This window comes from Micromonospora sp. NPDC002575 (assembly GCF_042889525.1).
GTDB classification, from domain to species: Bacteria; Actinomycetota; Actinomycetes; order Mycobacteriales; family Micromonosporaceae; genus Micromonospora; species Micromonospora carbonacea.
On record NZ_JBIARA010000005.1, the window covers coordinates 1 to 96,034 of the forward strand.

At 74.2% G+C, this 96,034-nt stretch carries 88 protein-coding genes and 1 CRISPR repeat array; of the genes, 39 read left to right on the forward strand and 49 right to left on the reverse strand.

Annotation, left to right across the window (positions count from 1 at the left end):
* The first annotated feature begins 193 nt into the window (after positions 1-193).
* On the forward strand, positions 194-1,708 hold the full coding sequence (locus ACFYWL_RS09755; protein WP_386969817.1) for a glycosyltransferase family 87 protein: 1,515 nt from the start codon (positions 194-196) through the stop codon (positions 1,706-1,708).
* 76 nt (positions 1,709-1,784) lie between these two features.
* On the opposite strand, the gene ACFYWL_RS09760 is transcribed toward ACFYWL_RS09755, so the two are convergent.
* Together ACFYWL_RS09760 and ACFYWL_RS09765 are read right to left on the reverse strand one after the other, a co-directional pair.
* On the reverse strand, positions 1,785-3,905 hold the full coding sequence (locus ACFYWL_RS09760) for a hypothetical protein (protein ID WP_386969820.1): 2,121 nt from the start codon (positions 3,903-3,905) through the stop codon (positions 1,785-1,787).
* A complete protein-coding gene (locus ACFYWL_RS09765; RefSeq protein ID WP_386969823.1) occupies positions 3,902-4,693 on the reverse strand; it encodes a deoxyribonuclease IV in 792 nt (263 codons plus the stop codon). Before ACFYWL_RS09765 ends, ACFYWL_RS09760 begins: the two co-directional genes overlap by 4 nt.
* Before the next feature lie 554 nt (positions 4,694-5,247).
* Here ACFYWL_RS09765 and rpsF point away from each other — a divergent pair.
* The 4 genes from rpsF (at position 5,248) to rplI (ending at position 6,890) form a co-directional block, all read left to right on the forward strand.
* Positions 5,248-5,538, forward strand: coding sequence for a 30S ribosomal protein S6 (gene rpsF, locus ACFYWL_RS09770; protein ID WP_043960965.1), 291 nt, complete (start codon positions 5,248-5,250; stop codon positions 5,536-5,538).
* Between the two features lie 79 nt (positions 5,539-5,617).
* Positions 5,618-6,148: a single-stranded DNA-binding protein gene (locus tag ACFYWL_RS09775; RefSeq protein WP_176734099.1), complete on the forward strand. Its 531-nt coding sequence runs from the start codon at positions 5,618-5,620 to the stop codon at positions 6,146-6,148.
* A gap of 41 nt (positions 6,149-6,189) precedes the next feature.
* Complete coding sequence (gene rpsR, locus ACFYWL_RS09780) at positions 6,190-6,429, forward strand: 30S ribosomal protein S18 (RefSeq protein ID WP_007073789.1); 240 nt, start codon at positions 6,190-6,192, stop codon at positions 6,427-6,429.
* A 14-nt stretch (positions 6,430-6,443) separates the two neighbouring features.
* Positions 6,444-6,890: a 50S ribosomal protein L9 gene (gene rplI / locus ACFYWL_RS09785; protein WP_007073788.1), complete on the forward strand. Its 447-nt coding sequence runs from the start codon at positions 6,444-6,446 to the stop codon at positions 6,888-6,890.
* Positions 6,891-6,963: 73 nt separating this feature from the next.
* On the opposite strand, the gene ACFYWL_RS09790 is transcribed toward rplI, so the two are convergent.
* Positions 6,964-8,712, reverse strand: coding sequence for a hypothetical protein (locus tag ACFYWL_RS09790; protein ID WP_386969828.1), 1,749 nt, complete (start codon positions 8,710-8,712; stop codon positions 6,964-6,966).
* Between the two features lie 399 nt (positions 8,713-9,111).
* Between ACFYWL_RS09790 and dnaB the strand changes: the two genes are divergently transcribed.
* On the forward strand, positions 9,112-11,331 hold the full coding sequence (gene dnaB / locus ACFYWL_RS09795) for a replicative DNA helicase (protein WP_386969831.1): 2,220 nt from the start codon (positions 9,112-9,114) through the stop codon (positions 11,329-11,331).
* Positions 11,332-11,371: 40 nt separating this feature from the next.
* Here the strand turns inward: dnaB and ACFYWL_RS09800 are convergent, their stop codons facing one another.
* The 5 genes from ACFYWL_RS09800 to ACFYWL_RS09820 form a co-directional block, all read right to left on the reverse strand.
* Positions 11,372-12,091 (reverse strand): maleylpyruvate isomerase N-terminal domain-containing protein, encoded by a 720-nt coding sequence (locus ACFYWL_RS09800; RefSeq protein ID WP_386969834.1) that lies wholly within the window; start codon positions 12,089-12,091, stop codon positions 11,372-11,374.
* Between the two features lie 96 nt (positions 12,092-12,187).
* Positions 12,188-12,586 (reverse strand): zf-TFIIB domain-containing protein, encoded by a 399-nt coding sequence (locus ACFYWL_RS09805; protein WP_386969836.1) that lies wholly within the window; start codon positions 12,584-12,586, stop codon positions 12,188-12,190.
* 22 nt (positions 12,587-12,608) lie between these two features.
* The gene (locus tag ACFYWL_RS09810; protein ID WP_386969838.1) at positions 12,609-13,244 is read right to left on the reverse strand and encodes a phosphoribosyltransferase; all 636 of its coding nucleotides are present in this window, start codon (positions 13,242-13,244) and stop codon (positions 12,609-12,611) included.
* A gap of 119 nt (positions 13,245-13,363) precedes the next feature.
* On the reverse strand, positions 13,364-14,674 hold the full coding sequence (locus ACFYWL_RS09815) for a glycosyltransferase 87 family protein (protein WP_386969840.1): 1,311 nt from the start codon (positions 14,672-14,674) through the stop codon (positions 13,364-13,366).
* On the reverse strand, positions 14,671-17,193 hold the full coding sequence (locus ACFYWL_RS09820) for a putative bifunctional diguanylate cyclase/phosphodiesterase (RefSeq protein ID WP_386969842.1): 2,523 nt from the start codon (positions 17,191-17,193) through the stop codon (positions 14,671-14,673). Before ACFYWL_RS09820 ends, ACFYWL_RS09815 begins: the two co-directional genes overlap by 4 nt.
* A 591-nt stretch (positions 17,194-17,784) precedes the next feature.
* On the opposite strand from ACFYWL_RS09820, the gene moaC reads away from it, so the two are divergent.
* The 4 genes from moaC (at position 17,785) to ACFYWL_RS09840 (ending at position 20,520) form a co-directional block, all read left to right on the forward strand.
* Positions 17,785-18,276, forward strand: a complete 492-nt coding sequence (gene moaC / locus ACFYWL_RS09825; RefSeq protein ID WP_043960949.1) for a cyclic pyranopterin monophosphate synthase MoaC — start codon at positions 17,785-17,787, stop codon at positions 18,274-18,276.
* A complete protein-coding gene (locus ACFYWL_RS09830; RefSeq protein WP_386969845.1) occupies positions 18,273-18,743 on the forward strand; it encodes a molybdenum cofactor biosynthesis protein B in 471 nt (156 codons plus the stop codon). The genes moaC and ACFYWL_RS09830 overlap by 4 nt, the downstream gene beginning before the upstream one ends.
* A gap of 69 nt (positions 18,744-18,812) precedes the next feature.
* A complete protein-coding gene (locus ACFYWL_RS09835; RefSeq protein WP_386969848.1) occupies positions 18,813-20,075 on the forward strand; it encodes a molybdopterin molybdotransferase MoeA in 1,263 nt (420 codons plus the stop codon).
* Positions 20,076-20,088: 13 nt separating this feature from the next.
* Positions 20,089-20,520 (forward strand): molybdenum cofactor biosynthesis protein MoaE, encoded by a 432-nt coding sequence (locus ACFYWL_RS09840; RefSeq protein WP_386969850.1) that lies wholly within the window; start codon positions 20,089-20,091, stop codon positions 20,518-20,520.
* On the opposite strand, the gene ACFYWL_RS09845 is transcribed toward ACFYWL_RS09840, so the two are convergent.
* Both ACFYWL_RS09845 and ACFYWL_RS09850 read right to left on the reverse strand, forming a co-directional pair.
* Positions 20,507-21,955, reverse strand: coding sequence for a glycosyltransferase 87 family protein (locus ACFYWL_RS09845; RefSeq protein ID WP_386969852.1), 1,449 nt, complete (start codon positions 21,953-21,955; stop codon positions 20,507-20,509). The two genes, ACFYWL_RS09840 and ACFYWL_RS09845, sit on opposite strands and share 14 nt — an antisense overlap.
* 215 nt (positions 21,956-22,170) lie before the next feature.
* On the reverse strand, positions 22,171-22,716 hold the full coding sequence (locus ACFYWL_RS09850) for a DoxX family protein (protein ID WP_386969855.1): 546 nt from the start codon (positions 22,714-22,716) through the stop codon (positions 22,171-22,173).
* Positions 22,717-22,873: 157 nt separating this feature from the next.
* On the opposite strand from ACFYWL_RS09850, the gene ACFYWL_RS09855 reads away from it, so the two are divergent.
* On the forward strand, positions 22,874-23,419 hold the full coding sequence (locus ACFYWL_RS09855) for a GNAT family N-acetyltransferase (RefSeq protein WP_386969858.1): 546 nt from the start codon (positions 22,874-22,876) through the stop codon (positions 23,417-23,419).
* A gap of 13 nt (positions 23,420-23,432) precedes the next feature.
* Here ACFYWL_RS09855 and ACFYWL_RS09860 read toward each other — a convergent pair whose 3' ends face one another.
* The 3 genes from ACFYWL_RS09860 to ACFYWL_RS09870 form a co-directional block, all read right to left on the reverse strand.
* On the reverse strand, positions 23,433-24,668 hold the full coding sequence (locus ACFYWL_RS09860) for an AAA family ATPase (RefSeq protein ID WP_386969860.1): 1,236 nt from the start codon (positions 24,666-24,668) through the stop codon (positions 23,433-23,435).
* A 162-nt stretch (positions 24,669-24,830) separates the two neighbouring features.
* Positions 24,831-25,268 carry a hypothetical protein gene (locus tag ACFYWL_RS09865; RefSeq protein WP_386970527.1) on the reverse strand — a complete coding sequence of 146 codons (438 nt, stop codon included), beginning with the start codon at positions 25,266-25,268 and terminating at the stop codon, positions 24,831-24,833.
* A 457-nt stretch (positions 25,269-25,725) separates the two neighbouring features.
* Positions 25,726-26,268 (reverse strand): hypothetical protein, encoded by a 543-nt coding sequence (locus ACFYWL_RS09870; RefSeq protein WP_386970530.1) that lies wholly within the window; start codon positions 26,266-26,268, stop codon positions 25,726-25,728.
* 663 nt (positions 26,269-26,931) lie between these two features.
* Between ACFYWL_RS09870 and ACFYWL_RS09875 the strand changes: the two genes are divergently transcribed.
* Entirely contained in the window at positions 26,932-27,906 is a 975-nt protein-coding gene (locus tag ACFYWL_RS09875; protein WP_386969863.1) for an EamA family transporter, read from the forward strand.
* 10 nt (positions 27,907-27,916) lie between these two features.
* Entirely contained in the window at positions 27,917-28,582 is a 666-nt protein-coding gene (locus ACFYWL_RS09880) for a prepilin peptidase (RefSeq protein WP_386969865.1), read from the forward strand.
* Between the two features lie 100 nt (positions 28,583-28,682).
* On the opposite strand, the gene ACFYWL_RS09885 is transcribed toward ACFYWL_RS09880, so the two are convergent.
* The 5 genes from ACFYWL_RS09885 to ACFYWL_RS09905 form a co-directional block, all read right to left on the reverse strand.
* The gene (locus tag ACFYWL_RS09885) at positions 28,683-31,871 is read right to left on the reverse strand and encodes a UvrD-helicase domain-containing protein (protein WP_386969867.1); all 3,189 of its coding nucleotides are present in this window, start codon (positions 31,869-31,871) and stop codon (positions 28,683-28,685) included.
* A gap of 103 nt (positions 31,872-31,974) precedes the next feature.
* Positions 31,975-33,219 (reverse strand): metallophosphoesterase, encoded by a 1,245-nt coding sequence (locus ACFYWL_RS09890; RefSeq protein WP_386969870.1) that lies wholly within the window; start codon positions 33,217-33,219, stop codon positions 31,975-31,977.
* Between the two features lie 9 nt (positions 33,220-33,228).
* Positions 33,229-33,492, reverse strand: coding sequence for a MoaD/ThiS family protein (locus tag ACFYWL_RS09895; RefSeq protein WP_386969872.1), 264 nt, complete (start codon positions 33,490-33,492; stop codon positions 33,229-33,231).
* A gap of 3 nt (positions 33,493-33,495) precedes the next feature.
* Positions 33,496-34,623 (reverse strand): GTP 3',8-cyclase MoaA, encoded by a 1,128-nt coding sequence (gene moaA / locus ACFYWL_RS09900; RefSeq protein ID WP_386969874.1) that lies wholly within the window; start codon positions 34,621-34,623, stop codon positions 33,496-33,498.
* Positions 34,620-35,537, reverse strand: coding sequence for a fructosamine kinase family protein (locus ACFYWL_RS09905; protein ID WP_386969877.1), 918 nt, complete (start codon positions 35,535-35,537; stop codon positions 34,620-34,622). Before ACFYWL_RS09905 ends, moaA begins: the two co-directional genes overlap by 4 nt.
* 163 nt (positions 35,538-35,700) lie before the next feature.
* Here ACFYWL_RS09905 and ACFYWL_RS09910 point away from each other — a divergent pair, with 163 nt between their 5' ends.
* Positions 35,701-36,741 carry a DUF4192 domain-containing protein gene (locus ACFYWL_RS09910; protein WP_386969879.1) on the forward strand — a complete coding sequence of 347 codons (1,041 nt, stop codon included), beginning with the start codon at positions 35,701-35,703 and terminating at the stop codon, positions 36,739-36,741.
* Between the two features lie 563 nt (positions 36,742-37,304).
* A CRISPR array of direct repeats spans positions 37,305-38,125; the repeat unit is 28 nt; unit sequence CTGCTCCCCGCACACGCGGGGGTGATCC.
* A 297-nt stretch (positions 38,126-38,422) separates the two neighbouring features.
* Positions 38,423-39,922: a cellulose binding domain-containing protein gene (locus tag ACFYWL_RS09915; RefSeq protein WP_386969881.1), complete on the forward strand. Its 1,500-nt coding sequence runs from the start codon at positions 38,423-38,425 to the stop codon at positions 39,920-39,922.
* Positions 39,923-40,079: 157 nt separating this feature from the next.
* On the opposite strand, the gene ACFYWL_RS09920 is transcribed toward ACFYWL_RS09915, so the two are convergent.
* Positions 40,080-41,411 carry a helix-turn-helix domain-containing protein gene (locus tag ACFYWL_RS09920; RefSeq protein ID WP_386969884.1) on the reverse strand — a complete coding sequence of 444 codons (1,332 nt, stop codon included), beginning with the start codon at positions 41,409-41,411 and terminating at the stop codon, positions 40,080-40,082.
* Positions 41,412-41,631: 220 nt separating this feature from the next.
* Between ACFYWL_RS09920 and ACFYWL_RS09925 the strand changes: the two genes are divergently transcribed.
* Complete coding sequence (locus ACFYWL_RS09925) at positions 41,632-42,198, forward strand: NUDIX hydrolase (RefSeq protein WP_386969887.1); 567 nt, start codon at positions 41,632-41,634, stop codon at positions 42,196-42,198.
* Positions 42,199-42,214: 16 nt separating this feature from the next.
* On the opposite strand, the gene fdhD is transcribed toward ACFYWL_RS09925, so the two are convergent.
* Positions 42,215-43,096: a formate dehydrogenase accessory sulfurtransferase FdhD gene (gene fdhD / locus ACFYWL_RS09930; RefSeq protein ID WP_386969890.1), complete on the reverse strand. Its 882-nt coding sequence runs from the start codon at positions 43,094-43,096 to the stop codon at positions 42,215-42,217.
* Positions 43,097-43,102: 6 nt separating this feature from the next.
* Here fdhD and ACFYWL_RS09935 point away from each other — a divergent pair, with 6 nt between their 5' ends.
* The 3 genes from ACFYWL_RS09935 (at position 43,103) to ACFYWL_RS09945 (ending at position 45,255) form a co-directional block, all read left to right on the forward strand.
* Positions 43,103-43,762, forward strand: coding sequence for a molybdenum cofactor guanylyltransferase (locus ACFYWL_RS09935; protein ID WP_386970533.1), 660 nt, complete (start codon positions 43,103-43,105; stop codon positions 43,760-43,762).
* 2 nt (positions 43,763-43,764) lie between these two features.
* Positions 43,765-44,013 carry a DUF6457 domain-containing protein gene (locus ACFYWL_RS09940; RefSeq protein WP_386970535.1) on the forward strand — a complete coding sequence of 83 codons (249 nt, stop codon included), beginning with the start codon at positions 43,765-43,767 and terminating at the stop codon, positions 44,011-44,013.
* A gap of 93 nt (positions 44,014-44,106) precedes the next feature.
* Positions 44,107-45,255, forward strand: coding sequence for a hypothetical protein (locus ACFYWL_RS09945; RefSeq protein ID WP_386969892.1), 1,149 nt, complete (start codon positions 44,107-44,109; stop codon positions 45,253-45,255).
* Between the two features lie 140 nt (positions 45,256-45,395).
* Here ACFYWL_RS09945 and ACFYWL_RS09950 read toward each other — a convergent pair whose 3' ends face one another.
* The 3 genes from ACFYWL_RS09950 to ACFYWL_RS09960 form a co-directional block, all read right to left on the reverse strand.
* Positions 45,396-46,529: a helix-turn-helix domain-containing protein gene (locus tag ACFYWL_RS09950; protein WP_386969895.1), complete on the reverse strand. Its 1,134-nt coding sequence runs from the start codon at positions 46,527-46,529 to the stop codon at positions 45,396-45,398.
* A gap of 25 nt (positions 46,530-46,554) precedes the next feature.
* Positions 46,555-46,743, reverse strand: coding sequence for a hypothetical protein (locus ACFYWL_RS09955; protein ID WP_386969898.1), 189 nt, complete (start codon positions 46,741-46,743; stop codon positions 46,555-46,557).
* A gap of 738 nt (positions 46,744-47,481) precedes the next feature.
* Positions 47,482-47,934: an Lrp/AsnC family transcriptional regulator gene (locus ACFYWL_RS09960; RefSeq protein ID WP_386969900.1), complete on the reverse strand. Its 453-nt coding sequence runs from the start codon at positions 47,932-47,934 to the stop codon at positions 47,482-47,484.
* Positions 47,935-47,993: 59 nt separating this feature from the next.
* On the opposite strand from ACFYWL_RS09960, the gene ddaH reads away from it, so the two are divergent.
* Positions 47,994-48,827, forward strand: a complete 834-nt coding sequence (gene ddaH, locus ACFYWL_RS09965; RefSeq protein ID WP_386969903.1) for a dimethylargininase — start codon at positions 47,994-47,996, stop codon at positions 48,825-48,827.
* A gap of 76 nt (positions 48,828-48,903) precedes the next feature.
* On the opposite strand, the gene ACFYWL_RS09970 is transcribed toward ddaH, so the two are convergent.
* A complete protein-coding gene (locus tag ACFYWL_RS09970; protein WP_386969905.1) occupies positions 48,904-50,109 on the reverse strand; it encodes an ABC transporter substrate-binding protein in 1,206 nt (401 codons plus the stop codon).
* Between the two features lie 78 nt (positions 50,110-50,187).
* Positions 50,188-50,985, reverse strand: coding sequence for an alpha/beta hydrolase family protein (locus ACFYWL_RS09975; RefSeq protein WP_386969907.1), 798 nt, complete (start codon positions 50,983-50,985; stop codon positions 50,188-50,190).
* Positions 50,986-51,089: 104 nt separating this feature from the next.
* Between ACFYWL_RS09975 and ACFYWL_RS09980 the strand changes: the two genes are divergently transcribed.
* The gene (locus ACFYWL_RS09980) at positions 51,090-51,692 is read left to right on the forward strand and encodes a bacterial proteasome activator family protein (protein WP_386969910.1); all 603 of its coding nucleotides are present in this window, start codon (positions 51,090-51,092) and stop codon (positions 51,690-51,692) included.
* 39 nt (positions 51,693-51,731) lie between these two features.
* On the opposite strand, the gene ACFYWL_RS09985 is transcribed toward ACFYWL_RS09980, so the two are convergent.
* From ACFYWL_RS09985 to ACFYWL_RS09995, 3 genes are all read right to left on the reverse strand, one after another.
* Positions 51,732-52,544 carry an HAD family hydrolase gene (locus tag ACFYWL_RS09985; RefSeq protein ID WP_386969913.1) on the reverse strand — a complete coding sequence of 271 codons (813 nt, stop codon included), beginning with the start codon at positions 52,542-52,544 and terminating at the stop codon, positions 51,732-51,734.
* On the reverse strand, positions 52,544-53,365 hold the full coding sequence (locus ACFYWL_RS09990) for an HAD family hydrolase (RefSeq protein WP_386969915.1): 822 nt from the start codon (positions 53,363-53,365) through the stop codon (positions 52,544-52,546). Before ACFYWL_RS09990 ends, ACFYWL_RS09985 begins: the two co-directional genes overlap by 1 nt.
* A 239-nt stretch (positions 53,366-53,604) precedes the next feature.
* Positions 53,605-54,288 carry a hypothetical protein gene (locus ACFYWL_RS09995; protein ID WP_386969918.1) on the reverse strand — a complete coding sequence of 228 codons (684 nt, stop codon included), beginning with the start codon at positions 54,286-54,288 and terminating at the stop codon, positions 53,605-53,607.
* A gap of 159 nt (positions 54,289-54,447) precedes the next feature.
* Here ACFYWL_RS09995 and ACFYWL_RS10000 point away from each other — a divergent pair, with 159 nt between their 5' ends.
* From ACFYWL_RS10000 to ACFYWL_RS10010, 3 genes are all read left to right on the forward strand, one after another.
* On the forward strand, positions 54,448-54,879 hold the full coding sequence (locus ACFYWL_RS10000) for an OsmC family protein (protein ID WP_043960915.1): 432 nt from the start codon (positions 54,448-54,450) through the stop codon (positions 54,877-54,879).
* Between the two features lie 127 nt (positions 54,880-55,006).
* Positions 55,007-55,348 (forward strand): metallopeptidase family protein, encoded by a 342-nt coding sequence (locus ACFYWL_RS10005; RefSeq protein WP_386970538.1) that lies wholly within the window; start codon positions 55,007-55,009, stop codon positions 55,346-55,348.
* Positions 55,349-55,478: 130 nt separating this feature from the next.
* Positions 55,479-56,201: an AIM24 family protein gene (locus tag ACFYWL_RS10010; protein ID WP_386969921.1), complete on the forward strand. Its 723-nt coding sequence runs from the start codon at positions 55,479-55,481 to the stop codon at positions 56,199-56,201.
* Between the two features lie 107 nt (positions 56,202-56,308).
* On the opposite strand, the gene pheA is transcribed toward ACFYWL_RS10010, so the two are convergent.
* From pheA to ACFYWL_RS10035, 5 genes are all read right to left on the reverse strand, one after another.
* The gene (gene pheA / locus ACFYWL_RS10015; protein WP_386969924.1) at positions 56,309-57,265 is read right to left on the reverse strand and encodes a prephenate dehydratase; all 957 of its coding nucleotides are present in this window, start codon (positions 57,263-57,265) and stop codon (positions 56,309-56,311) included.
* Positions 57,266-57,274: 9 nt separating this feature from the next.
* The gene (locus tag ACFYWL_RS10020) at positions 57,275-57,787 is read right to left on the reverse strand and encodes a hypothetical protein (RefSeq protein ID WP_386970539.1); all 513 of its coding nucleotides are present in this window, start codon (positions 57,785-57,787) and stop codon (positions 57,275-57,277) included.
* 226 nt (positions 57,788-58,013) lie between these two features.
* The gene (locus ACFYWL_RS10025; RefSeq protein WP_386969927.1) at positions 58,014-58,397 is read right to left on the reverse strand and encodes an ACT domain-containing protein; all 384 of its coding nucleotides are present in this window, start codon (positions 58,395-58,397) and stop codon (positions 58,014-58,016) included.
* Positions 58,398-58,512: 115 nt separating this feature from the next.
* A complete protein-coding gene (locus ACFYWL_RS10030) occupies positions 58,513-58,971 on the reverse strand; it encodes a hypothetical protein (protein WP_386969929.1) in 459 nt (152 codons plus the stop codon).
* 178 nt (positions 58,972-59,149) lie between these two features.
* Entirely contained in the window at positions 59,150-59,890 is a 741-nt protein-coding gene (locus ACFYWL_RS10035; protein WP_386969931.1) for a hypothetical protein, read from the reverse strand.
* Between the two features lie 164 nt (positions 59,891-60,054).
* Between ACFYWL_RS10035 and ACFYWL_RS10040 the strand changes: the two genes are divergently transcribed.
* Positions 60,055-61,251, forward strand: a complete 1,197-nt coding sequence (locus ACFYWL_RS10040) for an arginine deiminase (protein ID WP_386969934.1) — start codon at positions 60,055-60,057, stop codon at positions 61,249-61,251.
* 58 nt (positions 61,252-61,309) lie between these two features.
* On the opposite strand, the gene ACFYWL_RS10045 is transcribed toward ACFYWL_RS10040, so the two are convergent.
* The 13 genes from ACFYWL_RS10045 to ACFYWL_RS10105 form a co-directional block, all read right to left on the reverse strand.
* On the reverse strand, positions 61,310-62,200 hold the full coding sequence (locus ACFYWL_RS10045; RefSeq protein WP_386969937.1) for a DUF5926 family protein: 891 nt from the start codon (positions 62,198-62,200) through the stop codon (positions 61,310-61,312).
* 93 nt (positions 62,201-62,293) lie between these two features.
* Complete coding sequence (locus ACFYWL_RS10050; protein WP_386970542.1) at positions 62,294-62,710, reverse strand: ATP-binding protein; 417 nt, start codon at positions 62,708-62,710, stop codon at positions 62,294-62,296.
* Between the two features lie 114 nt (positions 62,711-62,824).
* The gene (locus ACFYWL_RS10055) at positions 62,825-64,279 is read right to left on the reverse strand and encodes an ATP-binding protein (protein WP_386969940.1); all 1,455 of its coding nucleotides are present in this window, start codon (positions 64,277-64,279) and stop codon (positions 62,825-62,827) included.
* A 116-nt stretch (positions 64,280-64,395) separates the two neighbouring features.
* Positions 64,396-65,187, reverse strand: a complete 792-nt coding sequence (locus tag ACFYWL_RS10060; RefSeq protein ID WP_386969943.1) for a glycerophosphodiester phosphodiesterase — start codon at positions 65,185-65,187, stop codon at positions 64,396-64,398.
* An 18-nt stretch (positions 65,188-65,205) separates the two neighbouring features.
* Entirely contained in the window at positions 65,206-65,541 is a 336-nt protein-coding gene (locus ACFYWL_RS10065; protein ID WP_386969946.1) for a rhodanese-like domain-containing protein, read from the reverse strand.
* A 133-nt stretch (positions 65,542-65,674) separates the two neighbouring features.
* Complete coding sequence (locus tag ACFYWL_RS10070; protein WP_386970544.1) at positions 65,675-66,613, reverse strand: LCP family protein; 939 nt, start codon at positions 66,611-66,613, stop codon at positions 65,675-65,677.
* Positions 66,614-66,803: 190 nt separating this feature from the next.
* A complete protein-coding gene (locus ACFYWL_RS10075; protein WP_386969949.1) occupies positions 66,804-68,030 on the reverse strand; it encodes an LCP family protein in 1,227 nt (408 codons plus the stop codon).
* A 244-nt stretch (positions 68,031-68,274) separates the two neighbouring features.
* The gene (locus tag ACFYWL_RS10080; protein WP_386969952.1) at positions 68,275-69,504 is read right to left on the reverse strand and encodes an LCP family protein; all 1,230 of its coding nucleotides are present in this window, start codon (positions 69,502-69,504) and stop codon (positions 68,275-68,277) included.
* A 77-nt stretch (positions 69,505-69,581) separates the two neighbouring features.
* Positions 69,582-70,559, reverse strand: coding sequence for an NAD-dependent epimerase/dehydratase family protein (locus ACFYWL_RS10085; protein WP_386969955.1), 978 nt, complete (start codon positions 70,557-70,559; stop codon positions 69,582-69,584).
* A 104-nt stretch (positions 70,560-70,663) separates the two neighbouring features.
* Positions 70,664-72,337: a cation acetate symporter gene (locus ACFYWL_RS10090; protein ID WP_386969957.1), complete on the reverse strand. Its 1,674-nt coding sequence runs from the start codon at positions 72,335-72,337 to the stop codon at positions 70,664-70,666.
* Positions 72,315-72,713 carry a DUF485 domain-containing protein gene (locus ACFYWL_RS10095; RefSeq protein ID WP_386969960.1) on the reverse strand — a complete coding sequence of 133 codons (399 nt, stop codon included), beginning with the start codon at positions 72,711-72,713 and terminating at the stop codon, positions 72,315-72,317. The genes ACFYWL_RS10090 and ACFYWL_RS10095 overlap by 23 nt, the downstream gene beginning before the upstream one ends.
* A gap of 161 nt (positions 72,714-72,874) precedes the next feature.
* Positions 72,875-73,405: a flavin reductase family protein gene (locus tag ACFYWL_RS10100; RefSeq protein ID WP_386969963.1), complete on the reverse strand. Its 531-nt coding sequence runs from the start codon at positions 73,403-73,405 to the stop codon at positions 72,875-72,877.
* A 325-nt stretch (positions 73,406-73,730) separates the two neighbouring features.
* A complete protein-coding gene (locus ACFYWL_RS10105; RefSeq protein ID WP_386969965.1) occupies positions 73,731-74,225 on the reverse strand; it encodes an SRPBCC family protein in 495 nt (164 codons plus the stop codon).
* Positions 74,226-74,335: 110 nt separating this feature from the next.
* On the opposite strand from ACFYWL_RS10105, the gene ACFYWL_RS10110 reads away from it, so the two are divergent.
* The gene (locus ACFYWL_RS10110) at positions 74,336-74,590 is read left to right on the forward strand and encodes a hypothetical protein (RefSeq protein ID WP_386969968.1); all 255 of its coding nucleotides are present in this window, start codon (positions 74,336-74,338) and stop codon (positions 74,588-74,590) included.
* Positions 74,591-74,597: 7 nt separating this feature from the next.
* Here ACFYWL_RS10110 and ACFYWL_RS10115 read toward each other — a convergent pair whose 3' ends face one another.
* The 3 genes from ACFYWL_RS10115 to ACFYWL_RS10125 form a co-directional block, all read right to left on the reverse strand.
* Positions 74,598-76,385 (reverse strand): ABC transporter permease, encoded by a 1,788-nt coding sequence (locus tag ACFYWL_RS10115; protein WP_386969971.1) that lies wholly within the window; start codon positions 76,383-76,385, stop codon positions 74,598-74,600.
* A complete protein-coding gene (locus ACFYWL_RS10120) occupies positions 76,370-77,134 on the reverse strand; it encodes an ABC transporter ATP-binding protein (RefSeq protein WP_074478090.1) in 765 nt (254 codons plus the stop codon). Before ACFYWL_RS10120 ends, ACFYWL_RS10115 begins: the two co-directional genes overlap by 16 nt.
* Positions 77,135-77,251: 117 nt before the next feature.
* Positions 77,252-77,791 (reverse strand): flavin reductase family protein, encoded by a 540-nt coding sequence (locus ACFYWL_RS10125; RefSeq protein ID WP_386970547.1) that lies wholly within the window; start codon positions 77,789-77,791, stop codon positions 77,252-77,254.
* Positions 77,792-78,374: 583 nt separating this feature from the next.
* Between ACFYWL_RS10125 and ACFYWL_RS10130 the strand changes: the two genes are divergently transcribed.
* The 13 genes from ACFYWL_RS10130 to ACFYWL_RS10190 all read left to right on the forward strand — a co-directional run.
* Entirely contained in the window at positions 78,375-80,180 is a 1,806-nt protein-coding gene (locus ACFYWL_RS10130) for a non-ribosomal peptide synthetase (protein ID WP_386969974.1), read from the forward strand.
* Positions 80,181-80,261: 81 nt separating this feature from the next.
* Positions 80,262-83,264, forward strand: a complete 3,003-nt coding sequence (locus tag ACFYWL_RS10135; RefSeq protein WP_386969977.1) for a condensation domain-containing protein — start codon at positions 80,262-80,264, stop codon at positions 83,262-83,264.
* A complete protein-coding gene (locus tag ACFYWL_RS10140) occupies positions 83,261-83,596 on the forward strand; it encodes an acyl carrier protein (RefSeq protein ID WP_386969979.1) in 336 nt (111 codons plus the stop codon). Before ACFYWL_RS10135 ends, ACFYWL_RS10140 begins: the two co-directional genes overlap by 4 nt.
* Entirely contained in the window at positions 83,593-87,015 is a 3,423-nt protein-coding gene (locus tag ACFYWL_RS10145; protein ID WP_386969982.1) for a thioester reductase domain-containing protein, read from the forward strand. The genes ACFYWL_RS10140 and ACFYWL_RS10145 overlap by 4 nt, the downstream gene beginning before the upstream one ends.
* Complete coding sequence (locus ACFYWL_RS10150; protein ID WP_386969985.1) at positions 87,012-87,860, forward strand: 3-hydroxyacyl-CoA dehydrogenase family protein; 849 nt, start codon at positions 87,012-87,014, stop codon at positions 87,858-87,860. The genes ACFYWL_RS10145 and ACFYWL_RS10150 overlap by 4 nt, the downstream gene beginning before the upstream one ends.
* Positions 87,857-88,138, forward strand: a complete 282-nt coding sequence (locus ACFYWL_RS10155; RefSeq protein WP_386969988.1) for an acyl carrier protein — start codon at positions 87,857-87,859, stop codon at positions 88,136-88,138. Before ACFYWL_RS10150 ends, ACFYWL_RS10155 begins: the two co-directional genes overlap by 4 nt.
* Complete coding sequence (locus tag ACFYWL_RS10160; RefSeq protein WP_386969990.1) at positions 88,131-89,240, forward strand: acyl-CoA dehydrogenase family protein; 1,110 nt, start codon at positions 88,131-88,133, stop codon at positions 89,238-89,240. The genes ACFYWL_RS10155 and ACFYWL_RS10160 overlap by 8 nt, the downstream gene beginning before the upstream one ends.
* Complete coding sequence (locus tag ACFYWL_RS10165) at positions 89,237-90,199, forward strand: 3-oxoacyl-[acyl-carrier-protein] synthase III C-terminal domain-containing protein (RefSeq protein ID WP_386969993.1); 963 nt, start codon at positions 89,237-89,239, stop codon at positions 90,197-90,199. The genes ACFYWL_RS10160 and ACFYWL_RS10165 overlap by 4 nt, the downstream gene beginning before the upstream one ends.
* A gap of 14 nt (positions 90,200-90,213) precedes the next feature.
* On the forward strand, positions 90,214-91,329 hold the full coding sequence (locus ACFYWL_RS10170; protein ID WP_386969995.1) for an HAD-IIIC family phosphatase: 1,116 nt from the start codon (positions 90,214-90,216) through the stop codon (positions 91,327-91,329).
* Positions 91,326-92,876 (forward strand): AMP-binding protein, encoded by a 1,551-nt coding sequence (locus ACFYWL_RS10175; protein WP_386969998.1) that lies wholly within the window; start codon positions 91,326-91,328, stop codon positions 92,874-92,876. The genes ACFYWL_RS10170 and ACFYWL_RS10175 overlap by 4 nt, the downstream gene beginning before the upstream one ends.
* The gene (locus ACFYWL_RS10180) at positions 92,873-94,276 is read left to right on the forward strand and encodes an MFS transporter (protein ID WP_386970001.1); all 1,404 of its coding nucleotides are present in this window, start codon (positions 92,873-92,875) and stop codon (positions 94,274-94,276) included. The genes ACFYWL_RS10175 and ACFYWL_RS10180 overlap by 4 nt, the downstream gene beginning before the upstream one ends.
* 4 nt (positions 94,277-94,280) lie before the next feature.
* The gene (locus tag ACFYWL_RS10185) at positions 94,281-95,333 is read left to right on the forward strand and encodes a MupA/Atu3671 family FMN-dependent luciferase-like monooxygenase (RefSeq protein WP_386970003.1); all 1,053 of its coding nucleotides are present in this window, start codon (positions 94,281-94,283) and stop codon (positions 95,331-95,333) included.
* Between the two features lie 5 nt (positions 95,334-95,338).
* On the forward strand, positions 95,339-96,034 hold a 696-nt coding region (locus ACFYWL_RS10190; protein WP_386970006.1), incomplete at its 3' end, for a helix-turn-helix domain-containing protein.

The window sequence follows — 96,034 nt, forward strand, 5'->3', positions numbered from 1 at the left end:
GCCACCGCGGACGCCCCGGGGGGCGGCCGGCGCCCCACCACCCCCCCCCCCCCCCGGTTGTCACCCCCCCCAACGGCCCCCCCCCCCGGGGGGGCCCCCCCCCCCCGCCCGCCCCCCGACGGCGTTTCGTCCATCGGAATGTTTTGCATGGGGGCGGGACGTGAGGGCCATCGGTACGGGATGATTCCTGTCCATGAGCACCCAGTCGACGGCAGACATGGACGACGCCGGGCCCGGCGACCACCCGTCCCGGTCGGACGGGTTCGTCCGTGGCGCATCCGAGCTGATCGGCGGCCCGCTGGGCGACCACGCGGTGGCGCTGGACCGGCCCGCCGACCGGGAGAGCCGGTTCTGGACGGCCGCCCGAATCGTGCTGGCCCTGGCCTGCCTGACCCTCGCCCTGCACTGGGTGCAGAAGTCCCCCTGCCAGGACGGCGCGTGGCAGAACAACATCCAGTACACGCGGATGTGCTACACCGACGTGCTGGCGCTCTACTACGCCGAGGGGCTCAACGAGGGCAAGGTGCCCTACCGGGACCACCCCGTCGAATACCCGGTGCTGACCGGCTACTTCATGGGCGCCCTCGGGCTGCCGGTGCACGCCCTCGGCGTCGACAGGCCGGAGATCAACCAGGGGCAGTGGGCGTACAACGCCAACGCCCTGGTGCTCAGCGCCCTCGCCGTGGCGACCGTCGCGGTCATCCTCGCCCTGCGCCGCCGACGACCCTGGGACGCCGCCCTCTTCGCCCTGGCCCCCGCCCTGTTCCTCACCGCCACCGTCAACTGGGACCTGCTCGCCATCGGGCTGGCCGCGTTCGGCTTCCTGGCCTGGGCCCGCAGCCGGCCGGCGTTGGCCGGGGTGCTGCTCGGCCTGGCCGGCGCGGCCAAGATGTGGCCGCTGTTCGTCCTCGGGCCGATCCTCGTGCTCGCGCTGCGCGCCAACCGGCTCCGCGCCGGCCTCACCGCCGTCGGCACGGCCCTCGTGGCCCTCGTCGCCGTCAACCTGCCGGCGGCGGTGTCCTACCGCGACAACTGGGACCGCTTCTTCGAGCTGAACACCACCCGGCCCATCGACTGGGGCACGCTGTGGTACATCGGGCGGTACCTCGACGGCAAGGTCAACACCGGCGGCCCCGGCTCGATGGGGCCGTTCGAGTGGCTCAACGCCAACATCCCCACCCTGAACTGGCTCTCGTACGCCCTGTTCGGGCTGGCCTGCCTCGGCGTCGCGGTGCTGGCCCTGCGCGCGCCGAAGCGGCCCCGGCTGGCCCAGCTCGCCTTCCTCGTCGTCGCCGCGTTCCTCATCTTCAGCAAGGTCTGGTCGCAGCAGTTCGTCCTCTGGCTGCTGCCGCTGGTCGTCCTCGCCCGCCCCAGGTGGGGCGCGTTCATCGCCTGGCAGGTCGCCGAGATCGGCTACTTCGCCGCCTTCTATGGGGAGCTCCTCGGCTCGGCGACCAGCCGACCCGTCTTCCCCGAGGGCGTCTTCGTGCTGGCGGCGACGCTGCGGCTGGGCACCGTCGTGCTGCTCTGCGTGCTGGTCGTGAAGGAGATCCTGCACCCCGAGCGCGACGCGGTACGCGACACCTACCCCGACGACCCCGACGGCGGGGTGCTCGACGGCGCGCCGGACGCGCCCTGGGTGGACCGCTGGCGACGGCGACCCGCGCCCAGCGAGCCCGCCGCCGTGCCGGCCCCGACGGCGGCCTGACCCTGCCTTCGGCGCGGCCCGGGCTCCTGGGCCCGGGCCGGCCGTCTCGGGCCCGGCGGGGCAGCCGGGCCCGCCGTCAGAGGCGGAAGACCACCGCGTTGTCGACCTGCTCGCGGGTGATGCCGAGCGCGTCGATCGGGGCGTCGATCGTGGTGGCCCACGGCGTGCCCCCGATCCGGTCGCGCAGCACCACCACGTTGCGCACGCCCAGCGCCCGCAGGTAGGTCACGCTCGCCTGGTCCGGGAAGGTCTCGGTCGCCTTCCGGATCTCGGCCTGCCGCGTCGGGGTGAAGCCGCTGCCGCCGTTGACCACGTCCTGGAACCGGCTGGTCGACCACAGCATCACCAACTGGTCCGGGCCCTGGTCGCTGGGCAGCACGAGCATCGGGCCGTCCACCGACCGCAGCGCGGCGGACTGGACCGGCACCACCGGGTGCGGGGTGACGTTGAGGCCCTCGGCGATCACCAGCAGCAGCGGCAGCACGGTGGCCAGCCGCAGCCACGGGCCGGGCCACGGCGGGACCCGCTCGGCGGCCCACTCGCGTACCCGGAGCGCGAAGGCGCTGACCGCGCCGGCGGCGAGCAGCCCGAGCAGCAGCGTCGTCCAGAGCATCATCCGCCCCGGCGTGCGCAGGCCGTTCCAGCCCGGCAGATGATCGAACAGCAGCCCGTAGGTGAAGGTGCCGCCGAAGAAGCGGGTGCCCATGGCCAGGATCGCCGTCACCACCACCCCGGCGAGCAGCAGCAGCCGGTGCCGCAGCCGCCACACCGAGAAGAACAGCCCGCCCGCCGCCAGCGCGTAGAGCACGAAGCCGGGCAGCAGGGTCATCTCGGGGGAGTTCCAGGGCAACCCGGCGCGCGCCCCCTCGTGCAGCGAGCCCCAGACGCGCGACTCGGCCGGGGCGGTGAAGAAGCCCGAGAACGGCGGCGAGAAGATGCGGACGTCGTCGAGGGTGCGGGCCGCGTTCGGGTGCAGCTCGGCGACCTTGAAGTAGGGGACCGCCAGCAGGGCGCCCACCCCCGCGAAGAGCAGCGCGCCGACGACGTCGGCGACGAGCAGCCGCACCCCGAACGGCCGCCGCGCCGACCGGCGTCGGACGAACCAGGTCACGGTGGCGAGGAGCGTCGCCACCGCCAGCACGTACGCGAACGGCAGCCCGATGCCGAAGCCCAGGCTGAGCTGCCAGGCGGCCACGACCCACCCGGCGTACGCCCACCCCGCGTGCCGCCGCTCGGGGCGGTAGCCGTGGCGCAGCGACCAGCCGTGCCCCCGGGCCAGCATGGCCAGGGCCAGCGGGATGCCGCCGTTGGAGATGATGTGCAGGTGCCCCGCCTGGGCGAGCAGCCAGGGGGCGTACGCGTAGCCGACCCCGGCCACCGCCGCGCCCGCGCGCCCCGCGCCGAGCTGCCGCGCCAGCGCGTACGCCCCGAGCGTGGCGAGCGCGTGGGCCAGCACGAACATGATGTTGTAGCGGAGCAGGGCCGCCTCGGGACCGGTGCCGATCATGCCGGCCGGCGCGTACCCGAGCAGGGTGTCGGAGAAGGCGAAGCTCCACGGCTCCGGGAAGAACGTGTTGGAGTGCCACAGCTGCGCCGGGTTGGTCAGCAGGATGTGCCCCGACCAGGCCATCTGCCAGGTCTGGAGGCTCGGGTCCCAGTAGTCCTGCGGAAGCGTGTGGCGCGGGTAGCGCAGCGTCGGCCAGGTGAGCGCGACGGCCAGCGCCAGCGAGCCCAGCACGGCCAGGGTCCACTCGTGGCCGCCGAAGCGGCCGACCGCCCGCAGCCCGCGCCGCAGTCGCCCCGGCACCGGCTCCGGGGCGGGGGCGAACGCCTCCCAGCGGTCCGGCTTCCCGCCGCCCTCGGCGTCGCCGTCCCCCTTCGCGTCGTCGCTGTCCTTCGCGCTGTCGCCGTCTTTGGCCTCGCTGTCTTTGGCCTCGCCGTCCTTGGCGTCGCCGGCCTCCGCGCTGCTGGCGGCCTTCGTGGTGCTGGCGGCCCTCGTGGTGCTGCGGTCGTTTCCGGCCTCGCCGCCCCTCTGGGCCGCCGGGCCGCCGGAGGTGGCCTTGCCGGCTGTCCCGCCCGCGGCCGGCTCCTTGCCGGCGGTCTCGGAATCGGCGGCGTCGGGCCCGGCCGTGTCGGCCGCGGCCGGTTTCGTCGCGGCGGTGGCCTCGCCCGTGACGCCGGACTGCTCGGTCGTCATGCGGCCGGGCTCCCCACGCCGAGCCGGTCGCGCAGGAAGGTGATGTCGGTAGCCTGCCCGTCCACGCCGCCCGGGGTCTCCACGATCGCCGGCGCGCCCGCTGCCCGGATCACGGCCACCACCAGCTCCGGGTCGATGGTGCCGCCGTCGAGGTTGTCGTGCCGGTCCCGCCCCGAGCCGAACGTGTCCTTCGAGTTGTTGGCGTGCACCAGGTCGATCCGCCCGGTGATCGCCTTCACCCGGTCGACCAGGTCGAGCAGTTCCTCGCCTCCGGCGTGGGCGTGGCAGGTGTCGAGGCAGAAGCCCACCTCGTAGTCGCCGAGCGCGTCCCAGAGCCGGGCCAGCGCGTCGAGGCGTCGGGCGCAGGCGTTGTCCCCACCAGCGGTGTTCTCGATCAGCACCGGTAGGGCGAAGCCTCCGGCGTCCGCCGCGTACGCGAAGGTCTTGCGCCAGTTGTCGAACCCGACCGCCAGGTCGTCGCCCGCGTTGACGTGCCCGCCGTGCACGATCAGGCCCTTCGCGCCGATCTCCGCCGCCGCCGTGGCGTGGCCGAGCAGCAGCTTCCGGCTGGGGATGCGGATCCGGTTGTTCGGCGTCGCCACGTTGATGACGTACGGCGCGTGGACGTAGAGGTCGACCTCGGCGGCGCGCAACCGGTCGGCGTCCTCCCTGGGTTTCGGGGCCTTCCAGCCCTGCGGATCGGAGAGGAAGAACTGCACGGCGTCGGCGGCTCGGGCGGTCGCCTCGGACAGCGGGTCGGCGGAATCGACGTGGGCTCCGATACGCATGCAGGCGAGCCTACGTCGAGGCACCGACGTGCGGGGTGATGGTGCGGCCGGGTCGTGGTGTCCCACGGCGGGTCGGCCGGTCGTCACCGGGCCGGTGCGCCGGTCGTTGGTCCGGGTGGGGTCGACGGTCGGCCGTCTGCCGATCATCGGGCAAAAGTGCTGATTCTCTCCACACGTGACGAAATCGTAGTACGGTCGGATAACAACACAATGAAGCTCCGCGGGGCGTTTCGGTCCAACCTCATCGGTGTGGTCGTTCCTCCCCAGGTCCCACCCAAGGAATGCGGACGGGACGCCCCGCGGCCTCGTGGCCGGGGCCCGGGCCGACGCGCGATCGTCGGCCCGGGCCCCGGTTCCCGTGTGCGCGCCGCCCCGGGCGCGTCCCGCCGCGGAAACCGGGGACGTCGACCTGCCCGGGCATGATCGTCCGGGCCGGGTATCCTGGACCGGTTGTCCGCGTCCGGCCGGGTTCCCCCGGTCCGGAGTGGCCACGACGCCAGACCTCCTGCCACGGAAGGACCGTGGCCGCCTAGCCCACAGGAGGTGAGCACGTCTTGCGTCATTACGAGATCATGGTGATCCTCGACCCCAGCCTCGAGGAGCGCACCGTCGCCCCGTCGCTCGACACGTACCTGAACGTGATCCGGACCGCGGGTGGCTCGGTCGAGAAGACCGACGTGTGGGGCCGCCGGCGCCTCGCGTACGAGATCAACAAGAAGGCCGAGGGCATCTACGCCGTCGTCGACCTGCAGGCCACGCCTGCGGCGGTGGCCGAGCTGGATCGTCAGCTGCGGCTCAACGAGTCCGTGCTGCGCACCAAGGTCATCCGGCCGGAGACGCGCTAACAATCCACCCGGTTCACCACCCGGATCAGCCTCATCGAGGTTGTCGTAGGGCCCTGAGAGCCTGTACGGCGAACGATGAGTGCGCGAGGAGATGGTCATGGCAGGAGACACCACCATCACGGTCATCGGCAATCTGACCGATGACCCCGAGTTGCGTTTCACCCCCTCGGGGGCCGCGGTCGCCAAGTTCCGGGTCGCCTCGACGCCCCGGTTCATGGACAAGGCGTCCGGCGAGTGGAAGGACGGCGAGCCGCTGTTCCTCGCGTGCACGGTCTGGCGTCAGGCCGCCGAGCACGTCGCCGAGTCGCTCCAGCGCGGTGCCCGGGTGATCGTGTCGGGCCGGCTGCGCCAGCGGTCCTACGAGACCCGCGAGGGCGAGAAGCGCACAGTCATCGAGCTGGAGGTCGACGAGATCGGCCCGTCGCTGCGCTACGCCACGGCGAAGGTGCAGAAGATGTCCCGCTCCGGTGGCGGCGGCTTCGGCGGTGGCGGTGGCGGCAACCAGGGCGGCGGCGGAGGCAACTTCGACGACCCCTGGGCCTCGGCTGCGCCGGCTCCCTCGCGCGGTGGTTCGGGTGGCGGCAACTTCGACGAGGAGCCTCCGTTCTAATGGCGCCGAGCGCCCGCGACCGCAAACCAGGAGCCCGAGCAATGGCCAAGGCCGCTGCACTTCGCAAACCGAAGAAGAAGGTGAACCCGCTCGACAAGGACGGGATCACGTACATCGACTACAAGGACACCGCGCTGCTGCGCAAGTTCATCTCCGACCGCGGCAAGATCCGCGCTCGGCGGGTGACCGGCGTGACCTCGCAGCAGCAGCGGCAGATCGCCCGCGCGGTCAAGAACGCCCGTGAGATGGCGCTCCTGCCGTACACGGCCACGGCCCGCTGAGAGGAGGCACCGATATGAAGATCATCCTGACTCAGGAGGTGTCCGGCCTCGGTGCCCCGGGCGACATCGTCGAGGTCAAGAACGGCTACGGCCGTAACTACCTGCTCCCGCAGGGCTTCGCGATCGCCTGGACCAAGGGCGCGGAGAAGCAGGTCACGGTCATCAAGCGGGCCCGCTCGGCCCGCGAGATCCGCGACCTCGGCCACGCCAACGAGGTCAAGGCCCAGCTCGAGGGCCTGAAGGTCAGCCTCAAGGCCCGCGCCGGCGACGGCGGGCGGCTCTTCGGCTCGGTCACCCCGGCCGAGATCGTCGACGCCGTCAAGGCGGCAGGCGGCCCGGCCCTCGACCGTCGGCGGCTGGAGACGCCCGGCCACATCAAGTCGCTCGGCGCGTACCCGGTCAGCATCAGGCTGCACCCCGAGGTGACCGCCAAGTTCGACCTGAACGTCGTCCAGGGCTGACACCGACAGCACCACGCGAAAGGGCCCGCACCGGATCGCCGGTGCGGGCCCTTTCGCGTGCGGCCACGTACGGTCAGCCGATGGGCTGGCCGGTCACCGCGCTGATCATCACCGTCGACAGGCCGCCGCCGACCACCGCCGCCGCCAGCGCCACCGTCGCCGACCGCCACGTCGTGCCGACCCGCCGCAGCAGCAGCGCGACCACGAGGCTGCTGGCCAGCGCCAGACCGAACCGGGGCGCCCCGCTCACCAGCGAGCCGAGGGCGTGTGAGCGCGGCGAGTCGCAGCCGCCACCGCTGATGTCCGTGACGCAGCCGGCCGGCGCCTGACCGTCCAGCGTCAGCAGCCAGACGAAGACCAGCACCGCCGGCAGCAGGTAGCACGCCGCCGTGTAGACCAGCGGCCGGAACGGCCCGCCCGGATCCGGATCGAGCAGGTCGTCTTCGAGGCGACGGCTCCAGGACCTGGTGGGCGTCGACTCCGCCCGCCGACGGGACGGCCCGGCCGCCGTACGCGCGTCGCCGACCGGCTCGCCCCGGCGGCGGGCCGGCTCCGCCCGGCGGCGGGGCGCCGACCGCGGCCGGGGTGCGGTGTACGGCACCACCGGTGACCGTGGCGCGGACGCCGGCGCGTCCATCCACCGGGGATCGTCGCCCGCGAGCCGGGTGCCCGACCAGAACCCCTCCACGTGCTCCGGCCAGGACCATCCCTCGATCGAGCCGTCCCCGGACCGGGGCTCCACCGCCCGATCCCAGCGTTGGCCGTCGTCGACCCGGCCCCACTGCCCCGTGGTCGACCGCTCCCGCCGCCCGGTCTCGCCGGCCCGGTCCCACCGGCTGATCTCACCCGTCTGGTCCCACCGGCCGACGTCGCTGGTCTCCTCCCACCGGCCGATCTCGCCGGTGCGGTCCCACCGCCCGATCTCGCCGGTCTGGTCCCACCGGCCGATCTCGCCGGTCTGGTCCCAGCGGGCCGCGCCGTCGGGTGTCCCCCACCGGCCCTCGACCGCCGACCGGTCCCACGCGTGTACGCCGGAGGCGTCCCACGGGTCCACCGCCGGCTGGTAGGACGACACCTCGCCGGCGGTCTCCGCCGCGTCCGTTGCGCCCTGCTCCCACGGATCCACGGCGGGGCGGGCGGACCAGGAATCCGCGCCGGCCCGGCGGCTGCGGCGCGTCCGTCGCCCCACGTCCTCCGTCGCATCGGTGCCGGCCGCGTCACCCGCGGTGCCCACGTCCTCCAGGCCCGACCAGACCACCTGCGGGCGGCGCGACGACGACCGGCGGGGGCGCACCGCCCGCGCCGCGCCCGACACCGGGTCGTCCTCGTCGGCCCGTCTGCTGCCCACGTAACCCTCGTCGCGGGAAGCCTCGTCGCGCCACCCGCGCTCGGGTTCCGGGGCTGCGTCCGCCGCTGGCACGTCGCGCCACCCGCCGGGCCGCTCCCGCCCGGGGGCGGCCTCGATCGCGGGCGCGTCCCGCCACGTGGTTTCGCTGACGCGCCGCCAACTGGTGGTCGTCTCGGTGGTGCGCCAGCCCGAGCCCGAGCGGGGCCGGACGTCGTCATCGTCGTCGGGGGCCGCGTGTCGACCCCCACCGTCGGCCCGCTCGACACCCGAGTCCAGGGCCCACCGCGGCAGGTACGTCTCCACCGGCTCCTGCTGGCCGCGGTGCGCGGCCCGGCGGCGGCTCGGGGTGCGGTAGCGCTCGACGGCCGCGCTGGGCGAGCCGGCCGGAGGCTGGTCGCCGGAGGCGTCCCACGGGAGGCTCGCCTGCCACTCGCGCGGGCTGCCCTCCCCGCGTCCCCAGTCCCGGTGTCTCACGGCCGGAGCGTGACCCTTCTGAACCGAAAGTGCAATCCGCTGTCCAGGTGTAGCCGTTGCAGGAGATAGTACGGGACGAAGCGCCCGGGAAGCTCACCAGAAATTTCTCCTCCACAGGGTGGGGACAGTGTTTATGCAGGTCACAGCGTTTCGGGCCGGAATTCCCCAACACTTATCCACAACCTGTGCACACCCTGCGCACATGTTGTCCACCGGCGTCCACAGGTTGTCCCAAGGCTCGTCCACCGGCCTGGTTGAGTCGCTGACCTCGGGTTCCGTATGGTTGCCTCTCGACCGACGGTGCGATGACCCCCCGATCGACCCGACCGGTCCGATCGGACGTCGTCGTGCCCGGCGGCGGAGCGGTAGTCCACGCCGACGCAGCGGAGGGGGGATCCCGTGTCGGTCACCGACGACATGCGGACGGAACCACGGGGCGGCGGCCAGCCACCGGCACCCGCACAGCGGGACGGCCAGTTCGAGAAGACCCCACCCCAGGATGTCGCCGCGGAGCAGTGCGTCCTCGGCGGCATGCTGCTGTCCAAGGACGCCATCGCCGACGTCGTCGAGATCCTGAAGTCCGGCGACTTCTACCGGCCCGTGCACGCGACGATCTTCGACGCCATCCTCGACATCTACGGCCGGGGCGAACCCGCCGACGCGATCACCGTGGCCGCCGCCCTGGCCGACTCGGGCGACCTCGCCCGCATCGGCGGCGCGCCCTACCTGCACACCCTCATCGCGACCGTCCCCACCGCCGCCAACGCCGCCTACTACGCCCGCATCGTCGGGGAGCGGGCCGTGCTCCGCCGCCTCGTCGAGGCCGGCACCAAGATCGTGCAGCTCGGGTACGGCACCGGCAACAACGGCAGCCGCGACGTCGACGACATCGTCGACCTCGCGCAGCAGGCGGTCTACGAGATCACCGAGCGCCGGGTCAGCGAGGACTTCGCGATCCTGGCGGACATGCTCCAGCCGACCCTCGACGAGATCGAGGCGGTGGGCGCCCAGGGCGGCGTCATGACCGGCGTGCCGACCGGCTTCACCGACCTGGACAGGCTGCTCAACGGCCTGCACCCCGGCCAGTTGATCATCGTGGCCGGCCGGCCCGGTCTGGGCAAGGCGCTCGCGCTGGACACGCCGCTGCCCACTCCCGACGGCTGGACCACGATGGGTGAGGTGGCGGTGGGTGACCGGCTCCTCGCCGCGGACGGCGCCCCGACCACCGTCACGGCCGCCTTCGAGGTGCGGCACGACCGCCCCTGCTACGAGGTCGAGTTCTCCGACGGCTCGGTCATCGTGGCCGACGCCGAGCACCTGTGGCGGACCACCGCCGCAGAGGGCGCGGTGACGACCGCCCGGATCGCCGCCACGCTGCACACCGACACGGCGGACCGGCGACCCCGCCACGCCGTCGAGAACTGCGCGCCGCTGCGGCTGCCCGAGCGGGATCTCGCCGTCGCGCCGTACACCCTCGGGGTGAGCCTCGGCGAGGGGAGCGCCGCGCCGCACCTCCCGCCGGAGTACCTCCGCGCGTCGGAGGACCAGCGCCGCGAGCTGCTGGCGGGCCTGATGGACGCCGCCGGGACCGTGGGCCCCGACGGAAACCTCCGGTACGCCTCGACCTCCCGGCGGCTGGCCGGGCACGTCCGGGAACTCGTGGTCGGCCTCGGCTACCAGTGCACGACCGACGAGCAGCCGGCACGGGACGACTCGTCCGTCGCGTACACCGTGGACTTCTCGACGCCCGACCCCGTCTTCCGCCTGGCGGACAAGCGGGCGGCGCACGCCGCGCGGCAGCGGACGGCCCCGGACGCCGGCGTCCGGTTCGTTGTGGACGTGCGGCCGGTGCCGAGCGTCCCGGTCCGCTGCGTGACGGTGGACAACCCGGACCACCTCTACCTGGCCGGCCGGTCCATGATCCCGACGCACAACAGCACCGCGAGCATGGACTTCGCCCGGAACGCGGCCATCCGGGCCAACCAGGCGTCGGCGATCTTCTCGCTCGAAATGAGCAAGGTCGAGATCGTCATGCGACTGCTCTCGGCGGAGGCCCGCGTCCCGCTGCACGTGCTGCGCAGCGGCCAGCTCTCCGACGACGACTGGACCAAGCTGGCCCGCTGCATGGGCGAGATCAGCGAGGCCCCGCTCTTCGTCGACGACACGCCGAGCATGAACCTGATGGAGATCCGGGCGAAGGCGCGCCGGCTCAAGCAGAAGCACGACCTGAAGCTGATCGTCGTCGACTATCTCCAGCTCATGACGTCGCCGAAGCGCACCGAGAGCCGGCAGCAGGAGGTCGCCGACCTGTCCCGTGGCCTCAAGCTGCTGGCCAAGGAGGTCGAATGCCCGGTGATCGCGGTGAGCCAGCTGAACCGTGGCCCGGAGCAGCGCACGGACAAGCGACCGCAACTGTCCGATTTGCGCGAATCTGGCTCAATTGAACAAGATGCTGACGTGGTAATCCTTCTGCACCGGGATGACTACTACGACAAGGAGTCGCCGCGCGCCGGGGAGGCGGATTTCATCGTCGCCAAGCACCGGAACGGGCCGACCGACTCGATCACCGTTGCCGCGCAGCTCCACCTGTCCCGCTTCGTCGACATGGCGATCGTCTGAGCCGGCAGAACCAACACCGTCGCCCCAGCGCCCCGGCCGTTCAGCCGATCAGCGGGAACCAGCCGGCGGCCTCGCCCAGCTCCCACCGGTCCCGGTCGGTCAGCGGCACCCGGCCGGTGGCCCTGAGCAGGAAGTCCCGGTCGTCCCAGTTTGCCGGCCGGACGGCGTCGTCGCTGAGCAGCCCACCCAGGCTCGTCACCGCGACCCGGACGGGCAACGCGGCCGGCGGTGGGGCGTCGGGCAGGTCGACGATCAGGTCGAGGTGGTGCACGACCGCCTCGGTGGTGAGCGTGGCCAGCAGGTCCGGCACCCGCAGCACGTGGCCCTGCGTGGTGACGAAGCCGCCCGGATCGGCCGCGGCGGCGGCGCGTGCGGCGGCGGGCGCCGTGTCGGCCCAGACCCGGACCACCCCGCTCGGGCGTTCGAACGCGGCGGCCGAGCGCCGGGCCCACCAGGCGTGCCGTGCACCGCTGCCGGGGTCGTCGCGGGTCGCCCGCCGACCGGTCCCGGTGCCGGCGGGCGGGGCGGTGAAGGCCCGCCAGTAGGAGACGTCGTCGCAGTCAGCCGGCCCGTCGGCAGGGCTGGCGAGCGCGACGAGCGCCCGCTGCGCGTCGCAGAGCACGTGGAACAGCAGGTCGGCGACGAGCCAGCCCCGGCAGCGGGTGGGCCGTTGCAGGGCGGCGTCGTCGAGCGGGGCCACGACGTCGGTGATCCCCGCGTACGCCTGCGCCAGCGCCTCGGGCTGCGAAACGGCCGTCATGGACGCAGCCTCGCACGCCGAGCGCCTCCCGGCAGGCCGGCGGCGTGGGGCGGTCGATTTCCCCACGCCGCCAACCCGGCGATCGCGTGAACGGAGTCAGTCGAAGAGCTCGCCGAGGAAGCCGCCGTGGTGCTTCTTGCGGCGGTAGTGGCCGTGGTAGCCGTAGTGCGGTTGGGCGTGCCCGCCGTACGCGGGGGCGGGCGGCGGGTAGCCGTGCGTCGGGGGCGGCGGCGGAGGCGGGGGCACCGCGCCGTAGCCCGGCTGGGGGGCGGGTGGCGGAGGCGGCGGGTAGCCGCCGGGCGCCTGGGCCGGTCGTGCCGGGTTCGGGGCGCCCGCCGACTGCTGCCGGTTCCAGTTCGCCTCGGCCTCGAACAGCTTCTCCAGTTCGCCGCGGTCGAGGAAGATCCCCCGACATTCGCCGCACTGGTCGATGACGACTCCGCTGCGCTCGTACTGGCGCATGTCTCCGTGACACTTGGGACAGGTGAGCTGCATTACCCGAAGGTACCCGGTGAAGTCACCCGATCGCCGCGAGCGCCTCGGTCACCTCGTCGTCGGACACCTCGTGGAAGTCGTCGTAGTAGGCGCCGACCGCGCCGAAGTCGGCGGGCCGCTCGGCGCAGACGACCTCGTCGGCCTCGGCGGCGAGCATCTCGTACGCCTGCTGCGAGCCGACGGGCACCGCGACGACCACCCGGCGGGCGCCGAGTCGCCGGGCCACCTGGACGGCGGCGCGGGCGGTGGCCCCGGTGGCCAGTCCGTCGTCGACGACGACGGCGGTGCGGCCGGTCAGGTCGAGCGGGGGCCGGCCGGCCCGGTAACGGCGTTCGCGGCGTTCCAGTTCGGCCTGCTCACGGCGCTGCACCTCGGCGACCTCTTCGGCGTCGAGCCGGGCGGCCACCGTCTCGTTGAGCACCCGCACGCCGTTGGGGCCGAGCGCGCCGAAGGCGACCTCGGGGGCCAGGGGCAGGCCGAGCTTGCGGACCACCAGCACGTCGAGGGGGACGCCGAGCCGCCCGGCGACCACCCGGGCCACGGGCACGCCGCCCCGGACGAGCCCGAGCACGGTGACGTCGGAGTGCCCGACGAGGCCGGCGAGCCGGTCGGCGAGGACCCGGCCGGCGTCTTCCCGGTCGCGGTAGGTCGTCGTCATACCTCAGGTGTACGCCGTGCCGGCCGGCCGCGCCGGCCGTCGGCGGCGAAGCCCCCCGGTCAGGGGGCGGTGGGGCCCGGCCCGGCGCGGGGCGGGCCAGGGCGGGTGCCCAGGCCCGGTCAGGGGGCGGCGCGGCCCGGCGCGGGGCGGGCCAGGGCGGGTGCCCAGGCCAGCAGGGCCACCGGGTAGAGCAGGTAACCGAAGCGGGTGGTGGGCATCAGCAGGATCGCCGCGAGCAGCCCGTACCCGCAGAGCAGGGCGGTGGCGGCGGCCGTGCGGGGCGGGCGGCGCAGGAGCCGGACGGCGATGGCGACACCGGCGGCGACGAGCAGCGCGGCGGCGACGACCCGGCCGGCGGGCAGGGCGGTCGCGATCAGGTGACCCGGGAACGGGGACTGCGCCGGGCTGGTGACCAGGCCGTGGCCGAGCGGGAAGCGCAGCACGTTCTCGACCAGCGCGTCGCGGTCGACGAGCAGGGCGGGCAGCAGCGCGAGCGCCGGCAGGCCGAGCGCGCCGGCGGCGAGCCGCCCGGCGCGGCGGTGGGTGGCCGCCCAGGCGATCAGCACGAGGGCGACCGGCCAGGCGAACAGCTTCAACGCTCCCGCCGCGCCGATCGCGAGGCCGGCGCGGCCCGGCCGGCCGGTGGCGGCGAGGGCGAGGGCCAGCAGGCAGGCGGCGAGCACCGGCAGGTCGTCGCCGCCGGTGGCGAGGGTGAGGGCGCAGACCGGCAGCACGGTCGCCGCCTGGATCCCGCGCAGCACGGCGGCTCCCCGGTCGCCGTCGCCGGCCGGGGTGCCGGCGGTGGCCGGGGAGCCGGTGCGCAGGGCGCGCACCGCGAGGGCGAGGAGCAGCGCGGTGGCGACCGCGAACCAGACCCGGGCGTCGGTCCACCAGCCGTTCGCGACGGCGCGCGGCAGGCCGAACAGGGCCATGCCCGGCTGGTACGGGGTGTAGCCGAGCAGCCGTTCGTCGGCGGGGAGCGCGGCGATCGCGTCGTGCCCGAGGTAGGGCGTGCCGGTCTCGACGAGGCGGTTGCCGCTGTGCTCGACGACGATCACCTCCTCCTGCGCCCGGTCGGTCCGGCCGGCGGCCCGCTGCACGCTCTGCGCCAGCAGCGGGAGCAGCGTGGTGGTGGCCCAGGCCAGCCCGGTGACCGCCCAGCGGGCCGGCAGGCCGGCGAGCGGCGCGGCGGCGTCCCGGCGGCGGGCGGCGAGTTGCCCGGCGACGGCGAGCGCGGCGGCCAGGTAGCCGAACGCGGCGATGGTCCCCCAGGCGCGGTGCGCCGGGAGGGTGGAGGTGCCGGCGGTGACGGCCGCGAACGCGGTGGAGGCACCGTAGAGCCCGAGGTCGAGGGCGAGGCCGCCGGCGGCCCGGTCGATCCTGCGCCAGCGTGCGGGGGCGCGGGTGGCCTGGTCGGCGGCGGCGGTCACGCCGGCAAGTGTGGCAGACGTTCCCCTCGGCTGCGGTTGCCCTGCCGTCGTCCGGCGGGGAGCCGGACGACGGTGCCCGCGTCGTGCAGTGGCGGGGCGAGGGTGCCGGTGCGACCGCCGAAGCCGCGGTGCAGGGTGGACAGGAGCGTGCCGGCCGGCACCGGCCGGCCGAAGAGGTGGCCCTGCCCGGCGGTGCAGCCCAGCTCCCAGAGGGCGCGGCGCTGCGGTTCGCTCTCCACCCCCTCGGCGACGACGGTGAGCCCGAGGCTGCGGCCGAGGTCGAGGGTGGACCGGATGACGGCGGCGGCCTCGGCCGACCCCTCCATGGCCGACACGAAGCTGCGGTCGATCTTGAGTTCGTGGACGGGGATGCGGGAGAGCAGGGACAGGGAGGAGTAGCCGGTGCCGAAGTCGTCCAGGGCCAGTCGGACGCCCTCGTCGCGCAGCCGGCTGAGCACCCGGTCGACCACGTCGAGCTGGCTGAGGGTCAGCGTCTCGGTCAGCTCCAGGACCAGCCGGTCCGGCGGCAGGTCGTGGGCGCGCAGCCGGGCCAGCACGGAGCCGGGGAAGCGGGCGTCGAGCAGGCTGCGCGGCGACACGTTGACCGCCACCGGCAGGTCGAAGCCGGCGTCGCGCCAGCTGTTGGCGGCGATGAGCGCCTGGTCGAGGATCGCCTCGGCGAACGCGGGGAGCAGGCCGGAGCGTTCGACGGCCTCCAGGAAGCGCAGCGGGTCGATCACGCCGTGCACCGGGTGGTGCCAGCGGGCCAGGGCCTCCGCGCTGGTCACCTCGCCGGTGCCGAGGTCGACGATGGGCTGGAAGTTGACGGTGAACTCCTGGTCGGCGACCGCCCGGGGCAGCTCCCCGCCGAGGGTGAGCCGGCCGAGGTCGGCGGTGTCCCGGGTCGGCGCGTAGGTGGCGATCCGCTGGCCGGCGCGCTTCGCCTGGTACATCGCGACGTCGGCGCGGCGCAGCAGCTCGGGCATCCCGCCGCTGGCCGGCGCGATGGCGATGCCGCCGCTGGCCTCCACGCTGATCCGCATGCCGTCGAGGTCGAGGGGCTCGTGCAGCGCGGCGAGCAGGGCCTCGGTGCGGTGCGCGGCCACCGCCGGGGCGGGGAGGCCGCGCAGGAGCACGGCGAACTCGTCGCCGCCGAGGCGGGCCACCAGGTCGCCGCCCTGGGCTGCGCCCCGCAGCCGGTCGGCGACCTGGAGAAGCACCTGGTCGCCGGCGGCGTGGCCGAGGGTGTCGTTGACCTCCTTGAAGTGGTTGAGGTCGATCAGCACGAGCGCCGTCACCCCGTCGGCGTGCCGGGCGTTGAGCTGTTCGCTGCCCTGGTCGAGCAGGTGCCGCCGGTTGGCCAGGCCGGTGAGGGTGTCGTGGGTGGCGGCGTACGCGTGCTCGTCGGCGACGCGGGCCAGTTCGGCGTACGCCTGTGCGTTGCGGACGGCGGTGCACAGCGCCGAGGTGAAGGTGCGCAGGGTGTACTGCTCGCGTTCGGAGAACCGGACGGGGCCGTGGAACCGCAGGCGGAGCGTGCCGACGTCGACGGTGCGGTCGTGCCCCTCCAGGCGGGCGGAGATCACCGACCCGTCCGCCGTGCGGCCGGGGTCGGTCGGCCCGTCGTAGGTGAGGGTGCCGGCGGAGCCGCGGACCGTCCGGCCCGTCCCGCGTAGGGAGATCTCCACCTCGTCGGCGGAGAACAGCTCGGCGGCCTGGGTGACGGCGGTGGTGAGGACCTTGTCGAGGTCGACGACGTTGAGCGCGTCGGTGGTGCGGGCCAGCCGCTGCCACGCCTGCTGCTCGGTGCGGGTGCGGACCCGGTTGGAGTAGAGCAGGTGCAGGCTCAGCACCAGTGGCGGGACGGCCAACAGGAGGCGGCTGTCGGCCCGGAGGATGAAGACGGTGCCGACGATCACCAGGAGCCGGGCGGCGGCGGTGGCGGCCCGCAGGCCCCAGTCATCCCGGAAGAGGTCCCGCAGCCGCTCGCCGGTCGCCATGGCGATGACGGGGAGGGTGACCAACTCGTCGAGGACCACGGCCGCCAAATAGGCGATGGAGAGCGGCAGGACGAGGTGGACGATCAGGTCGTCGCCGGTGCGCCAGCCGGTGGCGTGCAGGACCGTTCCCGCGACGGCGGCGACGAGCGTGTTCTTGCCGATGCCGAACAGCGTCTTGAGCGTGGTCTTCCGGTCCAGCCAGGTGGTGATCGCGATGCCGAGGCCGGTGGCCAGGACCACCATGGGGGTGGGTGCGACGGCCAGGCCGATGAGGATGGCGGTCTCGGTCCAGGCGATGTCGTGGTTGGTGGCTCTGATCCGGACCCGGACCTTCACGGTGACCCCGATGGCGACCAGCGAGACGAGCGCTGCCCAGAGCGCCAGGTTGCCGGGGTCGTTCTCGGCCAGGAGTTGGTTCGCGGAGACGACGAGGGCGGCGGACGCGCAAACGACGACGAGACCGACTAGCGACTGGAGTCGCCGATCGGTCTCGGTCCGTCGATTCGTTGGAGCGGCCACCCATCGTCCTCGTGTTGTCACCGATGGCTATGTGTTCCTCAGGGTACTGGCCTTTATCCGCTCCGAGAAGTGCTCTCAACTCCACTCGTGCGACTTCATCACAGCCCCCAGCCTTTCTGCCGTTCCTGACTGACGGACGAAAGCTTAAGACGGGGGACGTCCAATTCTGTACTGATAAATGTCGGTATGCGCAATATCAGCCAACCTGGGGATGATTTGTCACTTTGTGTTTACGGAACCTGTGCGGAGCGCTCTACAGGGAATTGCGTCGCGCTTGTCAGTTCTGTGTCGCGCGGCTACGTGGTCGGCAAAGAGTACGGCTCGTCCCCGTACCCAGTCTGGCGAGGTCCGCCTCCCGGTTCATCCGCGCTTCGGGTGTTTCTTTCCCGGTAGGTCCCGAAGTGGCGGAGTGTCCCCTCGCAGCAGACGACCCACTCCCGGCGGTCACCCGGATTGGCCCCGGGACGGGAAACGGCCTCCGGTCGATGCAATTCCCTCTGTCCGTCCGGACGTCTCGTTCACGGGGCCGCCGTCGGCGTCGGAGGAAGGGTGGGGCCGAAGTCGGGCGTACCGGAGGATAGGCTCGCGAGCGTGACCGATCCCGCCCAGCTCACCCACGTCGACGCGGCGGGCGCGGCCCGCATGGTCGACGTCTCCGCCAAGGCGGTCTCCGGCCGGCTCGCCGTGGCCGCCGGCCGGCTGCGCACCACGGCCGAGGTGGTCGACCTGCTGCGCCGCGACGGGCTGCCCAAGGGCGACGCGCTCGCCGTCGGCCGGCTCGCCGGCATCATGGGGGCCAAGCGGACCCCGGACCTGATCCCGCTCTGCCACCCGATCGCGCTGCACGGCGTGACCGTCGACCTCGCGCTGACCGACGACACCGTCGAGATCACCGCCACGGCGCGGACCGCCGACCGTACCGGCGTGGAGATGGAGGCGCTGACCGCCGTCGCGGTCGCCGGCCTCGCCCTGGTCGACATGGTCAAGGCGGTCGACCCGGCGGCGTCGGTCGACGCGGTGCGGGTGCTCCGCAAGGAGGGCGGCAAGACGGGCCTGTGGCAGCGGCCGGCGGACCGGCCGTGATCCGCGCCCGGGTGGTGGTCGCCTCGAACCGCGCCTCGGCCGGGGTCTACGCCGACACCAGCGGCCCGCTGCTCGTCGCCGGCCTGCGCGAGCTGGGCTGCCAGGTCGACGACCCGGTGGTGGTGCCCGACGGCGAGCCGGTGGGCGCGGCGCTGCGGGCGGCCCTGGCCGACGGGGTCGACGTGGTGCTGACCAGCGGCGGCACCGGGATCACCCCGACCGACCGCACCCCCGACGTGACCCGCGCGCTGCTCGACCACGAGATCCCGGGCATCGCCGAGGCGATCCGGGCGCACAGCCGGGACCGGGTGCCGACCTCGGCGCTCTCCCGGGGCGTCGCCGGGGTCGTCGGCCGGATGCTGGTCGTCAACCTGCCCGGCTCCACCGGCGGCGCCCGCGACGGCCTCGCCGTCCTCGGCCCGATCCTCACCCACGCCGTCGACCAGCTCCGCGGCGGCGACCACTGAGCGACCGGCACCCGGGACGGCGCGGCCACTGGCCGGGTGGGTCCCGTCGGCCGACGATAGGCTCGGCCGGTGAGCACGGAAACCGCGTCCGCCGCGGAACAGGTCGCCCTGCCCCCGCCGGCCGGCTGGGAGGAGGCCCGCTCCCGGGTGTACGCCGTCGGCCTCGCCGCCGCGCTGCCCGCCGTCGGCCGGCCGCTCGCCGACACCGACGGGCACACCCTCGCCGAGCCGCTGACCACCCGCACCGACCTGCCCGCCTTCCCCACCTCCAGCGTGGACGGCTGGGCGGTGCGCGGGGACGGGCCGTGGCGGGTCGTCGGCCGGGTGCTCGCCGGTGGCAGCCCGGCCCCGCTGACCGACGACGGCACCACCGTCGAGATCGCCACCGGCGCAATGGTGCCCGAGGGGGTCACCGCGATCCTGCGGGTCGAGGAGTCCACCCGCACCGCCGACGGCCGGGTCGCCGGCACCCCCCGGTCGAGCCCGGAGCGGCGCGAGCCAGGCGAGGAGGCACACGCCGGTGAGGAACTGCTCCCGGCGGGCACCCCGGTCGACCCGGCGGTGATCGGCCTCGCTGCCTCCTGCGGGCACGACACGCTGCGGGTGCGCCGGCCGCCCCGCGCCGCGCTGCTGGTCTTCGGCGACGAGCTGCTGACGTCGGGCCCGCCGGCCGCCGGCCGCGTCCGGGACGCCCTCGGGCCGGCCGTGCCGGCGTGGCTGCGCCGGTACGGCTGCCAGGTGCGCCCGGCCGACGTCGTCGGCCCGGTGGCGGACACGCTGCCGGCGCACGTGGCGGCCCTGCGCGCGGCGCTGGCCACCGCCGACCTGGTCTGCACCACCGGCGGCACGATGCACGGCCCGGTCGACCACCTGCACCCCACCCTGGAGGCGCTCGGCGCGGACTACGTGGTCAACACGGTCGCGGTCCGCCCCGGGTTCCCGATGCTGCTGGCCCGGCTGGTCGACCCGGACGGCCGGGTCCGCTTCGTCGCCGGCCTGCCCGGCAACCCGCAGTCCGCGATCGTCGCGCTCGTCTCGCTGGTCGCGCCGCTGCTGGCGGGCCTACAGGGCCGGCCGATGCCGGCGCTGCCGCACGCCACGCTGGCCGAGGCGGTGCCGGGGCGCGGCGACTACACCCACCTGGCCCTGGTCCGGCTGGACCGGGTCGCCGGCACCGCCCACCCGGTCCGGCACGTCGGGTCGGCGATGCTGCGCGGGCTGGCCGGCGCGGACGGCTTCGCGGTCATCCGCCCGGGCACGACCGGCGAGCCGGGCACGCGGGTGCCGGTCGTGCCGCTGCCCCTGCTGCCCGGGGAGCGGTCGTGTCCGTGAGGAGGGGCACCCGATGACGATCGAGGAGTCGACCATCTTCGGCACGGTCACCACCGATCCGCTGGACCTGGCCGCGCACGAGGCGGCGGTGGCCGAGCGGCGGGCCGGGGCGGTGGTGTCGTTCCAGGGCGTCGTCCGCGACCACGACCACGGTCGCGCGGTGCTCAGCCTCGAATACGAGGGGCACCCCAGCGCCGCCGCCGTGCTCCTGGAGGTCGCCGCCGAGATCGCCGCCGACCCCGACGTCTACGCCGTCGCCGTGTCGCACCGCGTCGGCCCGCTCGCCATCGGCGACGCGGCCCTGGTGGCGGCGGTGAGCACCGCGCACCGGGCCGCCGCGTTCGCCGCCTGCGCCCGGCTCGTCGACGAGGTGAAGTCGCGGCTGCCGATCTGGAAACGGCAGGTGTTCGCCGACGGCACCGAGGAGTGGGTCAACTGCCCCTGACGGCGCTGCTCGCAACGCGGCCGAACCGGTCGGCGTAAAAGGCCGGCTCGGCGCCCGGCCGCCACGGCAGCGCGGCGACCAGCACGATCAGCGCCACGGCCAGCGAGTTTTCCATAAGCGCGCCGAACAGGCCGTCCTGGTAGTGCGACACCTCGGGTAGCTGGTGCTCGTACGGCCAGATGGGCGAGATCAGGAACAGCAGGTAGAGCCCCACCGCCGCGACGCCGTGCCGCAGGCCGGTCAGCGTCGGATACCAGATCGGCGAACGCAGCCCGTTGACTCCGGGGAGCCCGCCGTAGGACGACGCCGGGCCGGGCCGCTGCGCCGCGCCCCGGCTCGCCTCCCGGCGGCGCAGCGCGGCGTCGCCCAGCACGACGACCGCCGGGATGACCCAGACCAGGTGGTGCGACCAGGAGATCGGGCTGACCACGTTGGCGGTGAGGCCGACCAGGGTGAACGCGGTCAGCTCGTCGCCGTCGGCACGCGCGCTGACCGCCCGGGACAGCCCGAGCGCGAGCACCAGCACCGAGAACGACAGCCAGAGCAGCCCCGGGGTCTCGATCGAGTCGTAGAGCCGGGCCAGCAGGCCGGCGAGGGACTGGTTGGGGGTCATGTCGGCCGCGCCGACCCGCTCGGTCTGCCAGAGCACGCCACCGAAGTAGGCCCGCGACTCCGCGCCGACCAGCGCGAAGCCGGCGAGGGTCACCCCGATCGCGGTGCCGACCGCCGTGGCCGCCGCCCGCCACTGCCGGGTGATCACGAGGTACGCGACGAACAGCGCCGGCGTCAGCTTGACGGCGGTGGCCAGGCCGATGCCGACCCCGGCCCACGCCCCGCTGTACACGAACCGCCGCAGCGGCCCGGCCGCGTCGTCGAAGCGGGTGCCCCGCCGGGCCCGCCAGCGCAGCCCGATCAGGTCGCCCATGATCAGGGCGAACAGCAGCAGGTTGACCTGCCCGTAGCCTAGGGTCTCGCGCCCCGGCTCGATGGCGATGGCCATCGGCGTCGCGATGCCCACCGTGTACCACAACGGCCAGCCCAGCCGGTCGACGACGGGCCGCAGCAGCCCGGCCAGGACGAGGGCGAGCGCGCCGATGCTGGCCAGCGCGTTCAGCCAACCGGCGACGTCCACGGGCACCAGCGCCATGGGCAGCATCACCAGCGCGCCGAACGGCGGGTAGGTGAAGCCGAGCGTGGTGGAGGGGGCGATGAAGTCGTACAGCTCGTTGCCGTTCGCCCACCACACCACCGCGCCGTGGTAGATCTTCATGTCGAAGAAGTTGTACGGCCGCCCGAAGGCGCCGATCGCGAGCCACGCGGCGTACGCGACGGTGGCGATCACACCGGCGCGTACCGCCGTCCTGCGGTCGACCCCACGGGTCGCGCGACGGACCGGAGCGAGGCGGTCCATCCGTCGTCCGACGGTCGCCGGCACGTCGTGGCCACCCCCATACCAAGGTCGTCCTACCCGTCCAGGTCCAGCACGGAGCCTAGAACGGCGCCTCACGTTGATGCCTCCCGCGTTATGCGACCGTGTCCGATCCCACACTGGTTTTTTACATTTCCACCGCGTTAACGCCTACCGGGCGGTTCAGGTAATTCGTGGCGTTGGCGGGGGCGGGCCAACGGGAAGGCAGGGCGCGCCGCAGGTCAGCCGGGCAGTCGACGGGCGGTGGCGGCCGAGCGTACGGCGATCCGGGCCTCGCGGCGGGCGGTCCGGACGGCGCGGGCCACCGACCGTCGCGAGTGGCCGATCCGGTGACCGGCGCGCCACCGCAGCCCCGGCTTGCCCTCGGTGTCGGCGGCGGCCAGCAGCAGCCCGCCGAAGAGCCCGAGGTTCTTCAGGAAGTGGACCTGGTTCTGCATGCGCTCGGCCGGGTCGGTGCTGTTCCAGAAGGGATGACCGGCGGCGGTCGTCGGGATCAGCGTGCCGGCGAGCAGCAGCGCGGCCGGGCGGGTGAACTTCCCGGTGGCCAGCATCAGCCCGCCGACGAGCTGGGTGGCCGAGTTGGCGCGGACCAGCGTCTCGGTGTCGGTGGGGATGCGGGGGGAGACCTGCTGGAGCAGCGGGGTCACCCGATCGGTGACCGGCTTCGCCGCCGGCACCAGCCGCCCCGGATGTTGGAGGCCGCGGGCGCCGCTGACCACGAAGATGCCGCTCAGCATGACGCGGGCGAGGGAACGCACGGGTGTCATGGCTCAGTCATACCCCGTCGGGGGCGTCGCCACCCCTGCAACGGCCCGATCCGATCGGCGAACGTGTACGTCGCCGGCCTGCCCGGGCCTGCGGAGCGCCACGCCGATCGGGGCGACCGTCGGTGGTGGACCCGGCCCGGCGGGTAACCTCGCCCGGGTGACGACTCTGCGGCTGCGTCCCGAGGGCCCGGCGGACACCGGCCCCGTCCGGCGGGTGCTGACCGCCGCGTTCGCCCGCCCGGACGTGTCGACCCCGCCCGAGGTGGGGCTCGTCGAGGACCTGCGCGGCACCGACGCCTGGATTCCCGAACTGGCCATGGTCGCCGAGTACGGCGGCGAGGTGGTCGGCTACGCCCTGCTCACCCGGGTCCACGTCCGCGGCGACGGCGGGAGCGCCCCGGCGTTGGCCCTCGGCCCGGTGGCGGTCGCCCCCCACCGGCAGCGGGTCGGCCACGGCACGGCCGTGGTGCAGGCCGCCCTGGACGCCGCCACCGAGCTCGGCGAGCGCCTCGTGGTGGTGCTCGGCGACCCGGCCTACTACCGGCGGTTCGGCTTCACCCGGGCCGACCGGATGGGGCTGACCAGCCCGTGGTCCGGCCTGGGCGAGCCGTGGCAGGCGCTGGTCCTGCCCGCCAGCACCAGCGGGGACGGCCCCGTGCCCCGGGGCGAGGTGCTGTTCCCGCCGCCCTGGTCGAAGGTCTGACCACCCGGCGCGCTCAGGCGGGCTGGGTGCGCAGGTAGCGGCCGAAGTGCGGGACGGTGAACGCGACCGTCCCGCGCTCCCCGGAGTAGATCAGCCCCTTCTTGATCAGCGCGTCCCGCGCCGGGGAGAGGCTCGCCGGCTTGCGCCCGAGCGCCCGGGCGATCTCGGCGGTCGGCACGGCCGCGTCCATGTCGTCCCGGCCGCCCGCGTCCCCCTCCACCAGGGACAGGGTGGCCATCGCGCGCATGTACTCGCGCTCGGCCGGCGTGGCCCGCTCGAACCGGGAGCCGAAGAAGCCCACCGCCAGCTCGGCCTCCGCCTCGGGGGCGGCCACCCGGACGTCCGCGTCGGTGATCGGCGAACGGGGCGCGTGGTCCCAGGTGGCCTTGCCGTACGCCTGGACGAAGTACGGGTAGCCGCCCGACTTCTCGTAGAGCAGGTCGAGGGCCTTCGGCTCGTACGCGACCTCCTCGCGCTCGGCCGGCGCGCAGAGCGCCTGGTCGGCGGCGATCCGGTCGAGACGGTCGATGCGCTGGTAGCGGAACAGCCGCTCCGAGTACGACTTGGCGGCGCTGAGCACGGCCGGCAGGTGCGGCAGGCCCGCGCCCACCACGATCAGCGGCGCGCCGAGCTGGGACAGCTCGTGGCAGGCGGCGCAGAGCGCCGAGACGTCCTCGGGGCCGAGATCCTGCATCTCGTCGATGAAGACGGCGATGCCGGTGCCGACGTCGGCGGCCACCGCCGCAGCGTCACTGAGCAGCTCCACCAGGTCGATCTCGATGTCCCCGGAGTCGGCCCGACCGGTCGCGGCCGGCACGTCGATGCCCGGTTGCCAGCGGTCGCGCAGCTTCGGGGCCGCGCCCGCCCGGCCGCCCGGCGCGGAGCGCTGGCCGAACGCCTTCAGCACCGCGAGGAACGCGTCGATCCGGTCCGGGGCGCGGTGCCGGGGCGCCAGCTCCCGCACCGCCATGTGCAGCGCGGCGGCGACCGGGCGACGCAGCGACTGGTCGGGTCGCGCCTCGATCTTGCCGGTGCCCCAGAGGTGGGTGATCGCCTGCGAGCGCAGGGTGTTGAGCAGGACGGTCTTCCCCACGCCGCGCAGGCCGGTGAGCATCAGGCTGCGTTCGGGCCGGCCCCGCGCGATGCGCTCCAGGACGACGTCGAAGACGTCCAGCTCCCGCCCCCGCCCCGCGAGCTCGGGCGGGCGCTGGCCGGCGCCCGGAGCGTACGGGTTGCGGACCGGATCCACGAATCGCACAGTATCGGGCCGTCTAGCTGCGAGGCTAGACATCCGTAGAGGACCCTACCGGCGTGTCGCCGGCCGTCGAGGCAAAACTAGGGCTGTCTAGCGTGGACGCTAGACAGCCCTAGTTTCGGGTAGCGGCTCCCGCGCTCCGGCGGGCGCGCCTCCTCAGCTCGTGCGCCGCTTCAGGCAGAGCACGTAGTCGAGGGCGTTGATCGGGTTGTCGCTGACGAAGTTGGCGGTCGCGTCCGGCGACGCCGTCTTGCACCGCTCGCCGTCCGTGGTGCCCGGGATGCGCAGCAGGACCTCGTACGTGTCCGGTCCGCACGGGACCTTCCGCAGGTCGGCGTTGGCGTCCGTGCCGTCGTTGACCACGCAGTCGCCCCTGGCGAAGTCCTGGTCGTCGTCCTCGGTCGGGCTCGGCTCGGCCGTGGTCGGGGCGGCCGTCGGAACGTCGCTCGGCCCGCCCGTCGGCACCGCCGACGTGGTCACCGCTGGCGCGGCGGAGCCGCCGTCGTCGTCGGCCGCCTGCCAGATCCCCCACCCGGCCAGGGCGAGGCACGGGCAGAGCAGCAGCACGACCACCAGGGCGATGATCAGGGCGATCCGGCCGCCCCGGCGCGGCGCGGGCGGGGCGACGGGCGGCGGCCCGTACCCGGGGGGCGGCGGCGGGCCCCACGGCCCGGCCGGTCCCGGCTGCTGGGCGGCGGGCGGGAAGGGGCCCGGGGGCGGGTACGCGCCGGGCTGGCCCGCGGGCGGGAAGGGGCCGGGCGGCGGGTACCCGCCCGGCTGGCCGGCCCCCGGCCCCGGGGGCGGGTAGCCCGGCTGCTCCGCGGCGTAACCCGGATGGCCCGGCTGGTCACCGGCGGGTGCCGGGCCCCACTGCGGCAGGGTCGGGTCGACCGGAGGGCCGGCGGGCGGCCTGGCGTACGGGTCGTCGGGCGCGCCGGAGCCGGGCGGTCCGAAGGATGACATCTCTCCCCCAGGGGTGTGACGGACGGAGGGCGCCGCACCGGACGAGCGGCGTCAGCGCGGCTTCGGCGCGGATCAGCGGATCAGCGGATCAGCGGAGCTTCAGGCAGAGCACGAAGTCCAGGGTGTCCAGCTGGCTGTCGAAGAAGTACCAGTTGGTGTAGCCGGTCACCTTGGCGCACTTCGCCTCGGCGTCCTTCTCCCCGCTGGTCTGCCCGTCGAACCGGCGCAGCACCTCGTACGTCTTCGGGCCGCACGGGCTGATCAGCAGCTTGGGTTTGCCGCCCGCCGGCCCCTCGTTGCGCACGCACTGCCCCACCTTGACGAACCGGGGATCCGCCGACGACTCGGGCGCCGGGGCGGTGGGCGCGGTCGTCGGCGCCGCCGGGGTGTCCTCCACCGTCGGTGCGGCGCTGGGCGCGGCGGGGCCCGCGGCGGGCGGCGGATCGTCCTGCCGCAGCAGATACCACACGGCCGCCCCGCCGACGAGCGCGAGCACGACCAGGGTGGCCAGCACGGCGGTCAGCGGGCCGCGTCCGCGCCCGCGGTCCGTCGGCGACCCTGCTTCCCCGGGGTACGGCGGCGCGGGCCGCCCGGGATACGAAGGCGGGCCTCCTCCCGGGTACGGCGGCACCGGCTCTCCCGGGTACGGCGGCGCTCCGCCCGACCTCGGGTACGGCGCGGGGGGCTGCCGGTCGTCGGCGTACCGGTCGCCGGGGCGCGCCGGGCCCGCTCCCACCGGCCGGTAGACGTCGGTGTGGCCCGGGTCGTGGGGTCCCGGCGGGCCCCACGGGCCCGGCTGCGGTTCCCGGGCACCGGGCGCGAACCGGCCGGGGTCACCCGGCCACGGCCCCCGGTCGGCCGGATGGGGGCCGGGCTGCGGGGGACCGTACCGCCCGGCGGAACCCGGCTCGGGCGGCCCGGCGTAGGTCGGATACGGGCCCGGTCCGGGCGGATAGCCGCCCTGCGGATACGGGGCCGGTCCGGGCCGGTAGCCGGCCTGCGCCGGATACCCCGGCTCCGGCGCGCCCGGCCGGCGCGGCTGGTCCGCCGCGTCCGGGTCCCGCCAGGCGTCGTCCGCCCACGGCTCGGCCGGGGTGCCGTACCCGTCGTCGGGTCGTCGCCCGGGCCACGCCCCGGCGGGACCCTCACCCGGTGGTCCGTAGTTCGACATGCACACCCTCCTACCCCGAGCGGTGAGGCCGGCCACCAACCAGGGACACCGACGCCGTGGTCACCGTAGCGTGGCGAACCGATGACATCACCACCCCGGCGGGTTACGCCACCCCTACCGAACGTGCCGGAGCCGACCGGAGCAGCCGCCGCGCCGGCGGCCCGACCGGCGCTGATCTGGGCGGCGCTGGCCGCCGTCTACGTCCTCTGGGGCTCCACCTACCTGGCCATCCGGGTCGCGGTGGAGTCGCTGCCGGCCCTCGCGTCGGCCGGCCTCCGGTTCGGCGCGGCCGCCGCCGTGCTCGCCCTCGTCCTCCGGGTACGCCGAGGCGCCGGCGCCCTGCGCGTCGACCGGCGGCAGCTCGGCTCCGCCGCGCTCGTCGGCGTGCTCCTGCTGGCCGGCGGCAACGGCCTGGTGGTGCTCGCCGAGTCGGGGCCGCCTGGGACGGCGGTGCCCTCCGGCATCGCGGCGCTGCTCGTCGCCACGGTCCCGCTGCTGGTCGTCCTGCTCCGTACGTTCGGCGGCGACCGGCCCCCGGTGTGGACGTTCGCCGGGGTGACGCTGGGCTTCCTCGGCCTGGTCCTGCTCGTGCTGCCGACCGGCGGGTCCGGCGCGGCGCCGCTGGCCGGCGCGCTGACCGTGGTCGCGGCGGCCACCTGCTGGTCGGTCGGGTCCTACCTGGCCGGGCGGATCCGGCTGCCCACGGATGCGTTCGTCGCCACCGTCTACGAGATGATCGCCGGCGCGGTGGCGCTGACCGTGCTCGCCGCCGCCCGGGGCGAACTGCGGGACCTCGACCCGGGGCAGGTCACCGCCCGGTCCTGGTTCGCCCTCGCGTACCTGATGGTCGCCGGCTCGCTGGTCGCCTTCACCGCGTACGTCTGGCTGCTGCACCACGCGCCGATCTCGCTGGTGTCCACCTACGCGTACGTGAACCCGGTGGTCGCGGTCGCGCTCGGCGCGCTGCTGGTCGCGGAGCCCGTCACCGCCCAGGTGCTGCTGGGCGGCGCGGTGATCGTCGCCGGGGTCGCGTTGGTGGTCAGCACGGAACGCCCCGGACGGCGCACCGGGGCGGCGGCCCGACCGGCCCGGCGGTAGCGTCCGGCCGGTGCCCACCACCGGCGTGCTCGCTCTCGCCCTGACCGGAGCGGCGACCGGGGCGTTCGTGCCGTGGCTGGCGGGACGCTGGGCCGGCGTACCCCGGGCCGCCCCGCGACGGCCCGCGCCCGGCCGGCGCGGGGCGGCCCGGGGGAGGGCGGTGGCCTGGGCGGCGGTGGCCGCCGTGGTGTTCGGCGGGCTCGGCGTCGCACCCGGCGTCGGCCCGGCGCTGCCGGCGTTCCTCGCGGTGGCGGCGGTCGGTCTGGTGCTCGCGGCGGTCGACCTGGCCTGCCTGCGGCTGCCGGACCCGCTGGTCGGCCTGGCGGCGCTCGGCGCGGCGGCCGGGCTGGTTGTGGCGGCGGCGGCCGACGGCCGGCCGGGCCGGCTGTTCGCGCCGCTGGCCGGTGCGGGGCTGTCGTTTCTCGGGTACGCGCTGCTCGCCCTCCTGCCCGGCTCGCGGCTCGGCTTCGGGGACGTGAAGCTGGCCGCCGTGCTGGGGCTGCCGCTGGGCTGGCTGGGCTGGTCGGCGCTGCTGGCCGGGCTGGCCCTGCCGCACGTGCTGCACGGGCTGGCCGTGCTCGGCCTGCTGGCCGCCCGCCGGGCGCACCGGGACACCCTGCTGCCGCTCGGGCCGGCCCTGCTCGCCGGCGCCTGGCTGGCGGCCCTCACCGCCTGAGCCGCCCGGCCGCCCCGCCGCCCCGCCGCCCGCCGTTCCGCCGTGAGTGGTGAGAAGGGGGCCCTTCTCTACCTCAGGCGTTAACAGGGGCCCCTTCCTTTCACAGCAGGCGGAGCTGGCGGTCCTTCGGGCGGCGGGGCTCCGCCTCGCCCAGGCGCTCGAACAGCCCCGGGTCGATCACGTCGAGGAACGGCGTCGGCCGGCAGTCCCGCTCCGCCCCGTGCCGGCTGCGCCGGGCCGCGTGGCTGACGTAGAGCCGGTCCTGGGCCCGGGTGAGGCCGACGAAGAACAGCCGCCGCTCCTCGGCGATCGCGTCCTCGTCGGGCGTCGAGCCGGGCCAGCGCAGCGGGAGCAGGCCGTCCTCGCAGCCGACGAGGAACACGACGGGGAACTCCAGCCCCTTCGCGGCGTGCAGGGTGAGCAGGGTGACCGCCTCGGCGCGCGGGTCGAGGGCGTCCACCTCCGCGCCGGTGGCGAGTTGGGACAGGAACAGCTCCAGGTCGTCGCCGCAGCGCCGGGCCAGCGGGGTGAGCAGGTCGACGGCGGCGCGGACCTCCTCGGGGCGCACCACGCCGGACCCATCGAGGGTGGGGGCGGCGAACCGGTCGGCGACGACCTGTGCGGCGAGGCGTATCCGGGCGGGCAGGCCGCCGGAGCCGTCGGCGTGCCGCAGCTCGCGGGCGATCGCGGCCACCCCGGGCCGGTCGCGCAGCCGGTCGTGCGAGCGCTTCTGCACGGGCACGTTGGCGCGGGCCAGGGCGTCGACGATGGGGGCGGCCTGCGCGTCGGTGCGGTACAGCACGGCGATGTCGGAGAAGGACAGGTTCGTGGACCGGCCGTCGATGCGCCCCGAGTCCAGGGACCGGTGGGACAGGCCGCCGACGAGGTCGTCGACGGTGCGTACGACGAAGTCGGCCTCGTCGGCGACGGACGCGGCGGCGTACCGGCCGACCAGCGGGGCCTCCGGGTCGAGCCGGGCCGGGTCGAGCCGGCGGCCCCGGACCAGCGACGACGGCGCGATGGCCTGCACGGCGGCGGCGAGGATCGGGGCCGAGGAGCGGTAGTTGCGGTTGAGCCGCACCAGCCGTGCGTCGGTGAAGTCCTGCGAGAAGCGCAGGAAGTAGCCGACGTCAGCGCCCCGGAACGAGTAGATCGCCTGGTCGGGGTCGCCGATCGCGCACAGGTTGCCGTCGGCGGGGCTGAGCAGGCGCAGCAGCTCGTACTGGACGGCGTCGACGTCCTGGTACTCGTCCACGAAGATCCACTGCCAGCGGTCCCGGTAGCGTTGCGCCAGCTTCCGGTCGGCGCGCAGCAACTCCACCGGCAGGGTGAGCAGGTCGTCCAGGTCGACCAGGTCCCGCTTGCGCAGCAGCGCGGTGTAGGCCGCCTGGTCCTCGCCCGCCTCCGCCTTCGCCGCCGCCCGGTCGGCGTCGTCGGCGATGCGGAAGTCGGCCGGCAGCCCGGCGACGCCCGCGTTTTCCCGCAGGATGGTCAGGCCCAGCGAGTGGAACGTGCCGACGGTGATGTCCTCGGCGACGGGCCCGAGCAGCCCGTCGAGGCGGTGCCGCAGCTCCTCGGCGGCCCGCCGGGTGAAGGTGATCGCGAGGCAGCGCTCCGGGAACACGTTCAGCTCGGCGCACAGGTAGGCGATCCGGTGGGTCAACGTGCGGGTCTTGCCGGTGCCCGGGCCGGCGACGATCAGCAGCGGGCCGCCCGGCGCGGACGCGGCCACCCGCTGCATCGCGTCCAGCCGGTCCAGCAGCCCGGTGCCGACCTCCTCCATGCCCGCGAGCATCGGCTCGAACGGCTCGTGCGGGGAGGGCTGCGGCGGGATCGGCGGCGGCGGGGCCGGCGCGGCGGGCTTCCGCTTCGGCTCGGCCTTCGCGGCGGCCGGGCGCTTCGCCTTCGCCGCCGGCTCCGCGGCCGGTCGCTGCGCCGGCACGGGTACGTCGAACAGCGTCTCCGCCTGCGCCCCCGAACCCTTCCCGCCCAGCTCCGCCGGGTCGAAGAGGGTGATCACCCCGTACTCGCCGTCGTAGCCGGGCACCCGGCGCACGTCGCCCCGGCGCAACCGGCCGATGCCCTCGGCGAGCAGCTCCCCGCCGACGCGGCCGATCTCGTCGAGCGGGGCGCGGGTCAGGATCTCCAGCTCCGGGCCGAGCGCGGCGACGAGGTCGTTGAGCTTCCCCTCGACCTTCTTGGACTTGGGGCCCACGTGGTTCAGCTCGCCGAGGATCTCGGCCAGCGGCACCAGGTGGGTGACGTCCCGGGCGTGGGCCGGCCGGTGCCCCTCGGGCCGGTCGGCCAGCTCCTCGACGCGGCTGAGCACCCCGACCGTGAGCGGCTTGCCGCACTCGGGGCAGCGCCCGCCGGCCGCCCGGGTCCGCTCCGGCGACCAGTTGACGCCGCAGAGCCGGTGCCCGTCGGCGTGGTACTTGCCCTCCTCGGGGAAGAACTCGATGGTGCCGGCGAGCCCGTCGCCGGTGCGCAGCGCCTCCCGGATCGCAAAGTAGTCGCGGCCCGTGGCGAAGACCGTCGCCTCGCGGGCCAGGGCGGGCGGCGAGTGGGCGTCCGAGTTGGACACGAGCTGGTAGCGGTCGAGGCTGCCGACCCGCCAGTTCATCTCCGGGTCCGACGACAGCCCGGTCTCCACCGCGAAGACGTGCCCGGCCAGGTCGGCGTAGCAGTCGGCGATCGCGTCGAACCCCGACTTCGAGCCCAGCGCCGAGAACCACGGCGTCCAGATGTGCGCCGGCACGAGGTAGCCGTCCGGGCTGGCCTCCAGGGTGATCTCCAGCAGGTCCCGGGAGTCGAGGCCGAGGATGGGCCGCCCGTCGGAGGCGATGTTGCCGATCCGCCCGAGGGCGGTGTTGAACCGCTCCACCGCGTCCAGATCGGGCAGGTAGACCAGGTGGTGCACCTTGCGGGTGCGGTCGTCCCGCTTGTAGATCGTGGAGATCTCCACGCTGAGCATGAACCGGACCGGGTCCGCCTCCGCCTCGCTGGCCAGCCGGGGCGGCAGCCGGCGGGCGACGTCCCGCTCCGCCTCCGGGGAGAGCCGGTACAGGCCCGGTTCGGCCGGGTGCAGCGTCTGGCGCAGGTGGTCGTACCAGGCGGGGTGGGTGAAGTCGCCGGTGCCGAGCACCCCGATGCCCTTGCGCCGGGCCCACCAGGCGAGGTTCGGCATGGTCAGGTCGCGGCTGCACGCGCGCGAATACTTCGAGTGGATGTGCAGGTCCGCGACGAACGGCGAGGGGCCGGCCGGGGGTACGGCGCTGAACGGGAGCACGCCGCATCCTGTCACGCCCGCCCCGACGCCCGCCCGCCGCCACGCGTACGCGTGACCTGAGCAATCCTTGTCTGGACACCGGGGCGAGGGCGCGCTACGCCGATCAGGGGGTGCGCAGCTCCACAAGGGTGACCTGGGGGTTCGCCCCCACCCGCACCGGCGGGCCCCAGAAGCCGGCACCGTTGGTGACGTACACCTTCGTGCCGTCGACCTCGCCGAGGCCGGACACGACCGGCTGCTGGAGCCGGACGGCCAGGTCGAACGGCACCATCTGGCCGCCGTGGGTGTGCCCGGACAGTTGCAGGTCCACGCCGAACTTCGCGGCCTCGACGGCGGCGATCGGCTGGTGGGCCAGCAGCACCACCGGGCGGCTCGGGTCCCGGTCGCCGAGCGCGGCGGCGAAGTCGGCGGGGGCGGCCAGCCCGGTCCCGGCGGCGGTGACGTCGTTCACCCCGGCCAGGTCGAGCACCCCCGCCGGGGTGCGGATCTCCTGGCGGACGTTCTGGAGCACCCGCAGGCCGAGCCGGTCCACCTCCCGCACCCACTCCTCCACGCCGGAGTAGTACTCGTGGTTGCCGGTGACGAAGAAGCTGCCGTAGCGGGAGCGCAGGTCGCCCAGCGGGGCCGCCGCCTCGCCCAGCTCGGCGACCGACCCGTCGACCAGGTCGCCCACGATCGCGACGAGGTCGGCGTCCAGCCGGTTGATCATCGCGACGATCCGCTCGGTGTGCGCCCGGCCGCGCAGCGGGCCGAGGTGGATGTCGGAGACGGTGGCGATGCGCAGCCCGTCCATGCCGCGCGGGAGCTTCGCCAGCGGGATCTGCACCCGGTCCAGCCGGGGCGGGCCGAGGGCGTTGCGTACCCCGTATCCGACGGTGCCCGCGGCCGTGAGGCCCGCGAAGATCGCCGCACCGCGGGCCAGCAGCAGCCGGCGGGACGGGTCGTGGTCCGGCTGGTCGACGGCCCCGGCAGCCGGCGGGTCGGCGGCGCCGGGCGCGCCCACCAGCACCGGCTCGGGCGCGGCGGCGGCCGGCTCGGCGGCGACCGCCCGGCGGCGCAGCACCCGCCGGGCGACCAGCAGCGGCACCTCCAGCACGACCAGCGCGACCAGCAGGTAGAACATCAGGGCCAGCCACACGTACCCGGGCCAGGCCAGCCAGTACAGGCCGTTCTGGGTGCCGGCCATCGTGGCCGGCACGAGCAGCGTGAGCAGCGCCGCCGCGACCGCGCCGGCCCGGCGCAGCCGCCGCGACCCGGTGGTGTCGGCGACCAGGCGCTTCCACAGGTAGAGGTGGATGAGGCCGATCACGACCAGCACGAAACCCACCAGAGCCACAACCGCCAACACCGAGCCTCCTCAGCCGCCCGCGAACGGCGGCAGCACGTCGATCGTCGCCCCTGCCGGCAGCGGTGTCCGGCGATCGTGACAGGTCACGCCGTCGACCAGGAAACTCGCCACCCTCAGCACGGCGGCGAGGCGCTCGCCGTGCCGTCTCGTCAGTTCGTCCGTGAGTTCGTCCAGGCAACGGCCGGCGGGCGCGGTCTCCTCCGCCGTGCCGGCGGCGGCCCGCGCCCCGGCGAAGTAGCGGATGGTGAGCTGGTCGGGCACGTCGCGGGGCACCGGTCAGCCGCCGATCGCGGACATCGGCCGGGCCGGCTGGAGGAACGACGGGTCGTCGATGCCGTGCCCGGCCCGCTTGCCCCACATCGCCGCCCGCCACCGCCGGGCCAGCTCGTCGTCGTCCGCCCCGGCCCGCAGCGCGCCGCGCAGGTCGGACTCCTCGGTGGCGAAGAGGCACGCCCGGACCTGCCCGTCGGCGGTGAGCCGGGTGCGGTCGCAGTCGCCGCAGAACGGCCGGGTCACGCTGCCGATCACGCCGACCCGGGCGGGACCGCCGTCGACCAGCCAGGTCTCGGCGGGGGCCGCGCCGCGCTCGGCCGGGTCGGGGGTCAGGTCGAATCCGGTACGCGGGAGGCCGGCTCCGGTGTGCGGGCTGCCTCCGGTGTGCGGGCCGGCTCCGGTGTGCGGGAGGCTGGCTCCGGTCTGCGGGCCGGCTCCGGCGCTCGGGCTGGCTCCGGTACGCAGGCTGGCCAGGATCTCGTCGGCGGTGACCATGGCGGCCCGGTCCCAGCCGTGCTGGGCGTCCAGCGGCATCTGCTCGATGAACCGCAGCTCGTAGCCGTGGGCCAGGGCGAAGCGGAGCAGCGCGGGGGCCTCGTCGTCGTTGACGCCCCGCATCAGCACACTGTTGATCTTCACCGGGTTGAGCCCGGCGGCGGCGGCCCCGGCCAGCCCGGCGAGCACGTCCGCGAGCCGGTCGCGGCGGGTCAGCCGGGCGAAGCGAGCGGCGTCGAGTGTGTCCAGCGACACGTTCACCCGGTCCAGGCCGGCGGCCCGCAGCGCGGGCGCCAGCCGGTCGAGCCCGAGCCCGTTCGTGGTCAGCGAGATCCGGGGCCGGGGCGTCAGCCCGGCCACCGCCGCGACGATGCCGACCACCCCGGGGCGGATCAGCGGCTCCCCGCCAGTGAACCGCACCTCGGTCACCCCGAGCCGCTCCACCGCCACCCGGACCAGCCGGACGATCTCGTCGTCGCCCAGCAGCCGCGACCCGGCCAGCCAGGGCAGCCCCTCGGCCGGCATGCAGTAGGTGCAGCGCAGGTTGCACTTGTCGGTCAGCGAGACGCGCAGGTCCCGGGCGACGCGGCCGTACCGGTCGACGAGGACGCCGTCGGTCCCTCGCGCGGCGGTCACCGTTCGACGGTAGCGCGCCCGGCCCCGCGCAGGGCGTCCCGGGCGGCGGTGCCGACCGCATCGCGGTACGCCCCGCCGAACAGAGCGGTGTGCACCAGCAGCAGGTGCAGCTGGTGCAGCGGCACCCGCTCGCGCCACCCGTCGGCCAGCGGCCACGCCTCCCGGTAGGCCGCCATGATCCGCTCGCCGTGCGGCGGTCCGCCGAAGAGCGCCAACTGGGCCAGGTCGGTCTCCCGGTGCCCGCCGTGCGCCGCCGGGTCGACCAGCCACGCCCGCCCGTCGGCAGCCCAGAGCACGTTGCCCGGCCACAGGTCGCCGTGCACCCGGGCCGGCGGCTCGTCGCCGCCGAACTCGCCGACCCGCTCGACGACCTGCTCGACCAGGGCGGTCTCGGCGGCGGTGAGCGCGCCGGAATCGACCGACGTCCGCAGGTACGGCAGCAGCCGCCGGTGGGCGAACCACACCGGCCAGGGGCCGTCGTCCGGCGTGTTGTCCTGGGGGAGCGCGCCGACGAAACCGGCCCACTCCGCGCCGAACACGGGGGCCCCAGCGCGGTGCAGCGCCGCCAGCTCGCGGCCCAACCGCTCGGCCGCCTCCGGCGTCGGCTCGCCGGGCTCCACCCAGTCGAGCGCCAGCAGCTCCGGCAGTGCCACCACCACCTCCGGTACGGCCACCGCGCCGGCCTCCCGCAGCCAACGCAGCCCGGCCGCCTCGGCCGCGAAGAAGCCCTCCGGCACCGGCCGTCCGGCCCGCTCCGCGGGCCACGTCTTCGCGAAGACCGAGTGCCCGTCGTCCAGGGTCAACCGGGACGCCGCGCAGACGTCCCCGCCGGCCACCGGCGTCTCCCGGATCCGCTGGTGGGTGAGGAAGGTGGGGAGGTGCTCCGGATGCGCCCGCAGGTACGCCAGGTCCATGTGCGCAAGGTAGCCGCTGCGCCGCCCCGCCGTGCGGCCCGCCTCTCCTGCGCACCGTCGACGCATTGCGCTGAACTGCTCGAATACCGTGCGTAGTGTGGATGGTGCGGCGTGTCGTCCACAGGGCCTCCGGGGGTGCCCCCGCCCGGCCCACGCTGCCTGCATGACCCGCACCGATCCCGCCCGGCTCACCGTCCGCTCCCCCGCCGACCTCATCGCCGCCGTGCCCTACCTGCTCGGCTTCCACCCCGCCGACAGCGTGGTGGTGGTCGCCCTGCGGGGCAGGCGGATAGTCTTTGCCGCCCGCGCGGACCTGCCCGGCCCCGGCGACGACCCGCTGGACCCGGCCGCCCACCTGGCCGGCGTGATCGCCCGGCAGGGGGCCGAGTCCGCCACCGTGCTCGGCTACGGCGACGCGTCGGGGGTAACCCCCGCCGTCGACGCGGTACGCGACTCGCTGACCGCAGCAGGGCTGGCCGTGCTCGACGCGCTGCGGGTCACCGGCGGCCGATACTGGTCGTACCTGTGCGACGAGCCGGCCTGCTGCCCGCCCGAGGGCACCCCGTACGACACCGGCACCAGCGAGGTCAGCGCGGCGGCCGTCTTCGCCGGCCAGGTGGCGCTGCCCGACCGGGCGGCCCTGACCGCACAGGTGGCCCCGTTCGGCGGCCCGGCGCGGGTGGCGATGCGCCACGCGGTCGACCGCGCCGAACGGAGACTGGACGACCTGATCACCGCAGCCGGCGAGGCCGACCTGCTCGGCGGCCGGGCGCTGCGCCGGGCCGGCGTCGACGCCGTACGCGCCGCCCTGCGGGGAAGCCGCCGGGGTGAGCGGCTCACCGACGACGAGGTGGCCTGGCTGACCCTGCTGCTGACCCACCTGCCCGTCCGGGACCACGCCTGGGAACGCACCGACGGGCGGGACCGCGACATCGCCCTCTGGACGGACGTCCTGCGCCGCGCCGAGCGGGACCTGATCGCCGCCCCGGGCTCGCTGCTCGCCTTCGCCTGCTGGCGGGCGGGGCAGGGGGCGCTGGCGGCGGTGGCGCTGGAACGGGTGCTGGAGGCACATCCGGACTACTCGCTCGGCCTGCTCCTGGACGACCTGTTGCGCCGTGGGGTGCCGCCGTCGCAGCTCGACGGCTGGCCCGCGAACCGCCCTCCGGGGGTGCTTCGGCGGCGGCGACGTCGCCGTGATCCCTGATCCCTGATCCGTGAAGCGGGTGCTGGTCGGCTCGCTCGGTGTGGGTGAGGGTTCGTCGGGGCCTGTCCGTTCGGCGTCGGTGGGGGGTTCGTCAGGGCCTGTCCGTTCGGCGTCGGTGGGGGTTCGCCGGGGCCCGCCCGCTCCGGGCGGTCAGGCTTGATCCCTCCGCGGGCGGGCCCCGGCGAACCCCTGACGTGGCCATGGTCCGCACGACTGCGCGGGGTGCTGGCCGCTTCTGACTGGTCGGCTTGCTCTCCCGGCCGCTCCAGCGGCGGTTGCCCGGGACTCCACCCAGCCCGGGCCGCTCCCAACCGGTAGACCTTGGCGAGAAACGGCCCCTGGAGGGGCCATCTCTTGCCAAGATCTGTATCCGATTCGGATTCATTTCTGTCGGGGTGTGTGCCGTGCTATCAAGGCTTGCGGCACACGCGCACGGATGCGCTCCCGCCGTATCCTGCGTGCGACCCGGAGTGGCTAAGAGCGGTATCGGGCAAGATTCGATCTTGCGCGGAGAAGTGAAGGAAAGCGGCAAAGTTGATCTTTGGCGCTGCAGGTCAAGAAGTCTGCTCCCCGCACACGCGGGGGTGATCCCAGGTGTTGTGCCTGACTGTACGCCCACAGTGGCTGCTCCCCGCACACGCGGGGGTGATCCCGCCCTTGCCGTCACGTTTCCACGCTCGCCAGACTGCTCCCCGCACACGCGGGGGTGATCCGGACGAGGGTCGCCGAGAGGGTGACCACGGCGACTGCTCCCCGCACACGCGGGGGTGATCCGGGCGCATCGCGGGGCTGGGCTGCGGAAACAGCCTGCTCCCCGCACACGCGGGGGTGATCCCGCGGCCGATGGCCAGCGCCGCGGCGTCGGCCTCTGCTCCCCGCACACGCGGGGGTGATCCGGCAGCACGCCCGGCGCCAACCAGGGACGAGGTCTGCTCCCCGCACACGCGGGGGTGATCCGAAGTTGGAGTAGTGCAGCGGTCCGCCACCGGGCTGCTCCCCGCACACGCGGGGGTGATCCCAGCGACCCGGTTGGGCCCTTGTCCTGCGCCACCTGCTCCCCGCACACGCGGGGGTGATCCGTGCCAACGAGACCGGAGCCTGCCATGCCCCGACTGCTCCCCGCACACGCGGGGGTGATCCCCGGTGGCCGGCGTGATCCGGCAGCGGGGCGTCCTGCTCCCCGCACACGCGGGGGTGATCCCTACACGAGCAACTGCGCCCCGATGTGGCGGGACTGCTCCCCGCACACGCGGGGGTGATCCCAGGCCGGGATCGTGGTGGGCACGTACAAGACCCTGCTCCCCGCACACGCGGGGGTGATCCCGACCAGGGTGGCGAGGGTGAGTACAGGGAGCTCTGCTCCCAGTCTGGAGCCCTGTGTGATGGTCTGGGCGCGGCGATGGAATGAGGGCGGAGGTGCTGCTTCGCGTGAGTTCCCGAGCGCCAGTGGCCCCGCTGGCGGTCATCTGGTAGCCGAGCCTCACAGGGCCTTGATCGTCTGCTGAAAGGTGAGACGACGCGCCGACGGGAGTGTCCGAAAACGACAGACGATCATTGGAGCCGGGAGCCGGGAGCCGGGAGCCGGGAGCCGGGGTCGGGTGGCCGGCAGGACGGGCGGCAGGAGGCTCCTGCCGCCCGTCCTGCCTGGTTCGGGCGTACCGTCGGGGGTTGACTCTCGGTCATGAAACAAACCTGGAAGGTGACCTCCCGCGTCCTCGCCGCAGGGGTCCTCGCCGGTGCCACGGCGCTGGCCGGTCCGGCGACGGCCCCCGCCCACGCGCAGGCCACCCCCACTACCGGGGCGGGTGAAGCCACGATCCTCGACCTGATCCCGGGCGGCACCCGGGACCGGATGGTCGCGCAGGTGCCGCTGGTCGACGCGGCGACCGGGCTGTGGGCCGCCGTCGAGCGGGGCCCCTCGCGCGGGTACGCCGGCATCGGGCTGGTCGGCGACCACGTCACGCTCTGGTGGAAGGGTAGCCTCCCGGCCGACGTCGCCTCGGCCGTCGCCGTCGCCCGCCGGATCGCGCCGGTCGAGGTCGCCAAGGCGGCGTACGCCAAGACGGAGCTGGCCGCCGCAGCCGCGCGGATCGCGCCCGTGGTGGACGGCGACGCGCGGGATTCGGCGTACGGCGTGCGGCTGCGTACCGACGGTTCGGGCATCGAGATCGCCGTCGACGACGCCGACGCGGCGCTGCCGAAGCTGCCGGCGACCGGGGTACGCACCACGATCGTCGAGCGGGAGCGGCTGGTTCCCCGCTCCCGCGAGGACGACTCGGCGCCATGGAACGGCGGGGCCCGGATCTGGAACGACTCCGGTGCCGGCTGCACCGTCGGCTTCGGTGTGCGCGAGGTGGCCACCGGCACCAACCACCTGCTCAGCGCCGGGCACTGCGGCTCGGTGGGTTCGCAGTGGAGCGACGGCCAGGGTGAGCCGATCGGCGTGCAGACCCACAAGAACACCGACCACGACACGATGCTGATCGCCACTCCGTCGGCGGGCGGCTGGCTCTACGTCGGCGGCTCGAACGACGAGGTGAAGGCCCGGGTGGTCGGCTGGACCGAGGTGTTCCCCGGACAGCTTCTCTGCCAGTCCGGGGCGACGTCGGCCTGGGAGATCGGCGTCCCGGTCTGCAACCTTGAGGTGCAGTTCCACTACGACGACCGGGAGGACCTGGTCGAGGCCACCCAGCTCGACGGCGACGAGTCGGCGCGCAGCGGGGACAGCGGTGGCCCGGTGTACGCCGTCAACGCCAACGGCACCGTCCTGGCCGCCGGCACCACGACCCGCTCGGCGGGCCCCGGGTTCGGCTTCCAGGACTTCGCCACCGCCCGGGACGACTTCGGCGACATCGTGCCGGTCACCGGGACGGCAGCCACCTGCCGGGTGTCCTTCACGGTGGTCAACTCCTGGGGCACCGGCTACGAGGCGGCCGTCACCGTCTACAACGACGGCCCGCAGGTCACCGGGTGGAACGTCGGCTGGACGTTCGGCGGGAGCCAGGTCGTGCAGGGGCACTGGAACGGCGTTTTCCAGCAGACCGGTGCGACCGTCACGGTCAGCAACGAGAGCCACAACGCGACGATCCCGTCGGGCGGCTCGGTGAGCTTCGGCTTCACCGCGGACGGGCCCGCCACCAACCCGGCACCGTTCACCCTGAACGGCGCCACCTGCTCCTGACCCCAGCTTCCCACCTCGGGTGGGTCCCACCGGGCGGGCACCCGGTGGGACCCACCGCTCTGCTGTTCGCGCGGGAGCCCGCTCGCGCGGGAGCCCGCTCGCGCGAGTGATAGAAGGGAACCCTTCTCTACCTCAGGCGTTAACAGGGGGCCCTTCCTTACCCCTCCAGCGCGAGGCGTTCGCGGGCGTAGATGCGGGTCAGGCCGTGGAAGGCGTACCGGTCGCCACGGGGGAGCAGCAGGCCGGCGTCGACCAGTTCCTCGGCGGCTGCCGCCGCGCTCTCGACGTCGACGCGCGTGACGGCCGCGAGCAGGCCGGCGTCGAATTCCGCCCCCGGCACGAGGGATGCTCGCCGGAAGACCCCGGCGATCGTCGCGCCGAGCCGGCGGTACGACGCGTCGAACGCCGCCCGCACGTCGAGGTCCCCGGCGGTCAACGCGGTCAACCGGCGGCGCGGGTCCACGAGTTGGGTGACGAGTTGGGCGACGGGCCAGCCCGGCCTGCTGGCCAGCCGGTTCCCGGCGACCCGGATCGCCAGCGGCAGCCGGCCGCAGAGCTTCACCAGTTCGGCTGTGCCCGTCGGGTCGGCGGCCAGTCGGTCCTCGCCGACGATCGAGGCGAGCAACCGCCACGCGGCTTGCGGGGTGAGCAGCCCGACGGGGACCCGGACCGCGCCGGTGAGCCCGGTCAGCGGTCGCCGGCTGGTGACCAGGGTCAGGCAGTGCCGTCCGGCCGGCAGCAGCGGGCGTACCTGCGCCTCGTCGGCGGCGTTGTCCGCCACGATCAGCAGCCGCCGGTCGCGGGTGAGGGTGCGGAACAGCCGGCCCCGCTGCTCCGGCGGACCGGGGATCGCCTCCTCGGGCACGCCGAGCGAGCGCAGCAGCCCGGCCAGCGCCTCGGCCGGACCGACGATGTCGGCGAGCGCGCTGCCGGCCCGCCCGGTGTCGGCTCGCGCGCTGTCAGCCCACGCGCTGTCGCTGGGCGCGGTGCTGTGCAGGTCGAGGAAGAGTTGGCCGTCGGTGAACGCGGTGCCGAGGCGGTGCCCCGCGGCGACGGCGAGGCTGCTCTTGCCGCTGCCGGGCGGGCCGTGCAGCACGACGACGGAGGCGGTGGTGGCGCTGCCGTCGGTGACTCCGGTGGTCAGCCGGGCCAGCACGGCGAGTTCGGCCGCCCTGCCGACGAGGCTCGGCACGGCGGCGGGCAGTTCCGAGGGGACCACCGGGGACGCGGTGGCGATCCCGGGGCCGGGCTGTTGGCGGTGGCCGGCGCGGGCCAGCCCGACGAAGCGGTCGCGGTCCGCGCCCGCCAGGCCGAGCGCGTCGGCGAGCAGTGCGACCGTACGACGCTGGGGTGTCCGGACCCGGCCGCGTTCCATCTCCCGGATGGTGCGGACGCTTGAGCCGGACGCCTCGGCCAGCTCCTCCTGGGTCAGGCCGCGGGTGTCCCGCAGCGCCCGGAGCCACTGCCCGAAACCAGCTCGATGTTGCATGCCGACGCGCATGTCCCCCCACAACCGCTGACACGTCCGCGCTCACTGAGCGTGTGTCGATCGTGGCACGGCGCAATGGCGCGGCGATATCCACAGTCGCGTGAGCATCGCCATAACAACCGGCGAGTAACCGGCCGCCGCCGTGGGGGAGGTCCGCCTGCGGCGGGCTCCGACTCGATACGATGGCCCGTTCCGAGTCCCGGCACCGCAGGAGCCGCACATGCACCACACCGCACCGGTGACGCCGATCGCGGCACTGCTCGCCGACTACCGGCCGCGTACCGATGTCGAGAGCGCCGACGTGCGCCGGGTCCTGGACCTCGTGGCGGCCGGCGACCCGTGGTCCCGCGACCTGCCGCTGCACGTCACCGCGTCGGCGTTGGTCGTCCACCCGCCGACCCGGCGCGTGCTGCTGCGGTGGCACGTGCGCCTACGGTCCTGGTTGCAGGTCGGCGGTCACGGAGACCCCGGCGAGCACGACCCGCTCGACGTCGTGCTGCGCGAGGGGGCGGAGGAGACCAACCTCGACGACCTGGTCTGCTGGCCGGACGGCGCGGTCAGGCAGGTGGTGATCCTGCCCGTGCCGGCCAATGCCACCGAGCCCGCCCACGAGCACGCCGATCTGCGGTTCGTGCTGGCCACCGGGCGACCCGAGCGGATCCGTCCCGAGCAGCCGGCCGCCGCGTTGCGTTGGCTGAGCCTGCCCGAGGCGCGTGCCCTCGTCGCCGAGCCGAACCTGCGCGACCTGTTCACCCGCGTGAAGGAACTGCTCGACCGGCACGGCTGACGCCTGACCGGGCTGCTCAGGCCCTGCCGACGCCGCCCTGCCCCGCCGGCCCGATGCGGTGGGCGCCCGTGTAGACGTTCATGGTCCGGCCGCGCAGGAAGCCGACCAGGGTCATGCCCGCCTCCTCGGCCAGGTCGCCGGCCAGGGTGCTGGGGGCGGAGACCGCCGCGAGCAGCGGCACCCCGGCCATCCACGCCTTCTGGGTCAGCTCGAAGCTCGCCCGGCCGGAGACCAGCAGCAGGTGCCCGGCCAGCGGCAGGCGGCCCTGCCGGACGGCCCACCCGACGACCTTGTCGACGGCGTTGTGCCGGCCGACGTCCTCGCGCAGCACCACCAGCTCCCCGTCGCCGGTGAACAGCCCGGCCGCGTGCAGCCCGCCGGTGCGGTCGAAGTGGCGCTGGGCGGCGCGCAGCCGGTCCGGCAGCTCGGCCAGCAGGCCGGCCGGCACGGTGAGCGGGTCGTCCGCGACGGCGTACGGGGAGCGGGTCCGCACCGCGTCGATGCTGGCCTTGCCGCAGACCCCGCAGGAGCTGGTGGTGTAGAAGTTGCGGGTCGGGTCGGCGGCGGGCTCGGGCACGCCGGGCGCGAGCACCACGTCGACCACGTTGTATGTGTTCGGGGTGTCCGGGCCGGCGCAGAGCTGGGCGGTGCGCACGTCCGCGTCGTCGCGGATCAGCCCCTCGGTGAGCAGGAACCCGATCGCCAGGTCGAGGTCGTCGCCGGGGGTGCGCATGGTCACCGCCAACGGCCGCCGACGTCCCGGACCGCCCGGCCCGACCCGGATCTCCAGCGGCTCCTCGACGGACAGGCTGTCGGGCCGTCGGGTCGCGACACGGTGCGGATCGGCCGCGTCGAGGTCGATCCGCAGCACGTTCCGCCGGTCAGTCGCCCGTCCCATCCCGCCATCCTGCCCGACGACTGCGCGACATGCCGCCACGACTGCGCCGGGCGGTACGGTGGCCGCGTGGGGGACTGGGCGGCGGTCGTGCTGGCGGGTGGGGCCGCGCGCCGGATGGGCGGCGTGGACAAGCCCGGGGTGCCGGTCGGCGGCCGGGCGATGCGCGACCGAGTGCTCGACGCCGTCGCCGACGCCGACGTCCGGATCGTGGTGGGTCCGGCCGGCCCGGTGCCGGCGGGCGTCCGGTCCACCCGGGAACGGCCGCCGGGGGGCGGGCCGGTGGCCGCCGTCGCGGCGGGGCTGTCCCTGCTGCCCGCCGGCACGACGACCGTGGCGCTGCTCGCCGCCGACCTGCCCCTGCTCACCCGGGACGCGGTGCGCCTGCTGCGCGACCAGCTCGCCGACCCGGCCGTGGACGGGGCGTGCCTCGTCGACGGCGACGGCCGGCGGCAGCAGCTGTGCGGGGTGTGGCGGGTCGCGCCGCTGCGGGCCGCGCTCGGCCGGCTCGCCACCGCCCGGGGCGGCTCGCTCGACGGCGCGGCGGTGCGGGCCCTGCTCGCCGGGTTGACGGTGCGCGACGTGCCCTGGCCCGGGACGGGCCCGCCGCCCTGGTTCGACTGCGACACTGACGAGGACGTACGCCGGGCGGAGGAGTGGGCACGTTGACGATGCTGGAGGACTGGGTGACGGCGGCCTGCGCGGAGTTGGGCCTCGATCCCGCCGAGGTGCCGGTGCCGGTGGTGCTGGACCTGGCCCGGGACGTCGCGCACCAGGTGCTGCGGCCCGGCGCGCCGGTCTCCGCGTACCTGCTGGGGTTGGCCGTGGGGCGCGGGGCCGACCCGGCCGCGGCGGCCGACCGGCTCGGCGCGCTGGCCGGCGGTTGGCCGGTCGAGCTGGGCGCGCGGCCCCCGGCCTGACGCCGCCCCGGCCCATCGGTGTCCGATGCCGGTCCGGCCTGATTCGGGCGCGGGTCGAGCTGGGTAGGGTGATCGCAACGGACGGAGGCGATCATGACGGTAGGCCACCCCTCGACGCCGGCCTCGGACCCGCCCGGCGGCTCCCCGCAGCAGGGCAGCCCGTCGGAGCGCGGCGGTCCGAGCGGCGGCCCGTCGGAGCACCAGCACGAGTCGATCCTGCTGGACGAGCCGACAACGGCCGACCTGCGGGCCAAGGTGACCCAGGCGTGGCGCGAGTTCGCCCGGGCCCTCGCCGAGCGGCTGCGTGAGCTGCCCGCCGGCACGCACGTCGAGCTGACCCTCGACCCCACCGCCTCCGGCACGGGCGACGCCGTCTACTCCATCAGCATCGACCTCGCCGACGACGGCCAGCTCTCCGCGTGGGCCGTCGGCAACGCGACCCTCCCGCAGGGCTACCGGCTGGACCGGGCGGCCGTCGCCGACATGGTGGCGCTCGGCTGGTCGCCGCCCGGGGTGGTCGAAGGCTCCGGCGAGCACTTCGGGCTCACCGGCGACACCGCCGAGGCGACCCGGCTGGCCGCCCTGCTCTCCCGCACCCTGCGGGACGTCTACGGTGCCCCGCACCCGGCGTTCCTGGTCTATCTGGTGCACGACGCCGAGGGCGGGCCCGTGCCGGTGGAGCCGCTGGGCACCGCGCGCAGCGAGTTCGGCTCGGACCAGGACGTCGAGGCGGACCTCGACGAGGCGCTGGCCGCCGCCCAGGGGCCGCGCAGCGACGTGCTGGCCCTGGCCGAGCAGGTGCGGACCGTGGTGTCCGCCATGCTCAAGTCCGACTCCGACAAGTTGCAGGTCGATTCCGACGGCGACATCAACATCCGGGCCGGGTCGGCGATGGTCTTCGTCCGGGTCCGCGACAATCCGCCGCTGGTCGACGTCTTCTCGCCGGTGCTCACGGAGGTCGAGCCCACCGAGCGGCTCTACGTGAAGCTGTCCGAGCTGACCAACCGGATGCCGATCGGGCGGCTCTACTGCGCCGACGACACCGTCTGGGCGTCCATCCCGGTCTTCGGCCGGGACTTCCAGGCCACCCACCTGATGCTGGCCGTGCAGGTGATGACCGGCCTCGCCGACGAGTTGGACGACCGGCTGCACGGCGAGTTCGGCGGGAAGCGCTTCTTCGGCGAGGGCGACAAGCCCGGCCGGCGGGACCAGGGCGAGCACCGCACCGGCATGTATCTCTGAGGCCGCCGGCAGGCGTCCCTTGGCCGGCGGCGCCTGCGCCGGCCACGGGGTCCACGACGACGGGCGGCGGGTGGGGCCCGGTCGGCCCGAGTGCCGGGCCCCACCCGCCGGCTCGGTGGGGCGTCGCGGCCTGCGGACCCTCAGGGGTGGTCGATCCACAGATCGAGGGGCCCGGTCTCCTCCTCGTCGGCGACCGGGGGGAGGACGCCCCTGGTCAGCCCGTCGCGCGGGTCCGGTGCACCCCACTGCGTCGGCCCGTGCTCGCCGGGCGCGGGTGGCTCCTGAGGGCCGCGTGCGGGGCGCGGCACCCGGGCGACCCCACGGTACCGGGGATAGGATTCCGTCGTGGCGAACCACCTCTGGTATGGCTCGGGCTGTGGGTCGCCGTCAGGTTCGGGAGCCGTTTCCGGCGGTGGTGTGGTCAACGGGGCCAAACCGTGTATGACGTACGGCCGAACCATTGCGCCCCGGGGGTCGTCCCGCCGTATCGACGGCCATTCGGGGTGGGCCTCGTAGGTGGCGAGCTTCGACCTCAACCGATGGATTTCGGCCAGTAGTTCGGCGACGACGGGCGGCTCGGGAACATGATCGACCGGGTCGGCGGCGGGTTCCTCCGCGGGCGTGGGGGCGAGCGGGAGCGCCCGACGTGTCGCGGCGGTCTGTAGCTTGCGGGTCCTGATCAGTTCGCGGGTCTTGAGCCAGAGGTCGTGCTCCTCCTCCGGGATGCCGCACACCTTCAGGAACGCGACGATCCGATCGGCCCGGGGCAGTGTCTTGCCGCCCTGTTTGAGCATGTCGAAAACGGTGCTGGCCGGCAGGGCGACGCCCTTGCCTCTGGCCCGGGCCTCGATCTCCTTGTAGGACGGATCGCCGAGGCGTTTGCGCACCTGCCGGAGCTTGGCCCGGAACTCCTCGACGGTTATCGCGTCCACCGGGTTGACGGAGCCGGCCAGGGCGTTGACCGTGGGCAGGGAGGTGGGCTGCTTCGGCCGGAAGGCCAGCGGGTCGACCTCCTGGGCGACCCGCTTCCACCTGGCCTGCCACTCCTCGACCGGCCCGCCGCAGGCCCGTACGTACGCCAGGGTCACCTCTCTGCTCGGCAGCCTGACGCCCTTGTCCGCCTTGGACAGGCTGCTCTTGTTGCTGTGTGCGTCGCGCGCCATGGCCTCGTACGTCGGCGTGCCGGCCCGATCGCGGAGCTCGCGCAACTCGCGCGCGAAATCCGCTATCGGGCCGGTCGGTGCCGGTCCGAGTGACGCCTTCTTCTTCGGCACCGAACCTGTCCGGTCGTTACGTCGGTCAGTGCCGCAGCAGCCGGATGGCCGTGCCGCCCAGCAGGCAACAGCACCCGATCGTCAGCTCCGGCTCGCTGCCAGCAGCGACCAGCGCCTTGATGAGAATGACGATCACGACCAGCGTGACCACCGCGGTCGCGGCCCGGTGCGCCAGGCACCCGTCGTCGCGAAGTTGAGCAGAAGGCGCAACCATCCGCATTCCTCTCTTCTATTGGAATTGGTGCGTCGACCTGGAATTTCGCTGCCCGCTGAATACCGGTGCGCCCTGCCAGGGGCGCGACGGATCGAACAACGTCTGAGATCTTCGCCGGAATGGGGGGCCGTAAGCAACAAGACCCTGTTTCTCGCGTCACCCGGAAATGGTTTGATCTTGATTCATGGGGCTAATTGCTCAAAAGGTGCATACCTTCTCCGTCCGGATTTTGCTCGCGTCCAGAATCCCGACCTGCCGGCGGAGCCCGCCCGCGTCCGGAGCGTGCGGCGGGCCGTCACCGGGGCATCACGTTTCCGCAGCGCAGGGGCGTGCCGGTCGAAGCCGGATCGCGTCAGGAAACACCGGATGGCGCGGAAAGCGCCGGCTCGGGAGGTGTCGCCCTCTGGAATGTCCGACCCGGACGGGCTTTTCCCCGGCGGGGAGCCTTCCCTCGGACCCGTCCCGAAGGGCACCATTGCCAGTGCGCAGCCACCCGGCGGCGACCGGTGGGGCGGGTAGCGCCCCAGTGGTGGCCGCTGACGTCCGTCGACCTGGACATGCGCTTTGCCTGGTCACCGTGCCAGCGGGGCCGGCGCGGGAAGGCGGCGTCGCTTCGGCGTCGCCTTCCTGCCAGCGGTGTTTCCCGCGCATCCGAAACCATCGACGCCGCCACCTCGCGCCGGAGGAGCGCCCGGGGGGCGCCCGTGCAGTGCCTCCGTCGCCGTCCGCATCGCCCGACTAGGAGGGGCCGACGCCGGGGGACTCGGCGAGGCGGGAGAGCACGATGGTGCTGCGGGTGGAGGTCACGAACGACTCGGCGCGCAGCCGTTCGAGGGCCTCCTCCAGGTGCGAGATGTCCGCCGCGCGCAGGTGCACCAGCGCGTCCGCCTCCCCGGAGACCGTGTACGCCCCGACCACCTCCGGATGCCGGCGGACGGCCACCCCGATCTGGGCCGGGGTGGTCCGCCCGGCACAGAACAGCTCGACGAACGCCTCCGTGGTCCAGCCGACGGCGGCCGGGTCGACGACGGCCGTGAATCCCCGGATCACCCCGGCGGCGCGGAGCCGGTCCACCCGGCGCTTGACGGCCGGGGCGGAGAGCGAGACCCGGCTGCCGATGTCGGCGTACGAGGCGCGGGCGTCCGCCACCAGCAACGCAATGATTCGCTGATCCACCGCGTCTATCTGCAACGTTCCGTCCTCAGGAAGCAATGGTTGTGGCTGTTACCAAGGTTCGAGGCTACCTACTCTTGGTTTCCGTGAACCAGCACCGGATCCCCCGAAAGCGGACATATCTCATGTGTTCGCCCGAGCACTTCGCCGTCGCGTACGCGATCAACCCGTGGATGGACGTCACCACGCCCGTCGACGCGGAGCTGGCGGTCAAGCAGTGGGACCGGCTGCGCGAGACGCTGCTCGGCCTCGGCCACGACGTGCACCTGCTCGCCCCCGAGGCCGACCTGCCCGACATGGTCTTCGCGGCCAACGGCGCGTTCGTGGTCGACGGTACGGTCTACGGCGCCCGGTTCAAGCACGAGCAGCGGGCCGCCGAGGCCGCCGCGCACCGCGCCTTCTACGAGGAGCGGGGCTGGCACTTCATCGCCCCGAACGAGACCAACGAGGGCGAGGGCGACTTCGCATACCTGCCGGACGCGCACGGCGGGCTGGTCCTCGCCGGCCACGGCTTCCGCACCGAGCTGCCGGCGCACGCCGAGGCGCAGGAGGCGCTCGGCCGGCCGGTGGTGTCGCTGCACCTGGTCGACCCCCGCTTCTACCACCTCGACGTGGCGCTGGCCTCGATCGACGACGGGAACATCGTCTACTACCCGGGCGCCTTCTCGGCGGCCAGCCAGCGGGTCCTCGCCCAGCTCTTTCCCGACGCGATCGTCGCGGACGACGTCGACGCCCTGGCCTTCGGCCTGAACCTGGTCAGCGACGGCGCGAACGTCGTCCTGAACAGCGAGGCGTCCCGGCTCGCCGGCAAGCTGAAGGCGGCCGGCTACACCCCCGTGCCGGTCGAGCTGACCGAGGTGCGCAAGGGCGGCGGCAGCGTCAAGTGCTGCATCGCGGAGCTGCGTGACTGACCGGGGCGACCCGCCCACGCGCACGGGCCGGTCCCGCCTGGGGAGACCGGCCCGTGCCGTGTTGTCGGGTGGGCGTTCAGCCCAGCGTGGCCAGCTCGTTGATCAGGACGTTGGAGAGCACCTGACCGTCGCGCTGCACCTTGCGCAGGTACCACTTCTGCTGCGGTGTTCGCGGCTGGTTGAACTGCCACGCCCCGCGCGGGCTGTCGATCTGGCCGATCTTGCCCAGCGCCAGGTTGACCTGCTGCGGGGTCGGGTCGCCCCCGGCCAGCCGGATCGCCTTGTCCAGCACCTGCGCCGCGTCGTACGACGCCATCGCGTAGGTGGTCGGGGACGCGCCGTGCGTCTTGCGGTACGCCGAGGCGAAGGTGCGGTTGGCGGTGTTGTTCAGGTCGGCGGAGTAGTTGAGCGCGGTCACGATGTTGCGCGCCTCCACCTCCTGCACCTCGTCGAGCACGGTGCCCTCGGTGAGGAAGCCGGGCGCGTAGATCGGGCCCGTCCAGCCCTCGCGGTAGAGCTGCTTGATGAACTGCACCGCCGCCGGCCCGGCGAAGTGGCAGAAGATCGCGTCCGGCTTGCGGGCCAGCGCCGTGCGGATGTCGGCCGCGTACGCGGTGCCGCCGGGCGTGCTGGTGGTGTCGGTCCAGATCACCGGGTCGGCGATCCGGGGGTCGCTGGACCCGGCCGTGCTGAACTGGGCCTGGAGCCCCTGGATCACGTCCCGCGAGCCGAGGTTGTCGGGGGCGAGGATGGCGACCCGGCTGCCGGTGGGCAGCCGCTGCGCCATGTACGGGCCGATCGCCCGGCCCGGCTCGTCCAGCACGTAGGAGGTGCGCCAGATGTAGACGACGCTCTGGAGGCTCTTCGGCGAGGCGTTGGAGCCGACCAGGGGCACCCGGGCCTTCTCCACGGTGTCCCGGATGCCCACCATGACGGCCGAGTTGACCACGCCGGTGAGCGCCAGCACGCCCTGCTTGAGCAGGCTGTCGACGGCAGCCTTGCCGGTCTTGGCGGTCTCGCCCTCGTCGGCGGTCACCACCGTCACCGGATGCCCGCCGAGCTGCTGGCCGTTGAGGGTGAGATAGAGCTGGAAGCCGTTGACGATCTCGTCGCCGATGGCCTTGAAGCCACCGGTCTGCGGCGCGATGAGACCGATCTTGACCGGCTTGCCGGCGGGGGCCGCCGGCCCTTCGTCGCCGTCCGTGGCGCAGGCGGCGGTCAGGCCCGTGGTACCGAGGGCGGCCAAAAGTTGGAGTGCCCGCCTGCGGTTCATCTGGGACACCGAGTTCCTTCCGGGAGCTGAGCTGGGCCGATACCGTCCCCTCGGCGTTCTACCCGTTCGGCGACGCTGCGTCAATGTTCAGTGATCAAAGTGCAAGGTTCGCAGCCCACGGGCCACCTCCGGCCAGGCGGCCGACTCCGGGTCGATCAGCCCGAAATGCTCGCATTCGGGAAGCTCCACGAGCCGTACCGGGCTGCCGGCCGCCCGCGCGGCGGCGGCATATGACCGGCTCACCCCCACCGGCACCTGCCGGTCCAGCAGGCCGTGCAGGATCACCGTCCGTGTCGGGAAGGGCACCAGCAGACGGGGGTCGGCGGCGGCGTACCGCTGCGGGTGCTCCGCCGGCCCGCCGCCGAGCAGCGCGGCCACCGCCCCGCCGTCCAGGTCCAGCCGGTACGCCTCGGCCAGGTCCGCGACCGGGGCGAGCGCCAGCACCCCCGCCACCGTCCCCGGCGCGGTGGCGGCGGCGTACAGGGCGAGGTGGCCGCCGGCCGAGTGGCCGACCAGCAGCGGCGGCCCCGGACGCAGCCCGTCGCCCAGCACCGGCCCGGCCAGCCCGGGCAGCGCCGCGACCCCCGCCAGCACGTCCGCGAGGGTGCCCGGCCAGCCGCCGCCCGGCTGCCCGGTGCGCCGGTACTCCAACTGGGCCACCGGGTAGCCGAGCGCGGCCAGCGCCGCCGCGAGCGGCCCGGTGTGACCCCGGTCGTACTCGGCCCGCCAGAAGCCGCCGTGCACCACCACGACCAGAGGGAGCGGCGGGCCGTCCCCCGCCGGTCGGCGCAGGTCGGCGACCTGGTCCGGGTGCCCGCCGTAGGCGACGGTGGCGTCCGGCGCGGGGGCGGGGCGGTCGAGCACGGCGCGGGGGTCGGCGGACATGCCGGCGACGGTAGCGCGGCGGACGGCCCCGACGGTGCCCGGTCGGGAACACCCGCCACCGGGTGCCGGTCCCGGCGAGCGGAGGGCCCACCGCCTGGGTCAAGATGGAACGCATGACCGAAGCGCACTCCGCTGGACAAGATGACGAGCCGGGCCGCGACGGCACCGGGCGATCCGGCACCGTGGTGGTGGTCGGCCCGGACGGCCGCCCGGTTGGCACCGTGCAGACCGACGAGGCCGCAGGCGAGGACCCGACCCGCCTGGTGGAGCAACCCGCCAAGGTGATGCGGATCGGCAGCATGATCAAGCAGCTGCTGGAGGAGGTCAAGGCCGCCCCGCTCGACGACGCGAGCCGGCACCGGATGCGCGAGATCCACGAACGGTCGATCGTCGAGCTGAAGGAGGGCCTGGCCCCCGAGCTCCGCGAGGAGCTGGAGCGGATCTCGCTGCCCTTCACCGAGGACAAGGCGCCCAGCGAGGGCGAGCTGCGGATCGCCCACGCCCAGCTCGTCGGCTGGCTGGAGGGGCTGTTCCACGGCATCCAGGCGGCCCTGGTGGCCCAGCAGATGGCCGCCCGGGTGCAGCTTGAGCAGATGCGCTCCGGCCGGCAGGCGCTGCCCAGCGGCCCCGCCGGGATGATGCCGGGCATGCCGGGCATCGGCCAGCCGCAGGGCGGCGAGGGGCACAGCACCGGGCAATACCTGTGACCGTCGCGCGCCGGGTGAGTCGCAGGCCCGGCGCGCGTCTCACCCCACCCCGAAGACCTTCTCCAGGTACGCGGCCACGCCGTCGGAGGTGTTCGCCGCCGTGACCTCGTCGGCGATCGCCAGGACGGCGGGGTGCGCGTTCGCCACCGCCACCCCCCGGCCGGCCCAGGTCAGCATCGGCACGTCGTTGGGCATGTCGCCGAAGGCCAACACGTCCCGTTCGTCGATCCCGAGCCGGGCGCAATACCAGGCCAGGCCCGCCGCCTTGGTCACACCGGCCGCCGAGATCTCCACCAGCCCCGTGTACGACGAGTGGGTCGCCTCGGCCAGCCCCCGCAGGGCCCCGGCGACCACCTCCAGGAACACGTCCGGGTCCTGCTCCCCGGCGCGGGCCAGCAGCTTCACCGCCGGCACCGAGTGCAGCTCCTCGGGCGAGGTGATCGCCCGGATCGCCTCGGCGTCGGCGTCCCAGCGCAGCGGATAGCCGGCCTCGTGCCGCATCTCGCGGCTGTCCACGATCTCCACCGCGAAGCTGACGCCGGGCACCTCGGCGCGCAGCCGCCGGGCCACCTCGGCGAGCAGCTCCGGCGCGAGCGGGTCGGCCCGGATCACCTCGTCGGCCACCGGGTCGTACACCACCGCGCCGTTGGCGCAGATCGCCGGCAGCGGCTCGGCGAGCTGGTCGTACACCAGTTGGAGCCAGCGGATCGGGCGGCCGGTGACCAGCACGACCGGCGTGCCCCGCGCGGACATCCGGGCCAGCGCGTCGCGGGTGCGGGGGCTGATGGTCCGCTCGTCGGTGAGCAGGGTCCCGTCGATGTCCGTGGCGACCAGCCGAGGTGTCTCTCCCATCACCGGGAGAGTAGTCGGTCCAGGTAGACCGCGACCCCGTCGTCGTCGTTGCGCAGCGTCACCTCGTCGGCGGCGGCGCGGACGGTCGGGTGGGCGTTGGAGACGGCCACCCGGGACCACCCGGCCCACTCGAACATCGGCAGGTCGTTGGGCATGTCGCCGAAGACCAGCACGTCGGCCGGGTCCACCCCGAGCCGCTGCGCCACGACGTGCAGCCCGGACGCCTTGTCGACCCCCGGCGGGGAGATCTCGACGAAGCCGAGCCCGGCCTGGGTGAGCGCGGCGACCTCGGGGCCGATGATCCGGCGGGCGGTCTCCAGCAGCGCGTCGACGTGGTGGTCGGCGGTCCGGGCGAACGCCTTGATCACGTCGGTGGCGAGGCACTCGTCGCGGGTACGCGGCTCGAACAGGTCCGGGTACGGCCAGCTCGGGTGGTAGTCGCCCCAGAGCGGGGCGCCGGCCTCGCCGGACGCCTCGACCATCACGGTGAGCGGACCGACCTCGGCCTCCAGGTCGGCGAGCAGCCGCGCCAGCACCTCCCGGGGGAGCCGCTCCTCGCGCAGCACCTCCGGCCCGGCCGGGTCGCTCTGGTCGACCACCCAGCCCCCGCCGGCGAGCACCAGGAAGTCGGCGGCGCGGATGTCGTTGCGGGTCAGTTCGGTGAGCCGCGGCCCCCGGCCGGTCGCGCCGACCACCGGGATGCCGGCGGCCCGCACCCGGTCGAGCACCTCATGGGTGTACGCGGAGACGGTCTCGTCGCTGCGGACCAGCGTCCCGTCGAGGTCGGTGGCGATCAGCTTGGGCAGGCCCGGGCGGGTCATGGCTCCTCCTTCGCCCGCCGCCGTCGCGCGCCGGCCCTGTCTCTGGGTCGTCGGTGCCTCGACCGGCAGTGACGGCGGGCAGCCACCGTACCTCGCGCAACCGGGCGCGACCATGGCTTCCCGACGAACCGGGCGGCAACTCGACACCACACCGAGGTTGCGCGCCCCGTCTTCCGGAGTGAGAAGGGGACCCTTCTCGACCGCGGGCGTTAACAGGGGGCCCTTCCTTGCTCCGGGCGCTACTCCGGGCGGGCGAAGGGGACCGTCGGCTGCACGGTGAGGTCGGCCGGCCCGGGCAGGTCGGCCTCGTCGGCGAACGGGCGCTCCGCACGCGGCGCGCCCTCGTCCGGTCGCCCGGCGTCGGCCCGGCCGGCGAGGTACAGCGCCGCCGCCAGCAGCACGCAGGCCGCGAAGGCCGCCACCAGCCCCCGGCCGTACTCGACCTGGAAGCCGTCCTCGGAGGAGTAGAGGGCCCGCCGGCCCGGGTCGTCCAGCGACATCGACGCCGCGACCAGGACGCCGATCATGGCCGTCGACAGGGCGAGGCCGGCGACCCGTGCGTCGTGCCGCACGGCGGCGCTCCCCCGCAGGGCCAGGGCGGCAGCCGTGACCAGCGCGAACAGGCCCACCAGGTAGCCCAGGCCGAAGCCGCCGACGTCGGACACCCCGCCCGGCACCCGCAGCGTGCCGCCCTCGGGGCCCCCGGTCGGCACGGTCATCACCAGCCACTCCCCGACCAGCGAGGCGAACGCGGCCACCGCGCCGAGGCCGGCCGCCACCAGCGGGAGCCGCCGGTCCCGCCCGAGCCGGGACAGCGGGCGACCCGCCCGCCCCGGCGGGTCGGGCTCGGACCCACCCCACTCCAGGACGGTGGCGTCGCCGGACCGGCTGTCCTGCCGGGGGATGGGAAGATCCTCGGACATCGGCCACCTCTCCGCGTTCGCGGGCCTGAACCTCGTGGGCCTGAGCCGAATCATGACACAGCAGGCACCGCGTGGCCGGGAACGCGACCGCCACGATCGGGGCGGACCGATCACGGGCAGCGGCTCGCCCGCCGCCCGGCTTTCGGTTAGCGTCGGGTCATGCCTATCCGTACCGCTTCCGCACGCTGGCAGGGCGATCTCACCGAGGGTTCCGGCACGGTCCGCACCGGCAAGGGCGGGCTCCAGGGGAACTACTCCTTCAAGTCGCGATTCGAGGAGGGCGAGGGCACCAACCCCGAGGAACTCATCGGGGCCGCCCACGCCGCCTGCTTCTCGATGGCGTTCTCCAAGCAGCTCGCCGACGCCGGGGCGACCGGCACGTCGGTGGAGACGACCGCGAAGGTGCACTTCGACAAGACCGACGCGGGGATGACCGTGACCCGGATCGACCTGGAGACGGTCGGCCAGGCCCCGGGGCTCGACGAGGCCCAGTTCGCCAAGCTGGCCGAGACCGCCAAGGAGAACTGCCCGATCTCGCGTCTGCTCTCCCCGGGCGCCCAGATCAGCCTCACGGCCCGGCTCGCCTCCTGAGGTCTCGCGCGCGCACGTGACGCGGAACGGTCCCCATCCGCGCCGGATGGGGACTTTTCCGTACGAGCGCCGATCTTGGGCACCCTGCGCGGGGCGGCTCGGGGACAATGGGGGCGTGGCGGTCCAGATGAGCCGGGAGCGCTTCGAGGAACTGGTCGGGGACGCCCTCGACGAGGTCCCCGAGGAGCTGCTGCGGCTGATGAGCAACGTGGTGATCCTCGTCGAGGACGACCCGCCCCCCGGCGACGGGGACCTGCTCGGCCTCTACGAGGGCCACGCCCTCACCGAGCGGGGCTGGGACTACGCGGGCGTCCTGCCCGACCGCATCTTCATCTACCGCCACCCCATCCTGCGCATCTGCGACACCGACGAGGACGTCGTCGACGAGGTGGCGGTGACCGTGGTGCACGAGATCGCCCACCACTTCGGCATCGACGACGAGCGGCTGCACGACCTCGGCTGGGGCTGACAGGCGGCCTCCTCGTCCCCGCCGTCCGGTCCGCGCCGCGCGACGGTGGGCCGGCCCCGCTCGGCCGATGTCACCCGTTGCGCTGGTCACCTACCCTCCGGGCAGACACCCCGAGTCAGGAGGCACTTCCATGCGCAGCGCGCTGTTCTCCGCCGAGAACCTGGAGAAGGAGTCCGCCCAGCCCGGCATGCGGCTGCAGAACTCCAAGATGTTGAAGATCGAGCTGAACGGCGAGGCGATGGCCCGGGTCGGGTCGATGGTCGCCTACCAGGGCCAGGTGCAGTTCCAGGCGCTCGGCTCCGGCGGCCTGGGCAAGTTCCTCAAGCAGAAGCTCACCGGCGAGGGCGTGCCGCTGATGAAGCTCAGCGGCCGGGGTGACGTCTTCCTCGCCGAGCTGGCCAAGGACGTGCACATCATCGACCTGGAGCCCGGCGACGCGCTGTCGATCAACGGCTCCAGCGTGCTGGCCTTCGACTCCAGCCTGCAATACGACATCCGCATGGTCGGCGGCGCCGGGATGGCGTCCTCGTCCGGCCTGTTCAACTGCGTGTTCACCGGCCACGGCCGGATCGCGATCACCACGAAGGGCACCCCGGTGGTGCTCAACGTCGACGCACCGACGTACGTCGACCCGCAGGCCGCCGTCTGCTGGTCGGCCAACCTCCAGACCGGCTACCACCGGGCCGAGCAGTTCGGCCTGGGCACGCTGCTGGGGCGCACCACCGGCGAGGCGTTCACGATGAGCTTCGCCGGGCAGGGCTTCGTGGTGGTGCAGCCCTCCGAGGAGCCGCCCGTCGCCGGCAGCGGCGCCCAGGAGCAGCAGGGCGGCCTGCTCGGCGGCCTGCTGAGCTGACCCGTCGCCGCGCGGGCGACGAGCTGACTCGGGCGGGGCGCCCCGACCCGGGGGCGCCCCGGTGTCAGCCCGCCGGCGCGGGCCGGGCCGGGCCGGCGAGGCCGGTGTCAGCTCAGCTCGCCGGCGCGCAGCCGGGCCAGCCAGGCCGCCGCGTCGGCGTAGTCGGCGTCCGACAGGCCGGCCGGCGCGGGGATGGGCCGGTCACCCGCCGGCTGCGCCCACCGGTGCCGGGGGTACGACCCGAGGAACCGCACCTGGGCGCAGACCCGCCGCAACCCCTGTAACGCCTCCCCGAGCCGCGGCTCGGCGACGTGGCCGGTGCAGTCGAGGAAGAAGACGTACCGGCCCAGCGCCTCGCCCGTCGGGCGGGACTCGATGCGGGTCAGGTTCACCCCGCGCACGGCCAGCTCCATCAGCACCGACAGCAGCGCGCCCACCCGGTCGTGGGCGATGTAGACGGCCAGCGAGGTCAGGTCGTCGCCGGTGGGGGGCGAGGGCGGGCCCGGGCGGGACAGCAGCGCGAACCGGGTCACCGCGTCGGGATGGTCGGCGATCTTGTCGGCGAGCACCGCCAGCCGGTGCCGGGCGGCCCCGATCGGGGCGCAGATCGCCGCGTCGTACTCGCCGGTGGCCGCGCCGGCCGCAGCGGCCCCGTTGGAGAGCACGTCGACCACGACCGCGTCCGGCAGGTGCGCGCGCAGCCAGCCCCGGCACTGGGTGGACGCCTGCGGATGGGCGGCCACCGAGCGGATCGCCTCCGGCGACGCCCCCGGGCGGGTGCCGAGCACGAACTCGACCGGCAGGATCACCTCCCGGGTGATCACCAGCGGGTCCCCCTCGGCCAGCTCGTCCAGGGTCACGCCGACCGCGCCGCCGATCGAGTTCTCCAGCGGCACCAGGGCCGCGTCGGCCTCCCCGGCGCGGACGCTCTCCAGGGCCTCGCCGACGCTGCGGGCGGGCGTGCAGGTGCCGCGCTCGGCGGCTGGCACGGTGCGCAGCGCCTGCTCGGCGAAGGTGCCCTCGGGGCCGAGGTAGACGAAACGGGTGGGCGGTGTTCCCGGCATGCCGCCAGCCTACGCACCCGGCACGGTGCCCGGGACGGCGTCGCAGGCGAGTGCCCGGATGCCGGGCGGCCCGGCGACCCGCACCTCGATGGTGCAGACGTCGGTGCCCGCGGTGACCAGCTCCAGGTCGCCCGGCCGACCCCGGGTGACCACCTGCAACTCCTCGTGCCCGGTCACCCGCAGCACCGTGTACTGCCAGTCCCCCGCGCAGAGCGGGCCGTCGCCCGCCCGTACCGCGACCGAGCGGGACAGCACCCCGGCCGGGCCGCGCAGCAGCGCGACGACCCGGTCCACCGACGGGCCGTCGCGGCAGGGGCCGGCGACCAGGTCGGAGGCCGGGGTGGTCGGCGGCCCCGCCACCGGCGGGGTGACCGCCGGTGGGCCGGTGGGCGGGGCGGAGGCCGGCGGGGGCGGGCCGGGGGTGCCGGTCGCGCCGCTGCTGGGCAGGGCGGCGGGCTGGCGCAGCTCCGGCGGCGTGCCGCAGCCGGCGAGCGTGACGACGAGGACGGCGAGCAGCGTGATCGCGCCGGACGTGCGGGAGGAACCGGGCGTGCCGGGCGCGCGGGACGGACCGGAGACGCCGGGCGCGCGGGACACCGGTCGGTGCGGTGCGGATGGCGGCACGAGCCGATCCTTGCATCGGAGAACGTCGTTGTGGCCGGATGGCCGAGCCCATCGTAGGAGCCATCGGCGCGGCCGTGAAGGCCCACCGGGCGGCGTCTCACGCGGGCGACCGTGCGGGGGGCCGTCAGTCGAGGACGCGGTGGCCGGCGCGGCGCAGCGCGGCGGTCGCCTCGCCCAGCCGCACGGCCGGGACCAGCACGTGGTCGGTGTCGTACGTGGAGAACGCGACCGGATCGACCCGCGCCTCGGTCAACGGGCCGATCAGCGCGGCGAGGGTGCCGGTCACCGCCTGGCCGAGCGGGCCGACGATCCGCAGGCAGCGCCAGTCGGTCTCCACCTCGGCCGGCGCGCGGGGGGACGGGCAGATCACGGAGACCCCGTCGGCGGCCCAGCTCACGCTGACCACCTCGGCGTCGCCCAGCTCGCCCCAGAGGGCTGGCCCGAGGGCGGAACCGACGGCCAGCCGACACACCGCGTATTCCCCCGGCAGCAGAACGACATCGACCATGAGGGCACCCTACGGCCTGGCGGGTGCCGGCCACAGCTCCCCCAGGGTGCGGCGGACGCCACATTCGCCCAGGTCAGGGCCGAGATGAGCCGGCCCGCTCTGCGCAGGAGCCGGATCAGACCTCGGAGAAGAAGGTGAGCGACCCGGCGACCAGGCCGTCGGTCAGCACCGGCGTCGAGATGGCGTCGACCGTCGGGTCCGTCCGGCCCGCGGTGGCAGCCTGCACCCGCAGCAGCCCCCGGGCGAGACGCCCCGAGTGCAGGGCGAGCAGCGGCGGGATCTTGTCGGTCTCCTGTTCGGTCAGCTCGCCCCGGTGGGCGGTGAAGTCGAGCAGCCGCAGGCAGCCGTCGAGCAGCGGCAGGCCGATCACGTCGTCGGGGCAGCCCAGGCAGAGCAGTCGGCAACCGGATGCCGACACCGCGACGACCCGGGTGTCGGCGTCGATCAGGAGGCAGGGCTCGTCGGCCCGGGCCACGGTGGCGGACCACTGCCCGAAGTTGTCGGACTCCTGCTCCAGCGGTGTCCGGGCGGTGGGCACGAACACTTCCGAGAGCGAGAGTTCGACGTGGGCCACCGCGCCTCCTATGTACACCGACGGTCTGTCCACGCTAACCGGTCGTCGTGGGCGTCGCCGACCGCGCCGGGGCCGCCGGGACGCCGGGGATCGGTTGCCCTCACCCCGGGCGGCAGGCGACGGCGCGGCCGGTGGTTGCTCCGGGTGCGGGCCGGACCGCGTGGCGTCGCGGGAGACGTTACCGGCGGTTGGCCGGCTTGTCAGCCGCCGTTCGGCCGCCGTCGTACCACCGGTAGTCGCCGGCTGGACGGTACGTGCCGTTCATCCAGGTCCCCGGGTGCTGCGCCACGCGGGCGAGCTTCTCGGCCGTGGTCGGGGTGATCCGGTTGCCTCCGGCCACGAGCAGGCGGTCCAGCTCGCGGTGGGTGGCCATGAGGCAGTCCTTCGGCAGGCCGTACACGCTGATGACGCCGGACCCGACGAAGGTCAGCACCGGCGTCACCGGGATGGGCAGCCCCACCGCCTGGGAGAGCACCTTGCTCGCCCGCTTGGCGTCCCGGCGGGCCTCGGCCACGTACGGCGGGCGCTTGCCGTTGATCTGCACCACGTCGCCGGCTACCAGCACCCGGGCCCGGCCGTGGTCCGCGATGGTCACCGCGAACAGGCCGCCGGGCCCGATGGCGAGGAACCCGGCCCGGTCGTCCTGGGACGGGTCGAGGAGGAGGTCCGTGGTGTCCGTGCGGGGCCACTCGACGACGTGCCACCCCGGCCCCAGGTGGTCGAGCCGGCCCAGGGCGCGGGCCCCGGCCGCTTCCAACCGGCGGGCCCCCCGCTCGGCGCGTCGGCGACGGGCCCAGTCCAGGGGGCTCGGACGGACCGGGTCGAGCACCCCGGGGGCTTCCGACCCGGGGTGTGGCACCCCGACGGGCGGCAGTGCCCGTGCGGTGGGTGCGGCTCGACGTGCGGGAAAGACAGTCATCGCGACCTCCGGCAAAAGGTCCCTCGAAGTTATGTCCTCACTACCCTACGTTGCCATACCGGGTACCCGGCAAGTCGGAGCGCCGGAGTGAGTGTGGATGAATGCCATATTCATCCACAGACGTTTTACCGGATGCCGCCAAACCCTGCCCTACCCTTGGCCGGGTGACCCACTACGTGGACAGTGAAGTAGGCCGCCTCGGCACCGTGCTGCTGCACCGGCCGGGCCCCGAACTGGCCCGACTCACCCCCCGGAACAACGACTCGTTGCTGTTCGACGCTATCCCATGGGTCGGACGGGCACAGGAGGAGCACGACGCGTTCGCCGCCGAGCTGCGCGCCCGGGGCGTGGAGGTGCTCTACCTCGCCACCCTCCTCGCCGAGACCCTCGCCGTCGCCGAGGCCCGCGCCGAGCTGACCGAGCAGGTGCTCAGCTCACCCCGACTCGGCGACAGCCTGCGCCGCCGCGTGGCCGACCACCTCGCCTACCTCGACCCCGCCGCCCTCGCCGACGTGCTCATCGCCGGGCTCGCCCACGAGGAGCTGCGGATCAGCAGGGAACGGCCCGGAGGGCTCGTCTACTCCCTGATGGACCGGCACGACTTCGTGATCGATCCCCTGCCCAACCTGCTGTTCACCCGCGACTCGTCACTGTGGATCGGCGACCGGGTGGGGGTCACCAGCCTGGCCATGCCCGCCCGCCGAAGAGAGACGAGCATCACCGACGCGATCTACCGGCACCACCCGCGCTTCGTCGGCACCGAGTTCGTCTACCACGCCGGGCTGGAGCACCTGGAGGGCGGCGACGTGCTGCTGCTGGCCCCGGGGGTGCTCGCGGTCGGGGTGGGCGAGCGGACCACCCCGGCCGGCGCGGAGCGGCTCGCCCGGCAGGTCTTCGCCGCCGGTCTGGCGCACACCATCCTGGTGGTGCCGATCGCCCAGGAGCGCGCCACCATGCACCTGGACACCGTCTGCACGATGGTCGACGTCGACGCCGTGCTGATGTACGCGAACGTGGCGAGCAGCCTCGCCGCGTACACCGTCGTCGCCGGACCCGACGGCGAGCCGCAGGTGGACGGGCCCGCGCCGTTCCTGCGGGCCGCCGCCGACGCGATGGACCTCGACCAGCTCCGGGTGATCGACACCGGACTCGACCCGGTCACCGCCGAGCGGGAGCAGTGGGACGACGGCAACAACACCCTCGCCATCGCCCCCCGGCTCTGCGTCGGCTACGAACGCAACACCGGCACCAACGCGCAGCTCGAACGGGCCGGCATCGAGGTGATCCCGATCGCCGGGTCCGAACTGGGTTCCGGCCGGGGCGGCCCGAGATGCATGTCCTGCCCCCTGGTCCGCGAGTAAGGAAGGGCCCCCTGTTAACGCAAAACGTTGCACAGGGGGCCCTTCCTAACAGCCGCGCTCAGCGCAGGGTGAGCTGCCGGCCGAGCAGGCCGTGCCGGGCGCGGCGGCCGGCGGCGTCCAGCGGCTCCTTCTCGGCGAGGGCCTCGGCGTAGCGCGCGGCGAACTCCCGCACCGGCTCCTCCCAGTCGGCCGCCGGGACGCCCTCGGGCAGGTCCCAGACCGGCACGAGGCGTCCGTGCGCGCGGAACATGCCGGCGAACTTCGTGTCCCCGGCGAGGGGCAGCGTGCCGGCGGCGCTCAGCCGGGCCAGCGCGTCCAGCGCGGCGTCCTCGTCGTCCGGGAGCACCCAGCGGACGTGCGCCTTCTCCGGCACCTGGCACCAGTACGCCGCCCGCGCCGCCGCCAGCCGCACCGTCGGGTAGATGGCCGCGTTGGCCCGCTCCAGGGACGCCTGGACGGTCGGGTCGTCGGCCGCCCCCGGGTCGAGCCAGAACTCGAAGCCCTCGTGCATGCTGATCTCCAGTGGCCCGTCGACCAGGATGTCCTGGAGGCGGGGGCCGGGGCCGGGCAGCGGCGGCACCGTGACCGTCCGGCCCGGCTCGGTACGCAGCGCGCAGAGCAGCGCCTCGGCCAGGTCCCGGGAGACGTCGCCCGACTGCTGGTGGCGCTGGAGCCCGACGAAGACGCGGCCGTCCGCCTTGGTCATCGCCGGTGCCGCCATCGGCAGCACGGTGGCGAGGGTGACCGGGCGGTCGCCGTGCTCCTCGACCAGCTCGGGGACGAGGCGCAGCGGCGCGGACGCGGCGGGGACCAGCTCGCGCAGGGCGATCCACTCCGGCTCGTCGGCCAGTCCCTCGAACGGCCGGGGCACGAAGACGTCCCGCACCTTCTCCCGCTTCGGGGCGACGCTGGCGTCGGCGGCCCGCTGGATCCTTCTACGCTTGCTCACGGCGAGACAGCCTAGAGCCCGCCGCCCGCCGGGGTGGGGAGGACCCGCCCCGGCAGGCGCTCCGGGGCGGCTCAGCCGGGCTCCCGGGGCGGCTCAGCCGGCGGCGACGAGATCGGTGCGGGGCGTGGCGGCGGGCTCGAACTCGGCCCACACGCTCTGCCCGAGGCCGTCCCGGTCGACGCCCCACCGGCTGGCCAGGCCGGCGACGATGTGCAGGCCACGGCCGTCGACCGCGTCCGGGCCGGCGCTCCGGACCAGCGGCCCGACGGCCGCCCCGCCGTCGGTGACCCGGAGCTGGACGAACGGCCCGTCGGGGGTCCGGCGCAGCCGCCAGGCCACCCGGACCACTCCGCCGGGGAGCGCGTCGGCGTGCCGGACGGCGTTGCCGACCAGCTCGGCCAGGACCGCCACCAGGTCGGCCAGGAGCACCGGCGCCACGGCGTCGGCCAGCTCGTCGGCGAGCCGGTGCCGGGCCAGGCGCGCGCCGGTCGGATGGTGCGGCACGACCACGCACCACGACCGCTCGACCGGCTCTCTCACCACCGCCGCTTCCTCTCACACCCCGTTGCACCCCGGCCGTGGACACCTGCCCCCGGGACCGCGCGCCCGGCCCGCCGGCCAGGCTCAGCCGCGCGGCAGCCGGACCTCTGCGACCGTACCGCCACCTGCCCTCGGTCGGAGGGACACCCAGCCGTTCTGCTGTTCAACGATCCGCCGGACGAGATAGAGGCCGAGCCCCGCGCCCGGGTACCCCCGGCGATCGCCGGACTCGCCCTGCCAGAACCGGTCGAACGCCCGCTCGACGTGCTCCGGCCGGATGCCGATGCCCCGGTCGCTGACCCGGAACGAGACGGTCCGCTCGTTGCTCTCGGCGGTGATCTCGATCGGGGTGCCGGGCGCCGAGTACTTGTCGGCGTTGGTCCCCAGCTCGGTCAGCACCGTCGCCAGCGACTGCCGGCTGCCGAGCGCCCTGGGCAGGCCCTCGGGCACGTCGAGGACGACCCGGCGGCGCAGGTCGGTGGGCAGGTCGGCGACGGCGGCCCGGAGCGCCTCGCCCAGGTCGAACGGCATGGACGGCTCGCCGGGCCGGCCCTCGGTGGCCGAGGTGAGCAGCCGGTCGACCAGCCGGGCGAGTTCGTTGGCGCGCTGCCCGATGACCCGGGCGGCCTGCCGCCGGTCGGCGTCGGTCAGGGAGTCCCAGTGCTCGGTGAGGGTGTCCGCGTACCCCTTGATGACGGTGACCGGCGTGCGCAGCTCGTGGCTGGTCACCGCGACGAAGAGGTCGCGGTCCTGGTGGCGGAGCTGCTGGTCGGTGATGTCCCGGAAGGTGACCACGCGCAGCGCCCCGGGGCCCGGCAGCTCCCCCGAGGTGATCTTGATCCAGCGGCCGTCCGGCAGCCGGTGGTCGAGGACCTGCCCGGACGGGGGGAGGGGGAACGGCAGCGCCCGGTTCAGCGACTCCGCGACCGACCGGCCGGTCACCTGGGCGGCGGCCGGGTTCCAGAGCCGCACGCGCCCGTCCCGGTCGACCACGGCGAGCCCGTCGGCCAGCGCCGCGACCACCGGGCCGTCGCCGTGCACCGGCAGCCCGCTCTGGTCGTTGTACATGTGGGCGATGCAGGAGGCGATGTACGCCACCACCTCGTGCTGCCCGGCGGCCGTCGAGTCGTCGTCGTCCGAGTAGAACGCGTGCAGGCTGCCGACGGTCAGCCCGCCGATTTCGGCGCGGGCGGCCACCATCCGGCGTAGTCCCCGGTCGACCAACTCGGCGCCGATCGGGCCGGGGATGCGGTCCACCCGGACGTCGCGGACCCGCGGGCCGGAGAGCAGGCAGACGGTGGCCGGGTCGGTGGCCGACACGGGCCTGCCGACGGCCCACTCGGCGCCCCCGGTCGCGGCGATCACCCGGCCGCCGGTGGGCGCGAACTCCACGAAGGCGGTGCTGGCCGCCCCGATCGCCGGCTGGACCACCTGGAGCAGCCGGGCGAGGACGGGCAGACCGGCTTCACCAGAGTTGATCATCTCGATAACCCTGCCATGGCCGGTTATCAGGGCGGCGAGGTCGGTGCGCTCCGGCATGTCCCGAGTGTGCCGCGCCGACCCGTTCCCCGACACCCCCGCGCGGGCGGCCCCGACACCCGCGCTGCCCGGCGAACCCGGTCTGACCAGCCAGCGGACGACGCCGCCCCGCCGGTTCACCGGCCCAGCCGGGCCAGCGTGCGCGCCGGCCGGTCGGTGATGATCCCGTCCACCCCGACGTCGAGCACCAGGTCCAGGTCGGCGGGCTCGTTGACGGTCCAGACGTACGCCTGGTGGCCGGCGGCCCGCAGCGCGGGCACCAGACGCGGCCGGGCCCGGACCAGCTCGATTCCCGGCCCGGCGATGCGGGTGCCGAAGGGCAGCCGGCCGAGCCGCAGCCAGCGTGGCAGCACCTCCAACAGGAGCACCGTGGGCAGCTCGGGGGCGAGGACGCGGACGCGGCGCACGGCCAGCGGCGAGAAGGACATCACGGTGACCTGGACCGGGGCGTCGGGGCGCGGCTCGGCCAGACCGTACCGGCGCAGCAGGGCCACCAGCCGGCGCTCCACGTGCCCGCCGTACCGCGAGGGGTGCTTCGTCTCGATCAGCAGCCGCACCGGGCGGCCGGCGGCCAGCACCGCGTCGAGCAGCCGCTGGAGGGTGAGCAGCCGGGTGCGCGACTCGTCGGGTGGATCGTCGCCGTCGGGCGGCGCGCAGCCCGGGTGCCAGGAGCCGAAGTCCAACGCCTCCAGCTCCGCCAGCGTGCGGACGCTGACCAGGCCGGTGCCGTTGCTGGTGCGGTCCAGCCGCCGGTCGTGGACGCAGACCAGGTGCCCGTCGCGGGTCAGCCGGACGTCGCACTCCAGCCCGTCGACGCCCTCGTCGAGGGCCCGCAGGTACGCGGCGAGCGTGTGCTCCGGCAGATCCGCCGAGGAGCCGCGGTGCGCGAAGACCAGGGGGTCACCCATGCCCGTCGCCCGTCGCTCTCAGATGACCTGGCCCGGCCCGCCGTCCCCGGCCACCACGGGTCGCCCGACGGCCGCCCACTGGCGCATGCCGCCGTCGGCGTTGCGCACCTGGTCCCAGCCGTTGTTCAGCAGGTACGCCACCACCTGCGCCGAGCGCCCGCCGGAGCGGCAGATGACCGCCACGTCCCGGTCGGTGGGCACCTCGGCCATCCGGGCGGGCACCTCCATCATCGGCAGGTGGTGGGCGCCGGGGGCGTGCCCGGCGGCCCACTCGTCGTCCTCGCGGACGTCGAGCAGGTAGGTGTCGTCGGCGATCTCGGTCACGGGCACGGTGGGAACCTGGGGTCCGAACACGGTCACCAAGCCTAGAGCCTCGCCCGGCCGCGCGTCCGGGGGCGTGCGAATCCGGGCGGGTCGGGACGAATCAGCAGGTCAGCAGGGGGACGTCAGCAGGTCGGCAGGGGGTCGGCGGCAGGGTGGAGGCGGCTCAGAGGCGGGTCACCCAGCGTGGGTTGGCCTGGACCCAGCCGGGCATGCGGGCGCGCCGGACCGCGTCGAAGAGAGCGTTCCCCCCGCCGTCGAGCACGACGTACGAGGTCCCGTCGATGGTCTGCGGGTGGGAGGGCACCTGGACGCCCGTCAGCGCGTCCGGGGGGAGGTCCCGGAGGGTGAGCAGCAGGTCCTCCAGGGGCACGCCGTTGGTGTCGACGGTCAGCGACGCGCCGACGGCCCGGATGAGCCGGTCGAGCCGCACCGGGTCGCGGCGCAGGTTCGTCTCGCCGGCCCGGTCCAGCATCGCCCGCAGGAGCTGCTGCTGGTGGCGCTGCCGGTCGTAGTCGCCGCCGGGCAGGTCGTAGCGCTGGCGGACGTAGTCCAGCGCCCGCGCGCCGTCCATCTCCTGGCAGCCGGGGCTGAACAGGGTGCCCGTGTGGATCGAGCGGACCTCGGTGTCGACGCACATGCGCACCCCGCCGAGGAGGTCGATCACCTGCCGCAGCCCGGCGAAGTCGATCAGGGCGGCCCCGTCGAAGCGTAGGCCGGTGAGCCGGGTCAGGGTGGCCGAGAGGAGCTGGACGCCGGTTTCGCCGCCTCCGCCGTGCTCGTACGCCGCGTTGAGCTTGTCGCTGCCGCCGCCGTAGCCGTTCGCCCCGGGCGGAATGCTGACCAACAGGTCGCGGGGGAACGAGACCAGATAGGCCCGTTTCGTGTCGGCCGGCACGTGCACCACGAGGATGGTGTCCGAGCGCTGGTCGTCGCCGGCCGCGCCGGGCCGCCGGTCCGAGCCGACGAGGAGGTAGTTGAGCGCCCCGTCGAGGTCCGTCCGGTCGCGTCGGGCGTCCGCGTCGAGCAGGTCCTCCCGGGTCACCGTGCGCTCGTACCGGTGGCCGAGCACCCGGAGCCCGACCACCCCGCCGGCGGCCAGCAGCGCCAGGGCGAGGCCGACGCCGAGCAGGATCCGGCTCCAACGGGGTACGCCTCGACGGGTCCGTCCCCGCCGGCCCCGTCCGGTTTCTTCCGACCTGGCCGTGACGCCCCCCGCCGCCGTACGTGAATGGTTCTCACGTCAGGCTACGGGGGGCGTCGGGTCCGGCGGGTGGTTTCCCCTGATCAGGGTGCTACTTGCGGGTCGACAGCACGTTCGGGTTGGCGTAGACGAACTCGGCCAGCTTGTCGTTCTTGACCGCCTGGAACATCTCCATGGTCTGCGGGCTCAGCGACTCCTTCGTGCCGCTGGCGTTCGCGTGGAAGGTGCCGCCGTTGGTCCGCAGCGTGGTCAGGTCGTTCCCGGTGACCCCGCGCATCGTGTAGATGAAGTCGATGATCGGCACCCCGCCGGTGTCCAGGACGAACGCCTTGCCGGCCGCCTTGATCAGCCCGTTGAGCTTCACCGGGTTGGTCAGCGTGCCGTTCTCGGTCGCCTTCTTCGCCATCGCCTTGATCAGCTGCTGCTGGTTCTGCTGGCGGTCGTAGTCGCTGTTCGGCAGGCCGTAGCGCTGGCGGGCGTAGTCGAGGGCGGCCCAGCCCTTCATGTCCCGGCAGCCCTTCTTGTGCACCACCGGGGTCATCGGCTTGCCGGTCTTCTTCGCGTCGGCGTTCCACATCGGCTTGCCGTCGACGTACGACATGTGGTGCGACTTGACCTCGTGGCTCACGCAGATCCGCACGGTGCCGAGGGCGTCGATGACGCCCTTGAAGCCGCCGAAATTGATGATGGCCGCGCCGTCGAAGCTGATCCCCGTCATCTTCTTGATCGTCTGCGCCATGAGCTGCGCGCCGCCCTCCCAGCCGCCGCCGTTGCGGGCGCCCGCCTGGAACGCTGCGTTGATCTTGTCGGTGCCGCCCCCGTAGCCGCTCTTCTTGAACGCCGGGATCTGCGCCTCGGTGTCGCGCGGAATGGAGATCAGGTACGCCTGGTCGTGCGAGGCGGGGATGTGCAGCACGATGATCGTGTCGGCCCGGACGTCGTCGGCGGCCCAGCGCTCGCGGGCGTCCACGCCGAGCAGCAGCATGTCGATCGGGCCGTCCAGGCTCGCCCCGCCCTCGGCGTCGGACTTGCCGGCGTCGCCGAGCAGGTTGCGCTGCGCGATGTTGCCGGTGGCCTGGTTGATGAACGCCTTGCTGCCGACGATGGCGATCCCGCTCGTCATCATCAGGATCGCGCCGAAGACGACGGTGAGGCGGGCCCACAGCGGGTCCTTGCGTCGCTTCTTGCGCTTACGGGCGGGGACGTCGGCGGGCGGTCGGCCGCCGCTGCGGGGCTGCGACGGGATGGCCGACGGCACCCGTGCGACCGCGCCGACGGGCTCCTGCGACGGAGGGCGACGGCTGGTATGAACCGGCATGCGTGCTCCAGCTCGCGTGATCGGGGGGCGGGACCACTGTACGTACCGCTTCCCGTCAAGGCGAGTTCGTCCCCCGGCTATTCGCAGTTATCTTGGTAGTTGCCTGCGGAATTCATCCGTTCGGTCGACAGAAAGCGGCCGGTCGGCGGTAGGGCCCCCGGTGAAACGGGGTCCGGCCGCCGACCGGCGCTGACGTGTGTCGAAGTAACGACCACGTGAATCGGTCTCCGTTACCGGAAACTCGTTACCCGGAACTGCCCTCCGGCGGGTTGGCCTTCACCCAGTCCGCCATCTTGTCCGCCGTCATCGCCTGGTACATGGCCAGCGCCTTCTCCCGGTCCGAGACCACCACCGACTCGCCGTTGATCGTGTCGCTGCCCGAGTTCGGGCTGGTGATGAAGATCAGATTCTCCCCGCGCAGGCTGCGGAACTGCACCGCCATGTCGACCAGCGAGAAGCCCTGGTCCACGGTCACCGCGTCCGTCACCGACTGGAGGAACGCGTTGAGCTTCTTCGGGTTGGTCAGCGTGCCCGTGCTGGCTGCCTTGTCCAGCAGGGCCTTGAGGAACTCCTGCTGGTGGCGCATGCGCGCGAAGTCGCCGTCGGGGAACTGCTTGCGCTGCCGGATCCAGTCCAGCGCCTCCGCGCCGTTCATGTGCATGGTGCCCTTGGTGAACTTGCGGTACGGCTTGTGGATCGAGGTGATCGACCGCTCCACCTTCAGGTCGACCCCGCCGAGCGCGTCGGTGACCTGCTTGAACCCGGCGAAGTCGATCGCCATCACGTTGTCGATGCGGACGTCGGTGAAGCACTCCACCGTCTTCACCGCCAGCGGCAGGCCGCCGAACGCGAACGCGGCGTTGATCTTCGCCCGCTGCCCCGATCCGCAGTCCGCCTGGGCGTTCTCCGGGATCGGCACGTACAGGTCGCGGGGGATGGAGACCAGGTAGGCGGACTTGTGGTCGGCCGGGATGTGCATGACGATGATCGTGTCGGCCCGCCACTGGCTCTGCTGGTCCACCGGGGCGTCCGGGTCCCGCGAGTCGCTGCCGACCAGCAGGATGTTCAGCGCCCCGTCCACCGCCTTCGGCGGCCGGCCGCCGGTCAGCTCCGAGAACGGGTCGGTGCGGGCCAGATCCTGGTTGAGGTTGCGGGTGTAGAGCCACGCACCCACCCCACCGAGCAGCGCGAGGACGAGCACCGCCACACCGGCCACCAGGCCGATCCGGCCCCACCTCGGGCGCGGCCCGCGCCCACCGGCCCGCCGGGGAGCGCCCGGTCCACCGGGCCCCCCGGGGCCGTCCGACCCGCCGAAGCCGCCGCCCCGGGGCCGGTCGTCGTGGGTGGGATACCACTGGGCCCCGGGCACGCGGGCGCGCCCCGGGCCGCCCTGGTCGGGGCCGGGCACCGGGGCACGCCCCGCGTTGCGGCGCAGGTGTGGGATCGGAACGCCGGCGGAAGCGGTCGCTGACATGTACCCGAGGGTACGTAGCTCCGTCGAGGGCCGCCCTCAACCGCAGGTCAGCCGGCGGGCCGTGGCGTGCCGGTCGGCTACCCTAGCCGCTCACGGAAGTGCTCGATCGTGCGTCGGAGGCCGTCTTCGGGCGCCACCGCCGGCTCGTATCCGAGCAGTTCACGGGCGAGGGTGAGGTCGGGGCGGCGCATCTCCGGGTCGTCGGCCGCCCGGGTGACGTACGTCACCTCGGACGTGCTGTCGGAGAGTGACACGATCAACTCGGCCAGTTGCCGCATGGTCAGCTCGTGCTCGGTGCCGCAGTTGACCGGGCCGGTCTCCGTCGAGTCGAGCAGCAGCAGGATGCCGCGCACCAGGTCCTCGACGTAGCAGATCGACCGGGTCTGGTTGCCGGTGCCGTGCACGGTGATCGGCTCGCCGCGCAGCGCCTGCGAGATGAACGTCGGGATCGCCCGGCCGTCGTCCGGCCGCATCCGCGGGCCGTACGTGTTGAAGATGCGCACGATCGCGGCGTCCAGTCCCCGGTGCCGGTGGTAGGCCATCGTGGCCGCCTCCGAGAACCGCTTCGCCTCGTCGTAGACGCTGCGCACGCCGATCGGGTTGACGTTGCCCCAGTACGTCTCGCGCTGCGGGTGCTCCTTCGGGTCCCCGTACGCCTCGGAGGTGGAGGCCATCAGGAACCGCGCGCCGTCGGCGACCGCGCGGTCCAGCAGGTGCAGGGTCGCCACCGACCCGACCCGGAGGATCTCCACCGGCAGGGTGGCGAAGTCGGTGGGGCTGGCCGGGGAGGCCATGTGCAGGATCGCGTCGAACCGCTCGGCCAGCGCCGGGTGGTGGGTCGGCAGCCCGTCGGAGATGTCCGCCTCGACGAGCGTGAAGTTCGGCTTGTCGTGCAAGTGGGCCACGTTGTCCTTGGAGCCGGTGACGAAGTTGTCCAGTGCCACCACCGTGCAGCCGCGGGCGACGAGTGTGTCGACCAGGTGCGACGGCACGAAGCCGGCGCCGCCGGTGACGAGGACGCGGTGACCGGGACCGAAGCGCGGGGCAACCTTCATGCCGACCAGCCTATACAGGCACGAGATGGAAGGAAGGGCCCCCTGTTAACGCGAAACGTTGTACAGGGGGCCCCTGCTAACAGCTCGGCTGCTGCGTACCGGGCTCAGTGCGCGCCGGCGCCGGTGAGGGAACGCACCTCCAGCTCGGCGTACTTCTCCTCGTCGCTCTCCTTGGAGATCATCGTGCCGATCCATCCGCACAGGAACCCGAACGGGATGGAGAGGATGCCCGGGTTGGACAGCGGGAACCAGTGCCAGTCGTGGTCCGGGAACATCGACGTCGGCGCCCCGGAGACCACCGGCGAGAAGAACACCAGCAGCACGGCGGCGAGCAGGCCGCCGTAGATCGCCCAGACCGCGCCGGAGGTGTTGAACCGCTTCCAGAACAGGCTGTAGAGGATCGCCGGCAGGTTGCCCGAGGCGGCCACCGCGAACGCGAGCGCCACCAGGAAGGCCACGTTCAGGCTCTGCGCGTAGATCGACAGGGCGATCGAGACCGCGCCGATGACCAGCGCCGAGACCCGGGCCACCCGGACCTCCTGGCGCTCCGACGCCTGCCCGTTCTTGATGACGTTGGCGTAGAAGTCGTGCGCCAGGCTGGACGACGAGGCCAGGGTGAGCCCCGCGACCACCGCCAGGATGGTGGCGAAGGCCACCGCCGCGATGATCGCCAGCATGGTCGCGCCACCGAGGTCGCCGCCGAGGAAGTCGATGCCCAGCCGCTCGGCGAGCTGTGGCGCGGCGGTGTTGCCGGCCTTGTCCTGCGCGGTGATCGCCGGGCCGCCCACCAGGGCCGCCGCGCCGAAGCCGAGGGCCAGGGTGAGCAGGTAGAACGCGCCGATGATGCCGATCGCCCAGAGCACGCTCTTGCGGGCCGCCCTGGCGGTCGGCACGGTGTAGAACCGGATCAGGATGTGCGGCAGGCCCGCCGTGCCGAGCACCAGCGCGATGCCGAGCGAGAGCAGGTCGACCTTGTTGTAGAACGTCTGTGTCGCGTTACCGGCCACCTCGACGCCGTACCGCAGGCCGGGTTCGAGGAAGGCGCTGCCCTTGCCCGAGGAGGCGGCGGCGTCGCCGAGCAGCGACGACAGGTTGAACTTGTACTTCGCCAGGACCAGCAGGGTCATCACCAGCGCGCCGGTCATCAGCAGGAACGCCTTGACGATCTGGACGTACGTGGTGCCCTTCATGCCGCCCACGGTGACGTAGATGATCATCAGGGCGCCGACCATGATGATCGTGGCGACCTTCGCGGTGTCGGCGTCCATGCCGAGGAACGTGGTGCCCGGCTTGATGCCCAGCAGCAGCGCCACCAGCGCGCCCGCGCCGACCATCTGGGCCAGCAGGTAGAAGATGGACACGGTGATGGTGGAGACCGCCGCCGCCGTGCGGACCGGCCGCTGGCGCATCCGGAACGCCAGCACGTCCGCCATCGTGTAGCGGCCCGAGTTGCGCAGCAGCTCGGCGACGAGCAGCAGCGCCACCAGCCAGGCGACCAGGAAGCCGATCGAGTAGAGGAAGCCGTCGTAGCCGTACAGGGCGATGATGCCGGCGATGCCGAGGAACGACGCGGCCGACATGTAGTCGCCGCCGATCGCCATGCCGTTCTGGAAGCCGGAGAAGGACCGGCCGCCCGCGTAGAAGTCGGTGGCGGTCTTGGTCTGCCGGCTGGCCCAGATGGTGATGGCCAGGGTCACCGCCACGAACACCAGGAACAGCGTGATGGTCAGGTTGCGGGCGGTGCCGCTGCCCGACTCAGCCGCGAGGACCGGGTACATGGGTCACCTCCCCCATCTCGGCGCGGATGCGGTCGGCGATCGGGTCGATCTTCCGGTCGGCGAACCGCGAGTAGAGCCACGCGATCAGGAACGTCGAGACGAACTGGAGCAGGCCGAAGATCAGGGCGACGTTGATGTTGGTGCCGAACAGCCTCGTGCCCATGAAGTCCCGCGCGTACGCGGAGAGGATCACGTAGAGCGCGTACCAGAGGAAGAACGCGACGGTCATCGGGAAGATGAAGCCGCGCAGGGCGCGACGCAACCCGGCGAACTCGTCCGAACGCTGCACAGCGAGGTACCGGTCCGCCGTGGACGCGGCCGGGGCCGGAGTCTCCGGCTCGGTCGGTGCGTCCGGCGGGGGTGTGTCCGTGGACATCTGTAGATCACCACCTTCACAGGCGTAGGGGGTTTCGCGCACGGTAGGAACCGCGCGCCCCGCCCGGGAAGACGTGGATCGACAAGGGTCTCCACCTGCGCCGAGCGGTCGCCTGCCTGCGCCGAGTGACCCAGGTCACTCCGGTGACCGGTAGCGGCTGGTCAGCCCAGCTCGTGGTAACGACCCCGGTAGTGCAGCAGCGGCACGCCCTCCCCCGTCAGGCTGATGCACTCGATGGTGGCCTCGACGAGCAGCGCCCAGCCGTACTCGCGGGCGGTGTCGAGCCGGCACCCCGCCCAGCCGGCGGCGTCGGTCGGCACCGGGCCGTACTCGGTCTCGGACCACTCGCCGGTGGCGAAGAGGCCGCCCGGCGACGGGAACAGGCCGGCGAACCGGTCGGCGAGCTGCCGGTGCGGCGGACCCAGCGGCGCGACGGCGAACCGCCCCGCCGCCTCGACCGCCGCCCACAGGTCCGACTCCGCGTCGACCAGGCCCAGCAACCGGTCCGGCTCTCCCTCGGCGACCAGCGTGGAGGACACGGTGAGGCCGGCGGGGCCCGGCGCGGTCCACAGCGTGACCGGCGCGGCGAGCCGGCCCCGCAGCCGCCGGGCCGGGGACTTCTGTCCCGCTGGTACGGCGAACGGGTCGACGTGATGGATCTCGGCACCCGGCTCTGGATTCACGTGAAACATTGTGACCCCGCCCGGCCCTCGCCGGTCCCCGCTTCCGGCCGCCGCTTCCGGCTCTCGCTTCGGGTACGGCGACGCGCGTCGTCCGACGCCGCCAACCGCCGCGCCCCCTTTGCTCTGCACCCGGATACGCATCGCTCACCGAGCGCAACCGTTCGCCGCGTCGCGCGCTTGGTCTGCCCCGCATCGGTGCAGCTCAGCAAGGTGCTGCGCGGATGGGTGCAGAGCAAAGGGAGGGATGGGTCCCGGCGGGTCGGGAGGGAAGACTACGCAGAGCAACGGAGAGAGGCAGGGCGGAGAGGGGCGGGACCTCGGGGGTCACTCGTCGTCACCCGTCGGCGTGAAGGGCGCGGCGGGCGGCGGCCAGCACCTCCGGGTCGGTGCAGCCGACGGCGTACCCGGCGATCCGGCGGCGGATGTCCCGGCCGAGCAGCCAACTCCCGACCCGGTGCGCGACGGGGCGAAGGAACGCCGGGCGACAGCGGAAGTGGTACCGCCAGGTGGCGACCGACGTGCCGGGCTCCGGGCCGGGGGCGAACCTCCACCCGCCCGCGAACATCTCGAAGAACCACGGGCCCCGCACCATCTTCATCCCGACGTGGCTCGGCGGCGCGAAGGAGACGTACTCGCTGACCATCGTGAGGCCGTGCCGGGAACGGGTGAAGGTGCGCACGCCCTTGCCCGGGCGCGTGGCCCCGTCGGTGAAGTGCTGCTCGCGGACGAACGGGTCCCAGCGGTAGCGCGCCGGCGCGACGGTCTGCGACACCGCGAAGGCCAGCTCGGGCGGCACCGGGACGGTGATCACCGACTCGACGACAGGCATCGCCCCATTGTGCCGTCCGCCGGCACAAGCACCCCCCGGGCACGGGCCGGGCCGGCGGCGCCCCGGGCACGGGCCGGCCGCGCGTGCGGCGGGCTCCTATCGTGCCGGGCATGAGTCCCGTGACGCCGCAGCAGCTCGCCCAGGCCCGCGTCGTGGCCGCCGACGCCGTGCTCCGCAACGAGGTGGACTTCCGGGGCTACCCGCACCGGCACCTCGCGGTCGCCGCCCGCCCGCGCCTGACGAGCAGCGGCGTCACCCAGCTCATGGAGGCCGTCGAATACCTCACCCACTACGGGTGGGAACTGGTCAACGTCAGCGCCGTCGGCAACAACAACCTGCTCTACGCGTTCCTGCGCCGCCGCTGAGCCGTGCTCAGCGGCGCGGGGTCACGGCCGTCAGCAGCTCGGGGGCCCGCCGGTCCAGCACGTCACCGGCCAGGTACGCGCCGAGCAGCGCCGCGCCCAGCCCGTACGCCAGCCCCAGCGGCGGGGCCAGCCAGAGCCAGGCGTCGCCGAGCAGCGCCGCGGCGACCACCATCGGCACGCTCGCCGCCGCCGTGCCGAGCATCGACAGCAGGGTGAGAAAGCTCTTCGCGACCCCGGCCCCGCTGTTCATCGCGAACGGGTTGCTCGTCTCCGGCAGCGAGTACGCCCCCAGCACCGAGACGAAGGCGCTGATCGCCAGCCCCGCCCCGTACGAGGCGAGGAGGCTGCCCGCCATGACGCCCAGCCACGTCGGCCGGCCCAGCAGCACCGCCAGGGCCGCCGCGACGACGGCGAGCATCGGCAGGACGTACACCGAGAAGGCGGCCATCCGGGCCCGCAGCTCCAGCCGGCCGGGGACCCCGGCGACCACGTTCGCCGCGTACGCGCTGCCGTCGAAGCCGAACTGGTTGGCCAGGGTCACCGAGGCGAGCAGGCCGACGAAGACCATCGAGATGCTGACCAGCACCGGGGACGAGTTGGGGGCGGCGAGCTCCATGCCCTCCCCCGTGGAGAAGCTCGCCCCGCCGAAGTTGACCATCACCGGCACGAAGATGCCCACCACGGCGATCGTGATCAGGTTGGCCCGCCGCCGGGCGTCCCGCCACCAGTAGCGACACTCCCGGGCCACCAGCGCGCCGAACCGGTCCCGCCGGGCCCAGCCGACCGCCCTCGGAAAAAGCTGCCCGACCGCACCGGCGCCGACCGCACCGGCGCCGGCCCTCGCCGGACCGTCGCCGGTCTTCGCCGCGCCGCCGCGCGCCCTGACCCGGCCGCCGCTGGCCGCGCCGACCATGGCCGACTCCAGCGACCGGGACCACCACCACAGCAGCGCCCCGATCGTCAGCGCGGTGATCAGCAGCTTCACCGGCACCGCCCAGGCCCGCCCCTCGGCCACGTCGACGCCGATCGTCCACGGCGCGCCGAACGGGGTCCAGCCGACGACCCGGGCCACCCCGGTCAGCCGGTCCCAGTCGGCCTGCTGCACGGCGGCCAGCACCACGATCTGCAACGGGCCGAGCAGCGCGGCGAGCACCGCCAGCAGCACGGCCGCCAGGTCGCGTACCCGACGGGAGCGCAACATGGTCGCGAACGCGCTGGTCATCGCCCGGCTGGCCGCGACGCAGAGCAGCAGCCCGGCGACCACCCCGACGGCCGCGACGAGCGCCGCCGCCCCGCCACCGAGCAGGCCCGCGCTGAGCACCAGGCCGCCGGTCGCGATCAGCGCCGCCACCGCCGGGACGCTGACCAGCGCGGCGGCGAACAGCCCGGTGACCAGGGTGCGCCGGGACAGCGGCAGCAGGGCGAACCGGGCCGGGTCGAGCGTCTCGTCCACCCCGAAGAAGACCAGCGGCAGCAGCAGCCAGCCGAGCACCAGCAGGCCGCCGCCGAACGCGGCGGCCATCAGCGCGTACGTCGGCTCGTCGGCCAGCCCGGGGGCGGCGAGCAGGAAGAAGCCGGTGGCCGCGAACCAGAGCCCGGCGATGACCCCGCCCACGAACATGGCGATCCGCCAGCCCTGCCCCCGGAAGTTGTTGCCCATCACCCGCAGCTTCAGCCGGACGAAGTGCCGGGCCGAGACGGGGCGGACCCGCTCGGCCGGCTGCCCGGCCGGCCCGGTCACCGTGACGGCCGCGCCCGGTCCCCGCTGGTCCGAACCGGTCACCGGGACAGCCACGCCAGCTCCTCGCCGGTCGCCGTGCGCCCGCCGACCACCTCGACGAACACGTCCTCCAGCGAGCGGTCGCCGCGCACCTCGTCGAGCGTGCCGACCCGCTTGATCGTCCCCTCGGCGAGGATCGCGACGTGCGAGCAGAGCCGCTCGACGACCTCCATGACGTGGCTGGAGAAGATGACCGTCCCGCCGCCGACGACGTACCGGTGCAGGATGTCCCGGATCAGCGCCGCCGACACCGGGTCGACCGCCTCGAACGGCTCGTCGAGCACCAGCAGCCGGGGCCCGTGCAGCAGCGCGCAGGCCAGGCCGATCTTCTTCTTCATGCCCGCCGAGTAGTCCACGACCAGGGTCCGGCCGGCGTCGCCGAGGGCGAGCACGTCGAGCAGCTCGGCCGCGCGCTGGTCGACCACCGCCGGGTCCATGCCGCGCAACAGACCGTGGTACGCCAGCAGCTCCGCCCCGCTGAGCCGGTCGAACAGCCGTACGCCGTCGGGCATCACGCCGAGGAGCTGCTTCGCCCGGACCGGGTCGGCCCACACGTCATGCCCGAGCACCCAGGCGCCGCCCGCGTCGGGGCGCAGCAGCCCGACCGCCATGGACAGGGTGGTGGTCTTGCCGGCGCCGTTCGGGCCGAGCAGCCCGTAGAACGAACCGGCCGGCACGTCGAGGTCGACACCGGCCACCGCCACCTTGCCGTCGAACCGCTTGGCGAGGCCACGCAGCGCGAGCGCGGGGTGCTCATCAGTCATGCACCGACCGTATCCGGCGCTGGCCAGCGACCGCTCCCGCCCAGGGACGACCTGCGCCTCCTCCCCGGGCAGGAGGCGGCCGGCTCCCGCTGCCCGGGGTCGCCCGCCCTGTCGCGCTCAGTGAGCGAAGCGGCCGTACCGACCGCGAAGGAACAGCAGGGGCTGCCCGTCCGGCCGGCCGTGCAGGTGGTGCACCCGCAGCACCACGATGACGTGGTCGCCGGCGTCGTGCTCGGCTTCCACGGCACCCTCCACCCAGGCCACCACGCCGGCCAGCACCGGCGCGCCGCCGGGGGACAGCTCCCAGTCGAGGCCCCGGAACCGGTCCACCCGGGCGGTGGCCATGCGTTCGCAGACGGCCTGCTGTTCGACGCCGAGGATGTTCACGCAGAGCCGGTCGGCGGTGCGCATGATCGGCCAGCTCCCGCTGCCCCGGCCGACGCAGAAGGAGACCAGCGGCGGGCGCAACGAGACGGACGCGAACGAGTTCACGGTGAGGCCGACCGGCCGGTTGGATGCGGGGTCGAGGGCCGTCACCGCCGTGACACCTGTGGCGAAATGTCCCAGGACGTGCCTGAAATGGTCGGGTTCAACCGTTGACGCGGATGGGTTCACGAGCCTGTCCTCCCGTTCCGGTCGCCGCCGGCCCGCGATCACCTGGCGCGGGCACGGTGCGATCGACCCGTTGGCCGAAGTGAATTGCGGCACGTCGGCAAGATCGGGTTTGGTCAGCATTAATGCAGGTGGCGCGGCGAACCATTCGAGGATGGTCCGGAATTGCCGGTGTCGGAGTGTGCTCCACGATTGAAGCGACCGCGATGATAACGGACATCGGCTCGTCCCGGAGGGCGCCTACTTTCCGTGACGCGCCTCGGTGGATCGTTCCGGTGCGCCCGGACGGGACCGTGATGGTGCCAGACAATTGCTGGTCATGGCTGTAGGGAGGGCGTCCTGTGCCGCGCCGGAAGCCGGGTCCGGCGCGATGCGTAGCGGCTCGGAATCTTCACCCTGCGTCACCAAGATTGGGGTGAAACCGCCCATTCTTGCCCCGCCGACACCTCCCGGCCGCGCCCAACCCGTGTGACGGGTATCACTATTGCGCCTTGTGGCATCTTGGTAACGTGGCGTGGGACTACCGCGGGAATCCATTGTCATCCATGATGCCCCCGCTCGTTGGTCGCTAGCGCATTCAGGGGGGAATGTGTTGCCAGCAGAATGTTCGCGAGCGGTGCCTTCACTCGTGGCACGCTGGGTCCAGAGCCGACCGGACAGCCCGGCCATTATCGATCCGACCTGCGAAGAAGCGACGAGCTACGCGCAATTGTGGCGGTCCTCCGGCGCGCTGGCCCGGCACCTGCGTCGGCTGGGCGTCGGCCGGGGCGAGGTGGTGGCCCTCTCCCTGCCACGCGGTCGGTCGCTGATCGTGGCGATGCTCGCCGTCGCGCGTGCCGGCGCGGCGTACCTGCCGGTCGACCCGGCGGCACCGGTGGACCGGGTGCGCCGGACGCTCGACGCCGCAGGCGTCTCCGTGGTGATCGCCGACCACGACGAGCCGTGGCTCGGCACCGCCCGGCGCGTCGACCCGACGCCCCCCGGCGACCCGATCGCACCCGGCCCGGCCCCGGACCCGATCGACGCGGACGCCCCGATCGACATGGACGCCCCGATCGACGCGGACGATCCGGTCTACGTGATGTTCACGTCCGGCTCGACCGGCGAGCCGAAGGGGGTCGTGGTTCCGCACCGGGCGGTGGCCCGGCTGGTGGTCGAGCCGCTGTTCTGCACCGTCGCGCCCGGCGATCGGGTCGCCCACACCTCGAACCCGGCGTTCGACGCCAGCACCTTCGAGGTCTGGGGGGCGCTCGCCGCCGGTGGCTGCGTGGTGCCCCTGCCCGCGGTGACCGACCTGCCCCTCGACGAGTGGACGGCGCAACTGGCCGGCCTGTCGGTCGACGTGCTGTTCCTGACCACCTCGTTGTTCCACATGATCGCCCGGGAACGTCCGGCCGCGCTGCGGACCGTCGGCACCGTCCTCGTCGGCGGTGAGCAGCTGGACCTGTCCGCCGCGCGACGGGTGCTCGCCGGCTCGCCCCCCGCACGGCTGGTCAACGGGTACGGCCCGACCGAGACCACCACCTTCGCCGCGTACCACGACTGCACGCCGGAGAGCCTGGCGGGCCGGGAGCGGGTCCCGGTGGGCCGCCCCCTCCAGCGCACCAGCCTGCACGTGCTCGGCCCGGACCTCGCCGAGGTCCCCGCGGGCGAGGTCGGCGAGCTGTACATCGGTGGTCCCGGCGTGGCCCTGGGCTACCTCGGTCGCCCCGACCTGACCGCCGAGCGGTTCGTCACCCGGCCGGGCGTCGACGGGCGGCTCTACCGCTCCGGTGACCTGGCCCGCAGGCTGCCCGACGGTCTCTTCGAGGTGCTGGGCCGGCGGGACCGGCAGGTGAAGGTGCGGGGCTTCCGCATCGAGCTCGACGAGATCGAGCTGGCGATCACCGCCACGGGCCTCGCCGACGCGGCGTACGCCGAGAAGCTCGGCGACGGGCCGCAGGCGCTGCTCGCCGTGGCCGTCGTTCCGGCGGCCGGGCGGCTGGACCTCACCGAGCTGGCCCGGCGGCTGGCGGAGCAGGTCCCCGACTACATGGTGCCCTCCCGGTGGGTTCCGCTCGACCGACCGCCGATCGGGCCGACCGGCAAGGTGGACCGGGCCGCCGTCGCCCGGCTGCTGGCGGAGTCCGGCCCGGACGCCGCCACCCCCTGCCCGGCCGGGGTCGACACCGACGGGGCCGCAGCCGACGCCGGGCCGGAGGCCGATCCGGTGACCGCCGCCCTCCGGGTGATCTGGCGGGACGTGGTCGGCAGCGAGCCCACCGCGACCCGCAACTTCCTGGAGATGGGCGGCAACTCGATCATGGCCGTCCAGCTCGCCGGGCGGGTCCAGGACCGCCTCGGCGTCCGGTCCGAGCCGCACGACGTGCTGCTGGCCGAGTCGTTCGCCCACCTGGCCGACCAGATCAGGGTCGCGCTCGACCGCACACACTGATCGACCGTCCGGAGCACGCCGACGCGCGGAGCCGGTCGCCGGGGCGATCCCGGCGAGCCGCAGCCAACGGAAGGAACCCGAATGGACACCCGAGCGCCCGGGTCGGCGCGGGAGACCGATATCCCACGCACGGACTTCCCACAGAACGGCCACCCGGCGGCCGACAGCCCGGAATGCGCCCCGCTGTCCCTCGCGCAGGAGCGGTTGTGGCTGATCGACGCCGCCGCCCCCGGCGCGGCCACCTACCTCGTCCCCGTGCTGCTGCGCTGGCAGGGCCGGGTCGACCCGGCGGTGCTCGGCGTCGCGCTGACCGCGGTGGTGGCCCGGCACGAGCCCCTGCGGACCGGCTACCGGCTGCGCGGCGACGAGCCGGAGCAGTTCGTCGGCCCGGCGGCCGACGTCCCGGTCCAGGTGGTCCGGGCCCCCGGCGGGTCCTGGGCCGACGTCGAGGACGAGGTACGTCGACTCTGTGCCGCGCCGCTCGACCTCGCCACCGGCCAGGTGCTGCGCTGCGTCGCGTTCACCGGCCTCACCGGCGGGGACGCGGTGCTGCTCGTCCTGCACCACATCGCCTTCGACGGCTGGTCGATGGGGCGGCTCTGCGCCGACCTCGCCACGGCCTACGCGGCCGGCGTCGAGGGCCGGCCGCCCCGCCTGCCCGCCGTTGCGGTCCGCTTCGCCGAGCTGGCGCGGCGCGACCGGGAGGCGGGCCGCCGGCCCGACACGCGCGCCGCGGTGACGGAGCGGGCGGCGGAACTCCTCGCCGCCGGGCCCGGGCTCACCCTCGCCGGGGCACTGCCCGCCGCCTCCGGCCGCGCGGTGGTGCGGGCGGGCGGCGAGGTGGTCACCGCCCTGCCCGCCGGGCTCTGGGACCGCGCCAGCGCACTGGCCGCCGAACACCGCATCACGCCGTTCGTGCTGTTCGGCACCGCGTTCCAGGTGCTGCTGGGCCTCTGGTCCGGGCGGGACACCTTCCGGTACGGGGTGATCGCCGCCAACCGGCCCGGCCCCGAGGCCGACGACGTGGTCGGCTTCTTCGTCAACACCGTGCCGCTGCGGGCCCGGTTGGGCGACGCGGACGACTTCGCGCAGTTGTGCGCCCAGGCACGGGGCGAGGCGTTCCGCACCCTGCTCTACCAGCGCCTGCCGTATCACCGGCTCACCGCCGCGGCGCGTGCCGAGCTGGTCGAGGTCGCCTTCGCCCTACAGAACTTCCCCGTGCCCGGCCCGGAGACGCCGGTGCGCTGGGCGCTGCCCGAGGTGCTGCCCAACGGCACCGCCAAGTTCGACCTGATGCTCACCGTCGAGGAGCGGGCCGACGGCTGGTACGCCCGCTGGGAGCACGACCTGGCCCGCTATCCCCGGACGGTGGTGGCGGCGCTGGCCGAGGCGTACCTCGGGCTGCTCGGGGCCGTGACGCAGCGGTACGCCGTACCCCTGGCGGAGCTGGCCCGGTTCGGGCCGGACCCGGCGTGGGCGACGACGGCCGCGCCGGCCGCGCCGCCCCCGACGGCCGGGACGGCGGCCCCGGTGCCCGAGGCGGCGCTGCGCCGGGCCGCCGAGTGCTTCGCCGTGGCGCTGACCGATTTGGTCGACGAGCCGCCGGAGGCGGTCGCGGCCGGGCTGACCCCGGCGGCCGACTTCTTCGCCCTCGGCGGCCACTCCCTGCTGGTCGTCACCATGCTGCGCCGCATCGAACGCCAGGACGGCACCGTCCTGTCGGCGCGGGAGTTCCTGGCCGACCCGACGGTGGCCGGGCTGGCCCGGCTCCTCGCGGCCCCGCCCCGGGCCGCCGCCGCGCCGCCGACGGAAAGCGATGGCCGGCAGGCCACCAGCCCCGCGCAGCAACGCTTCTGGTCCGTCGACCGCCTGCCGTGGCTGCGGCAGGCGTACCTGGTGCCCACCGTGGTGGACCTCGCCGGCCCGGTCGACGTCGAGCGGCTGCACGCCGCCGTCGGGACCGTGCTCGCCCGGCACCCGGCGCTGCGGGCCCGCTTCGAGCTCGACCGCCGGCAGCGGCGGGTCTACCACCGCACGGACGGCCCGGCCGGCGACGTCACCGTGGTGGACGCCGCCGGCTGGACCGACGAGCAGGCGCGCGAGGCCGTCGCGGAGTGGAGCTGGACCGGCTTCGACCTGGCCCGCGCCGCCCCCGCCCGGGCGCACCTGCTGGACCGGGGCGGGCGGGGCGTCACCCTCGTCGTCGTCGTCCACCACATCGTCTTCGACGGCTGGTCGCGGCAACTGCTGCTGCGCCAGATCGCGGCGGCCTACCGGGGCGAGGAACTGCCCGAGCCGGTGGCCGCGACGGGCCACACCGATCCCGACGACGCCGCGCAGGCCGACACCCGGGCGGTCGTGCAGGCGCTCACCGGCGCGCCGGTCGACGTGGTCCTGCCGTACGACAGGGGCCGCGGCGACACCCAGGAGACCCGGGCGGGCCGGCTGACGTACGACCTCGACCCGACCCGCGCCGACCGGCTGCGCAAGGTCGCGGCGGACGCCGGCTGCACCATGTTCATGGTCTCGGCCGCGCTGCTGGCGGTGGCGCTCGCCCGGGTCGGCGGCCAGCGCGACTTCCTGTTCGCCTTCCCGTGGTCGCAGCGGACGGGGGCGCGCAGCGCCGACGCGGTGGGCCTGTTCATCGACACGCTCGTGCTGCGCGCCGACGCCAGCGGCGAGCCGACCTGGCAGGAGCTGCTGGCCCGGGTGCGGGACGCGGCGAACCTCAGCTTCCGGCACTCCGCGGCCCCGTTCGACGCGGTCGCCGCCGCGTTGCATCCCGACCGCGACCTCGGCCGGCCGCCGGTGACGCCGGTCTACCTCAGCGCCTCCGACGGCGAGCTGTCGCCCCCGGACCTCGGGCCGGACGTCACCGCCACGATCCGCCCGCTCGACCCGCTGCACCTCAAGTACGAGCTCGAACTCACCGTCGTCGACCGGCGGCAGGACCTGCGGTGGGAGCTGCTGTACTCCGCCGCCCTGTTCGACCCCGCCACCGCGCAAGCCGTCCTGCACGCGGTCACCACCGCGGCGGACGACCTCATCCGGCAGCCCACCGCTCGACCACTGGAGGGACATTGACCACCCTGACGGAGGACCAACTGTTCGATCGGGTCAGGGCCGCCTGGGCCGAGGTACTCGACGTCGACGATCCGGGCAGCCTCGACCCGGACCAGAACTTCCTGGAGGCCGGCGGCAGCTCGCTGCTGCTCATCATGCTCTGGGAGGACCTGCACCAGCTCACCGAGCGGTCGCTGCGGGTGGCCGACCTGTTCCAGCACGCCACGATCCGGGCGCAGGCCAGGCTGCTGGCCGGCGGCGGCGAGGAGCCGCGGCAGCAGGTGACCGGCGCCAGCCAACGCCGCGCCCTGCTCGGCCGGGCCCGCACGGTGGAGGTGCCCCGACCGTCATGACCGAGATCTCCGACACCGACATCGCCGTCGTGGGGACGGCCTGCCGCTTCCCCGACGCGTGGAACCCCGAGCAGTACTGGCGCAACATCGACACCGGCGTCGTCTCGATGCGGGAGCTGACCGACGAGCAGCTCCGCGCGGCCGGCCACACCGAGGAGGAGATGCGCCAGCCGGGCTTCGTCCGGGTCGGCGCGACCCTGCCGGGGGTGGCCGACTTCGCCGCCGACTTCTTCGGGTACACCCCCCGCGAGGTCGACGCCATCGACCCGCAGCAGCGCATCTTCCTGGAGTCCTGCTGGGAGGCGCTGGAGTCGGCGGGCCTGGCGCCGGGCGCGGACCGCCTGGTGACCGGCGTCTTCGCCAGCAGCGCCGCGGGCAACTACTCGGCGGCCGTCTTCGCCGCCAAGGTCCGCGACCACGGGCTCGCCGCCGCGATCGGCGACCTCGACCTGACCGTCGGCGGGCAGGCCGACTTCATGACCTCGCGGACGGCCTACAAGCTCGGCCTGCGCGGGCCGTCCGTCAGCGTCCAGACGGGCTGCTCCTCGTCGCTGTACGCGGTGCACTACGGCATGCTGAGCCTGCTCGCCGGGGAGTGCGACGTGGTGCTCGCCGGCGGCGCGACAGTCGTGGAGCCGCTGCTCGGCTACCAGCCGATCCCCGGGGCGTGGGTCTCCGAGGACGGCTACGTCCGCTCCTTCGACGCGAGCAGCAGCGGCACCACGTACGGCTCCGGGGTCGGGGTGGTGGCCCTGCGCCGGCTCGCCGACGCCCTCGCCGACGGCAACCCCGTGCTGGCCGTGCTGCGCGGCTCGGCGGTCGGCAACGACGGCGGCGCGCGCCTCGGCTACGCCGCCCCGAACCTCGACGGGGTGGCCGACGTGATCGCGGCGGCGCTGTCGGTCGCGGGCGTCTCCGCCGACGCGGTCCGCTACGTCGAGGCACACGGCACCGGCACGCCGCTGGGCGACCACATCGAGCTGCTGGCCCTGACCGAGGCGTTCCGGCGCAGCACCGACGAGGTGGGCTACTGCGGCCTCGGCTCGGTGATGTCGAACATCGGGCACCTCGGCCCGGCCGCCGGCATCGCCGGGTTGATCAAGGCGATCCACGTGGCCGGCACCGGCTCGCTGCCCCCGCACCCGACGTTCGACGTGGCCCGCGACCCGGCGGAGCTGGAGAAGAGCCCGTTCTTCGTCACCACCGCCCGCCGCGAGTGCCCCGAGCCGGACCGGCTGGTGCTGGTCAACTCGATGGGCGTGGGCGGCACCAACGCCACGATGGTGGTGGCCGCGCCGCCCGCGCCGATCCGGCGGCCCGCGCCGTCGACGCCCGTCGTCCGGCTGAACGTCTCCGCCCGCAACCGGGTGGAGCTGGACCAGCTGTGCCGGGCGCTGGCCGACCGGCTCGACAGCGACCCCGCGCAGGCGGCGGACGTCGCGTACACGCTGCGGGTCGGGCGGGCGGTCTTCGACGAGCGGCGGGTGGTGACCGCACCCGCCGACCGGCTCGCGGCGGCGCTGCGGCTGCCCCGCCCCCCGGCCGTGCGCACCGTGCGGGCCGACCGCCGCACCGCCGTCATCGTGGCGGGGGAACAGGCGGCACCCGCGCGGCTGGCCGCGTTGCGGGCCGCGCTGCCCGGCTCGGCCGTGGTCGACCGGCTCGACCTCGCCGGGGACCGGTACGCGGTGGTGCTGGGCGGGACCGGTGGCGACGCGGGCCTGGCCGACTCGCGGGGGGTCCTGGTGCCCGCCGCCGACGACGACGGCTGGGACGAGGCGCTGAGCACCGCCTGGCTGCACGGCGTGGCGGTCGACTGGGAGGCGGTCAGCGGCGGCCGGGGCCGGCGGCTCCGCCTGCCGACGTACCCGTTCCAGCGCAAGCGGTACTGGCCGCTGGACCACCTCGACGTGTTCCGCCGGCAGCCGACGCCCGCGCCCGTCGGCGCGGAGCCGGCGGCGGCGGGGGACTCCATCGAGGAGAGCATCGCCGGCATCTGGCGGGAGCTGTTCGACCGGGGCGACGTCGGGCTGGACGACGAGTTCGGCGCGCTGGGCGGCACGTCGCTGCTGTCGGTGCAGATGGTGCTGCGGATCCAGCAGCAGTACGGCGTGCTGATCAACCTGCACCGGGCCGGCGGCAGCCGGGCCACCGTACGCCGGCTCGCCGAGATCGTCCGGGCCGGCGTCACCCCCGACCGGCAGAGCGCGGCCGACCGGGACGGCGAGCTGATCGACGCGGACCTGGCGCTGCCGATCGGGCCGATGGCCCCGCGTCGCGCCCCGGGCCGGGACGTGCTGCTCACCGGGGCGGCGGGCTACCTCGGCGCCTTCCTGCTGCACGAGTTGCAGCGCGCCGGCCGGCGCGTCCACTGCGTCGTGCGGGCGGCCGACGAGCAGGCGGGCATGCGGCGGCTGCGGGAGACCGCCGCGCGCCTGGCCCTGCCGGAGCCGGACCCCGAGCTGGTCCGGGTCGTCCCGGCGGACCTGCGGGCCTTCGCCGGCACGGATGCCGCAGACCTCGACGGCGAACTCGCCGACCAGGTCGGGCACGTGCTGCACTGCGCGGCCCGGGTGGTCTTCACCGAGCCGTACCGGACGCTGCGGGAGGACAACGTCCTGCCGATGGCGGGCCTGCTGAACTGGATGTGCCGGCACGGCATCCGCGACTTCAGCTACGTGTCGACGCTGGCCGCGACCGGCGCGGGGTCGGGCACGGCGGGGACCCGGCTGGAGACCCGCAAGCAGCCCCTGCACTCCGACCTGGGCGGCTACGGGGTCAGCAAGTGGGTGGGCGAGCGGCTGCTGGAGAAGGCCGAGGAGGCCGGCGTACGCGGCCGGGTGTTCCGGCCCGGCCTGATCATGGCGGCCCGGGACACCGGGGCCTGCAACAACAAGGACCTGGTGTGGCGGATGCTCGCCAGCGGCGTCGCCGTCGGCGCCCACCCCACCGACGAGCGCGCCGAGCCGGTCTCCCCGGTCGACGTGATCGCCCGGGCGGTCGTGTCGCTGGCGCTGTCGCCGTCCTCGGTCGGCCGGGTCTACCACCTGGCCGACGAGCGTTCGATCAGCACCCGGGAGCTGTTCGACATGCTCGGCCGGGCCGGTCTGGCGACCGAGCCGATGCCGCTGCCGCAGTGGCAACGGCGGGTGGCCGAGCGGGCGCTGGACGGCGGCAGCGAGGTCATGTCGGCCGTGGCCCTCTACGAGCTGGAGGGGCACGAGCTGGCCGAGGACGACGTGCAGGTCCGGGGCTGGCAGCCCTGGCTGCGCAAGCAGGGCCTCTCCGCCGCCGTCACCCCCGAGCAACTGCGCCGGGGCCTGGAGTTCCTGGCCGAACGCCACGAGGAGTTCGCCGCGCTCCTGCCCGGCCTGGCGGGGCAGGGCGGCGACGTCAACGCGATCGAGGAGCGGGTATGAAGCAGCGACATGTCGCCGTGCTGGGCGCGGGGGTGATGGGCAGCGCCATCGCCGCCCTCGCCGTCGGGAACGGCCTGCCGGTCACCCTGGTCGACGTCGACCGGGATGTGCTCAACCGGGCCCGGGACGAGGTCACCCGCCACCTGCGGCTGGCCCGGCTGATGGGGGCGCAGACCGGGACGGACGTGGCCGAGCTGCGTACCACCGTGGACCTGGCCGACGTCGCCGACGCCGACGTGGTCGTCGAGGCCGTCACCGAGCTGGCCGACGTCAAGGCGAAGGTGCTCGCCGAGGTCTCCGCGCTCGTCGGGCCACAGGCGCTGGTGCTCACCAACACCTCCGCCATCCCGGTGGACGAGCTGGCCGGGTCGGTCGCACACCCCGAGCGCACCGTCGGCGCCCACTTCATGAACCCGCCGTACCTGATCAAGACGGTGGAGGTGGTCCGGGGGCCGCGCAGCTCCGAGGCCGCGCTGGCCGTCGCCCGCGACTTCCTGACCGGCATGGGCCGCGAGGTCGTGTTGGTCGGTGACGGGCCCGGCTTCGTCATCAACCGGGTGCTGCAACGAATGATCAACGAGGCGGCCCGTATCGCGGACGAGGGGCTCGCCACGCCGGAGGAGATCGACCTGCTGTTCACCGGCTGCCTCGGGCACCGCACCGGGCCGCTGGCCACCGCCGACCTGATCGGCCTGGACAACGTCGTCGACTCCCTGCGGGTGCTCCGCGACCGCACGGGCGACCAGGGTTACGAGCCATCCGCGCTGCTGCTGGCCAAGGTCGCCGCCGGCGACTTCGGGCGCAAGACCGGGCGTGGCTTCTACGAACACAGGGGGACCAAGTGAGCTCATCCACCACCGACCAGCACACCCTCAGCCCGGGATCGATCCGCGGCCAGCTCACCGAGTTCCTGGAGCGGCAGACCAAGAAGGACATCGAGCCGGACCTCGACATCTTCGCCGCCGGCCTGGTCTCGTCGCTGTTCGCGCTGGAGCTGGTGGTGCACATCGAGTCGACGTTCGACGTCGTCATCGGCGGGCCCGACCTGCGGCTCGACAACTTCCGGACGGTCGACCGGATGACCGAGCTGGTCCTGCGTCTGCGCGGGGACTCCGATGGCTGAGCGGTGGTCCGAGGCGGCGGCGCTGGTCGCCGCCGCCGTCGGCGATCACGCGGAGACCTGGGACCGCACCGGCCAGATTCCGCTGGAGACCCTGCGCGAGCTGGGCACCAAGGGTGTGCTCTGCGCGCAGATCCCCCAGGAGTACGGCGGCCTCGGCCTGTCCAGCCTGGACAACGGCGAGCTGACCGCCGCCACCGGGACCCGGTGCAGCTCGCTGCGCAGCGTGCTCACCTCGCAGGGCATGGCGGCGTGGACGATCATGCGCCTCGGCTCGGCCGCCCAGCGGCGCACCCACCTGGCCGCGTTGACCAGCGGCAGCCTCGCCGGGGTCGCCTTCAGCGAGCCCGGGGCGGGCAGCGACCTGTCCGCGATGAGCACCCGAATCAGCGAGGACGGCTCCGGCCTGCGGGTCGACGGGCGGAAGGTGTGGATCACCGTCGGCGCCTACGCCGACCTGCTGGTGGTCTTCGGCCGGTTCGGCGACGAGGCGGCGGCGGTGCTGGTGCCGACGGACGCGCCGGGCGTGCACGTCGAGCGGGTGGCCGACCCGCTCGGCTGTCGGGCCGCCGGCCACGCCGACGTCCACCTCGACGGGGTACGCCTGCCCAGGGACGCGGTGCTCGGCGGGGCGGCCATGCCGCTGGGCCTGATCGCCACCACGGCGCTGACGTACGGCCGGGTCTCCGTGGCCTGGGGCTGCGTGGGGATCCTCCGCAGTTGCCTGGCCGAGGCCGCCCGGCACGCCGCCGCCCGGGCCCAGGGCGGGGCCCTGCTCGCCTCCCACCAACTCGTGCGGCGGCACCTGGCGGAGCTGACGGTCGCCGAGCAGGCCGCGACCCGGCTGTGCGAGCACGCCAGCCGGGCCTGGGACGCCCGCACGTCCGACCTGGTCATGGCCGCCGTGCTGGCCAAGCACTTCGCCGCCACCCGGGCCGCCGAGGGGGCGAGTACGGCGGTGCAGGTCCTCGCCTCCGCCGGCAGCCGCGACGGGCACCCGGTGGCCCGCGCGTACCGGGACGCCAAGCTCATGGAGCTCATCGAGGGGAGCAACGAGATGTCCCAGCTCATGCTGGCCGACCACGCGCTGGCGGCCTGGTCATGACCGTCGGCATCGGGGCGATCCGCTGCGTCCTGCCCGAGGCGTCCACCCCCGTCGCCGCGCTTCCCGAGGTCGACGCGCTGCGGACCGAGGAACGCGAGTTCGTCGACACCTGCGGGATCGACCGCGTCGGCGTGTTCCCGGACGCACCGACCACGGACTACGCCGTCCAGGCGTGTCAGGAGCTGGGCAAGGCGACGCCGCTGGACCCGGACGTGCTGGTCATGGTGGGGTCGCGCGCGCCGGACGTCCTGCTCGGCTCCGACTCGGGGCGGTTGCAGCTCGACGGCGGCTTCGACCGCGCGTTCGCGTTCACCCTGGACGGTCTCGGCTGCACCGGTTCCAGCGCCGCCTGGGCGCTGGCCCGGGACCTCCTGGTCGCCGACCCCACCCGGCAGAGCGTGCTGATCGCGCACGCCAGCCGCCCGACCGGCGTGGACCGGGTGCGCTTCCCGGTGACGGTGATCGGCGACGGGGCGTACGCGATGACCATCGTCCGCGACGGCCGCCCGGCCCTGGTGGCGCACCGGCAGGAGAGCGACGGCACGTTCCACGACCTGTTCCGGGTGGACTACAAGCAGTCCCCCTGGTACGAGTGGCGCGAGGAGTGCGAGTCTCCCGACCGGTACCGGTTCGAGCTGGCGCTGCACAGCCGGCAGCGGCTCGGCCGGATGGTCGAGACGGTCCTCGCCGACGCCGGGATCACCAAGGCCGACGTCGCCGCGACGCTCATGCAGAACGTGACCGCCAGCGCGTACGGCTTCTACCAGTCCCTGCTGGGGCTGCCCATCCACCCGGTCTGCCAGCGCCAGCTCGCCGAGTACGGACACCTCGGCGCGATGGACGTCGTGCTCAACCTGGACCGGCTGCTCGCCGGCGGCGACGTCGGCCCCGGCGACCACGTCCTCGTCCTCAACAACAGCCCCGTGGCGGCCTGGGCGGCCACGGTCTGGCGCATCTGACGAAGGGAACGACCGTGAGCCAGACACCGCCGACGGTGAAGTGTCTCGTCTGGGACCTGGACAACACCCTGTGGCGCGGCACGCTGCTGGAGGACGGCGAGGTGACCCTGCCCGACGAGGTGCGGGAGACCATCGCCACCCTCGACGCCAGGGGCATCCTCCAGTCGGTCGCCAGCCGCAACGACCACGAGCACGCGTGGGCCCGGCTGGTGGAACTCGGCGTGGCCGACTACTTCGTCGTCCCGCAGATCGGCTGGGGGCGCAAGCCCGACTCGATCCGGGCGATCGCCGACGAGCTCCAGTTCGCCCTGAACACGATCGCGTTCATCGACGACCAGCCGACCGAGCTGGCCGAGATCGGCCACCGGCTTCCCGAGGTCCGGTGCTACCTGGCCGACCAGGCCGGCACGCTGACCGGCCTGCCCGAGTTCAGCCCGGCGGCCGTCACGGTGGACTCCCGCCGCCGCCGGCAGATGTACCAGGCGAAGTTCCGCCGGGACACCGCGCGGGAGGGCTTCCAGGGCCCGGACGAGGAGTTCCTGCGCAGCCTGGAGCTGGAGATGGTCATCGACCGGGCGAGGGACGAGGACATCTCCCGCCTGGAGGAGCTGACCCTGCGCACCAGCCAGATGAACGCCACCGGCGTGCACTACTCCGACGCCACCCTGCGCGGCCTGCTCGACGACCCGCGGCACGAGGTGCTGGTGGTCAGCATGACCGACCGATTCGGGCCGCACGGCGCGGTCGGGGTGGCGCTGCTGGCCCGGCACCCGGGCGTGTGGCACCTGAAGCTGCTCGCCACCTCCTGCCGGGTGGTGTCCTTCGGCGCCGGCGCGATCATCCTGCGGTGGATCGGCGACCAGGCGGCGCGGGCCGGCGTGCACCTCGCCGCGGACTTCCGGCCGACGAACCGCAACCGGATCATGGAGGTCGCCTACCGGTTCGCCGGCTTCGCCGACGACGGGTGCGCCTGCCTGGCCGACGTGGGCCCGGCAGGCGAGGAGGGGGTGCAACTGCTGCACCTGCGGCCCGAGCGCGCCTGCGGGCCGACCTCGCTGCGGCTGCGCGCCCCGGCGCTGGACGACGCCGACACCGGGCTGCGGGACTGGTCGGAGGTGGTGCCGGCATGACCCTCTACGAGCTGTTCGCCGCCTCCGTCGACCGGCACCCGGACGCGGTCGCGCTGGAGGTCGAGGGCGACGAGATCTCCTACGCGGACCTGCGCCGCCACGCCCTGGCGCTGGCCGAGGAGATCGTCGCCCGGCACGGCGGCGTGCCGGCCCGGGTGGCGCTGCTCGCCCAGCGCAGCGTCACCGCCTTCGCCGGCTACCTCGCCGCGCAGCGCCTCGGCGCGGCGGTGACCCCCCTCAACCCCGGCTACCCGGTGCTGCGCAACCGGCGGGTGTGCGACCTCGCCCGCGTGGACGTGCTGGTCGCCGACGAGTCCGGCGCGCCGCAACTCGCCGACGGCCTCGGTGACGCCGCCCCGACGGTCCTCGCGCTCGACGACGACCGGGTCCGCGCGCTCGCCGGCACCGGCGTCGGCCTCGCCGACCACCGCGGCGGCCCGGACGACGTGGCCTACGTCCTGTTCACCTCCGGGTCGACCGGGCGGCCCAAGGGGGTGCCGATCCCGCAGCGCGCGGCGGTGGCGTACGTCCGCCACAACGTCGACCGCTTCGCCGTGGGCCCGGGGGCGCGGGTGTCCCACACCTTCGACCTCACCTTCGACCCGTCGGTGTTCGACCTCTTCGTGACCTGGGCCGGCGGCGCGACCCTGGCCGTGCCCCGCCGCGCGGAGCTGCTGAACCCCGTGGACTACCTGCGGGACCGGCGGATCACGCACTGGTTCTCCGTGCCGTCGGTCGTCTCCGTCGGCGACGAGCTGGGCACCCTGCCCACCGGGCAGGTCACCGACCTGCGGTACAGCATCTTCATCGGCGAGCCGCTCACCTACCGGCAGGCCGAACGGTGGCAGGAGATCGCCCCGGGCGCCGTCGTCACCAACGTGTACGGCCCGACCGAGCTGACCGTGGCCTGCACCGAGTTCCGGCTGGACCTCGACCCGCTGCGGTGGCCGGCGACCTCCAACGACACCGTGCCGATCGGGCCGGTCTACGACTTCCTCGACCACGTGATCGTCGGCGCGGACGGTCACGCGGCCCAGGAGGGCGAGCTGTGCGTACGCGGGGTGCAGAGGTTCGTCGGATACCTGGACTCCGGTGACGATGTCGGCCGATTCTTGACGTATGGTCCCGACGGCGCCACACCGTACGAGGGCGGCGGCCTCACCGACGAGCACTACTACCGCACCGGGGACCGGGTCCGCATCGAGGACGGCAACCTCGTCCACCTCGGCCGGCTGGACAACCAGGTGAAGGTGCGCGGTTACCGCATCGAGCTCGGTGAGATCGAGGCGGCGCTGCGCCGGCACGACGGCGTGACCCAGGCCGTCGTCGTCGCGGTCAACCGGACAGGAGAGACGGAATTGATCGGCTTCTACACGGGTGACGAGGTGCCGCAGTTGCGGCGCTGGCTGCGCCGGCAGGTGCCGCTGCACATGGTGCCCCGGGTGCTCAACCACCTGGCCGCCATGCCGCTGAACGCCAACGGCAAGATCGACCGGGGGGTGCTGCGGGACTCCGTGGCGGAACTGGCGACGGCGGGCCCGGCGTGACGGCGACCGCCCGGCTGCGTGCCGTGACGGCCGAGCTCGTCCCGCCCGCGGGCGTGGTGCGGGTGGTGTCGCTGAGCAACCTGGCCAAGACCGCCGCGCACGGCATCATCATGTCGGTCAGCGTGCTCTACTTCACGACGTCGATCGGGATCTCGGCCACCAAGGTCGGCCTGGCGCTGACCATCGGGGCGGCGGTCGGCATGCTGGTCGCGGTGCCGGCCGGTCACGCCGCCGACATCTTCGGCCCGCGCAACGCCACCGTGCTCGCCATGATCGCGCTCGGGCTGGTCACCTGCGGCTACGCCTTCGCCACCAGCTTCTGGTGGCTGACCGCCGTCGCCTGCCTCGTGCTGGCCGGCGAGTCCGCCACCGACGCCTCCCGGGGGGCGCTGGTCGCGGGCGTGGTGCCACCGGAGGAACGGGTCCGGGCCTGGTCGTACTTCCGAGCCGTGGCCAACCTGGGCGTCACCCTCGGCGCGGTGATCGGCGGGATCGGGCTCTACTTCGACTCCCAGGCGGGCTACCGGGCGCTGCTGCTCCTCGCGGGTGCGCTGTTCGCGGTCGCCGGCCTGGCCTACCTGCGGGTGCCGGTCGTGCCGCCGACCCGCAACACCGAGGCGCAGCCCAGCCTCGTCGTGCTGCGGGACCGGCCGTACGCGGCGTTCGTCGTGCTCAACGCGCTGCTGGTGATGAACGGGCCGCTGCTGACGGTGGCGCTGCCCATCTGGATCGCGCAACGCACCGAGGCCCCCACCGCGATCTACCCCGCCATCCTCGTGATCAACACGATCTGCGTGGTGCTGCTACAGGTGCGCGTCAGCCGGGGAGCGGAACGCCTGGACGGCGGCGCCCGGGCCTGGCAGCGGGCCGGGCTGGTGCTCGCCGCCTGCTGCGTGCTCTTCGCCCTCGCCGGTGGGCTGCCCGTCTGGGCCGCGGTGGCGGCCCTGCTCGCCGGCGCCCTCGTGCACGTGCTCGGCGAGATGCTGCACAGCTCGGGGGCGTGGTCCCTGGCGTACGGGCTGGCCCCCGAGGGCAGCCACGGCCAGTACCAGGGGCTGTTCGGCATGTCGACGCAGCTCGGCTCGACCATCACCCCGTTCGCCGCGACCGTGCTCATCATCGGCTTCGGCTGGTCCGGCTGGCTCGTCTTCGGCGCGGTCATGTGCGCCGCCGGCCTGCTCGCCCCCGCCGTGGTACGCGCGGCGCGCAAGAACCCGACCCGCAGCGGCTTCTCCGCCACGGACGAGCCGGCGAAGGTGCCCGAGACCGGGTCGGCGACGGCCGAGCCGGCGAAGGTGCCCGAGGCCAGGTCCACGACGGACGAGCCGGCGACGGACGAGCCGACGACGGTGGCCGGCGGCGAGTCGGCCGGCGATCCCCTCTCATCCGACAGGAGCTGACCGGATGGACTTCAGCCTCTTCTACTTCGCCAACGACAGCCGGCTCGGGCAGCACGACCGGTACCGCGTGCTGCTGGACGGCGCGCGGTTCGCCGACGCCAACGACTTCGCCGCCGTCTGGACGCCGGAGCGCCACTTCCACCCGTTCGGCGGCCTCTACCCGAACCCGTCGGTCACCAGCGCGGCGGTCGCCGCGGTGACCAGCCGGGTGGCGATCCGCGCGGGCAGCGTCGTCGCGCCGCTGCACCACCCGCTGCGCATCGCGGAGGAGTGGGCCATGGTGGACAACCTCTCCAACGGGCGGGTCGGCGTGTCCCTCGCCTCCGGCTGGCACGCGGCCGACTTCGTGCTCCGCCCGGAGACGTACGCCGACCGCCGCGCCCTCCTGGCCGAGTACGCCGAGCAGATCCGGGCGCTGTGGCGGGGCGAGTCGATCACCGCCACCGACGGGGTCGGGGAGACCCGGCAGGTGCGCGTCTTCCCGCCGCCGGTGCAGGCGGAGCTGCCCATCTGGCTGACCAGCGGCGGCGCGGTGGAGACCTTCCGCACCGCTGGCGAGCTCGGCGCGGGCCTGCTGACCCACCTGCTCGGCCAGGACCTCGACGAGCTGGCCGGGAAGATCGCGGTCTACCGGGAGGCCGTCGCGGCCCGGCCCGGCGACTGGCCCGGTCACGTGGCGCTCATGGTGCACACCCACCTCGGCGACGACGAGGACGAGACGCGCGACCTCGTACGCCCCGCGTTGAGCGACTACATCCGCAGCTCGCTGCACCTGATCCTCGGGTCCCGGATGGACGGCAAGCGCAGCATCGACCCGTCCAAGCTGCCCCCGGAGGAGCTGGACTTCCTGGTCGAGCGGTCGTTCCAGCGCTACTTCGACGAGGGGGGCCTGCTGGGCACCGTCGACAAGGCGTACGGCGTGGCGAGCCGGCTGCGGGAGATCGGGGTGGACGAGGTGGCCTGCCTGATCGACTTCGGGCTGCCGGACAAGACGGTGCTGGCCGGGCTGGACCAGCTCAACGAGCTGCGGCTGCGGTTCGCCTCCGCCGACGGCTGACCGGGATGGCCGCGCGGGGGCGACCGAAGGCCGAACTGGTTCTCTCCGGATGCGAGCGCCGCACGCTGGAGGAGTGGGCGGCATGGACGGGCGGGGGCCGCCTCGCCCTGCGGGCCCGGATCGTGCTGGCCAGCGCGGAGGGGCTGTCCAACCGGGACGTCGCCACGAAGCTGGAGGTGGGGCCGCACACGGCGGGCAAGTGGCGGGCCCGCTTCGTCGACCGGCGGCTCGCCGGTCTGCTCGACGGGCCACGGTCGGGGGCCGGCCGGCGGCTCACGGCGGCGCAGGTCGACGCCGTGCTGGCCCGGACGCTCCAGACGGCGCCCCCGGCCGGGGCCGGGCTCTGGTCGACCCGGGCCATGGCGGCGGTGGTGGGGCTCAACCAGACCGCGGTCTCCCGGCTCTGGCGGGCGGCGGGCCTGCGGCCCCACCAGGTCGCCACCTGGCGGCTCTTCCAGGACCCGCGCTTCGCGGCGACGGTACGCCTGGTCGTCGGGCGGCGGATCTCGGCGGGTGACCGGCTCCTGGCGCTGGCGGCGGAGCGGGGCCACCCGGGCCCGGCTCCCGGCCACCGCTCCGTGGCGTCGACCGGCCTCGCTCTTTTGGCCGACCCGGTTCCGGCCGACCCGGTTCCGGCCGACCCGGTTCCGGCCGACCCGGTTCCGGCCGACCCGGTTCCGGCCGACCCGGTTCCGGCCGAC

Coding starts and splice junctions, on each gene's coding strand:
- ACFYWL_RS09755 (WP_386969817.1), top strand. CDS start 194: ATGAGCACCCAGTCGACGGCAGACATGGACGACGCCGGGCCCGGCGAC.
- ACFYWL_RS09760 (WP_386969820.1), bottom strand. CDS start 3,905: ATGACGACCGAGCAGTCCGGCGTCACGGGCGAGGCCACCGCCGCGACG.
- ACFYWL_RS09765 (WP_386969823.1), bottom strand. CDS start 4,693: ATGCGTATCGGAGCCCACGTCGATTCCGCCGACCCGCTGTCCGAGGCG.
- rpsR (WP_007073789.1), top strand. CDS start 6,190: ATGGCCAAGGCCGCTGCACTTCGCAAACCGAAGAAGAAGGTGAACCCG.
- rplI (WP_007073788.1), top strand. CDS start 6,444: ATGAAGATCATCCTGACTCAGGAGGTGTCCGGCCTCGGTGCCCCGGGC.
- ACFYWL_RS09800 (WP_386969834.1), bottom strand. CDS start 12,091: ATGACGGCCGTTTCGCAGCCCGAGGCGCTGGCGCAGGCGTACGCGGGG.
- ACFYWL_RS09805 (WP_386969836.1), bottom strand. CDS start 12,586: ATGCAGCTCACCTGTCCCAAGTGTCACGGAGACATGCGCCAGTACGAG.
- ACFYWL_RS09810 (WP_386969838.1), bottom strand. CDS start 13,244: ATGACGACGACCTACCGCGACCGGGAAGACGCCGGCCGGGTCCTCGCC.
- ACFYWL_RS09840 (WP_386969850.1), top strand. CDS start 20,089: ATGACGATCGAGGAGTCGACCATCTTCGGCACGGTCACCACCGATCCG.
- ACFYWL_RS09850 (WP_386969855.1), bottom strand. CDS start 22,716: ATGACACCCGTGCGTTCCCTCGCCCGCGTCATGCTGAGCGGCATCTTC.
- ACFYWL_RS09905 (WP_386969877.1), bottom strand. CDS start 35,537: ATGGACCTGGCGTACCTGCGGGCGCATCCGGAGCACCTCCCCACCTTC.
- ACFYWL_RS09910 (WP_386969879.1), top strand. CDS start 35,701: ATGACCCGCACCGATCCCGCCCGGCTCACCGTCCGCTCCCCCGCCGAC.
- ACFYWL_RS09915 (WP_386969881.1), top strand. CDS start 38,423: ATGAAACAAACCTGGAAGGTGACCTCCCGCGTCCTCGCCGCAGGGGTC.
- ACFYWL_RS09920 (WP_386969884.1), bottom strand. CDS start 41,411: ATGCAACATCGAGCTGGTTTCGGGCAGTGGCTCCGGGCGCTGCGGGAC.
- ACFYWL_RS09925 (WP_386969887.1), top strand. CDS start 41,632: ATGCACCACACCGCACCGGTGACGCCGATCGCGGCACTGCTCGCCGAC.
- fdhD (WP_386969890.1), bottom strand. CDS start 43,096: ATGGGACGGGCGACTGACCGGCGGAACGTGCTGCGGATCGACCTCGAC.
- ACFYWL_RS09940 (WP_386970535.1), top strand. CDS start 43,765: ATGCTGGAGGACTGGGTGACGGCGGCCTGCGCGGAGTTGGGCCTCGAT.
- ACFYWL_RS09945 (WP_386969892.1), top strand. CDS start 44,107: ATGACGGTAGGCCACCCCTCGACGCCGGCCTCGGACCCGCCCGGCGGC.
- ACFYWL_RS09955 (WP_386969898.1), bottom strand. CDS start 46,743: ATGGTTGCGCCTTCTGCTCAACTTCGCGACGACGGGTGCCTGGCGCAC.
- ACFYWL_RS09975 (WP_386969907.1), bottom strand. CDS start 50,985: ATGTCCGCCGACCCCCGCGCCGTGCTCGACCGCCCCGCCCCCGCGCCG.
- ACFYWL_RS09980 (WP_386969910.1), top strand. CDS start 51,090: ATGGAACGCATGACCGAAGCGCACTCCGCTGGACAAGATGACGAGCCG.
- ACFYWL_RS09985 (WP_386969913.1), bottom strand. CDS start 52,544: ATGGGAGAGACACCTCGGCTGGTCGCCACGGACATCGACGGGACCCTG.
- ACFYWL_RS09990 (WP_386969915.1), bottom strand. CDS start 53,365: ATGACCCGCCCGGGCCTGCCCAAGCTGATCGCCACCGACCTCGACGGG.
- ACFYWL_RS09995 (WP_386969918.1), bottom strand. CDS start 54,288: ATGTCCGAGGATCTTCCCATCCCCCGGCAGGACAGCCGGTCCGGCGAC.
- ACFYWL_RS10000 (WP_043960915.1), top strand. CDS start 54,448: ATGCCTATCCGTACCGCTTCCGCACGCTGGCAGGGCGATCTCACCGAG.
- ACFYWL_RS10005 (WP_386970538.1), top strand. CDS start 55,007: ATGAGCCGGGAGCGCTTCGAGGAACTGGTCGGGGACGCCCTCGACGAG.
- ACFYWL_RS10010 (WP_386969921.1), top strand. CDS start 55,479: ATGCGCAGCGCGCTGTTCTCCGCCGAGAACCTGGAGAAGGAGTCCGCC.
- pheA (WP_386969924.1), bottom strand. CDS start 57,265: ATGCCGGGAACACCGCCCACCCGTTTCGTCTACCTCGGCCCCGAGGGC.
- ACFYWL_RS10025 (WP_386969927.1), bottom strand. CDS start 58,397: ATGGTCGATGTCGTTCTGCTGCCGGGGGAATACGCGGTGTGTCGGCTG.
- ACFYWL_RS10035 (WP_386969931.1), bottom strand. CDS start 59,890: ATGACTGTCTTTCCCGCACGTCGAGCCGCACCCACCGCACGGGCACTG.
- ACFYWL_RS10055 (WP_386969940.1), bottom strand. CDS start 64,279: ATGCCGGAGCGCACCGACCTCGCCGCCCTGATAACCGGCCATGGCAGG.
- ACFYWL_RS10060 (WP_386969943.1), bottom strand. CDS start 65,187: ATGGGTGACCCCCTGGTCTTCGCGCACCGCGGCTCCTCGGCGGATCTG.
- ACFYWL_RS10075 (WP_386969949.1), bottom strand. CDS start 68,030: ATGCCGGTTCATACCAGCCGTCGCCCTCCGTCGCAGGAGCCCGTCGGC.
- ACFYWL_RS10080 (WP_386969952.1), bottom strand. CDS start 69,504: ATGTCAGCGACCGCTTCCGCCGGCGTTCCGATCCCACACCTGCGCCGC.
- ACFYWL_RS10085 (WP_386969955.1), bottom strand. CDS start 70,559: ATGAAGGTTGCCCCGCGCTTCGGTCCCGGTCACCGCGTCCTCGTCACC.
- ACFYWL_RS10090 (WP_386969957.1), bottom strand. CDS start 72,337: ATGTACCCGGTCCTCGCGGCTGAGTCGGGCAGCGGCACCGCCCGCAAC.
- ACFYWL_RS10095 (WP_386969960.1), bottom strand. CDS start 72,713: ATGTCCACGGACACACCCCCGCCGGACGCACCGACCGAGCCGGAGACT.
- ACFYWL_RS10100 (WP_386969963.1), bottom strand. CDS start 73,405: ATGTTTCACGTGAATCCAGAGCCGGGTGCCGAGATCCATCACGTCGAC.
- ACFYWL_RS10105 (WP_386969965.1), bottom strand. CDS start 74,225: ATGCCTGTCGTCGAGTCGGTGATCACCGTCCCGGTGCCGCCCGAGCTG.
- ACFYWL_RS10110 (WP_386969968.1), top strand. CDS start 74,336: ATGAGTCCCGTGACGCCGCAGCAGCTCGCCCAGGCCCGCGTCGTGGCC.
- ACFYWL_RS10120 (WP_074478090.1), bottom strand. CDS start 77,134: ATGACTGATGAGCACCCCGCGCTCGCGCTGCGTGGCCTCGCCAAGCGG.
- ACFYWL_RS10135 (WP_386969977.1), top strand. CDS start 80,262: ATGGACACCCGAGCGCCCGGGTCGGCGCGGGAGACCGATATCCCACGC.
- ACFYWL_RS10145 (WP_386969982.1), top strand. CDS start 83,593: ATGACCGAGATCTCCGACACCGACATCGCCGTCGTGGGGACGGCCTGC.
- ACFYWL_RS10150 (WP_386969985.1), top strand. CDS start 87,012: ATGAAGCAGCGACATGTCGCCGTGCTGGGCGCGGGGGTGATGGGCAGC.
- ACFYWL_RS10160 (WP_386969990.1), top strand. CDS start 88,131: ATGGCTGAGCGGTGGTCCGAGGCGGCGGCGCTGGTCGCCGCCGCCGTC.
- ACFYWL_RS10165 (WP_386969993.1), top strand. CDS start 89,237: ATGACCGTCGGCATCGGGGCGATCCGCTGCGTCCTGCCCGAGGCGTCC.
- ACFYWL_RS10175 (WP_386969998.1), top strand. CDS start 91,326: ATGACCCTCTACGAGCTGTTCGCCGCCTCCGTCGACCGGCACCCGGAC.
- ACFYWL_RS10185 (WP_386970003.1), top strand. CDS start 94,281: ATGGACTTCAGCCTCTTCTACTTCGCCAACGACAGCCGGCTCGGGCAG.